At 67.6% G+C, this 115,343-nt stretch carries 79 protein-coding genes, 2 pseudogenes and 1 riboswitch (1 of these 82 running past the window's edge); of the genes and pseudogenes, 34 read left to right on the forward strand and 47 right to left on the reverse strand.

The annotated features are described in order from the left end of the window. The 3 genes and pseudogenes from ACFW6D_RS11410 to ACFW6D_RS11420 form a co-directional block, all read left to right on the forward strand. Nucleotides 1–867, forward strand: a pseudogene (locus ACFW6D_RS11410) (pyridine nucleotide-disulfide oxidoreductase); the annotation flags it as partial. Between the two features lie 10 nt (nucleotides 868–877). Next, on the forward strand, nucleotides 878–2,008 hold the full coding sequence (locus tag ACFW6D_RS11415; protein WP_379327172.1) for an Mrp/NBP35 family ATP-binding protein: 1,131 nt from the start codon (nucleotides 878–880) through the stop codon (nucleotides 2,006–2,008). Between the two features lie 76 nt (nucleotides 2,009–2,084). Continuing rightward, nucleotides 2,085–2,912, forward strand: coding sequence for an IclR family transcriptional regulator (locus ACFW6D_RS11420; protein WP_379327174.1), 828 nt, complete (start codon nucleotides 2,085–2,087; stop codon nucleotides 2,910–2,912). Here the strand turns inward: ACFW6D_RS11420 and ACFW6D_RS11425 are convergent. Further along, a complete protein-coding gene (locus ACFW6D_RS11425) occupies nucleotides 2,909–4,594 on the reverse strand; it encodes an FAD-binding dehydrogenase (protein WP_379327176.1) in 1,686 nt (561 codons plus the stop codon). The genes ACFW6D_RS11420 and ACFW6D_RS11425 overlap by 4 nt on opposite strands. Before the next feature lie 98 nt (nucleotides 4,595–4,692). Between ACFW6D_RS11425 and ACFW6D_RS11430 the strand changes: the two genes are divergently transcribed. Both ACFW6D_RS11430 and ACFW6D_RS11435 read left to right on the forward strand, forming a co-directional pair. After that, nucleotides 4,693–4,905 carry a hypothetical protein gene (locus ACFW6D_RS11430; protein ID WP_379229709.1) on the forward strand — a complete coding sequence of 71 codons (213 nt, stop codon included), beginning with the start codon at nucleotides 4,693–4,695 and terminating at the stop codon, nucleotides 4,903–4,905. Between the two features lie 190 nt (nucleotides 4,906–5,095). Next, a complete protein-coding gene (locus ACFW6D_RS11435) occupies nucleotides 5,096–5,749 on the forward strand; it encodes a cutinase family protein (RefSeq protein WP_379327178.1) in 654 nt (217 codons plus the stop codon). 7 nt (nucleotides 5,750–5,756) lie between these two features. Here the strand turns inward: ACFW6D_RS11435 and ACFW6D_RS11440 are convergent, their stop codons facing one another. Further along, entirely contained in the window at nucleotides 5,757–6,353 is a 597-nt protein-coding gene (locus ACFW6D_RS11440; RefSeq protein ID WP_379327180.1) for a TetR family transcriptional regulator, read from the reverse strand. 149 nt (nucleotides 6,354–6,502) lie between these two features. On the opposite strand from ACFW6D_RS11440, the gene ACFW6D_RS11445 reads away from it, so the two are divergent. The 5 genes from ACFW6D_RS11445 (at nucleotide 6,503) to ACFW6D_RS11465 (ending at nucleotide 10,277) form a co-directional block, all read left to right on the forward strand. Beyond that, nucleotides 6,503–7,729, forward strand: a complete 1,227-nt coding sequence (locus ACFW6D_RS11445) for an alkane 1-monooxygenase (protein ID WP_379327182.1) — start codon at nucleotides 6,503–6,505, stop codon at nucleotides 7,727–7,729. After that, complete coding sequence (locus tag ACFW6D_RS11450) at nucleotides 7,729–7,902, forward strand: rubredoxin (protein WP_379229705.1); 174 nt, start codon at nucleotides 7,729–7,731, stop codon at nucleotides 7,900–7,902. Before ACFW6D_RS11445 ends, ACFW6D_RS11450 begins: the two co-directional genes overlap by 1 nt. Beyond that, nucleotides 7,899–8,081, forward strand: coding sequence for a rubredoxin (locus tag ACFW6D_RS11455; protein ID WP_379219407.1), 183 nt, complete (start codon nucleotides 7,899–7,901; stop codon nucleotides 8,079–8,081). The genes ACFW6D_RS11450 and ACFW6D_RS11455 overlap by 4 nt, the downstream gene beginning before the upstream one ends. Further along, on the forward strand, nucleotides 8,078–9,271 hold the full coding sequence (locus ACFW6D_RS11460; protein ID WP_379327184.1) for an NAD(P)/FAD-dependent oxidoreductase: 1,194 nt from the start codon (nucleotides 8,078–8,080) through the stop codon (nucleotides 9,269–9,271). The genes ACFW6D_RS11455 and ACFW6D_RS11460 overlap by 4 nt, the downstream gene beginning before the upstream one ends. A gap of 121 nt (nucleotides 9,272–9,392) precedes the next feature. Then, nucleotides 9,393–10,277, forward strand: a complete 885-nt coding sequence (locus ACFW6D_RS11465; RefSeq protein ID WP_379327186.1) for an NAD(P)H-binding protein — start codon at nucleotides 9,393–9,395, stop codon at nucleotides 10,275–10,277. Nucleotides 10,278–10,335: 58 nt separating this feature from the next. On the opposite strand, the gene ACFW6D_RS11470 is transcribed toward ACFW6D_RS11465, so the two are convergent. The 11 genes from ACFW6D_RS11470 to ACFW6D_RS11520 all read right to left on the reverse strand — a co-directional run bounded on the left by ACFW6D_RS11470 (nucleotide 10,336) and on the right by ACFW6D_RS11520 (nucleotide 24,982). Continuing rightward, the gene (locus ACFW6D_RS11470; RefSeq protein WP_379327188.1) at nucleotides 10,336–12,369 is read right to left on the reverse strand and encodes an SDR family oxidoreductase; all 2,034 of its coding nucleotides are present in this window, start codon (nucleotides 12,367–12,369) and stop codon (nucleotides 10,336–10,338) included. 275 nt (nucleotides 12,370–12,644) lie between these two features. Beyond that, entirely contained in the window at nucleotides 12,645–13,748 is a 1,104-nt protein-coding gene (locus ACFW6D_RS11475) for a glycosyltransferase (protein ID WP_379327190.1), read from the reverse strand. Then, the gene (locus ACFW6D_RS11480) at nucleotides 13,745–15,085 is read right to left on the reverse strand and encodes a glutamate-1-semialdehyde 2,1-aminomutase (RefSeq protein ID WP_379327192.1); all 1,341 of its coding nucleotides are present in this window, start codon (nucleotides 15,083–15,085) and stop codon (nucleotides 13,745–13,747) included. The genes ACFW6D_RS11475 and ACFW6D_RS11480 overlap by 4 nt, the downstream gene beginning before the upstream one ends. Next, complete coding sequence (locus ACFW6D_RS11485) at nucleotides 15,082–16,428, reverse strand: GNAT family N-acetyltransferase (protein WP_379327194.1); 1,347 nt, start codon at nucleotides 16,426–16,428, stop codon at nucleotides 15,082–15,084. The genes ACFW6D_RS11480 and ACFW6D_RS11485 overlap by 4 nt, the downstream gene beginning before the upstream one ends. Further along, complete coding sequence (locus ACFW6D_RS11490) at nucleotides 16,425–17,783, reverse strand: glycosyl hydrolase family 28-related protein (protein WP_379327196.1); 1,359 nt, start codon at nucleotides 17,781–17,783, stop codon at nucleotides 16,425–16,427. The genes ACFW6D_RS11485 and ACFW6D_RS11490 overlap by 4 nt, the downstream gene beginning before the upstream one ends. Then, nucleotides 17,780–19,060 carry a Wzz/FepE/Etk N-terminal domain-containing protein gene (locus ACFW6D_RS11495; RefSeq protein WP_379327198.1) on the reverse strand — a complete coding sequence of 427 codons (1,281 nt, stop codon included), beginning with the start codon at nucleotides 19,058–19,060 and terminating at the stop codon, nucleotides 17,780–17,782. The genes ACFW6D_RS11490 and ACFW6D_RS11495 overlap by 4 nt, the downstream gene beginning before the upstream one ends. Beyond that, nucleotides 19,051–20,319 carry a hypothetical protein gene (locus ACFW6D_RS11500; RefSeq protein ID WP_379327200.1) on the reverse strand — a complete coding sequence of 423 codons (1,269 nt, stop codon included), beginning with the start codon at nucleotides 20,317–20,319 and terminating at the stop codon, nucleotides 19,051–19,053. The genes ACFW6D_RS11495 and ACFW6D_RS11500 overlap by 10 nt, the downstream gene beginning before the upstream one ends. Before the next feature lie 74 nt (nucleotides 20,320–20,393). Continuing rightward, nucleotides 20,394–21,410 carry a glycosyltransferase gene (locus ACFW6D_RS11505; RefSeq protein ID WP_379327202.1) on the reverse strand — a complete coding sequence of 339 codons (1,017 nt, stop codon included), beginning with the start codon at nucleotides 21,408–21,410 and terminating at the stop codon, nucleotides 20,394–20,396. Continuing rightward, nucleotides 21,407–22,666 carry an oligosaccharide flippase family protein gene (locus ACFW6D_RS11510; RefSeq protein ID WP_379327562.1) on the reverse strand — a complete coding sequence of 420 codons (1,260 nt, stop codon included), beginning with the start codon at nucleotides 22,664–22,666 and terminating at the stop codon, nucleotides 21,407–21,409. The genes ACFW6D_RS11505 and ACFW6D_RS11510 overlap by 4 nt, the downstream gene beginning before the upstream one ends. A gap of 121 nt (nucleotides 22,667–22,787) precedes the next feature. Then, nucleotides 22,788–23,924 carry a glycosyltransferase family 4 protein gene (locus ACFW6D_RS11515; protein WP_379327204.1) on the reverse strand — a complete coding sequence of 379 codons (1,137 nt, stop codon included), beginning with the start codon at nucleotides 23,922–23,924 and terminating at the stop codon, nucleotides 22,788–22,790. Then, entirely contained in the window at nucleotides 23,921–24,982 is a 1,062-nt protein-coding gene (locus ACFW6D_RS11520) for a glycosyltransferase family 4 protein (RefSeq protein ID WP_379327206.1), read from the reverse strand. Before ACFW6D_RS11520 ends, ACFW6D_RS11515 begins: the two co-directional genes overlap by 4 nt. A 222-nt stretch (nucleotides 24,983–25,204) precedes the next feature. On the opposite strand from ACFW6D_RS11520, the gene ACFW6D_RS11525 reads away from it, so the two are divergent. Beyond that, entirely contained in the window at nucleotides 25,205–26,032 is an 828-nt protein-coding gene (locus ACFW6D_RS11525) for a glycosyltransferase family 2 protein (RefSeq protein WP_379327208.1), read from the forward strand. Between the two features lie 52 nt (nucleotides 26,033–26,084). On the opposite strand, the gene ACFW6D_RS11530 is transcribed toward ACFW6D_RS11525, so the two are convergent. The 3 genes from ACFW6D_RS11530 to ACFW6D_RS11540 are packed head-to-tail and all read right to left on the reverse strand — an operon-like array spanning nucleotide 26,085 to nucleotide 30,305. Continuing rightward, nucleotides 26,085–27,416 carry a condensation domain-containing protein gene (locus ACFW6D_RS11530; RefSeq protein WP_379327210.1) on the reverse strand — a complete coding sequence of 444 codons (1,332 nt, stop codon included), beginning with the start codon at nucleotides 27,414–27,416 and terminating at the stop codon, nucleotides 26,085–26,087. Next, nucleotides 27,397–28,851, reverse strand: coding sequence for a condensation domain-containing protein (locus ACFW6D_RS11535; protein ID WP_379327212.1), 1,455 nt, complete (start codon nucleotides 28,849–28,851; stop codon nucleotides 27,397–27,399). Before ACFW6D_RS11535 ends, ACFW6D_RS11530 begins: the two co-directional genes overlap by 20 nt. A gap of 8 nt (nucleotides 28,852–28,859) precedes the next feature. Continuing rightward, nucleotides 28,860–30,305 carry a condensation domain-containing protein gene (locus ACFW6D_RS11540; RefSeq protein ID WP_379327214.1) on the reverse strand — a complete coding sequence of 482 codons (1,446 nt, stop codon included), beginning with the start codon at nucleotides 30,303–30,305 and terminating at the stop codon, nucleotides 28,860–28,862. A gap of 419 nt (nucleotides 30,306–30,724) precedes the next feature. Between ACFW6D_RS11540 and ACFW6D_RS11545 the strand changes: the two genes are divergently transcribed. Together ACFW6D_RS11545 and ACFW6D_RS11550 are read left to right on the forward strand one after the other, a co-directional pair. Then, nucleotides 30,725–31,687, forward strand: coding sequence for an ATP-binding cassette domain-containing protein (locus ACFW6D_RS11545; RefSeq protein WP_379327216.1), 963 nt, complete (start codon nucleotides 30,725–30,727; stop codon nucleotides 31,685–31,687). Beyond that, nucleotides 31,684–32,487, forward strand: a complete 804-nt coding sequence (locus ACFW6D_RS11550) for an ABC transporter permease (protein ID WP_379327218.1) — start codon at nucleotides 31,684–31,686, stop codon at nucleotides 32,485–32,487. Before ACFW6D_RS11545 ends, ACFW6D_RS11550 begins: the two co-directional genes overlap by 4 nt. Nucleotides 32,488–32,493: 6 nt before the next feature. On the opposite strand, the gene ACFW6D_RS11555 is transcribed toward ACFW6D_RS11550, so the two are convergent. Beyond that, nucleotides 32,494–33,348 (reverse strand): glycosyltransferase family 2 protein, encoded by an 855-nt coding sequence (locus tag ACFW6D_RS11555; RefSeq protein ID WP_379327220.1) that lies wholly within the window; start codon nucleotides 33,346–33,348, stop codon nucleotides 32,494–32,496. Beyond that, a complete protein-coding gene (locus ACFW6D_RS11560) occupies nucleotides 33,345–34,637 on the reverse strand; it encodes a glycosyltransferase (RefSeq protein WP_379327222.1) in 1,293 nt (430 codons plus the stop codon). Before ACFW6D_RS11560 ends, ACFW6D_RS11555 begins: the two co-directional genes overlap by 4 nt. Nucleotides 34,638–34,790: 153 nt before the next feature. On the opposite strand from ACFW6D_RS11560, the gene ACFW6D_RS11565 reads away from it, so the two are divergent. The 3 genes from ACFW6D_RS11565 to ACFW6D_RS11575 are packed head-to-tail and all read left to right on the forward strand — an operon-like array spanning nucleotide 34,791 to nucleotide 38,913. Continuing rightward, nucleotides 34,791–36,068 (forward strand): glycosyltransferase, encoded by a 1,278-nt coding sequence (locus tag ACFW6D_RS11565; protein ID WP_379327224.1) that lies wholly within the window; start codon nucleotides 34,791–34,793, stop codon nucleotides 36,066–36,068. Further along, nucleotides 36,068–37,528 carry a hypothetical protein gene (locus ACFW6D_RS11570; RefSeq protein WP_379327226.1) on the forward strand — a complete coding sequence of 487 codons (1,461 nt, stop codon included), beginning with the start codon at nucleotides 36,068–36,070 and terminating at the stop codon, nucleotides 37,526–37,528. Before ACFW6D_RS11565 ends, ACFW6D_RS11570 begins: the two co-directional genes overlap by 1 nt. A gap of 59 nt (nucleotides 37,529–37,587) precedes the next feature. After that, nucleotides 37,588–38,913: a hypothetical protein gene (locus ACFW6D_RS11575; protein ID WP_379327228.1), complete on the forward strand. Its 1,326-nt coding sequence runs from the start codon at nucleotides 37,588–37,590 to the stop codon at nucleotides 38,911–38,913. Between the two features lie 19 nt (nucleotides 38,914–38,932). On the opposite strand, the gene ACFW6D_RS11580 is transcribed toward ACFW6D_RS11575, so the two are convergent. Beyond that, entirely contained in the window at nucleotides 38,933–39,565 is a 633-nt protein-coding gene (locus ACFW6D_RS11580) for an MspA family porin (protein WP_379327230.1), read from the reverse strand. Between the two features lie 216 nt (nucleotides 39,566–39,781). Further along, nucleotides 39,782–40,867 carry a methyltransferase domain-containing protein gene (locus tag ACFW6D_RS11585; protein ID WP_379327232.1) on the reverse strand — a complete coding sequence of 362 codons (1,086 nt, stop codon included), beginning with the start codon at nucleotides 40,865–40,867 and terminating at the stop codon, nucleotides 39,782–39,784. A gap of 14 nt (nucleotides 40,868–40,881) precedes the next feature. Here ACFW6D_RS11585 and rfbC point away from each other — a divergent pair, with 14 nt between their 5' ends. Continuing rightward, nucleotides 40,882–41,445 carry a dTDP-4-dehydrorhamnose 3,5-epimerase gene (rfbC, locus tag ACFW6D_RS11590; protein WP_379327234.1) on the forward strand — a complete coding sequence of 188 codons (564 nt, stop codon included), beginning with the start codon at nucleotides 40,882–40,884 and terminating at the stop codon, nucleotides 41,443–41,445. On the opposite strand, the gene ACFW6D_RS11595 is transcribed toward rfbC, so the two are convergent. Genes ACFW6D_RS11595 through ACFW6D_RS11610 form a run of 4 tightly spaced genes read right to left on the reverse strand, consistent with a single transcriptional unit; the run spans nucleotide 41,423 to nucleotide 45,157 of the window. Then, nucleotides 41,423–42,457, reverse strand: a complete 1,035-nt coding sequence (locus tag ACFW6D_RS11595; protein ID WP_379327564.1) for an NAD-dependent epimerase/dehydratase family protein — start codon at nucleotides 42,455–42,457, stop codon at nucleotides 41,423–41,425. The two genes, rfbC and ACFW6D_RS11595, sit on opposite strands and share 23 nt — an antisense overlap. A gap of 2 nt (nucleotides 42,458–42,459) precedes the next feature. Continuing rightward, nucleotides 42,460–43,110, reverse strand: a complete 651-nt coding sequence (locus ACFW6D_RS11600) for a PIG-L deacetylase family protein (protein ID WP_379327236.1) — start codon at nucleotides 43,108–43,110, stop codon at nucleotides 42,460–42,462. Continuing rightward, complete coding sequence (locus tag ACFW6D_RS11605) at nucleotides 43,107–43,883, reverse strand: glucose-1-phosphate cytidylyltransferase (RefSeq protein WP_379327238.1); 777 nt, start codon at nucleotides 43,881–43,883, stop codon at nucleotides 43,107–43,109. The genes ACFW6D_RS11600 and ACFW6D_RS11605 overlap by 4 nt, the downstream gene beginning before the upstream one ends. Nucleotides 43,884–43,897: 14 nt before the next feature. Next, nucleotides 43,898–45,157 (reverse strand): methyltransferase domain-containing protein, encoded by a 1,260-nt coding sequence (locus ACFW6D_RS11610; protein WP_379327240.1) that lies wholly within the window; start codon nucleotides 45,155–45,157, stop codon nucleotides 43,898–43,900. 486 nt (nucleotides 45,158–45,643) lie between these two features. On the opposite strand from ACFW6D_RS11610, the gene ACFW6D_RS11615 reads away from it, so the two are divergent. Further along, entirely contained in the window at nucleotides 45,644–47,143 is a 1,500-nt protein-coding gene (locus ACFW6D_RS11615) for a sugar transferase (RefSeq protein ID WP_379327242.1), read from the forward strand. Nucleotides 47,144–47,158: 15 nt separating this feature from the next. On the opposite strand, the gene ACFW6D_RS11620 is transcribed toward ACFW6D_RS11615, so the two are convergent. Genes ACFW6D_RS11620 through ACFW6D_RS11630 form a run of 3 tightly spaced genes read right to left on the reverse strand, consistent with a single transcriptional unit; the run spans nucleotide 47,159 to nucleotide 50,331 of the window. Then, entirely contained in the window at nucleotides 47,159–48,790 is a 1,632-nt protein-coding gene (locus tag ACFW6D_RS11620; RefSeq protein WP_379327244.1) for an ABC transporter permease, read from the reverse strand. After that, entirely contained in the window at nucleotides 48,787–49,707 is a 921-nt protein-coding gene (locus ACFW6D_RS11625; protein WP_379327246.1) for an ATP-binding cassette domain-containing protein, read from the reverse strand. The genes ACFW6D_RS11620 and ACFW6D_RS11625 overlap by 4 nt, the downstream gene beginning before the upstream one ends. A 3-nt stretch (nucleotides 49,708–49,710) precedes the next feature. Next, nucleotides 49,711–50,331 (reverse strand): TetR family transcriptional regulator, encoded by a 621-nt coding sequence (locus ACFW6D_RS11630; RefSeq protein WP_379327248.1) that lies wholly within the window; start codon nucleotides 50,329–50,331, stop codon nucleotides 49,711–49,713. 101 nt (nucleotides 50,332–50,432) lie between these two features. Between ACFW6D_RS11630 and ACFW6D_RS11635 the strand changes: the two genes are divergently transcribed. Continuing rightward, nucleotides 50,433–52,364: an acyl-CoA dehydrogenase gene (locus ACFW6D_RS11635; RefSeq protein WP_379327250.1), complete on the forward strand. Its 1,932-nt coding sequence runs from the start codon at nucleotides 50,433–50,435 to the stop codon at nucleotides 52,362–52,364. Here the strand turns inward: ACFW6D_RS11635 and ACFW6D_RS11640 are convergent. The 3 genes from ACFW6D_RS11640 to ACFW6D_RS11650 form a co-directional block, all read right to left on the reverse strand. Continuing rightward, the gene (locus tag ACFW6D_RS11640) at nucleotides 52,361–52,951 is read right to left on the reverse strand and encodes a phosphatase PAP2 family protein (RefSeq protein ID WP_379327252.1); all 591 of its coding nucleotides are present in this window, start codon (nucleotides 52,949–52,951) and stop codon (nucleotides 52,361–52,363) included. The genes ACFW6D_RS11635 and ACFW6D_RS11640 overlap by 4 nt on opposite strands. A gap of 31 nt (nucleotides 52,952–52,982) precedes the next feature. Continuing rightward, entirely contained in the window at nucleotides 52,983–53,861 is an 879-nt protein-coding gene (locus tag ACFW6D_RS11645) for a nuclease-related domain-containing protein (RefSeq protein WP_379327254.1), read from the reverse strand. Nucleotides 53,862–53,957: 96 nt separating this feature from the next. After that, entirely contained in the window at nucleotides 53,958–55,352 is a 1,395-nt protein-coding gene (locus tag ACFW6D_RS11650) for a DUF2252 domain-containing protein (protein ID WP_379327256.1), read from the reverse strand. Nucleotides 55,353–55,467: 115 nt separating this feature from the next. On the opposite strand from ACFW6D_RS11650, the gene ACFW6D_RS11655 reads away from it, so the two are divergent. The 6 genes from ACFW6D_RS11655 (at nucleotide 55,468) to ACFW6D_RS11680 (ending at nucleotide 59,433) form a co-directional block, all read left to right on the forward strand. Continuing rightward, nucleotides 55,468–56,109: a CDP-alcohol phosphatidyltransferase family protein gene (locus tag ACFW6D_RS11655; RefSeq protein WP_379327258.1), complete on the forward strand. Its 642-nt coding sequence runs from the start codon at nucleotides 55,468–55,470 to the stop codon at nucleotides 56,107–56,109. Nucleotides 56,110–56,136: 27 nt separating this feature from the next. Beyond that, nucleotides 56,137–56,550 carry a glycine cleavage system protein GcvH gene (gcvH, locus tag ACFW6D_RS11660; RefSeq protein ID WP_379327260.1) on the forward strand — a complete coding sequence of 138 codons (414 nt, stop codon included), beginning with the start codon at nucleotides 56,137–56,139 and terminating at the stop codon, nucleotides 56,548–56,550. Nucleotides 56,551–56,728: 178 nt separating this feature from the next. Then, a complete protein-coding gene (locus ACFW6D_RS11665) occupies nucleotides 56,729–57,214 on the forward strand; it encodes an FHA domain-containing protein (protein ID WP_379327262.1) in 486 nt (161 codons plus the stop codon). Between the two features lie 88 nt (nucleotides 57,215–57,302). Next, nucleotides 57,303–58,091 (forward strand): MerR family transcriptional regulator, encoded by a 789-nt coding sequence (locus ACFW6D_RS11670; RefSeq protein ID WP_379327264.1) that lies wholly within the window; start codon nucleotides 57,303–57,305, stop codon nucleotides 58,089–58,091. Between the two features lie 158 nt (nucleotides 58,092–58,249). Further along, complete coding sequence (locus tag ACFW6D_RS11675) at nucleotides 58,250–58,723, forward strand: bifunctional nuclease family protein (protein ID WP_056817654.1); 474 nt, start codon at nucleotides 58,250–58,252, stop codon at nucleotides 58,721–58,723. A 152-nt stretch (nucleotides 58,724–58,875) separates the two neighbouring features. After that, on the forward strand, nucleotides 58,876–59,433 hold the full coding sequence (locus ACFW6D_RS11680) for a MerR family transcriptional regulator (protein WP_379327266.1): 558 nt from the start codon (nucleotides 58,876–58,878) through the stop codon (nucleotides 59,431–59,433). 15 nt (nucleotides 59,434–59,448) lie between these two features. On the opposite strand, the gene ACFW6D_RS11685 is transcribed toward ACFW6D_RS11680, so the two are convergent. The 5 genes from ACFW6D_RS11685 to ACFW6D_RS11705 form a co-directional block, all read right to left on the reverse strand. Further along, the gene (locus tag ACFW6D_RS11685; protein ID WP_379327268.1) at nucleotides 59,449–60,678 is read right to left on the reverse strand and encodes an SfnB family sulfur acquisition oxidoreductase; all 1,230 of its coding nucleotides are present in this window, start codon (nucleotides 60,676–60,678) and stop codon (nucleotides 59,449–59,451) included. Next, on the reverse strand, nucleotides 60,678–61,793 hold the full coding sequence (gene sfnG, locus ACFW6D_RS11690; protein WP_379327270.1) for a dimethylsulfone monooxygenase SfnG: 1,116 nt from the start codon (nucleotides 61,791–61,793) through the stop codon (nucleotides 60,678–60,680). The genes ACFW6D_RS11685 and sfnG overlap by 1 nt, the downstream gene beginning before the upstream one ends. Before the next feature lie 39 nt (nucleotides 61,794–61,832). Next, complete coding sequence (locus ACFW6D_RS11695) at nucleotides 61,833–63,215, reverse strand: styrene monooxygenase/indole monooxygenase family protein (protein WP_379327272.1); 1,383 nt, start codon at nucleotides 63,213–63,215, stop codon at nucleotides 61,833–61,835. Nucleotides 63,216–63,276: 61 nt separating this feature from the next. Next, a complete protein-coding gene (locus ACFW6D_RS11700) occupies nucleotides 63,277–64,713 on the reverse strand; it encodes an LLM class flavin-dependent oxidoreductase (protein ID WP_379327274.1) in 1,437 nt (478 codons plus the stop codon). Further along, nucleotides 64,710–65,927: an acyl-CoA dehydrogenase family protein gene (locus ACFW6D_RS11705; RefSeq protein WP_379327276.1), complete on the reverse strand. Its 1,218-nt coding sequence runs from the start codon at nucleotides 65,925–65,927 to the stop codon at nucleotides 64,710–64,712. Before ACFW6D_RS11705 ends, ACFW6D_RS11700 begins: the two co-directional genes overlap by 4 nt. Nucleotides 65,928–66,080: 153 nt before the next feature. Beyond that, nucleotides 66,081–66,180: riboswitch (glycine riboswitch) on the forward strand. 155 nt (nucleotides 66,181–66,335) lie between these two features. Here ACFW6D_RS11705 and gcvP point away from each other — a divergent pair. The 3 genes from gcvP (at nucleotide 66,336) to ACFW6D_RS11720 (ending at nucleotide 95,274) form a co-directional block, all read left to right on the forward strand. After that, nucleotides 66,336–69,146 (forward strand): aminomethyl-transferring glycine dehydrogenase, encoded by a 2,811-nt coding sequence (gene gcvP / locus ACFW6D_RS11710; protein ID WP_379327278.1) that lies wholly within the window; start codon nucleotides 66,336–66,338, stop codon nucleotides 69,144–69,146. An 833-nt stretch (nucleotides 69,147–69,979) separates the two neighbouring features. Continuing rightward, nucleotides 69,980–94,504: a non-ribosomal peptide synthase/polyketide synthase gene (locus ACFW6D_RS11715; RefSeq protein ID WP_379327280.1), complete on the forward strand. Its 24,525-nt coding sequence runs from the start codon at nucleotides 69,980–69,982 to the stop codon at nucleotides 94,502–94,504. Next, a complete protein-coding gene (locus ACFW6D_RS11720; protein ID WP_379327282.1) occupies nucleotides 94,504–95,274 on the forward strand; it encodes an FkbM family methyltransferase in 771 nt (256 codons plus the stop codon). Before ACFW6D_RS11715 ends, ACFW6D_RS11720 begins: the two co-directional genes overlap by 1 nt. Before the next feature lie 121 nt (nucleotides 95,275–95,395). Here ACFW6D_RS11720 and ACFW6D_RS11725 read toward each other — a convergent pair whose 3' ends face one another. Next, a complete protein-coding gene (locus ACFW6D_RS11725) occupies nucleotides 95,396–95,986 on the reverse strand; it encodes a TetR/AcrR family transcriptional regulator (RefSeq protein WP_379327284.1) in 591 nt (196 codons plus the stop codon). Between the two features lie 25 nt (nucleotides 95,987–96,011). Here ACFW6D_RS11725 and ACFW6D_RS11730 point away from each other — a divergent pair, with 25 nt between their 5' ends. Beyond that, complete coding sequence (locus ACFW6D_RS11730; RefSeq protein ID WP_379327286.1) at nucleotides 96,012–97,535, forward strand: ABC-F family ATP-binding cassette domain-containing protein; 1,524 nt, start codon at nucleotides 96,012–96,014, stop codon at nucleotides 97,533–97,535. Further along, nucleotides 97,528–98,373, forward strand: a complete 846-nt coding sequence (locus ACFW6D_RS11735; protein WP_379327288.1) for a virginiamycin B lyase — start codon at nucleotides 97,528–97,530, stop codon at nucleotides 98,371–98,373. Before ACFW6D_RS11730 ends, ACFW6D_RS11735 begins: the two co-directional genes overlap by 8 nt. A gap of 3 nt (nucleotides 98,374–98,376) precedes the next feature. Here ACFW6D_RS11735 and ACFW6D_RS11740 read toward each other — a convergent pair whose 3' ends face one another. From ACFW6D_RS11740 to ACFW6D_RS11755, 4 genes are all read right to left on the reverse strand, one after another. Further along, nucleotides 98,377–100,044 carry a VWA domain-containing protein gene (locus ACFW6D_RS11740; protein WP_379327290.1) on the reverse strand — a complete coding sequence of 556 codons (1,668 nt, stop codon included), beginning with the start codon at nucleotides 100,042–100,044 and terminating at the stop codon, nucleotides 98,377–98,379. A gap of 174 nt (nucleotides 100,045–100,218) precedes the next feature. Next, nucleotides 100,219–100,473 carry a WhiB family transcriptional regulator gene (locus ACFW6D_RS11745; protein WP_379229663.1) on the reverse strand — a complete coding sequence of 85 codons (255 nt, stop codon included), beginning with the start codon at nucleotides 100,471–100,473 and terminating at the stop codon, nucleotides 100,219–100,221. Further along, entirely contained in the window at nucleotides 100,470–101,012 is a 543-nt protein-coding gene (locus ACFW6D_RS11750) for an HNH endonuclease (RefSeq protein WP_379327292.1), read from the reverse strand. The genes ACFW6D_RS11745 and ACFW6D_RS11750 overlap by 4 nt, the downstream gene beginning before the upstream one ends. 50 nt (nucleotides 101,013–101,062) lie before the next feature. After that, nucleotides 101,063–101,233 carry a hypothetical protein gene (locus ACFW6D_RS11755; protein WP_379327294.1) on the reverse strand — a complete coding sequence of 57 codons (171 nt, stop codon included), beginning with the start codon at nucleotides 101,231–101,233 and terminating at the stop codon, nucleotides 101,063–101,065. Between the two features lie 220 nt (nucleotides 101,234–101,453). Between ACFW6D_RS11755 and ACFW6D_RS11760 the strand changes: the two genes are divergently transcribed. Then, complete coding sequence (locus tag ACFW6D_RS11760; RefSeq protein ID WP_379327296.1) at nucleotides 101,454–102,632, forward strand: esterase/lipase family protein; 1,179 nt, start codon at nucleotides 101,454–101,456, stop codon at nucleotides 102,630–102,632. Nucleotides 102,633–102,746: 114 nt separating this feature from the next. On the opposite strand, the gene ACFW6D_RS11765 is transcribed toward ACFW6D_RS11760, so the two are convergent. Genes ACFW6D_RS11765 through ACFW6D_RS11785 form a run of 5 tightly spaced genes read right to left on the reverse strand, consistent with a single transcriptional unit; the run spans nucleotide 102,747 to nucleotide 109,923 of the window. Further along, nucleotides 102,747–104,300, reverse strand: coding sequence for a GMC family oxidoreductase (locus ACFW6D_RS11765; protein WP_379327298.1), 1,554 nt, complete (start codon nucleotides 104,298–104,300; stop codon nucleotides 102,747–102,749). Beyond that, a complete protein-coding gene (locus tag ACFW6D_RS11770) occupies nucleotides 104,297–105,811 on the reverse strand; it encodes an aldehyde dehydrogenase family protein (protein WP_379327300.1) in 1,515 nt (504 codons plus the stop codon). Before ACFW6D_RS11770 ends, ACFW6D_RS11765 begins: the two co-directional genes overlap by 4 nt. A gap of 9 nt (nucleotides 105,812–105,820) precedes the next feature. Then, nucleotides 105,821–107,947, reverse strand: coding sequence for a choline BCCT transporter BetT (gene betT, locus ACFW6D_RS11775; protein WP_379327302.1), 2,127 nt, complete (start codon nucleotides 107,945–107,947; stop codon nucleotides 105,821–105,823). 42 nt (nucleotides 107,948–107,989) lie between these two features. Continuing rightward, the gene (locus tag ACFW6D_RS11780) at nucleotides 107,990–109,279 is read right to left on the reverse strand and encodes an acyl-CoA dehydrogenase family protein (protein WP_379327304.1); all 1,290 of its coding nucleotides are present in this window, start codon (nucleotides 109,277–109,279) and stop codon (nucleotides 107,990–107,992) included. A 2-nt stretch (nucleotides 109,280–109,281) separates the two neighbouring features. After that, nucleotides 109,282–109,923, reverse strand: coding sequence for a TetR/AcrR family transcriptional regulator (locus tag ACFW6D_RS11785; protein ID WP_379327306.1), 642 nt, complete (start codon nucleotides 109,921–109,923; stop codon nucleotides 109,282–109,284). 186 nt (nucleotides 109,924–110,109) lie between these two features. Between ACFW6D_RS11785 and ACFW6D_RS11790 the strand changes: the two genes are divergently transcribed. From ACFW6D_RS11790 to ACFW6D_RS11800, 3 genes are all read left to right on the forward strand, one after another. Further along, nucleotides 110,110–112,287, forward strand: a complete 2,178-nt coding sequence (locus ACFW6D_RS11790; protein WP_379327308.1) for a malate synthase G — start codon at nucleotides 110,110–110,112, stop codon at nucleotides 112,285–112,287. A 573-nt stretch (nucleotides 112,288–112,860) separates the two neighbouring features. Beyond that, complete coding sequence (locus ACFW6D_RS11795; protein ID WP_379327310.1) at nucleotides 112,861–114,222, forward strand: alpha/beta hydrolase; 1,362 nt, start codon at nucleotides 112,861–112,863, stop codon at nucleotides 114,220–114,222. A gap of 86 nt (nucleotides 114,223–114,308) precedes the next feature. After that, on the forward strand, nucleotides 114,309–114,482 hold the full coding sequence (locus tag ACFW6D_RS11800; protein ID WP_379327312.1) for a hypothetical protein: 174 nt from the start codon (nucleotides 114,309–114,311) through the stop codon (nucleotides 114,480–114,482). 312 nt (nucleotides 114,483–114,794) lie between these two features. Here ACFW6D_RS11800 and ACFW6D_RS11805 read toward each other — a convergent pair. Both ACFW6D_RS11805 and ACFW6D_RS11810 read right to left on the reverse strand, forming a co-directional pair. Beyond that, a pseudogene (locus tag ACFW6D_RS11805) lies at nucleotides 114,795–115,100 on the reverse strand (M91 family zinc metallopeptidase); the annotation flags it as partial. Nucleotides 115,101–115,220: 120 nt separating this feature from the next. Then, nucleotides 115,221–115,343 carry the 3' portion of a hypothetical protein gene (locus ACFW6D_RS11810; protein WP_379327314.1) on the reverse strand. Its footprint extends 117 nt past the window's final position, so the window shows 123 of its 240 coding nt (coding positions 118–240); its start codon lies off the right edge, out of view; its stop codon occupies nucleotides 115,221–115,223.

Raw genomic sequence — 115,343 nt, forward strand, 5'->3', positions numbered from 1 at the left:
GAGCTGCTGGCGACCGAGATCCCGCCGAACGTCTACGAAGGACTCAAGAACAACAAGGCCCTCGAGGTCCACGTCTTCGGACGTCGCGGCCCCGCGCAGGCCAAGTTCACGCCGCTCGAGCTGCGCGAACTCGATCACTCGCCGACGATCGAGGTCATCGTCAACCCCGAAGACATCGACTACGACGAAGGCTCCGAAGCCGCGCGTCGTAACTCCAAGCAGGTCGACATGGTCGCCAATACCTTGGAGCAGTGGGCCATTCGCGATCACGGCGATCGCCCGCACAAGCTGTTCCTGCACTTCTTCGAGTCCCCGGCCGAGGTCCTCGGTGAAGACGGCAAGGTCGTCGGTTTGCGGACCGAGCGCACCCAGCTCGACGGGACCGGCAACGTCAAGGGGACCGGCAACTTCACCGACTGGGACATCCAGGCTGTGTACCGCGCCGTCGGCTACCTCTCGCAGAACATCGCCGACATCCCGTTCGACGACCGCACCGGCACCATTCCCAACGAGTCAGGACGCGTGCTGATCGACCCAGGCGCGCGGGGGAGTGCGCGGTACCTGACCGGCGTCTACGTCACCGGCTGGATCAAGCGCGGCCCCGTCGGCCTCATCGGCCACACCAAGGGCGACGCCAACGAAACCGTCGCCTGCCTGCTCGCCGATCGCGCGCTCTTGGCACCAGCGCCGCGACCGGACCCCGACGCGGTGATCGATCATCTGGTCGCAGCGGGTGTTCCGTTCACGACCTGGGAAGGCTGGTACCGCCTCGACGCCCACGAACGGGCACTGGGCGAACCCGAAGGACGCGAGCGGATCAAGGTCGTCGCACGCGCGGACATGCTGCACGCCAGCCTGGCTCAGTGAGGAACAGCTCATGGAATTCCCGACCGAACCACAGATCGCAACCGCGCTCGCAGGTGTCGACGACCCCGAAATCGGCCGTCCCATCACTGAATTGAACATGGTCGAGACCATCGACATCGATGGGCACGGAGCTGTCGCCGTGCGCATCCTGCTCACCGTCGCAGGCTGTCCACTGCGGACGAAGATCAGCAACGACATCCGTGCAGCCGTGACCGCGGTGCCCGGCGTCACCGGGGTCGACATCGACTTCGGCGTGATGACCGAGGAACAGCGCCGCGAGCTGCGCCTGCAGCTACGTGGGCCCGACTCGGAGACGATATCGGCGCTCGCACAGCCGGATTCGCCGACCCGCGTCTACTGCGTGGTCTCGGGCAAAGGCGGGGTGGGCAAGTCCAGCGTCACCGTCAATCTGGCGGTGGCGCTGGCCCGGCGCGGCCTGCGCGTCGGCATCATGGACGCCGACGTCCACGGACACTCGGTGCCCGCGATGCTCGGAGTGTCCGCCACCCCCACCCTGGTGGAGCGAATGATGCTGCCGCCCATGGCCTTCGGGGTTCGGGTGATCTCGATCGGCATGTTCGTCGAAGACAACGCCCCTGTCGTCTGGCGAGGGCCCATGCTGCACCGCGCATTACAGCAGTTCGTCAACGACGTGTACTGGGGTGAGCTGGATGTTCTGCTGATCGATATGCCACCCGGCACCGGCGACGTCGCCATCTCCCTCGCCCAATTGCTGCCCGCCGCACAGCTTCTCGTCGTCACCACCCCGCAACGCACCGCGGCCCGCATCGCCGAACGCGCGGGCGCCGTCGCCGCGCAGACCGGTCAGCGGGTGGCAGGCATCATCGAGAACATGTCCTGGTACGACACACCCGACGGCACCCGCCACACTCCCTTCGGTGCGGGCGGGGCCACCGCGGTGAGCCGTGCGCTGAGCGGGCTGCTCGACACCCACTGCCCCGTCATCGGCCGGATCCCGTTCGACCCGACGGTCTGCGCGGCAGGTGACGAGGGTGCGCCGTTCGTCCACACCGACCCCTCCTGCGCGCCGTCGAAAGCCGTCGGGGAGATCGCGGCAACCCTCGCGCCGATCGTGCGTCGCCCGCTGCCGGTGACCCCCGTCACCCCAGCGATGGTCTGAGTTCCTGGCGAAATAGTGCGTAAGCGGAGCTGACGGCTCTAGTCTGTTACCGCTACGCACTGTGGAGGTTGGATCAATGACGGTCGAGATCGTGACCGAACCGGCACCGGAGGACCTGTGGACCGGATCGGGCCAGGCGACCGGTGCGCCGCCGACGTCGATGATCGAGCGGATGACGCTCATCCTGGACGCGTTCGACGCCGCCACTCCCACGCTGACACTGCTGGGACTCGCCGAACGCACCGGGCTGCCGCGCTCGACCGTGCACCGCATCCTCGACCAGATGATCCGGTTGCGCTGGCTCGCGCACACCCCCGGCGGCTACCGGCTCGGGCTGCGGGTGCTCGAACTCGGCGGGCTCGCGGCCGAGCAGAACGAGCTGCGCGAGGTGGTGGGGCCATTGCTGTACGAACTCAGTCAGCGCACCGGAATGGTGGGCCACCTCGCGGTGCTGGACGGGCGCGAGGTGTTGTTCCTCGACCGGTCGGGTGGCCGTGGTCGGATGGTGATTCCGACCCGCGTCGGCGGCAGGCTGCCCGCGCACACGACCGCCGTCGGCAAGGCGCTGCTGGCCACGCTGGAACCCGGGATCGCGGAGGCCTCGCTGCGCGGCAACGCCGTCGCACGGACCGCGCGCACGATCGTCGACCGCGCCGAACTGCTCCGCGAACTCGCGCGCATCCGCAACCGTCAGGGCGTGGCCGTCGATACCGAGGAGTCGTTGCCCGGCGTCGGCTGTGTGGCGGTGCCGATCCGTGGCCGCGGTGTCGCGGTGGCGGCGATCTCGCTGTCGGGCACGGTCAGGGGTGAGCGCACCGCACTCGACACCGCGCGGCTGGCTCGCGCGCTCGCCGAGGTGGCCAAGGAGGCTTCGCGCACCCTGTCACCTCGGCATCCGCACTAGGTGGTCTTCGCGATCGCCCTTCCGGCCGCCCGGCCCGAGAAGATGCACCCGCCGAGGAATGTCCCTTCCAGCGCGTTGTAACCGTGCACGCCGCCACCGCCGAACCCGGCGACCTCACCGGCGGCGTACAGGCCGGGGAACACCGAGCCGTCCGGGCGCAGCACCTGCGAATCGAGGTCGGTCTGCAGGCCGCCGAGAGTCTTGCGGGTGAGCACATTGAGGCGCACCGCGATGAGCGGGCCGTGGGACGGGTCGAGGATGCGGTGCGGTTTGACGACGCGGACCTTGTCGCCGAGGTACTTGCGGGCGCTGTTGATCGCGACCACCTGCGCGTCCTTGGCGTAGGAGTTGGCGACCTCGCGGTCCCTGGCCACGATCTGGTGTTCGAGGGTGGCCACGTCCAGCTTCGGTCCGCGGGCGAGCTCGTTCATGCCGTCCACGAGCTCGGCCAGTGATTCGGCGACCACGAAGTCCACGCCGTGCTTCTTGAACGCCTCCACCGGACCCGGCGCGCCTTTGGCGAGCCTGCTGCGCGCCGTGAGTTTCAGGTCCTTGCCGGTGATGTCGGGGTTCTGTTCCGAACCCGACAGGGCGAATTCCTTCTCGATGATCGACTGGTTCAGCACGAACCAGGAGTAGTCGTAGCCGGTCGACAGGATCTGGCGCATGGTCTCGTTGGTGTCGAAGCCGGGGAAACACGGTGCGGGCATGCGCTTTCCGCAGGCGTCGAACCACAGCGACGACGGGCCGGGGATGATGCGGATGGCGTGATCGGGCCAGATCGGGTCCCAGTTGTTGATGCCCTCGGTGTAGTGCCACATCCGGTCGCGGTTGACCAGCGCGGCGCCGGCCTCCTCGGAGATGCCGAGCATCCGGCCGTCCACATAGGCGGGGACGCCGGAGATCATCGTCTCCGGGCACGGGCCGAGCCGTTCGGTGGGCCAGTTGCGGCGGATGATGTCATGGGCGTGACCGATACCTCCCGAACTCACGAGCACCGCGGGAGCCCGGAAGGTGAACTCGCCCACCACATCCCGGTTCGATGCCTGGCCGCGGTCGGTGTCCGACGGCGCGAGGACGCTGCCGCGCACGCCGGTGACGGCACCGTCGTCGACGATCAGTTCGTCGACGCGATGACGGAAAGCGAAGCGGACCTTCCCTTTTGCCTCACCCGCCAGGACCGGCTCGAGGAACACACGCAGTACTTCGGGGCCGGTGCCCCAAGTGAGGTGGAACCGGGGCACCGAGTTGCCGTGGCCGTCGGCCATGCCTCCGCCGCGCTCGGCCCAGCCGACCAGTGGGGTGAAGCGCAAACCCAAGGCGTGCAGGTAATCTCGCTTCTCGTCGGTCGCGAATCGCACGTAGGCCCGCGCCCACTCGCGGCCCATCCGGTCCTCGTCCTCGCGATCGAACCCGGCCGAACCCAGCCAATCCTGTAGCGCCAGTTCGTAGGAGTCCTTGATCTTCAGCCGACGCTGCTCCGGGCTGTCGACCAAGAACAGCCCGCCCAGCGACCAGAACGCCTGCCCGCCGAGGTTGGCGCGATTCTCCTGATCGAGCACCAGCACCTTGCGGCCGGCGAGGACAAGTTCGTGCGCGGCGACCAGGCCCGCCAGTCCGGCCCCGACGACAATCGCGTCGGGAGTGAAATCTTCGGTGGGCTCAGGCGCTGTGCTCGACATGCCACGGAACGTAGCATTGGTTCGTCGGCGGGCGGGGCCAAGTCCTGGAAAACGCCCTGACCAGCGATATTTCATTCGATGAAAGGCTCGACACGCTCATGAACGTCCGAACCCGTACCGGCGCCGCCGTCCTCACGCTCGCCGTGGTGGCCGGCCTCGGCGCCACCTCCTGCTCGAAGTCGCGCTGGTGCGAGCGCGACCTGGGCGATGTCCACGTCGCCGACTCCTACTGCGAACGCAATGTGCCGGGCTACGAGTGGGAGCCCGATCACGACAAGCCCAAATACAAGAAGAAGTCCAAGAAGCACTGAGATCAGCGCGGGGCCTGGTGTGCCGCAGGCGATCCGAGATGTAACCGTGGCGCAGCCGATGCCGAGTTCGTGCCATGTGTATGTAGGTCAGCGGGTATTCCACCATTGAGCACGCCGAATGCCATTGGGCAGGAGGCGAATCGCTCTTTCTCTATTTCTCACAACGGCGTGAGAAGGGTAGGTGGTCGTCATGACCTATCGGAAGGTAGTTCGTATCGTCGCAAGGCACACAGCGCGAGCGCTGTCGGTGTTGCTACTGGCCGCGGGAATCGGGACAGCGATGTCCCCCGGGATGACAGCGTGGGCGCAGAGTTGCGCCACGATCGACGTCGTCATCGCCCGCGGCACAGTAGAACCCGGCTATCTGGGAGCCGCCGTCGGTGACCCGCTCTACGCGGTCCTGCGCGACCGGCTCCCGGTGGACACCACCGCCCACCGCGTCGAATACCCCGCCGACCTGCTTGTTCCCAGCACCTTCAGTGACGGCACACGGGCAATGACCACTCACCTGATCAACCAGGCCGCCGCCTGCCCCGACCAACGCTTCGTCCTGGTCGGGTACTCCCAGGGCGCGGTGGTCACCCACGGCATCCTCGGCTCCGCCGCCATCCCCGGCGGGTGGTCGCTACCCCCCGAGCTGTCCTCCCGCATCGTCGCGGTCCTCCTGTTCGGCGACCCCATGCGCCTGATCGGCGGCACCGTCACCCCCCTCTACGCCGACCGCACCGCAAACTATTGCGCCGCAGGCGATCCGGTGTGCGCGGGCGGAATCTTCCCGACCGCCCACGGCAGCTACGAGTGGGCCTTCGCGGCCGCGGCCGGACAGGTGAGCGCACGATTGTGAGCCCTGCTCATGGCATGACTCCGGACAGGACAGCGCCGATCTGCGCCACCGCGCGATCGACGCTGCCTGTCGGCTGGAACAAGTGACTCAGCGTCAGGCGGACCATGATCTCGACGACCGAGGTCAGCTCGTCATCGGTCATGGACGCGAATTCGTACTGCTCGCGGACGGTGGCGGTGAGCGCGGCGACGGCCCGCCCGAGTATCGGTTCCGGGTCGCTCACCAGAGCGGGCAGCAGGGCGGTATCGCCGTCCTGACGAGCTGAGAGCACCGCCTTGATCAAGGTGTTGTCGCCCGCGGTGCGCAGCGTGTACTCGGCGGCGGCCGTCATTCCTGCGAGCGGGTCGGCCGGATGTTGCGCCAGCGTCCCGGCGACTCCGGTCAGGTAGATGCCGGTCTCGCGCTCGATGAGGGCATCCGCGAGTGCCTGCTTGGTGCCGATCTCCTTGTAGAGAACCGGCCTACTGATGCCGACCTCCTTGGCGACCCGCGACATGTTGACCGCGCCCCAGCCCTCGGCGACGACCATCGTGCGCGCGGCGTCGATCATCCGGTCGCGCAGCAACTGGCGCATTTCTGCCTGAAAGTTCGGTGGTTCTGCCACGTGATCATCCTACATGTGTTGGCTGATGTGCTTGATCGTTGACAGTGTGCTGCTATCTGTATCCAATCGGAACAACAAGAGCTATTGTGTAAACGAAGATGACTTCGAGCGAGCAGATGTCCGAAGTCTCAGTGATCAGGAGAATGCCAATGACGACATCGCGAATCGGCGAGCCCGCAGCATCCACAGCACCGCCGCACTGGCGAGATCCCAAGCGATACTTGTGGCTGTTCGGGCTCGTCGCTCCGAGCGCGACCCTGTTGGCGACCGGTTTCGTGTGGGTCTTCAACCAGTTCGGCTGGCAGGCCGTGGCTCCCGTGTGGTGGTGGCTCGGGCCGATCCTGCTGTATGTGCTGCTGCCCACCCTTGATCTGTTCTTCGGGCCCGACGGCAAGAACCCGCCCGAAGAGGTGATGGAGCAGCTGGAGAACGACAAGTACTACCGCTACTGCACCTACGCCTATATTCCGCTGCAGCTGGTCAGCCTGGTGTTCGCCTGTTACCTGTGGACCGCGGACAACCTGTCCTGGCTCGGCGTCGACGGGGGTCTCGGCCTGATCTCCCAGGTCGGCCTGGCCTTCAGCATCGGCACGATGGGCGGCGTCGGCATCAACACCGCGCACGAACTCGGCCACAAGAAGGACGAACTCGAGCGTTGGCTGTCGAAAATCACGCTGGCGCAGACGTTTTACGGTCACTTCTATATCGAGCACAATCGTGGCCACCATGTGCGTGTCGCGACGCCGGAGGATCCGGCCAGCGCTCGATTCGGCGAGTCGTTCTGGGGTTTTCTGCCGCGCAGCGTGTGGGGCAGCTTGACGTCCTCATGGGAGCTGGAGCGCACCCGGATGCATCGACTGGGCAAGCGGACGTTCTCCCTGCAGAACGACGTGCTCAACGCTTGGCTCATGTCGGTGGTGCTGTGGTCGGCGCTGGTGGCGGTCTTCGGTCCGTCGATCCTGCCGTTCCTGGTGATTCAGGCGATCTACGGCTTCTCGCTGCTGGAGACGGTGAACTACCTCGAGCACTACGGTCTGCTCCGGCAGAAGACCGCCTCGGGCCGCTACGAGCGCTGCACTCCCGAGCACAGCTGGAACTCCGACCACATCGTCACCAATATCTTCCTGTATCACCTGCAGCGGCACAGCGACCATCACGCCAACCCCACCCGCCGCTACCAGATCCTGCGGCACATGGACGGCGCGCCGGAGCTGCCCAGCGGCTACGCGAGCCTGATCGGCCTGGCGTACCTGACTCCGGTGTGGCGCAAGGTGATGGACCATCGCGTCCTCGACCACTACCACGGCGATATCACCCGGGTGAACATCCAGCCGAGCAAGCGGGCGAAGGTCCTGGCGAAGTACGGAGTGAACTGATGGCTTACCGCTGTCCCGTCTGCGATTACGTCTACGACGAGCAATCCGGCGCTCCCCGTGAGGGTTTCCCGCCCGGCACTTCCTGGTCGGAGATCCCCGACGACTGGTGCTGTCCCGACTGTGGCGTCCGTGAGAAGGTCGATTTCGAGCTGAAGGAAGGCGCGTCCCGATGAGCGACTACAAATTGTTCCAGTGTGTTCAGTGTGGCTTCGAGTACGACGAGGCGCTCGGCTGGCCCGAGGACGGTATCGAGCCCGGCACCCGCTGGGACGACATCCCCGACGACTGGTCCTGCCCCGACTGTGGTGCCGCCAAGGCCGATTTCGACATGCGGGAGGTGAGCCGCGGATGAGCGGGCGGATCGTCATCGTCGGCACCGGTGTCGCCGGTGCTACCGCCGCCCAGACCCTGCGCCGGGAGGGCTACGCCGGCGAGATCGTGCTCGTCGGCGCGGAACCCGACCTGCCGTATCGCCGGCCCGCGGTCTCCAAGGAACTGCTCGCGGGCACCACGCCGTTCCAGCGGGTGGTGCTGAGGCCGGTGAAGTTCTGGGCCGACAGCGCGGTCGATCTGCGTCCGGCCACGCGGGTACGCGCGATCGACACCGACAGTGCGACAGTGCGATTGAGTACGGGCGAGGTGCTCGGGTACGACAGCCTGCTGCTGGCCACCGGCGCTCGAGCGCGCACCATCGACACCGTGTCGACCCGCGTGCACACCCTGCGGACACAAGCCGACGTCGCAACGCTGCAAGGTGCGATCGATGCGGGCGGCTCGCTGCTGATCATCGGCGGCGGACTGATCGGCTGCGAAGTCGCCGCCACCGCCCGCGGTCTCGGTGCCGAAGTGACCCTGTTGAACTCCGGCCCCGCGTTGCTCGATCGGATCGTGCCGCAGGCTGTCTCGGACCTGGTGCGCGAAATCCACGTCGAGCACGGTGTCATGGTCGAGAACAGTACTACCACAACACAACTCGTCGACACCGCCGACGGCGTCACCGCCACCACCGCAGACGGCCGCACCATCACCGCGACCGCCGCCCTGGTCGCTATCGGTTCGGTCCCCGACACCGCCCTGGCCGAATCCGCAGGCATCGCGGTGAACGACGGCATCATCATCGACCAGCACTACCGCACCTCGGCCCCCGCAGTCTTCGCCGCAGGCGACGCGGCAACCGGATTCAACCCGCGCCGTGGCGAATTCGAGCGCGGCCAACACTGGAACACCGCAATGTCCGACGGCGCCGCAGCCGCAAAAGCCGTCCTCGGCCACCCCGCAACCCCCGCCGAAATCCCCTGGGGTTGGACCGACCAACACGGCCTGTCCATGCAATTCGCAGGCTGGATCCATCCCCACGACGACCTGGTCATCGACGGCGACCTGAACTCCGGAGACTTCCTCGCGATCGCCCTGGAGAACGGCCGCCCAGTCGGCGCCGTCGCCATGGCAAGACCGAGAGAACTTCGAGCCACCCGCACCCTCATTGCCGCGGGGGCCCCGTGGTCGCCGAGCTCATCCCTGGACCTCGTTCGATCGCGCTGAACAGCGGGCCGACCGTCTGGCCTGGGTCCAAGGCGGCGGGCATCAGCGCTACCAGGAGCCGGATCCGCCATTATCCCGGTTGCGGTCAGGAAGTGGCCGCAATGGGCTTTAGCGTGGGTTTATGGGACTTCGCGAGAGTGAGAAGCGGATTGTCGTTACTACGCCGGTGGGGCATGTGGGGGCCCGGGTCGTGCAGTTGTTGGTGCAGGCGGGGGTTCGGCCGACAGTGCTGATGCGCGATCCGGGGCGGCTCGATGGTGCGGTGCGTGAATTCGTCGACGTCGTGCAGGTTGATCAGGGGGATTCGGAGGCGGTGGTGCGGGCTACCGAAGGGGCTGATCGGTTGTTCTGGGTGGATCCGCCTGCGCTGGTGGCGGGGGATCCGGTGGCGGGGTATGCGCGGATGGGGGCTTCGGCGGCGCGGGCTGTTGTCGAGAACGGGATCGAGGCGACGGTGTTTGTCAGTAGTGGGGGCGCCGAGAAGCGGGGTGGGGCAGGGGAGATCGACGGGTTGGCGCGGACCGAGGAGTTGCTCGATGGGACCGGAGCGAATGTGGTGCATCTGCGGTGTGGCTATTTCTTCACCAACCTGCTGACTCAGCTCGATGAGATCAGGGCGGGCACCCTGTCCACGCCGTGGCCGTTGGACCATGCGATGGGGTGGGTGGACCCGCGCGATATCGGGGAGGTGGCCGCGGTTCGGCTGCTGTCGGATGCGTGGTCGGGGCGGGTCGTGCAGGCGGTGCACGGGCCGCAGGACCTGACCTTCACCGATGTCGCCGAGGTCTTGGGCAGGCAGCTGGGGCACGAGGTCACCCCGATTCACCTCGCCGACAACGAGTTCCGGGAAATGCTGCGATCGGCGGGCCTCGGAGAGAGGCAGATCGATGGCATCGCGGGCATGTCGGCGGGATTGAGCTCCGGGTTCGTCGCCGAAGATCCACGCACAGCGCTCACCACCACGCCGACGACCCTCGCGGCCTGGGCGAGCACCAACCTGCGGTGAGAGACAACCGGCCGGTCACGACATCGCACGTTGTGACCGGCCGGTTCTCAGTGGTTGCTCACCAGTGCACGCCGGGCAGAATCCGGCCCACCCTGGCGGCGGATTGGGGCATCACCATCAGCGGAGCGAACACCGGACCCAGAACGGTGAGGGCATTGCGCATCGGTTCGGCAGGTTCGACCGGCTCGGCGGGTTCGGCCACGACCGTGACCTCGCTCGGCTTCCGCTGCGCCGCAGTGGATTCCCCGAACAGGCGGAACCCGGTGTGCATGATCGTGCGCTTGAGCGACGGCAAGAACATCTCGACCGCCTGGGCGAACGTACCGACGGGGGTATCGATGCGGTCGGGGCGTTCCAGCAGTGCGCGAATCACGATGTCGGCCGCGCGATCCGGGTCGGGCAGGGGCAGGTAGCGGTACACCTCGGTCGGCGCGATCATCGGGGTGCGGACGAGTGGCATCCGGATAGAGGTGAAAGTGACACCGGCGCCACGATTTTCGACGGCGGCGATCTCGCTGAAATTGTCCAGGGCGGACTTGCTCGCCGCGTAGGCGGCGAAGCGGGGCACCTTGGTCTGCACGGCGATGGACGAGATATTGACGATGTGACCGAAGTGGCGTTCGCGCATCGACGGCAGCAGCCCGAGGATCAGGCGAACCGCACCGAAGTAGTTGACCGCCATGGTCCGTTCGAAGTCGTGCATACGGTCCACGGAGTTGGCGACCGAGCGGCGGATGGAACGGCCCGCGTTGTTGATCAGGTAGTCGACGTGGTCGTGCTCGGTGAGCACCGTCTTGACGAGCAGCTCGACGCCCTCCGCATCGGTGATATCGCAGGGGTAGGCGAACGCGGTGCCACCCTCGGCGCGCACGGATTCCGCTGCGGCCGTGAGGTCTTCGATGCCACGCGCGACCATCAGCACGATCGCGCCACGGCGGGCAACGGCGTGGGCGGTAGCCAGACCGATACCAGAGGAAGCCCCGGTGATCAGCACGGTGCGACCGGCGAGCTGCGGCGCGTTCGCGGCTTGCCGCCCACGAGTCGGGTCCAGGTTGGCACGCCAGAACTCCCACAGGCGATCCGCGTAGGTATCGAAGGCGGGCACGGTGAGCCCGGGCAGCTGCGCCCGCGTGGAATCGGAGATGAACTCCGCGGTGAAACCGACGTGCGGAGCGACCTCGGCGGGAATGCCCGCCTGCTCGAACAGGAAGTCGCGCACCGCATTCGCGCCCGGCACCAGACCCAGACCGCTCAGCGCCCGTGCGCTGCCCGGCACGGTGCCGATCCCGACGGGACCGCCGGCGGCGGTGGCCAGCGCGCGGTAGATCTCGCCGAACGGCTGCGGCCGCGGGTTCACCAGGTGGAACGTGCGCCCGTCGAGACCCTCGCGCCGCACCAGTCGCACCATCGCCTCGGCGACGTAGTCGACCGGCACCACATTGGTCGAGCCCAGGTCCGGCAGCGGCAACGGCAGCTCGGACGGCAGGGTCGCCAGCGCGGAGATGGCGGAGAAGAAGTAATAGGGGCCGTCGATCTTGTCCATCTCACCGGTGCTGGAATCGCCGACGATGATCGCCGGGCGATACACCCGCCAGCGCACGTCGTCGGCCTCGCGAACGAGCTTCTCCGCGGCGAACTTGGTGCGGTGATACGGCGAGGTCAGGTTCTGGCCGAGGTCGAAATCCTCCTCGAAGAACTTGCCGGGATGATCGCCCGCCACTGCCACCGAGGACACATGGTGCAGGGTGGCGTCGAGGCTGCGGGCCAGCTCGATCACCGAGCGGGTGCCCGCCACATTGGCGGCGTGGGCTGTTTCCTCGTCGGCGGTCATGTCGTAGACCGCACCGAGGTGCAGCACGTGATCGGCTCGTGGGGCGCCGTCACCGAGGCCGAGGCCTTCGGCGGTCAGGTCACCGACCAGCGCGAAGACACGATCGCTGTCGGGATGTTGCGCATTGTGAGCGGTGAATTTGGCCAGCGATTCGGCGCGCACCAGCACGTGCACTATCGCGGTGGGGTCGGCCGCGAGCAGCCCTCGCACCACGCGCCGTCCCAGAAATCCGGTACCGCCTGTCACGATGTAGGAAACCATCGCCCCTCCTGAAAATCTCGAAACACGGTGTCGCGCAACAGTGATCGGCATGCGGCGGTGGATGCGAAATCAACGGTTGAGGTCCAGCAGCGAAGTGGCTGGAGAGAAACCGGGTACATCGTCGTCCCGGCTGGGCCTAACCGTACTCGCCAGTAACCTTGCCGGGCAAGCTTTCGGGTGTCTGTGACCGTGTGGGGTTTGTCACCCGTCGTCGCAGGTCAAAGGGTATGTGTGACAAGAGATTTCCGTAACTCCAAGTTTCGGACAACTTGTCGCTACCGTGCCGCCAGTACCTCGCTGACGGTGCTCGCCATCCGCGAGCGGAACACCTCGGGGGCGAAGGTGTTGGCGTGGTCGCGGATCTTCGCGGGATCGTAGGCCGCCGAACTGAACTCGCGCATGCGCTCGGCCAGTGCCGCGACGACGTCGGCATCGGAGCCCGCCGGAACGTATTCACCGGTGACGCCGGGGCGCACCGTGTCGAGGGCGCCGCCCGCGCCGACCGCGAGCACCGGCGTGCCACACGCCATTGCCTCCACCGGGACGATCCCGAAGTCTTCGATGCCGGGCATGAGTAGGGCTCGGCAGCGCCGGTACATGTCCTGCAGCAGCTCGCCGGAGGTGGCGCCGAGGAATGTCGTCTCCGAACCGGCTATCTCGTCGAGCTGAGCACGGAAACGCCCCTCGCCGAGCACGACCAGGCGGACCCCGGCCCGTTGCGCGGCGCGTATGGCGAGATCGGCGCGCTTGTAGGGCACGAGCCTGCCCGCGCACAGGAAGAAGTCCTCGCGCGCAACGGTCGGATCGGGGGTGAAGCGGCTGACCTGCACGGGTGGGTTCACGACCGAGGCGGGCAGGCCCCACCAGTCGGTGACCCGCTCGGCGACCGCGTGGGAGTTGGCGACGACGTGGGTGAGCCGTGGCGCGGCGCGCAGTTCACCGCGCCGGGCCACGGCACCCAGTGCGCCGAGCGCGAGTTGGCCTGCGCGGCCACCGGCCTCCTGTGCGCGGAACTCGCGATCCCAGGCCCAGCGGGCGGGGGAGTGCACGTAGGCGACGACGGGTGCGTCGGTCGCGAGGGCGGCCTGGGTGGCGAAGGCGTGATGGCTGATCACGACGACATCGAAGTCGCGCAACGGCATTCGACGCAGGGCGCGGGGGACCAGTGGGAGCAGGGGTGCGTGCCGACCACCGGTGTAGGTGTGCGCTCTGCTGAGCCAGGTGTCGTGCACGGTGCGTACGGGTTCGCGCAGGCCGCCGGGGGCGACGATCGGCGCGAAAACCTGTGCCTCGGGCCAGGTTTCGACGAATTCGCCGATGACGGCCTCGGAGCCGCCGAACTCGGTGAAACGCTCGTGGACGATCGCGACACGGGTCATCGGAGGGTGCTCGCTTCGATCTGTCGGGGCGCCGCGGTGCGACGCAGTGCGGGGGCGACGGGTCGGCCGCGCAGGAGTCCGTCGACGGTGCCGTGCTCGATCGCGCGCCGATAGACCTCGGCGGCCTCGGCGCAGGCGGCGACGGTAGTGGCGATCGCGTCGGTGTCGTGGGCGGCGGAGGTGACGAAGGACTGGCCGAGCACTCCGCGCACCAGGAGTTCCTGGAGGAACAGCGTTCGAAATGCTTGTGAAGGTGCGCCTTCCGCATCCGAGGTGCGGTAGATGAGGCAGGACGGTCTGCCGCGTACCTGGAGGAAATCGGCGATGCCGAGGTCAGCGGCGATCGCGTTCACCCCGTCGGACAGTGCTCGGCCCGCCTGTTCCATCCGGGCGACGGGGTCCTCGGTGCGGTAGGCGTGGACCACCGCCCGAAACGCTGCCAGAGAGGATGTTTCGGGGCCGTGGGTCGTCGAGAGCAGGAAAACCCGGTCGTGATCGGTGCGCAAGCCGCCCCGCTCCATGTACTCGCGTTTGCCCGCGAGCGCGGAGATCGGGAAGCCGTTACCCATCGCCTTGCCCCAGCACGACAGGTCCGGCGTGACGCCGTAGACGGCTTGGGCGCCGCCTGCCGACCACCGGAAGCCGGTGATCATCTCGTCGAACACGAGCAGTGTGCCGTGCCGATCACACAGTGCGCGAACACCTTCCAGGTATCCGAGCAGCGGTTCGGCCATGGCTGTCGCGGCTTCCATGAAGACCGCGGCCACGGAACCGTCCGCCAGGAGAGCGGCCAGCGCGTCGAGATCGTTGTACGGGAATTTCACGGTGTCCACGGTGGGGATGCCGCCCGCCATGTCGGTGGTGCCGATGAACCAGTCGTCGACGGAGAAGAACGGCTGATCGCAGATGGCGACGGTGGTGCGACCGGTGACCGCTCTGGCCAGGCGGACCGCGGCGGTGGTGGCGTCGGAGCCGTTCTTGGCGAACTTCACCATGTCGGCGCCGGGCACCAGCGACAGGAAGTCCTGCGCGGCAAGCAGTTCCAGTTCGGTGGGGCGGCTGAAGCTGACACCGTCGGCGATGGTGTTCGACACGGCGGTGAGCACGGGTGCGTAGGCGTGGCCGAGGGTGACCGCGCGCAGGCCCATCCCGTACTCGACATAGCGATTGCCGTCGACATCCCAGACGTGAGCGCCGTTGCCGCGCACCAGGATCGGTGCCATGGACTCGGGGTACTGGTCGGCGCCGCGGGCATAGGTGTGCGCGCCGCCGGGGACGAGGTCGTGCAGGCGGGCCTGCACGGCGTTGCTTCGATCGAAACCGCGATGGGCTGTCATGCGTGTTCCCCTCCGGTGTCGGTCACAGCCGTCGCGGTGGTCCGCGCGGTGCTGAACGCCCACAGCTCGTGTTCGGCGAATTCGCCGTCGACACCGGGGTAGCGGTGCATGGTGCCCTCGTGTCGCAGACCGGCCGCGAGCGCGAGCGCCCCACCCGCGTGGTCGGTGGACGGCACGGCCAGCGTCAACCGCCAGATCCCGAGGTTTTCGGTGGCGTGCGTGACCAGTAGGCGCAACGCGCTGACCGCGATCTCCGGGTCGGTCTCGGGGGAAACCCACACGGCGGCACGGACATTGCGATCGAACATGTCGCGGTCGAAGAGGTGGCACTCGCCGACGTAACGACCGGCCGCTTCGATGACGAGGACAGCGCCGTGGCGACCGCGCAGGCCCGTCCGGGCAGCGGCCTTGGCGCGCCTCCACTCCCGCCGGGTCTGACACCGCGCCCACTCCTCGGGCGTACTCCCTGGTGCGAGCAACGACTGCGCGGCGATTCGTGCGGCCCGACGGCTGTCGAAATCGTCTCTGCGCCAAGGGCGTAGCGTCACCGCGGCGTGCTCGTCGCGAGCAGTGCCCGGCGTTGCCGACCGCAGCGGGTCGACGGCGTGCCGCATCTTGCCGAGGTAGTAGCGTGCCCGCGCCCGCGCGACCGTGTACCTCGAGATCGGTGGCACGGAATCGGCGGCGCGGTGTGGCGTGGAGTCGGGTGCGGTCCCCGTGGTGGGGTGCGCCGCGAGATAGCCGTCCATCCAATCGGCGGCGAATCCGCCTGCGGGGACCCGATCGCTGGTGACCGCCCACAATTCGTGGTCGACGCGGCCGGTGCCGACGTCGAAGTACCCGGTCATCACCGCCTCCATCGTCCAGCGCTGCCGAACCGCGCGTCGGGCCCCGGCATTGGTGACCGCGATCGGCGCGGTGATCCGCTCCAGCGCCACGGTGTCGAACCCGAAATCGAGCAGCAGCGACCCGGCGAGCCCACTCGCACCACGTCGGGCGACCTCGGCGTCGACCCAGACGCTGAGTTCGGCGGTGCCCGAGTCGATGCCGACCAGCTCGAGCTGCCCGGCGAACCGGCCGTCGATCTCGAGCACCGTGCTCACCCGGCGCCCAGCCCTGGCTTCTGCTCGGGCCGTGAGACATTCACGCACCCAGCGGGTCGCCGTGTGCCGCTGGTCCCAGGTCAGCGGGGACCGGAACCAGTACGGTTCGAGGCAGTCGCGATCACGCAGGCGAATCCGCTGCCACTGCGCGAAGTCGCCGAAAGCCGGTGGCCGCAGCAGCACTGTGACGCCGTGCAGGCGCACCGGTCCCAGCGTCACCGCGGCATAGGAGGTGCTCATTGTCGCGGCCGTTGTCTGCCCATGGCCACGGTGCGCAACGCGCCGTCGTTGCCGACGGCCAGGCGCCAGTAGCTCCCGGAAGGATCTTTGAGTACCAGCCCGGCGTCGGCGTGATCGGAAAGCCAAGCGCCGCTGGACAAGACGGCCGCGCGGACCGCCCCGTCGCTGCCCTGCGCCTGGAACAGATCGGCGTCACCCTGCCCGGCCCTGGTGATCACCGTGCCGGTGAAGCGCGAGGTGCGCATCCCGCTGCGCCCGATCACCTGCCACCCGTCGGGAAACACGCCCGCCCGCAGATCGTCGGCGGTGCCGGAGATCAGGTTGATCGCGGTGCCCTCCGAGCAGCCGATGGGGTCGATGCGCAATTCGACGGCGGGCCGGTCGGATTCCTGATCGAAGACCACATTCGCCAGATACGGCTGCCTGCAGTACACGAGGTCGATCCCGACCGAGCGGGCCGCGACCTTGCAGTTGACCATGCCGAACTGGGCGGGCCCACCTTTGCCTTTCGTTCCGACCGAGACGGCGATATCGGCGCCTTCGAACCAGATGTTGGTGAGCCACCAGTCATTGGCCGCACCGTCGACCATCAGATGCCGGTCGGTGGTGCGGGGGTCGCGGTCGGAGACGAATTCGACGTTGGTCAGCGCCAGGCCCGCATTGTGATCGTTTCCGGTGCCGAGTACGCCGACGTAGTTGCTGGTGAACTTCGACGAGGTGACGTAGTTCTGGATGCACTGGGTCTCGAGGCCGACCCCGAAATTGTTGATATCGCAGTTGATGAATGCGGTGCCACCGGTATTGCGATCCAGGACGACACCGCGCTGGGCCAGGAAGCGAGGGTGGTTGTCGCTGAGGTGATTTCCGCGGATCACGACGCCGTCGAAGGAACAGCGGAAGCACTCCGACAGTACGAAAGCGGTGGCGCGCGGGCCGGTGAGATAGAAGCCGATGCGGGAGAACCGGACTCGGCTGCGTTTTTCCAGTCGGATCAGCGTGACATCGTCCTCGCAGAATATGACGCTGGAGTCGCCGCCGTCGCCGAGAACCGTGGCGTAGTCGGGCATCTCGGGCCATGACCGGACGCGATAGGTGCCCGCGGGGAAGTACAGCACCACCGGTGTGTCCCTGGCCGCCGCGGCCGCCGCGATGGCGGCCGTATCGTCGGCCTTGCCGTCGCCGACCGCCCCGAAGTCGCGCACATTGCGGGCAGCGGGCGCATCGCTGACGTGCGGTGACCGGAACTCCGCACCCGGTTCCGGGTCGGCGGTACACGCCGCAGCAAGCGGCAATACCGCCGCGGCGCCGAAGGTGGCGGCCAGCAGACGCCGCCGCCCGACAGCTTCCTCGCTCACAGCGGCAGCCGTTCCAGGAAGCGGGCCAGAGGAGCCGACGGTCTGCTGTACACCACCGCTCCGGTGAGTTTCGCGGCGCCGAAGGTCGCCAGTGCGCCGCGCAAGCCGGGGTCCGACAGCGCGCCGAGTTCGACGATGCCGACGGTCGCATCGCACAGCGGCGCGACGCCGATCGCGTCCGCGGCGACGGTGACCGGCGCGGTCTCCACGATGACATGGTCGAAACGCGAGGTCAGATCGGTGAGCAGGTCGGCGAACCGCGCCGACACGAGCAGATCGGGCGTCTGCTGATCGGCCGCACCCAGCGGCAGGAACGCGATCCCGGTCTCCGACCACGGCGTGAGCGCCTTGGCGGCGGGCAGGGTGGCGCGCAGCACCGCCGACAGCCCCGGGCTGTCGCTGGTGATGAACCCGGAACTGCCTGCGCCACTGGTGTCGGCGTCGATGAGCACCACGTGCTGTCCGCTGTCGGACAGCGAACGGGCAAGTGCCATGGCCACATCCGGCTCCGACCGTGGCGACAGGCTCGTCAACTGCACGGACTTCGCGGGGTCGTGCTGGAGCAACCGGCTGCGCAGCCGTCGCGTCTCACCGGCCGCACCCGGCCTGCCCGCATCGATCACACCCAGTACCGGCACCGGCAAGGCCGCAGCCACAGCATCCGGGGTGCGCAGCGAACGGTCGGTGCGCTCGCGCAGCAGCGCGGCGCCGAAGCCGAAGGCGAGACCGGCGATCAGACCCAGCAGCACGATCCGACCCGGCTGCGGGCCGAGCGGTGTGCTCGGCACCTGCGCCTTGTCGACCACCGCGACCCGCGCCGCCGGTGCGGCGTCGCGCTGGATGTGCTCGAGTTCATCGACGAGTTTGCGGAACTGAGCCACCGCGGAATCGGTGAGATCCCGGGCGCCGGTCGCCGTCGAATCCTGCACCGTGATCACGATCACCGAGGTCGCGGGCGGCGAACTGGCGGTGATCTTTTCGCGCATCTGCTCCGGGGTGATCTTCAACCCCTTCTCGTCGACCACCCGGGCCGCGACGGTCGTCGAGGCCGCCAGGTCGAGGTAGGACCGCACGCGTTGCTGCGCGGCCAGACCACCCTGATAGGAGTCGTTGACCGAGGTACCCGTCGCCATCGACACATACATCGAACTCGACGCCGAATAGGTGCTCGGTAGTGTCTGCGCGTAAGCCCACGCGGCCGCCGTGCACACCAGCACGACGCCCACGATCAACAGCCATCGCTGTCGTACGATGCGCCAGATATCGATCAAACCCATCGCTGGGACTCCATTTCCCCTGATACCACACTTGATTCGGTGCGCCGGAACTCTTCGACGACCAGATAGACGAGCCAGGCCAGCACGGCGGTCTGGGCGAATTTGCCGAGATTCTCCATGCTGCCGAGAATCCCGCGCTCGAACAGTGTCGAGGCGCCGGTGATCGCCAGACCGAGCACGACCACCGGAAACCACCGCGAGTACAGCGAATACGACCACGCCAGCAGCAGCGCGAAGGTGAACAGCGCGCACACCACCACGCCGGTGTAGCCGCCGAGCACGTAGCCCTCGTTGAAATTGCCCTCGGCGAGCGAGACCGTCACGGTGCTCATATCCACCGAGGCGCCGCGCACCTCGTTCGCCCACGCGGTCCCGGACTGGAATTTCTCCAGCCCGAGCAGTGGTGCCGGGATGAGGCTCAGGCTCGCGTGCTGGGCTACTTCGGCGGGCGTGAGCCAGCCGCCGGGACCGTAGAACAGCGCGTCGGTCGCGGCTTCGAGGAGATCGAACCGGCGCAGGATGCTCAGGAACGGCTGCACGCTCTCCGGGTAGATCGCATCGACTGAGGCCGCGTCGCGGGCGGCGGTGCCGGTGGATTTGAACGACTGCAGCCAGCCGAAGCCGATCACCCCGAGCACGCCGATACCCGCGACGCCGAGGGCGGTGCGCCGGTTCCAGCCGATCATCGAGAACCGGATGGCCAGTGCCAGCGCTGCACCCAGGATCGGGGTCTTGGACTGCACCACCGACGACCACCACAGTTCCCCGGCGAGCAGACCGGCGAGGATGATCGCGGTGCGGCGCGGGTCGGGTGGGCGTAGGAAGATGATCAGACCGATCGCGGCGATCGAGGCCGGGACGGCGAGGAATGCCAGCAGTGGGTTGGCGCTGTCGACCTCGCCTGCGGTGCCCGCCGACCCCGACGCCTTGCCCGCGAGCCGGCCGAACATGCCGAGGACATAGAGCGCGATCAGCGCGGGCACGAAATCCGGATCGTCGAGGGCGGCGGCGCGCCGGAGCGGTCTGCGGTAGGCCCAAACGGCATAGGCGACAACCAGTGCCGCGTACACCCACAGTCCGAACACGACATGCTCCAAGGCCAGGGCGATCCCGCGGTCGTAGCCGAGGTCGGCCAGGCGCGGGTCGGGCACGTTGTCACCGAAGTGTGGTTCCGGGCGGACCGTGAGCAGCACCAGCGGGCGCGCCACATACGACAGCGACCAGAACACGGCCTGCGCGATGAGGAACACCCGGGCCACGCCGGGGACCCAGAGGGCGGCGACCGCGATGACCAGCAGCGCGGCGGCGACGGCGGAGACAGTGGCGTAGCCGGTCAGGATCTGACCTCCTGCGCCAGCGCCACGATCTCGCGCGCCCGATCCACATAGCGGTGTCCGTCGGCCACGACGCGGCGGTGCCCCGCGGCGGCCACCGCGGCGACCTTGTCCGGCTCCGCCGCGCAGCGATCGAGGATGTCGTGGAGTTCGTCGGTGTCGGAGAACAGGAAGCACTCGGTGGTGTCGTCGAGGAGTTCGGCGTGCTCGTCGGTGCGCTCGCCGACGAAAAGTCCACCGGCAGCGGGCACTTCGAACGTGCGGCAGGTGTGGGTGTCGCGGTTGTCGGAGTTCAGCAGCACCAGATTCGCGCCGACCTGGGCCACGGCGGTCGAGTATTCGGCACCGTAGACGGCACCGCCGACGTGGGCGCCGGTGGCGCGCAGTTCGGGTACCCGCCGCCAACCGGGACCGCGCACGAGCATGCGGTCGCTGTAGCGCTGGGCGAGGGCGACCATCGCGGCGCGGCGGTCGGGGCGGCACACACCGATGAAGCCGACGAGGTAGTCACGTCCGTCGCGCCGGGCGGTGGGGTGATGCCAGGCCGGATCATAGGCGCTGCGCACGAAGCCGACGGCCCGCGCGCCGCGCGCGGTCAACTCGGGCACATTGTGGCGCTTGGTGGTGACCACCAGGTCCCATTCGGCTTCGTGCGCGAGGTAGGAGTCGGTCAGATTTTCCGGGTTCGCCACATCGTCGGCGCTGTAATGCACATGCAGCGCGGCAGGCAGATCGAGCAATCTGCGCTGGTCGAGATGGATTCCCTTGAACACGAACACCATATCGGGATCGAAGGCGCGAGCGCTACGTTCGATCTGCTCGTGTAATGCGCGCACCTGCCACGGCGCCCGCTCTTTGCGGGCTTTGGCGTAGATCCAGGGCGGCGACAAACGAGTCGGGAGCGTGATCGCGGTCGAGTCGACGACGAGCACATCGTGGCCTGCCTGACGGAATCCGTCAGCCAGTGAGCGGGCGTTGCTGCCGATCCAGTCGTCGCCGACGAAGAGGATTTTCATGCGTGCAGGTCCTTGTTGCGACGGTCGCGCAGGACCAGCATCCTGACCCGCGCGAGATACCAAGCGGCGACGGCATATTCGACCAGCACGCTGCCGTAGACGAGAGTGTGGATCGAGCGGGTGTGGAAGGTGAGCCCGAGTGCGCACGCCGCGATGATCGTGCCGATCACGGCGCCGGTGAGCACGCCGAAGGTGTCCTGGCGAACGGGCAGGATCGCGGTGGTGACGAACGAGGTGACCGTGGTGGCGGGCAGGATCAGGATCTCGATCCGCAACAGTGAGGTGGCGCCGAGGAATTCGGTGCCGAAGATCACTTCGATCAGCAAAGGTGCGGTTGCCCACACCAGCGCGCTGACCAGTGCGGCCAGCCCGACACAGGCCGCAAGTACGCGCATGCTGTCGCGCCAGAAGTTGCCGTCGGTGCTGCGCCGCGCCATCCGTGGCAGCAGGGCGAAACCGATGGGGTCGAGCAGCGACTGCAGGGCCCGAACGAGGCGATCGCCCGCGGAGTACAGGCCGAGCGCCGCGGCGTTCAGGACCACCGAGTAGATCGCGGCGGCACCCTGGCCGTAGGTGGTGATCAGTAGACGCGAGGCGAACACCGGCGCGCCCGTACGCAGCAGCTCACCGACATCGCGCGGCCGTGACGGTCGGCCGTACCGGCGGGAGGTGTCGATCCAGGTGGCTACGACCGTCGGTGCCGAGGAGACCAGCAGGCACAGCACCGCCACCTGGGCGCTCGGCACGCGCGGCAGTACCCCGACCAGCAGGGCGAGGTAGCCGAGCCGCCCGATGCCCTGATAGACCGTCGACGCGCCGAAGCGGCCCTGCCCGATCAGCAGCCAGTCCTCCGACATCGACCAGAATCCGCCCGCGAACAGCCCGAGCAGGATCATCTGCACCGGCTCGGGCACCCGCACGGCCAGTCCGACACCGAGTGCCAGTCCGAGGATCAGCAGCAGGCTCAGCCGCACGGCGAGGTAATCGCCGCGCAACTGGTTGATGGCCGCGAACCGAGCTCCGGGGCTCTCCTCGGCGTCGGGGACGCGCGCGGCCATGAACGAGGTGATGCCGAGGTCGACGATGAGCGAGCCGATGAAATAGGCCGACATCGCCATCGCGAGCAGTCCGAGACCGTGCGCGCCGAGCACCCGGGCGATCAGCGGCACCGTGATGAAGGTGACGAGGTACTGCCCGTATTTGCCGAAGCTGACGAACCCGATGTCGCGCAGTACAGCCAGGGGCCCGGACTTGATGTGCTTGCCACCGCCACCGGTCCCGCGGTCGTCATCGGGTCGGCGGTGCGCGCCGGGTTCGCGGACTGCCTGCACGTGCGGGAAGACGTCGGTGGTGACGGTGGCGAGGTAGCGATCGTGCTCAGTCACCGCGGGTCACCATGGTGTCGAGGAAGTCGGCGACGGTGCGAGCGCTGACGTGGATGTCGAACTCTTGTGCGCGGTCGCGGCCCGCCACGGCAAGGCGTGCGCGGTCGGCGGGGTCGGCGAGGAGGGTGTCGAGTGCGGCGGTGAGGGCGGCGACGTCGCCACCGGGTACGAGCAGGCCGTCGACGCCGGTGTGGATGATCTCGGCGGGACCGCCCGGTGTCGCAGCGATCACCGCGCAGCCCGCGGCCATGCCTTCGACGACGACCTGTCCGAAGGGTTCCGGCAGGACCGAGCAGTGCACGAGAATGTCTGCGGTATCGAGATATTCGGCGGGGTCGTCGACGTGGCCGGTGAATTCGGCGGCCACCCCCAACTCGGCCGCGAGTTTCTCCAGCTCGGCGCGATACGGTTGCTCGCCGAAGAATGTGCCGCCCACGAGGATTACCCGGGCAGGTCGGACCCGCAGCGCAGCAACCGCGCGTAAGAAGACGTCCTGGCCTTTCCATGGGCTGAGGCGGCCGACCACAATGACGACTGTCTGCGAGGCCGGTCGGGTGCGCGGATCCACTTGCACTGCAGGCAGTTCGACGCCCGGGTAGGCGATCGCGGTCGGCAGACTCGTAGGCAGGGTGGCGGCGGTTGCGTGGCTGTTGGCCAGCTGTCCGCGGCACACGAGCCGGGCCAGCACACGGATCGCCAGGGCGGGAATCTTGCCGAAGTAGTCGGGGGAGACGCGGTCGTGGACCTGCCACACCAGGGGAACGCGCGCGCGGCGGGCAGCGACGGCACCGAGGACCAGCGCTTTGGTGCTCTCGGCGACGACGACCTGAGCGCGGGTCTGTTTCACTACCGCGCCGACGGCCCATCCCAACCGCAGCAGGGCTAGGAATCCGGTGATCAGGCCGATCACGCCGGTGCCGATCCGCATGGCGCGTGAGTCGAATTGTCCTGAGACAACATGGGTTTCGATGTCACGTGACCGTGTTCGGGCCACCATCGGGCCGTCCTCGGTGTAGATCATCGTCACCTGATAGCGGCCCGTCGCGCGCAAGGCATCGAGCAGTCGCAGGGTGGCGAGTTCGGCGCCCGACGGTGCCGCGGTGTGCGCGAGGAAGACAGCTCGGGTCATCGCAGGTCCCGATACAGGGCCGCGTGCCGGTCCGCGGCGACGTCCCAGGTGAAGGTTTCCGCGTGTGCGCGGCAGGCAGTCGGGTCGGGGACGGTGCCGTCGAGCGCGGCGACGAGCCGAGTGGCGAGCGCGTCGGGTTCGCCTGCGGGGACGACGAGGGTGGGGTCGAGACCGCGCACCGCGTCCGGCAGGCCGCCGCAGTCGGTGACGATCGGCGCGCGGCCCGCCGCCAGGGACTCCAGGGCGATCAGGCCGAAACCTTCCAGCGCGACCGTCGGCACCACCGACACGGTGGCCTCGGCGTAGAGCTGGGTGAGCTGGTCGTCGCTGACCCGGCCGGTGAACTGGACGGTGCCGGTGAGCCCGGCCGCCTCGGCCCGCAGATCCGCTTCGGCGGTGCCGGTGCCGACAATGACGAGCCGCGCGTCCGGGTGCGCGGTCAGTACCTGCGTCCAGGCTCGCAACAGCACGTCGATGCCCATGCGCCGCTCGAGTCTGCGTACGCACAGCACAGTTCGGGTCGCGGCGGTGGTGTCGAGCGGGGCGGCGCGGAATCGGTCCAGATCGACACCGGGCGGGATGATCGAGATCCGGTCTGCGGGGACGTGGTAGTCGCGTTCGAGCACGTCACGGAAGTGCCCGGACAGCACGATGAACCGGTCGGCACCCCGATAACGCAGCCGCTCGAACAGGTATTTGGCCCGCACGGCACGGGCCGATTCACCTGCCATCGCGCTCTCCTGCGCCCACGGGCCGTGGAAGTGGACGACCAGCGGCAGCTTCGAGGTCGCGGTCCGGGCTAGGGGTCCGTACAGGCAGAAGTGCCGGTCCAGGACGGTGCCGGGCGCCAGTTCGGCGCGCGCGAGCAGTGCCGTGCGGGTGCGGTGCAGTGTCGAACCGCCCGTGGGTCCCCACGATCCGGCGCGCGCGTCGTCGGCGGCACCGAACGCGGCCGCGGTCACCGCTATCTCCGGCTGCCGCGCGAGTGCTCGATACAGATCGGTGAAATAGCGGTTGAGTCCGCCGGGTGTGGCGCCGAACCATTCCGATCCGGTCATGTGCACACCAACCATTGCGGTCGCAGTCGTCAACCTCCGCACCCTTCATCATGTGTCCCGCGAAGTGCATCCCGACCGGCGAATTCGCTATCAGCCCACAGTCTAGGGGAGTGCGCAGGTTTGGGCCTACCGGGCGCCGGGTATGGGAGGTGGGGTAGATTTTCGTCACAGGGGATTGCGGGGGTGCGTTCAGGGCACGCCCCAGTGACAGAGAGTGCGACGATGGTTTCCGCGTTGACGGTGTGTGTGCCTGCCTACGATGCCGAGCGGACGCTCGCGGTGACGCTGGAATCGGTGCTGGCTTCCGACGCGGACTTCGAACTGCTCGTGCTCGACAATGCCAGCGCCGACCGCACCGGTGAGATTGCCCGCGCCACCGGCGATCCTCGGGTTCGGGTGTTGCGCAACGAATCCGTGCTGCCGATCGGGGCCAACTGGGACCGGGTGATCCGGGCCGCGTCGGGTGAACTGGTGAAAGTGGTGTGCGCCGACGACATTCTGCGCCCCGGCGCGCTCACCGAGCAGTTGGCCCTGATGGCCGACCCGTCGGTCGCGATCTGCGCGGGGCGCTTCGATGTGATCGACGAGCAGGGCGGTTTGCTCGAAACAGACCTCGGCCTGCCCGGATTGCTCGGCCGCCGCACGCCACGGGAATTGGCCAAGGTCATCGTGCGGCGCGGTCCGGCCGAGTTCGGGCCGACCGCCGCGGCGATGTTCCGGCTCGCCGACTACAAGCGGGTCGGCGGTCTGCGCCCCGACCTGGTGTTCCCGATGGATGTCGACCTGTTCGCCCGCGTGTCGACGGGCGGTCATTTCGTCGGCATGGACCGCATCGTCGCCGCTTGGCGCAACTCCTCGTTCAACCTGTGCAGCCGCACCACGACCAGGTCCAAACTGACCGACATGTACCGGTTCCACCACCGCATCGCCACCGACTACCCCGAATTGGTCACGCGCGCCGACGTTTTCACCGGCGATCTGCGTCTGGTCGGCCAGATCGTGGAACGGGTGCGGGTTCGGACGCTCGGCGCTGTGCGGCCCGGCGCCTAGGCGTACCTCCGGCCTTCGCTCCGGCCGGGCGCGGCTGATGAACGCTGTCGCATCAGGCGTTGGTCCGCACCTGCGCACACTGTGTCCGCAGCACCCCTTCGACATCGTCGACGAACGCGCGCACGACGGTGTGGGCGGTCGGAGTCGCCGGGTAGCGGGCCCGCAGCGCCAAGCCTTCGTCGCTGCGGGACAGCCACAGTTGGACGTCGTCCGCGGATCCGGTGTTGGAGATGTGGGTCGCGTTGACGGCGCGGTGGTCGGCGGCGCCGGGAAGCTGCCGGTAGTCGATGTAGGACACCATGAAGATGTCGGCCCGGGACGGACGCAATCCGCCCAGTGCGCTGAGGACTTCGGCGAGCGGAGCGGTGCCGAGTTCGATCGCCGCACGAACGGATTTCTGAGCGTGGCGGACGGAGTCGGCGTAGTCGTGCATCGCCTCCACGGCGACCGGTGCGTTGGTAGTGAACCAGCCGACGGCGTTGTGCCACCGGGGTTCTCGACGGGTGTGCAGGGGGAACAGCATGCGCAGCCGTTTACCGCCGCCTGCCCTGGCGACGCCGTGCGCCAGTGCCGCCAATGCACCGGCGAAGAGTCCCGCATCGTGTGCGCGACAGAAACTCTCGAAACTCTCCGTGGCCTCGGCCGAGAGCAGTCGGCGCAACTCGACGGCCTGCGGTGCACGCTCTCCTGGCTCGAGGCCGAGATCGAGCGGGAACGACGGCGGGACAACGCCCTGGTCGCCGAAGAACTCGCGCCAACCGTCCACGCGAGGGTCATCAGGTCCGAGTTCGACCGAGGTTGCGCAGTATTCGAGGAAATCGCCCGTGGCAGGCAATGTCTCGGGTTCGCAACCGTGGTAGAGCAACCGCAGATCGTCGATGATGACGGCGATCGAATACGCGTCGACGTAGGCATGATCGAAGGCGCACACGATCGTGGAGGTGTGGGGCCGATCGATCGCCGCGAGGAGGTACGCGCGCGCGGCGAACGGCGCGCATCGCAGGTCACTGTGGTGGCGCAGTGCCTCGCGCAGTGCGGTGGCGGATCCGTGCGCGACATCGGGTTGCGGATCCAGTCGGCTCGGCACCGGGCGCAAGAACCGGCGTGGGCCCGACGGCGTCATGGTGAACGAACTGCGCAAGGTGCCGTGGCGGGCGATCAACCCGCGATAGGCGACGGTGAGCCGGTCGCGATCGAGGGGCCCCGCGACATCGAAAGCCGCTGCCAACCAGATGCTTCCGGACTCCGCGCCCGCGAGATGCACCAGTTGGTTGAACGACGGCGGGATCGGTGACTCGACCGCCCCGGCGTCATCGGCGGGGACAGTCCAGTGCACAAAGGTGCCCGGTTCAGGTGCGTAGCGATCAATCGTGGTGACGTGCAAGCGCCACCTCCCGATCGGCGGCGATCGAATAGTCTCCCTCCGCTGCGACGGTGGCGAACACAGTGCGCAGGTGGGCGTGGTAGCGCGCGAGCTGCCGCTGGGCGAAGGCTGTCGACGGACTCTGGCAGCCCAGATAGAGGTGGTTGGCATCGCGGTTGAACCACATCGACGCGTTGGCAGTCTCGCCCTCGCCGGTGAACAGCATGCCTCGCTCGTACGGTGCGGTGCCCGCGCCGGGGAATCTACGGAAGTCCATGTAGGACAGCATGTTCGGGCTCGTCAGCACGGCGCTCGGATCGGCGCCGGAGGTGAGGAGCGCCGACAGCACCGAGGACAACGGCGCGCCCGCCAGCCGGATCGCGCGATCGTAGGCCTCATTGGCGCGGGCGACCAACTCGGTGAACGAAGCGCGGTCGTCGACGACGAAGCTCAGCGGCGCGAAATTACACAACCACCCCTGCGACAGCAGGAAATCACCGAGCCCCCTGGTGCTCACCACCGTCATGCCGTAATACTCACGGCGACCGGCTATTTCGAGATCTGTGATGGCTACCGCCGCGAGCACGCCGGCCAGGTACCGTCCACCCGCGGCTCGGCAGATCTGGGCGAAGGCGGCCGAGCCCGTCGCGTCGAGCAGGTCGAATTCGATGGCGTGCATCGGCGCGGTGGTGCCGGGTGCCAGTCCGAGATCGAGCGGAAAGCGGGGCATCGTATTGCCGTGGCGCCGAAAGGTTTCCACCCACTCGACGATCTCGGGACTGGATTCGTCGAAGGAGTGCGCGAGAGCGTGTTCGGCGCGCGCGTAGTCCGGGAACCCGCCGGTCGCAGCGCTCGTGAACGGGCTCAGTGCCCGTCCTGAGTTCTCGTTGGCGTAGAAGTCGAGGATCTCGGTGAGTACCAATGCCTGGGAAGCGCCGTCACTGAGCGCGTGATCGCAGGCGTAGTAGAGGGTGAACGAATCGGCTCCGGCGACGGCGCCGAGAACGAACCCGGGCCACGAGGTCGCCAGCGCCTCCGCCGAGAACCGGGCGAGAGCGTATTCCCGGAATACCTTGCCACCCAGGGTATTACCGACTGTCCGGGGTTCGAAGGCGACATCGTCGGAGTCGATGCTGTGGCGGGTCACCGTGATGCCGTCGGTGGTGAACCAGGTCCGCAGTCCCTCGTGACGGCGTACGAACCGTTGCAGAGCACGACTCATCGCCGCTGCGTCGAGGACCCCGTCGACCTCGGTGCCGACGGCGAGATACGCGGTATGCGGTGCGGCAGTGCGATGTGCGGCCCCGATCCCGCGGATGTGGTTGTCCTGGAGGAACGTGCCGGGGTCCGGGTCGGGGGCAGCGGCACCCGCGGCGTGGAGCGCGGCCCGGGTCGGACGCCATTCCACCAGCTCGCCCGGCGCGGGCTGCCAATTGCGAAGAGCGGTGATGATCATCGCCTGCCTCACCCGGCTGCCGGTGCGACATCGGTGCGTCGAGCGACCAGCGTGCCGTCGGCGGTCATCGTGGACAGCGTCGCGGTGAACGTGTTGATGAAGCGGTGCACATTCGCGGCGGCGATCTCATTGCTGGGAAACCGCGCCGACACGGCGATTCCGCTGGGCGAGCGCACGATCCAGAGGTAGACCTCGTCGTCGGACTGCTCGCCGCTGCGCAACGGTCGCACACCCCATTGCTGCCAGTGCGCGGCATCGGGCACGTAGCGGATATCGACGTAGGACACGACGAACCGCGGCACCTCGGTGCTGCGGAGAAGGGAGGCGATACGCGGAAAGGGGTAGCGGGCCAGTGATTTCGTCGCATGGATGGCCGCCGTGGTGCGCGCGAGCAACTCGTCGAGGGTGTCGGCGCCGGTGTGGTCGATCTCGAGGGGGAGCAGCCCGACATACCAGCCCATGGCATGCGCGTGCTCGGGCGCGGAGCGGGTGTGCACCGGCATCGCGCAGCGCAGTGGTTGCGTGCCGACCAACATCCGGTGGGTCGCGGCGAGCGCGGCGAAGATCGCCGACTGGGTGGAGTGGCCCGCTGCCCGGCTGCGTGAGCGGAGCTGTTCGGCCTGCGGGGCGGTGAGCGCCCAGGACGACAGTCCGCTCTGGTGGCGCGGGGTGTCGACGAAGGGGGCGGCGGGCTCGGTGACTCGCGGTGTGATGGGCAGCGGGAAGGCGGGAAACCGGCCACCTTCGCTGCGCAGGTATCGGCGCCAGTGCTGTACCGCGTGGTGGTCCGCCGTCATCGTCATGCCTACGGCGCGGTCGTCGGCGCCGAAATCGATATAGCTGCCGACCTCGGGCAGTTCGGCGGGTGTACCGGTGAGCACGCTGCGGTAGATGCGCTGAATCTCGCTGATGGCCAACATCATCGAGTAGGCGTCCATCACGGAGTGATCGGCACCGAACACGAGCAGAAATCCGGGTCCGTCGGTGGCGTCGGTGTCGCTGACGGTAGCCAACAGGCAGTGCGGCCACTCGGTGGGCGAGAGCCGGGCCGCGAAGAAGTCGGTGAGGTGCTGATACACCCGGGTACCGGTGCGCAGGTGCCCGACGCGGCGGGCCTGGACCTGTACGTCCGCGGCGCTGCAGGTGAAGCGCGTGAATCCCTCGGCTGTCTCGTCGGTGGCCGCCGTTGTTCGGAAAGCGTCGTGGCGCGCCATCCATCGCAGCAGTGTCGTGCGAACCGCGGCCGCGTCGAAGGGCAGTGGTATCTCGAAGATCGTGCCGAGCCACGAACTCTGGCCCCGGGCGGGCCCACCCGAGCGCACGCAATGTTGCTCGTGCAGATGACTCAAGGCCCGATCGTCCGGCTTCCAGGCGTTTGCCGCGCCGGTGACCGGAATCCATTCGGTGACAGTGCCCGCGGGAAGCGGGTAATCGGCTAGCTCTGTGAATTCCATACGAATCGCCCCAACCATTTTGCTGACCGAAAGCTGAAAACACTGTGAATCCCCATGCTCGCCTGAGGTCGCGGCAACCTCGACGTTGCTCGCACCGACGGCGCCAGCCCATACGGGCATGAAATGAGCGTAAGACCAGCGAGAAAATAGTTCATCCCGGGCATTCGTGGTCTTGGTCACGAATGGTTCCATCTGGGTATATCAGGTGGTCATCGCGATATTCAGCCAGTAGCGGTTGATTTGTTCATTTCGTTCGAATAAATATGTGTGAATACGAGGTTGCGGCGCGCTGTTGGGACCGGGTCGGGCCGGTCGAATTCAGGGTTCGCGGCGGGCGCGGGGTTGCCCGTGCCTTCGCGGAGAACATAAGCTGCCAGCAATTCGCAGTGGTGCGACCGCACTCCCATACCGATGAGGAGATGACGATGGCCGCATTGGAATCGGCGATCGAAACCCGGGGTTTGACCAAATCATTCGGCGCGTTCCGCGCGGTCGACGGAATCGACCTGACGGTGCGGGCGGGCACGGTTTGCGCGGTGCTCGGGCCCAACGGGGCAGGGAAGACGACCACGGTGCGGATGATCGCCACGTTGGTGCGTCCCGATTCGGGCAGTGCCCGCGTCTTCGGTTACGACGTTGTGCGCGACGCGGCCACCGTGCGCTCGCTGATCGGCGTCACCGGCCAGTACGCCTCGGTCGACGAAGACCTCACGGCCCGCGAGAATTTGACGATCTTCGCCCGCCTGCTCGGGCTGTCGGGCGCCGACTCCGGACGTCGCGCCGACGAACTGCTCGACGAATTCGGGCTGCGCGACTCGGCACGACGACCGCTGCGCCACTTCTCGGGCGGTATGCGGCGCAGGCTCGACCTCACCGCCAGCCTGATCGCGCGGCCACCGCTGCTGTTCCTCGACGAACCGACCACCGGCCTCGATCCGCGGACAAGAGCGCAGATGTGGCAGACGGTGCGCGATCTCGTGGCCACGGGCACCACCGTGCTGTTGACCACCCAGTATCTCGACGAAGCCGACGCGCTCGCCGATCACGTCGTGGTGATCGACCACGGGCGGGTCGTGGCCGACGGTACGGCCGACGAACTCAAGACCGCCGTCGGCGCGACGGCGCTGACCCTGCGCGTGGATCGCGCCGACCTGGTCGACGCGACGGCGATCGTGCACCGATTCAGCGGCACCGACTCGATCGTCGCTGCCGAGGAAGGACGTATTCGCGTGAGTTCCACCGACACGAAAGCACTGCCGGAACTGCTGATCGCGCTGCGCGAGGCCGGAATCGAGGTGCGCGAACTCGGTGTCGCGCAACCGAGCCTGGACGAGGTGTTCTTCGCGATCACCGGGGCACACCGCGTGCCGGAGCCGGCATGACGACCGTCGACCGGATCGGCGCACCGCAGCGGGCGCGCCCGATCTCGGTGTCGCAGTCGATCTCTCAGGCGGCGACGATGGCGCGGCGCGGTCTGCTCAAGATCCGCCACAACCCGCAGGAACTGTTCGACGTGATCGCGCTGCCGGTGGTGTTCACGGTGATGTTCTCGAGCATTTTCGGTGGCGCCATCGCGGGCACGGTCTCCGGCTACCTGCCGATCCTCGTTCCCGGTGTGCTCGTACAGGTCGCGGTGGCGGCCTCGGTCAACACCGGGGTGAAGTTGCGCGAGGACATGAACAAGGGTGTCTTCGACCGCTTCCGGGCCTTGCCGATCGCGCGGGTCGCACCGCTGGCCGGCTCACTGCTCGCGGACATGGTGCGCTACGCCGTCGCGACGACGATGACAGTGCTGGTCGGGCTGGCGATGGGCTACCGGCCCGCCAGCGCCGTCGGCATGGTCGTGGCCTGCCTGCTGGTGATGGTGGTGGCGTTCGCGCTGAGCTGGATCTTCGCGCTGATGGGGGTGCTGATGGACAAACCGTCGACGGTGCAGGGCGTGTCGATGCTGGTGTTGATGCCGTTGACGTTCGTGTCGAACGCGCTGGTGCCGGTGGCGACGATGCCGGGGTGGATGCAGGCGTTCGCCCAGGTCAATCCGGTCTCCCACCTGGTGACGGCGGTGCGGGAACTGGCCGACGGTACGTTCGGCCCGCAGATCGGGATCTCCCTGCTCGGCGCGGCGGTGGTGATCGCCGTGCTGGCACCGCTGACCGTGCGCGTGTACATGCGGCGGACCTGAAATTCCTTACGGCGCGACCCGATCGACCGTCTTGCGGAACAGGTTGGCCGGGTCGAACCGGCGCGTCTTCGCGTCGTAGGTGCGCAGCAGAACCAGTCGTGCGGCGTGCACCACGAAGATCGGCGGCAGATACAGCACCACCGCGCCGAGGGCGAGGCCGTAGCGGCGATGCAGGATCAATGTGCGTGGCAGGCAGACCATGTATCGCACGAACGACGGCATGCCGGTCTCCATGCGGCGCGGTGCCACGCCGACGGTGATCGTGGGCAGGAAGGCGTTGCGGCCGCCGATCTCGGTGACGCACAGACCGGTGTCGACATCTTCGAAGATGTCGCGGCGCATGGCAACTCTGTCCCGGATCGCGGCCCAGGTGTCGTGGCGCAGAATCATATTCGAGCCGTACAGCACGGGAACCTGCTTGACCTGGCTCTTGCTCCTGGTCCGCCAGCGTTGCCGCAGTGAGCCGACGGTGTCGCCGTAGGGCAGGTCGTAGGCCTGGCCGCGACCACAGGCCGCCGCCCAGTAGCCGTCCTGGTCCGCGTCGAAGAAGGCGAGGATGCGCTCGGCCCAGTCCGGCGGCACCAGGGTGTCGGCGTCGATGCGGGCGATCAGGTCACCGTGTGCGCTGTCGAGGCCGCGGTTGCGGGCGTGGACCAGGCCCTGTTCGGCCTCGTCGATGAGGCGGATCGCGGGCCATTCCAGGGCGTGCGCGGCGACGATCGCGCGGGTGTCGTCGGTGGAATTGTTGTCGACGACCAGGATTTCGGTGATGTGCTCGCGCTGGTGCGCCAGGCGCCGCAGGCACTCGCCGATGATCTGCTCCTCGTTGTAGGCGGGGATCACCACGGACAGCGTGTTCATCGGATTCCTCCACGGGATGTGCCGGTGTGGACGGGTAGCGCGTCTTCGGCGAGGGTTGCGGCAGTGCGCACGGCCGCCGCCGGCGTAACCATCTTCGAGCCGAGTTCTGATGCTGCAGCGCAACATTCGGGTTCGAGCAAGCAGCGGACGGCATCGGTGAGCGACTCGTTGTCCACCCGTGCCGCGGCAAGGGAGGTGCCGACACCGAGTGCGCGCAGCCTGCGGCCCCACATCGGTTGGTCGGCGCCGAGCCAGCAGGCAAGGGCGGGGATACCCGCGCGCAGTGCCGCGGCCGTGGAACCCGCGCCGCCGTGGTGGACGGCCGCGACACAGCGGGGGAGTACGGCGGCATGGTCGACGGTGCGCACCACACGGACCGTGTCGCCGGTCGCACCTGCCATGAACTCGCTCCATCCGGTGGCGACGAGAAGGCGCAGACCCAGCTCATCGGCGACCTCGGTGAAAGTTCGTGCGAGGCGCTCGGGTTCGACGATCGACATGCTGCCGAATCCGACGTAGAGCGGCGGTTGCCCGGCGGTGAGCCAGTCGTCGAGCTCGGCGCTGTCTTCGGCATCACCGATCGCGGCCCGCGTTGTCGGTGCGAGATCGAGAAAGCCGACGAGCGGTCTGCGGTGGCCCCACTCCTGGGTCAGGCCGGGGAAGAGGAGGGGGTCGTACGCCTGGATCTCCGGAGTGTCGCGGCTGGAGATCCGGCCCGCGGGCGGACTCGACGGGCGGTCGAGGCCGAGGTCTGCGGCGAGTTCGCGCTCCGCCGAACGGGTCGCGAGCCAGGTCACCTGCTCGAGCGCCGCCCAGCTGAGCCGATGCGCGGGCCCTGGCGCGCGGTCGACGGGCAGCAGCGAGGCGACACTGTTGCGCCGCATCGGGCAGTAGTGCACCGGGACATAGGGAATCGCGCGTGCGGTGGCCACGTTCAGCAGTCGTTCCTGCCCGACACTGCCACCGATCACCGCGTCGGCGCCGACCGTGAGATCCATCAGTTCGGATTGCGCGCTGCGACCGTTACGCACGGTGATATCGGCGATCGCGCGCAGTCGGGTCAACGGATTCGCGGATTTGATTCTTGTCGATACCAAATCGGAGTCGAGTAATTCTTTGGTGTCGGCACCGAATTCTTCGGTCGGCACTCCTGTGCGACGACAGAATTCGGTGAGATTCGGCGGCACCGCCATTGTCACGTCGTGGCCACGAGACCGTAATTCCACGCCGAGCGCAAGGCCGGGTTGCACGTCACCGCGGCTGCCGGTGAACGCGAGAACATATTTCATCGAACTCCTCGCAGTACGGCTACCAGAGTCGAGAAGTCCACCGTAACCGGAATATCGCCGGGTTCGCGCGGTGAAGCCGACCCGGGGTGCTACATCTCACAGAAGGCGCGCGGATGCTGGTCCATTGCTGTAGATCTCGCCTACCGTGCTGCTATGTCGAGGTTTCTACTTGCGTTCAACGGAACACGGGGAGATATCCAGCCCGCGGTCGTGATCGGGGCCGAACTGGCGCGCCGTGGCCACGACGTGGTCGTCGGTGCGCCGCCGAATCTGTGCGAATTCGTGGCCGCGGCGGGGTTGTCGGCCGAGCCGTTCGGCTACGACACCCACGCGCACATGAACTCCGAGGTGGTGCGCACGAAGATGCGCACCGGCGGGCCGCGACAACGCTGGCAGGCCTTCACCGAGATCCGCGATCTCGGCTGGTCGCAGGCGGTCTCGGACATGGATCGAATGGCGCCGGGCGCCGATGCGATCCTCACCGGCTTCGTCACCGAGCAGATCGCGGCCGCCTACGCCGAATCCGTTGGCGCGGCATGCATCTCGGTGCACCATGCGCCGATTCGGCCCAACAGCACGGTCTCGCCGGTGCCAGCCGGGCTGTCCGGCCTGCCGCCCGTGCTCAATCGGGCGAGCTGGTGGCTCACCGACACCGCGATGTGGCTGCTGACCCGAGACCGACAGAACACCTTGCGCCGCGAACTCGGCGTCGAGGGCGCGGTGGCGCACTCACCACGTGATCGCCTCGAAATCCAGGCCTACGATCCGCTGCTGTGCCCTGAACTGGTGGCGGAATGGTCCGATGAGCGTCCGTTCGTCGGGTTCCTCGGATTGTCGGGCGAGCAACGCCGTCGAATCGGTGCCGACACCGGTGATTGCGCGCTGATGGAGTGGATCCGAACCGGAACGGCGCCAGTATATTTCGGGTTCGGCAGTATGCCGGTTCCCGACGCCGCGGCGGTGGTCGACGCCATCGTGGCGGCCGGTGAGCGGCTCGGCGTGCGAGCGTTGATCAGCACCGGCTGGTCCGATCTCTCGCCGCCCGACACCGAGAACGTGCGGGTCGTCGGCGCACTCGACCACGATCAGGTCCTGCCGCTGTGTCGCGCCGCGGTGCACCACGGCGGGGCAGGCACCACGGCCGCGGCGCTGCGCGCGGGGATCCCGAGCGTGGTGTGCTGGGTCGGCTCGGATCAGCCGTACTGGGGTGCGCAATGTGTGCGCCACGGTGTCGGCGCGTCGACGCGATTGAAGGGCCTGACGGTCGAGACGCTGCTCGCCGAGCTGACCACGGTGCTCACACCGGCGTGCGCACGACGAGCCGAAGAGCTTGCGGGAGCGCTGATCACGCCCGAAGAGGCGGTCGACCGATGTGCTGATCTCGTCGAGGAATACACCGATTCGAATCTGCGCTCGCGGGCGCGACGCTGATGGCGGCCACGCTGCGAATGCAGCCGGAGGACAGCACGTACTGGCTGGTGCGCGAGGCTTTCGGGTGGTCGGTCGTGCTGCAGATCGTGTGGCGGTTTCCCGCGCACCCGGCTCGGGCCGACCTCGAGCTGTTCAACAAGAGACTGTGCGACGGCGTGCTCAACCGGCGGCTGGTCAGGGCCTCCGTGCCGGTTGCCCGTCACCGCTGGGCGCATGCGGACTTCGCGCCCGAGTTGTCGGTCGATGGAACGCCGATCGCGGGCGACAGCGTCGAAAAGTGGTCCGGGGCAGAGCTTTACAGTGTGCCACTGGACCCGGAGCACGGCCCCGCGTGGCGGCTGCGTGGTGTCGCGGTCGATGACGGCGGTTTCGTCCTGTCGCTGACCGCACTGCACCTCGTCGCCGACGGCCGGACCATGGTCGATGCCGCGATGGATGCCCTGGCAGGCCGTGCCGCCGATCCACTCTCCGGCGCCCACCCGGTGGGTCCACCCGCCGTGAACCGCGAGACGAACCTGTTCGATTCGATCGGCACGGTCCTGCGCGACGTGGTCGACGGTGCGGGCCAGGTCGCCGCCGCGGGGCGCGGCATCGCCTCAGCGGCAGCCACACTCGTCCGCAATCGCGCCGTCGGCCGATCCACGGGCCCGATCACCGAGCAGTCCGCGAGTCCGGTCGGGGAGCGGCGAACCGCAGGCGCAATCGAGGGTCGGCAGATATCGGAGAGGACGACGGTGGAGCGTCCGATCAAGGCCGAAGCGCACCTGCGGTCCCCTCGGGCGCAATGCGCGTGGATGACCGTCAGTGTTGATGTCGCCCACTGGGATTCGATCGCACAGCGGCACGGCGGAACTGCCAACACCCTGTTCATCGCAGTACTGGCCGGTGCACTGCGCGCGTCCGGTTACGCCGACGGCGGACCACTGAAACTGGGCATTCCGGTGAGCAGGCGCACCGAGGACGACGACCGTGGCAACGCGACCGCGGGCGTGTCTGTGCTGCTCACCGACGAGCTGGTCACCGGGGGAGACCTCGGTCCGCTGCGTCGGCTGTGCAAGGAGGCGTTCACGCGGTTGTCGGCGGGGCAGCGGGCCGCGCACGTTCACCTGCTGCCGCTGGTGTCGCTGTTGCCGACGTCGCTGGTGGTTCGTGCGGCCACCGCGGGCTCGGGGATGCCGGACGCGGTGGCGTCCAACCTCGGTGACTTCGCCGGCGACCTGCGCGAGGTCGGCGGTGTTCGCGCCGAAGCCGTCGCGTTCCGCGGCATCGCGCAGGGCGTCGACCCCGACCTGACATACCGGTTCGGCGACGGACTGCAATCCTGGGCGATCCGGTCGGGCGAGACCATGACATTCTCGGTCGCGGCATTCGACGAGGAACGCTTCCCCGATGCCGAAGAGCTCCGCAGGCTACTGTCCGGCGAACTCGACGGCTGGGGCATCGAACACCGGATGTGGTGAATGTCGCTATCGCGCTTCGCCGAGATGCGGGACCTCCGCCGCGTGGTTAGCCTGACGAAATGAACCGTGTTGCAGGTGCGGACGAGTCATATCTCCTGGCGCAAGACCTCTTCGGATGGTCGGCGCCCATCCAATACGCCTGGGTGTTCGGCAGCGAACCCGAACGCGCGGAGCTCGAACGATTCGGTGCTCAGCTGGCTGCCGGATCGTTGAGCCGCAAGGTGATTCGCGCCGTCGTACCCTTCGCGCGACACCGGTGGGTGCGCTCCCCACATCCACCCGTGCTGCGCATCGAGGCCGACCCGATCGCCGATGACGAGATCGGCGCGTGGGCCGACCGCACCCTGCGCACCGCTGACCTCGACCCCGCCGGTGGCCGGGGATGGCAGCTGATCGGGGTGAGCACCATGTCGGGCAAGTTCGTCCTCTCGCTGCTGATCTCGCACATGGTCGCAGACGGCCAGGGGCTCTACAACGCCCTGGCGGCGGCGCACGCGGGCAGCTCGGCGAGCACTCTGCCCACCGAATCCGCGGTGCTGGCCACGCCCCGGTGGCGGGCCGACGCGAAGGACGCCCTCGCTCAACTCGGCGCGGCGGCATCGGCCGCCCGGGTGATCGGCACCGAGCTGTGGCGCACCCGCAACGACCGTCCCGTCACCGCCACCCGCGTCCCGCGCACCATCGACGTGAGCACCGACGGCCCCGACACCACGCTGGCGATCGTCGACATCGACCGCGCCCGCTGGGCCGAGCAGGCGAAGCAGTTCGACGGCACCGGCAACACACTGTTCACCGCGGTACTCGGCGGCCTCGTGCAACGATCCGGTTATCCCGTCGGGCCCGACGGGCTGCGTGTCTGTATCGCCGTGAGCAACCGGGAGGCGGGCGACGAGCGCGCCAACGCCTCCGGCGGGGTGTGGATCCGGGTGCCCGACGAGATCACGCCGGAAACGGGCCTGCGGGGGATCAGGGCGCTGAGCAAAGAGGCCTTCACCCGCTACGCCACCTCGGGTCAGGACAAGCTGACCGACAATCTCCAGCCGGTCGTTCGACTGTTGCCCGACGTCGTGATCAAAAAGATGATGCGCTCGATCGCGGGCCCCGACACCACCGTGTCCAACCTCGGTGCCGCCCCCGACAGCGCCATCGAGATCGGCGGTCGGCGCGCCGAGTCGTTCGCCATTCGCGCGATCATGCAGGGCCGCGACGCCGCCGAGCGCCGTCGCCAAGGTCCCGCCGTCGCTGCGTGGGCCGTCGAATACGACGAGAAGCTGACGATCACGTTCTTCGGGATCCACCCCGAGTACTTCGGTGACGAGGCGAAACTGCGCGCCCATATCGCGGCCGAACTCGACGCGTGGGGCCTGGCCGCCACCCTGTGGTGACGGCCGGGCTACGCGCGGATCAGATCGAGAAGGTCTTGCCGTAGGTGACGACGGTGTCGCCGCCGGAGCCGACGATCTTCACGAACGGGCGGACGTTGGTCTGGCCGAGGACACCGGTGACGGTGCCGTGGAAACCCGAAAGGCGAAGCACGCCTTCGGCTCCCGAGATGTCGCCACCGGCGACCTCGACCTCCTGGATACCGGGGCCGAAGCCGACGGCGACTTCGATGCCCGCTTGGGGGATGAGCCCGTCGATGGTGGCGCTCGGGTCGGAGCCGAGCTCGATTCCGAGGCTCGGCGTCGACCATTCGAACTTCAGCTTGCCGTCGAGGGTGGCGGGGTAGCCGACCTGGTAGCCGACGATGATCTTGCCGGACCACGCCTCGGCCTCGGCGCCGGTGACCCGGTAGGAGGCTGCGCCACTGTGGAACCACTCACGGGTGAGCGGGTTGCCATCGAGGGGTGCGACGAAGTCGACCCTGGTGTCGGACTGGATGGCCTCGACGGTGCGGTTCTTGCCGTCGAGAACAGAACTGCTGCTGTCGATCTCGGCGCCGGCGGAACCGGCTCCCATGGCGAGACCGACGGCGATGGCCGAAGCCATCGCGGCGACGCGAAGCGCGCGCGGACGAAGCACGGTGAATCCCCTCATCAGATTTCTTCCCCTGGATACACGCCCGCAGAACACTGCGTTCGACGCCGCTGGCCCCCTGTGATCCGGGCACCGGCCCAGCGCGACTCTGCGATGGTCCAGCGGTGACCGGAACTCGATCATGGTGCGGCGCTGGGCGATCCGAGTATCCCACGGGATACGATCATGCGCTGATCAACATAAGATCGTCTATGCCACAGCCTTCGCACGCGACTATTACCGGCGTGGGCCCGCCGGGTCGTCGATCATCCAGCGGCCGTCGAGTTCGGGCAGTCCGGCGCTCACTTCGGCGAGCAGGTCGGGCAGCGTCAGCAGGACGACATCGGGGTCGGCGGCGACGAGGTCGGCGGGGGAGATGATCGGCACGTCCGTGCCGGGCATCCGGCAGCCCTGCTTGGCCGGTGAGGCGTCGGCGACTCCGGCGAGCAGTCCTTTGTGCGCGCCCGCCATGCTCAACAGAGCGACAGCCCGCGAGGCGGCACCGTAGGCATAGACCCGATGCCCCTGTGCGGCACCGTCTTCCAGCCACCGACGCAACGCGCCGACATGTTGGTCGACGGTCTCCTGCAGGCCCGCGGCGGCGCTGAGTGCATCGGCCTCGCTCGTGAGAATTCGCTCCAGGGTGGAGTCGGGAGCGTGCTCGCCGTGGCGCACCGCGAGGAGCACGGCCCCGCCGTAGAGGTCGAACTCCCACGCGGTGACAACGCTCATCCCCGCTGCCCGCAGCAGCGTGCGCAGGGTGTCGAGGGAGTAGTACGCGAAGTGCCCGTGCCGCAACGCATTCCACTGTCCTTGCGCGACGATTGTGGCCAGTGAGTGGTACTGCACGAGCAGCACGCCGTCGGGAGCCGTCGCCGCGGCACGCGCCACGAACGCCGCCCGCTGGTCCGGTTCGTGCATGATGCCGAAGCAATCGAGAACCACGTCGGCCGGGCCATCAGCGATCTCGCGGAAACCGTGTCGGTCGAGCAGGGGCAGCCAGGTACCCCCGTGAGGACTGCCGAACTCGGTCACCGTCGAACCGCGCAGGAATCCGGCGTCGTGGACCAGACGCACCGCCTCGGCAGCTTGGTCGCGCAGTGCCTGCGGTTCGATGCCGCGAGGTTCGGCCGTGACGGTGTCGTCGTCGGCGAGCTGGGCCAGCCCGCACGCCACGCACTGGTCCATGCGCAGCGGATGGCCCACTTCGAGGGTCGCGATCGGAGTGTCACGTGGCGGAAAGTGATCGGCCGCGGGCACCGTGCCCAGGTCGAGAAGGGGGGTGAGCGTGGTCTTCGCGCAGCCGCGGCATCGGCGGGTCATGGGAGGATGTCCTCGTGCGTATCGAGCGGACCGAACTGGCCGACGTGGTGGTACTCGTTCCCGAACCGTTCCGGGACGAGCGTGGACTGTTCACCCGTACTTTCGACGCGGGCGAGTTCGACGCCCACCTCGGGGTGCCGGGAGCGGCGGCGACGTTCGTGCAGGATTCGCAGTCGCGGTCGGTGCGCGGGGTGATCCGCGGCATGCACGGGCGGGGCGGGCGCGGTGAGGCCAAGCTGGTGCGCTGCGCACACGGCGCGGTGCACGACGTGCTCGTCGACATCCGCCCGGACTCGCCGACTTTCGGTGCGCGGCAGGCCTTTCGGCTCGACGACGAACAGTTCCATCACCTGTACGTGCCGCCGGGTTTCCTGCACGGATTCCAGGCGCTCACCGAGATCGCCGACGTCTGCTACCGCATCGACCGCCCGCACGATCCGGCCGAGGATCTCGGGGTCGCCTACGACGACCCCGAGCTGTCCATCGACTGGCCGCTGCAAGTCGGCCCGGTCTCCGCGCGGGACGCGCAGGCCGGGAGCTGGGCCGCGCTGCTGGCTAAGCTGAAGCCGACGCACTGATCCGGCGCAGCTGTGCGTCCAGGACCCCGGAATCGCACAGGCCCTGCAGGTGCGGCAGCCGGGTGAACCGGCGGAAGAAGGCGTCCGAGGTGAGCCCGCGCGCGGTGTACTCGGTGAACAGCTCGGCGGCACCCGCGGGCACCGTCCACTGCGCCTCGAAACCGAGAACTTCACGCGCGTAGGAGAAGTCGACCCGGTAGGAGCGCGGGTCGGCGCCGCTCTCGCCGGTGATCAGCAGGGTCGAGCCGGGCACTGCCTCGACCACCGAGGCGGCGATCTCGGCGACGGTGAGGTTGTTGACCTCGGTGCCGATATTGAACGCCCGGCACGAGACGTCGGCCGCCGGTGCGGTGAGGCAGGTGGCGAACGCGGTCGCGATGTCCTGCGCGTGGACGAGGGGCCGCCACGGGGTGCCGTCGGAGAGCACCTTCACCTCGCCGGTGAGCACCGCGTACCCGACCAGGTTGTTGAGCACGATATCGGCGCGCAGGCGCGGCGAGAAGCCGAAAGCTGTTGCGTTGCGCAGAAATACCGGAACGAAGTCGTCGTCGGCCATGGCGGCCACATCGTCTTCGACGCGGACCTTGCTCTCGGCGTACGGGGTGATCGGGCGCAGCGGGGCGTCCTCGGTGACGAGGTCGGCACCGGCGGCGCCGTAGACCGAACACGTCGACGCGTAGAGGAACCGCGAAACGCCGGCCTCCTTGGCGAGGCGGGCCAGCCGCACCGACGCGTGATGATTGATGTCGTAGGTGATCTCCGGCGCCAGCGCACCGAGCGGATCGTTCGACAGCGCCGCCAGGTGGATCACCGCGTCGAAGCCACGTAGCTGCTCGACGGTGACCTCGCGCAGGTCAACCCCCAAACCTTGGGGGTCACCGGCGAATTCGCCGAGCACGCAGTCGGCGAAGTAGCCGATGTCGAGGCCGGTGACCTGATGGCCCGCCGCCCGCAGCACCGGCACCATGACGGTGCCGAGATAGCCCTGATGCCCGGTGACCAGTACCCGCATGTTCACGTCTGTTCCCATCTGATGATCGCTTTGTCGAGCACGAACGCCTCGGCGTACGGTGCGTGGCATTGCACGCCACGCATCCGCGCCAGCCCGAGGAAGGCCTGTTCGTCGAACCAGTCGCGGCCGGTCTGCGACGGATAGTGCTTGTGCAGCAGTTCGGACTTCTGTTGTGCCAGTGCGTGACTCAACGGGTGGTAAAGGGTGGGAGCCGGGGTGTCGGTCTCCCATTTGAGGATTTCGTAACCCAGGGTCAGGTGGTCGCGGAATTCGGTCGGCACCAGTTCGGCGAGCAGACGGTGGTCCTGGTGGGCGTCGCCTCGGTGCGGCGCGAACACCACTTCGGGTTCACCGCCACGACGGAACTCGGCGAGGGCGTCCTTGATCCGGTCCCAGTGTGCGGGAGCGCGGCCGTCGGGCACATCGAGAACCTGCAACTGCGGCTCGGTGCCGGAGCAGAACGCGGTGAGCGCCGCCCGCTCCTCGTCCTCGCGCGCGGTGCCGCCACCGGACAGCACCAGCGCCCGCACCTCGACATCGGGATCGGCGCCGGTGAGCGCGAGAAGCGTTGCGCCCATACCGATCGCGATGTCGTCGCAGTGCGCGCCGAGCACCGCGATCCGGCGTGGTGGACGGGTGAACAACCCGATCACGGCTGGTCCCACACCATCCACGGCCGCGTGCCGTTGCGGTAGGCGTCGTCGAGTTCGGCGCGTTCCTTGAAGGTGTCGGCCGGCTTCCAGAAACCCATGTGCTGATAACCGAAGAGCCTGCCCTGCCCGGCCAGCGCACCGCACGCGTCGGCCACCAGATCGCCGCCCGGCGGCAGCAGATCGAAGATCTCCTGGCTGAGCACGAAGTAGCCGCCGTTCTCCCACAGCGGCATCTGCGCCACCGGCACGATGTCCTTGACCTCGCCCGTCGGGGAGATGTCCACGCAGTGGAACGAAGACTGCGGCGGCACCACCATCATCGACGCGGCCGCACCCGAGGCGTGAAAACGCTCGATCATGGTGTCCAGTGGCGCGTCGGTGAGGACGTCGGCGTAGTTGGCCAGGAAGTACTCGTCGCCGTCGAGGTGCTCGCGCACCCGGCGCAGTCGCTCGCCGATCGCGGACTCGACGCCGGTGTCGACAAAGGTGATCGACCAGTCGCTGATGTCGCTACCGAGCAGCTTCATCTCGCCGTTGCGGATCACGAAGTCGTTGGACGCCGACTCCTGGTAGGTGAGGAAGAAGTTCTTGATGTGCTCGGCGCCGTAACCGAGACACAGCACGAACTCCTTGTGGCCGAAGTGCGCGTAGTAGCGCATCACGTGCCACAGCAGCGGGCGCGGACCGACCAGCTGCATCGGCTTGGGGACGACGTCGTCGGATCCGCCGCGCATGCGCATGCCGTATCCGCCGCAGAACAGTACGACCTTCATCGGTTCGTTCACCTTCATTCGGAGTGTGCGCCGGCCGCGACCGGTTCGCTCGCCGGGACACCGCGATGCAGCACCGGCAGTGGATACACGAGTTCGCCACCCCACTCGGCGACCTGGCTGAGCTGGGCGGTGATCTCGGTTTCGAGATTCCACGGCAGGACGAGCACCACATCGGGCTTGTCCACGTCGATGCGTTCCGGCGGGTGGATCGGGATCCGGGTGCCGGGGGTGTAGCGGCCGTGCTTGTAGGGGTTGCGGTCCACGGTGTACTCGAGCAGGTCGGGCCGGATACCGCAGTAGTTGAGCAGCGTGTTGCCCTTGCCGGGGGCGCCGTAGCCGACCACTCGCTTGCCCGCCGCACGACAGTCGAGCAGGAAGCGCAGCAGCTCGTGGCGCACCGATTCCGCGCGGGCGCCGAGCGCGGCGTAACCGGCCGGTTCGTGCAGGCCCGCCGCGCGTTCGAGGTCGAGGACCTCGGCAACCCTGGCGCTCGGTTCGGCGACGGCGTCTGGCCGCGCCCACAGCCGGATCGAGCCGCCGTGGGTTCCCAGCAGCTCCACATCGACGACGGTCAGCCCGGCGATCGCCAGCGCGCGCTGGGCGGAGTGGACGGTGTAGTACTGGAAATGCTCGTGGTAGATGGTGTCGAACTGGCCGAGCTCGACCAGGTTCAGCGCGTGGTGCACCTCGATGCTGAGCCAGCCGTCGTCGCTGAGCAGGGTGCGCAGGGCGAGGGTGAACCCGCGCAGATCGGGGACGTGGGCGTAGACGTTGTTGGCGACCACCAGGTCGGCCGGACCGTGCTCGGTGCGGATCCGCGCGGCCGAATCCTGTTCCAGGAACGCGGTTTCCGTCGGCACACCTACCTTGCGGGCCGCGAGACCGACATTGACCGAGGGCTCGATGCCGAGGCAGCGGATGCCGCGGGCGACGGCGTGGCGCAACAGGTAACCGTCGTTGCTGGCCACCTCCACGACGAACGAATCGGGACCGAGGTCGAGGCGCTCGGCGGCGGTGCTGACGAATTCCTCGGCGTGGCGGACCCAGCTGTCGGAGAACGAGGAGAAGTACGCGTACTCGGTGAAGGTGTCCTCGGGGGTGATCAACGCCGGGATCTGCAACAGCAGGCAGTCCTCACACAGTCGCAGATGCAGCGGATAGGTCGCCTCGGACAGGTCGAGTTCGGTGGCGGACAGGAAGCTCTCGCACGGGGGCGTGGCGCCCAGGTCGAGCACGCTCGTGAGTCTTTCGGAATCACAGAGTCGACATTGCACGTGGAGCCCCCACCTTCTTACCCGTTCATCAACGCTGTCACGGCTGCTGCCGGTCATGCCGGACGTCGGACCGACGGGCTCAGACGTTACAGCGGTCGGCCTGATGAGGTGTCCCAAAAAATCTGGGGGAGAAACAGAATCGTGGTATGTTTCGGAGTTCGATCGGGTCGATCCGGTACCGGCTAACTGTCGGCGAGGGCGACCGCTCCTGACTTATTTGTGACGCCACTCACTCGCGAAAGTGGTTTTCCTGCATTCATATCGAAAGGCGATAGCGGATCTGCGATAGCTGTCCGATTGCTCTGTGATGTGGCTAACTACTGGAATCCGTTGTGGCGGTGACTCTTCGGCGAGAACGTGCGCCGGGGGTCTGTAACAATCAGCGGGCGGGTATCGAATCGACGGGCAGCAGACGGCCGCAGCGGCCGGGTTCCGGTCGATGAGGATCGGGAAAAGATTCGTCTCCCGAAGGGGAGGTGTGGGTTCATGAGCTACGAGCTCGCTGGTAGTGGCGACGTCGACGTTGTCAACGGTGCCCAGGCACTGCGCCGCACGCAGCGCGAGAGTTGGCAGGCCGCGCTGATCCAGCGGCTGGTCGTGACCGATGTGATCGCGGTGTTCGGCGCGGTCGTGGCGGCGCAGACGATCCGCTTCGGTGGGCCGGCAGCGCAACCACTGGCCTGGCCGTTGCCCTACGAGGTCGGCTACTCCGTGGTGTCGCTGGCCTTGGCCGTCGGGTGGCTGGCGCTGCTGCACGGCTACGGCAGCCGCACGCCGCAGGTGGTCGGCACCGGCAGCGAGGAATTCCGCAGGCTCGTCTCGGCGACCCTGCGGCTGTTCGGTGTGCTCGCGATCCTCGCACTGCTGTTCCGGGTGGAGGTCGCGCGTGGCTATCTCGCCATCGCGTTGCCCGCCGGGCTGGCGGCGCTGGTCGCGGGGCGGCTGGCGTGGCGGTGGCGGTTGCGGCGTTGGCGTGCGCAGGGGCGGTGTCATACCGCGGTGCTGGTGGTCGGTTCGCCGGAGGCCGCGCAGGCGATGGCGTCGGCGTTCACCGGCGATCCCGGCTCCGGCTATCGCGTGGTCGGGGTGTGCGTGCCTGAAGGCTCGGTCGGGGCGCAGTTCGACACCGTCGACGGGCCCTCGGTGCTCGGAGACGATCGCTCGGTGCTGGAAGCGGTGCGGCGCAGCGGGGCCGATTCGGTGGCCGTGGCGGCGACCGATCACCTCGGGCCCGCCGAATTGCGGCGGATGGCATGGGCTTTGGATCCACTCGGCGTCGATCTGATCGTGGCGCCAGGTGTCGTCGACATCGCGGGCGCGCGATTGACCAACCGGATCGTCGCGGGGATGCCGATGCTGCACATCGACCCACCGCAGTACGGGCGGGCGAAGTCGAGCCGTAAAGCCTTGTTCGACCTGTGTTTCGCCGTGATCGTGCTGCTGCTCATCGCGCCGATGCTGGCCGTGATCGCGTTCGCGGTGAAGGTGACGAGCGCGGGGCCGGTGTTCTATCTGTCGGAGCGGATCGGGCGCGACGGCATCCCGTTCCGGATGATCAAGTTCCGCAGCATGCTCGTCGACGCAGACAGCACCGTGGACGCGCTGATCGAGCGGCACGGCGGAAATCCGTTGTTCTTCAAGGTCAAAGACGATCCACGGGTGACCGTCGTCGGCCGGTTCCTGCGCAAGTACAGCCTCGACGAGTTGCCCCAGTTCTTCAATGTGCTGCGCGGGGACATGAGCGTTGTCGGGCCGCGCCCGCAGGTGCAGCGTGAGGTCGACAGCTACGACGGGGAGATGCGACGACGGCTGCTGGTGAAGCCGGGCGTCACCGGGTTGTGGCAGGTCAGTGGGCGCTCGGATCTGACGCCGGAGGATTCGGTGCGACTGGACCTGTCCTATGTCGAGAACTGGTCGATGGTGCTGGATCTGGCATTGATCGCACGCACCATCGGCGTGGTCACCCGCGGCGACGGCGCGTACTGAAACCGCGAGTTCGCGTCAGCGGAGATCGCGGCGACGGAAGGCGATGAGCCCCAAGAGGATTCCTGTACCCGCGAGAGCGATCAGGTAGGCGATCGGTGTGATGTCGAACGCCGCGCCCGGCAGTTTCGGCGGGTGGACGAACGGAACCAGATCGATGATCCACTGCGGGAAACTGCCCAGCGAGCCCAGCAGGAAGATCACGATCATCGCACTGAGCACGGCCCAGGCGAGCGCCGCGTACTTGGGCAGTGCGCCGAACAACAGCATCGCGATGGCGGTGACCACCCAGACCGCGGGCAGTTGCACCGCGACCGCGCCCACGGATTCGCCGACCTTGCCGGCAATATCGCCATCGGTTGCGCCCCAGACGATTCCGATCCCCAGCCCGGATGCCAGTAGTGCCACGGCGGGCCCACCGATCGCGAACAGCAGGTGACTCGACGCGTACCGCACGCGCCCCACCGCGGCGGCCAGGACAGTCTCGGCGCGGCCCGAGTTCTCCTCCTCGTGCAGCCGCAGCACCGCCGACACGGAGTAGGCGGCGGCCGCGGCGGCCAGCATGGTCACCGCGTAGGCGATGAACGCCTTCTCCAGATCCGCCGACCCGCCCAGCGAGGTGACCACGTCCTGCAGGGTGCCGCTGTCGTCGAGCATGCCGCCGATACTGTTGACCGCACCGCCGATGAGCAGCCCGTACAGGGCGAAACCGGTCGTCCAGGCGAGTAGTGAACCCCGCTGCAACCGCCAAGCCAGACCCACCGGACCCGACAGCGCGGTGCCTGCCGCCGCAGGCCCGGGGCGATCCGCCAGTAGCCCCGCACCGATATCGCGGGTGCGCAGCAACCGGTAGGCCAGCAGGGTTGCGCCGGTGCCGAGGGCGGCCAGGGGCACGAGTGCCCACCAGCGTTCGTCGGCGAACGGGCGGATCTGCAGGCACCACCCCAGCGGCGAAAACCACGACAGCACCCCGTTTCCCGCGTCGCCGACCGCCCGCACCGCGAACGCCGCGCCCAAGGTGGCGAACGCGATGCCACGGGCGAGCCGCGCACCGGTGCTGACCTGAGCGGCGACCGCGGCCACCGCACCCCACACGACGCCGGACCCGGTGAGCGCGGCACCGAAGGCGACCGAACCGCCGACGGGCAGACCGGTGGCGAATAGTGAAGCGGTACAGATGATCCCGGCGACTGTCGAAGCTCCGTAAGTGAGCAGGAGGGCTCCGGTGAGGCCGGCGAATCGGCCGATGCTGGTGGCGCCGACCAGTTCCGCGCGCCCGGTCTCCTCTTCGACCCTGGTGTGGCGGATCACCGTGAGTACCACGGCGATCGCGATCACCGCGTACATGGCCCCGGCCTTCCAGGTGCCGATGGAACCGAGTGCCGAGCTGAAAACCGGTCCGTACATGGCGATCAGCGCCGGGCTCGCCGCCGTGGTCGCCGCGAAGCCGTCGAGTTGTTCGGCGGTGGTGTAGATGTCCTTGATCGAGACGATCTGCAGCGCGGGCATCAACCCGATCGACAACGCCCACAGCGGCGCCACCACCCGGTCGCGGCGCAGGTACAGGCGCAGCATCTGGCCGGTGCCCGCGAATTCGCCTGTGGTGCGCGATGTTCCGGCGAAACGGGGGAGTGCGACGGCCGTGGTCATGCGCGCACCTTCTCGGCGGTCTCGACGTGGTAGTGGCGAAGGAACAGATCCTCGAGTGTCGGCGGCGAGCTGGTCAGGCTGCGCACGCCCGCGTCGCCGAGGCCCCGGATCAGGGCGCCGAGGTGGTCGGCGTCGACCTGGCAGCGCAGCGTCGATCCGTCGCGTTCGACATCGTCGACACCGGGCAGCGCGCTGACGTCGCCGGGATCGCCGATCAGGTCGGCGGTGATCGCGGTGCGGCTCAGATGGCGAAGTTCGTTCAGCGAACCCGATTCGACCGTGCGGCCCGCGCGGATGATCGTCACCCGGTCGCACAGATGCTCGACCTCGGACAGGATGTGGCTCGACAGCAGCACTGTCGCGCCACGCGCGGCCGCCTCATGCACGCAGTCCTGGAAGACCTGTTCCATGAGCGGGTCGAGACCCGAGGTCGGCTCGTCGAGGATCAGCAGGTCCGCGTGTGCCGAAAAGGCCGACACCAGAGCGACTTTCTGCCGGTTGCCCTTGGAGTAGGTGCGGGCCTTCTTCGTCGGATCCAGCTCGAAACGTTCGATCAGCGCGGTGCGGCGCGCCTCGTCCAGTCCGCCGCGCATGCGGGCGAGCAGATCGATCGTCTCGCCACCCGACAGCGACGGCCACAGGGTGACATCGCCGGGGACATAGGCGATCCGGCGATGCAGGTCGACCGCATCGGTCCACGGATCACGGCCGAACACGGCTGCCTGCCCGCCGGATGCGCGCAGCACCCCGAGCAGGACCCGGGTGGTGGTGGACTTGCCCGCGCCGTTGGGGCCGAGGAAGCCGTGGATCTCGCCGGTGCCGACGTGCAGGTCGAGTCCGTCCAGTGCGGTGAAGCGGCCGAACGTCTTTCGCAGATCCGTGACGTCGATGACCCGGTCGGTGGTGGGTTCGGTCATCATCTACTCCTCGAAAAGGGTGTCGAGCATGGTGGAGTCGGTGAGCAAGCCCTGGGTGTAGAGCTCGAGCGCCGGGAAGGTGGTCTCGTCGGACAGATCGCGAATCACCTTGCGGTAGTCGAGCTTTCCGTCGCGGTGCATGCGCAGCTGGAGGTAGAGATTCATCGCGCCGACATGGCAGAGCACGATGTAGCGGGCGCGGGCCGCGTGATCGCGGCTCGGCTTGACCTTGCCCTCGTCGACCGCGGTCTGTAGGTACTGCTCCGCATCCGAGATCATGTGCTCGAGCAGTGACTCCGCCAACGCGCCCCCCGCCTGGAAGCTGCGCATCAGATAGGCCATCAGTGGTGCGAAGGTCTCGATCTCGGCCATCGCGGTGAGCAGCGCCGTCGGTCCCGGCGCCTGGATGGTGCGCAACTTCTGGTCGCGGATGATCTCGAGCACACGATCGTCACAGGCCGCGCGCAGACCGTCCTTGGAACCGAAATGGTGGTTCACCAGTCCGGGCGATACCCCGGCCGCCGCCGCGATCGCCCGCACGCCCACATCGAAGCCCTGCTCACCGAACAATTCGATCGCGGCATCGCGAATCCGGGCGGCGGTCGTGAGATCGGCTGAACGCATGTTCAATATGTTAAACGCGCGTTCAATCTGTTGGCAATAGGTTCGGCGCGATCGAGTTTCGGGCCTAGGGGTCACTCGTCGCCCAAGCTATGGTCGAAGCCATGGCTACCGGCACATCGACGACGGCAGAACATCTCCGCGCAGCGCTGGACGGACCGTGGCGCGCGGTCAGAGAGCAGGCGCGCACACAGCTCGCGGGCACGGACTTCACCGACGATCCCGAACTCGACATCCACGCGGCCAGGGCGCGCGTGCTCGACCAGATGCGCGTGATCGCGACTATGGGCTACCCCGAGCGCGGCTTCCGGCCCGAGAACGGCGGCACCGGCGATCCGGGCGGCGCGGTCGTCGGGCTGGAGATGCTGGCCTACACCGACCTGTCGCTGTGGGTGAAATCCGGTGTGCAGTGGGGACTTTTCGGCGGTGCGGTGGAGAACCTCGGCACCGAACGTCACCGTGACTTCATCAAACGCCTGATCTCGCTCGATCTGCTCGGCTGTTTCGCGATGACCGAATCGGGCCACGGCAGCGACGTCGCCGACCTGGAGACCACCGCCACCTACGACCCGGCCACCCAGGAATTCGTCATCAACACCCCGACCCCGTCGGCGCGCAAGGACTACATCGGCGGCGCCGCGGTCCACGCCAGGATGGCCGCGGTGTTCGCGCAGCTGATCGTCGGCGGCGAGAGCAAGGGCGTGCACTGCCTGCTGGTGCCGATCCGCGACGACCTCGGCGCCGACCTGCCCGGCGTGACCACCTACGACGACGGTCTCAAGGGCGGACTGCCCGGCGTCGACAACGGCCGCATCGTCTTCGACCACGTGCGGATTCCGCGCGAGAACCTGCTCAACCGCTACGCCGATGTCTCCCCGGACGGCACCTACAGCTCCGAGATCGAGAACCCGAGCCGCCGCTTCTTCACCACCCTCGGCACGCTGGTGCGCGGCCGGGTCAGCGTCGGTGGCGCGGGCGCGGCGGGCGCCAGGGTGGCGCTGAGTATCGCGGTGCGATACGCGCTGGCGCGCCGCCAGTTCGCCGACCCCGATACCGGCGAGGAGACCCTGCTGCTCGACTACCGCAGCCATCAGCGCAGGCTGCTGCCGCTGGTCGCGAAGTCGTTCGCGCTGGCCTTCGCCCAGAACGACCTCGTTCGCCGGATGGATCTGATCCAGCGCGGACTCGACACCGAACCCAGCTCACAGCGAGCGCTGGAAAAGCGTGCCGCCGGTCTGAAGGTCGCGCAGACCCGCCACGCCACCCGGGCGATCCAGGAATGTCGCGAAGCCTGCGGCGGCGCAGGCTATCTCACCGAGAACCGCCTGGTCACGCTGAAGGCCGACACCGATGTGTTCACGACCTTCGAAGGTGACAATGTCGTCCTCACCCAGCTCGTGGCGAAGGAACTGCTCACCGCCTACTCCGACGAGGTGCGTGACCTCGATGCCCTCGGCTGGGTGCGTTTCGCCGCCACCATGGCCGGTGACGTGGTGCGCAAACGCTCCGGGGTGCGCCAGCTGATCCAGACCCTGCGCGACCGCAACGACGAGTCCGTCGACGAGGGCGATCTGTCCAAACGCGATGTCCAGCTGCAGCTTTTCGCCGATCGCGAGGACTACCTGCTGCGCACCGCCGCCCACCGGCTGCGGGCCCGCGCCGAGGACACCGGCCCGTTCGAGGCGTTCAACAACGCCCAGGACCACATCCTGGCCGCGGGCAACGCGCACATCGACCGCCTGGTCCTCGAGGAATTCGTCGACGGCATCGCCGCCATCGAGGACCCGGACGCGAAGGCGCTCGCCGAAACCGTGTGCGACCTGTTCGTGTACGCCTCGCTGGAGGAGAACCTGGCCTGGTACATCATGCACCGGTTCATGTCGGTGGAGCGGGCCAAGGCCGTGCGGCGCGGGGTGAACGAACTCGTCGACCGGCTGCGTCCCGACGCGCTGACGCTGGTCGAGGCGATGGGTGTGCCCGAGACGATGCTGCGTGCCGAAATGCTGCACGACGCCAGCGTTTACGACCGCCGCTAGGCGCTTCTTCGCGCGTGTAGCGCAGAGGAGAGCCAGCACAACCCGATCGCCATCGAGGCTGCCGCCGCTGCCCCACCGAGTACATCGGTGGGGCGGTGGTACCCCAGGGCTGCCATGCCGGGGGTGATGGCGATCAGCGCGAGCACGGTGAGCGTCGCGACCACGATCCGTGTCCGGAAGTCGTTCACCGAGTACGCGAAAGTTGTTGCGACAGCGACCAGGTGGACGGTGTGCCCGCTGGGGTAGGCGAGATGGTCGTCCATCTGCCGATCCCACAGTGGTTTCAGCAACACGGTGTTGATTGTCAACGCGATCTCGGGGACCACCAGCATGGTCACCGCCTGCCACCACTGTCGGCGCAACGCGAACCACGCACACGCGGCCACGAGCAACGCGACGACCACCAGCGCATCGCTCGGCACGACGAGCAGTCGTGCGACGCCAGGGGAGACGGTGTGCTCCGACACCACCGAATCCAGTTCGCCCGCACCGCCGTTCGCGGAAAACGTCAACGGAATCGCGGCGGTCAACGCGGCACCGGCACCGATCGCCGTCAGCCGCGCCACGGTGGTGTTGCGAACGATCACGGACGTGACAGTAGCCGCCACCCGGTCCGGCTCAGGCGGGACCGTAGGTGAGCACCGCGGTGATCACGAACCACAGCACCCAGACGATGGCCACGAGCATGCCCAGCGCGAGGGTGATCCGCAGGAACGCGGCACCGAAATCGAGATCACCGGTGACTCGCGGATACAGCTTCCACGGGCTGTACCACGGGGCGATCATGCCCTGGGACTGCGCCTGGCGCTCGAGCTCGGCCTGCTCATCGGCATAGGCCTCCGCGGCAGCCTGGGTGGGCCCGCCGTGCCACAGCGTCACGTCGATCGGTCCGAGGAAACCTTCGTTGAGCAGGTCCTGCGGTGCGGGCAGGAACGGCAGAATGCCGAGGCCGCGGAACGCGATGGCGATGTCGTTGGCCGTCCAGAGATTGTGTTCCTTCTCGGCCAGCAACTCGAAGTACATCTCGAGCCGGTGCGGGTCGTCGGTGACGATCACATCGAAACTGGGGTCGCTCCAACCCTGGTGCACGTCGATCTGAGCGCCGGGCATCGGCACGATCAGGCCGAGGCCGTGCACCGCGCGCTGGCCGAGCCCGCGGGCGGCGAGATAGTCCTGCAGGGCGAAGGTGTGGTCGCGCGAACGTTCCAGCGGGGTGGTCTTCTCCGCGCCCGCGAACTGGGCCAGCTCACCGGAGACCATCCACGGGCCGTTGAGCGGGATTTCGAGGACGCCGTCCTGGGGCGCGGTGAATGTCTCGGCCTCGATGATCACGCAACTGGTCGGGGTCCAGACCACCGCGTCGAACTGGTGCAGTCGATCCTGATGGAACAGGCTGCAGTTGATCGTGGCGACGCCGTGCGGGCTCGCCGGGTCCTTCCACGTGCGCAACCAGTCGATCAGCGCCGCCTCGGCATCGCTGCCTGCCGCATTCTGCACGCGCACGAGCATGGAGACCGCCCTTCGTTGGTCGTTGGCGCGGAGCCCGGCACACGCACCCCGTGCCGAGAACCGTTGGCGTACATCGTAGCTCGATCAATCCTGTTCGGCGGCGATCGTGCCCGCGTCCACGGCGGCGACGAGTTCGGCGTGGTCGGCCTCGGTGCGGTCGGCATAGCGCACCGCGAAGGCGGCCACCGAGTCCTCGAAGCGGTCGTCATCGTCGTCGGTTTCCAGATAGCCGGCCAGCGCGCGCGGATCCAGCGAGCGGGCGTGCGCGCGGGCCAGCAGCGCGCCCGCGAGCCGGCCGTAGTCGTCGAGATCGTCGGCCGACAGAGTCGCCGGGTCGATACTGCCCTTGAGATTGCGGAACTGGCGCACGATGAACGGCACCGACTCGTCGAGTTCGATGGTCGTCCAGCCGAGCAGGATATCGGTCTCGGACTGCACGGTTCGCGCGCCGACCACGATCCGCTCGCCCTCGTGTCGCGGTGCGACCGGCGGCAGGAACGGAGCCAGGGCGGATGGCCGCGCCTGCTTGACCTGCAGGACCACCGCTTCGCCGTCGTTGCCGTGCAGCAGCGCCACATAGCTGTGCAGGCCGACGCTGCCGGTGCCGACGATGCGGAAGGCCACATCCGAGACCGCGAAACGCGACAGCAGATTGCGCCGGGATTCGCGGATGGTGCCCGCGTAGCTCTCCAGGCCGTCGATCACCGCATTGCACACCTGCTCGTCGACGGTGGTCAGCACGGGCGGGTCACTGACGAAGCGGTGCTTGCTGATGTCGGTCTCGTGGTCGTCGAGATGCTCGGTCCACTTCGCCACCACTTTGGCACTGGTGTTCTTGCGGGCCTTCTTGGCGGCCTTCTTGAAATCGTCGAGCAGATCCTCGGCCTTGGCGCTGGTCAGGATCGACTCGTCGGGCAGGGCGGTCCACGACTGCATGAACGGCATCTCGGCCAGCTCGGCGACAGTGTGCCGATACGAGCGGGCGGCGTCGCGGGCGGCGCGTAGGCAATCGTCGGCGTCGACACCGCCTTCTCGCCCGGCCAACACGAGGCTCGCCGCCAGACGTTCCAGATCCCACTCCCACGGACCCATGACCGTCTCGTCGAAATCATTGATATCCATCACGATCTCGCCGCGCTGGGTGCCGTAGAGGCCGAAGTTGGCGGCATGGGCATCACCGCAGATCTGGGCGGCCAGACCACTGTCGGGCCCGGCGGCGAGGTCGGCCGCCATCAGGCCCGCTGCGCCGCGGAAGAAGGTGAACGGGGAGGCGATCATCCGCCCGATCCGCAGCGGAATCAGGCGCTCGATCCGGCCGTGATTGCTGAGCTCGATGAACTCGCGCACCGTCGGTCGCTCGGGACTCTCCGCGGCGCGGTCACGCGCGGTGACCGGCACCCGCTGCCTGGCAGCCCGGCCACGTTCACGGGCGTCCTCGGCGGAGACGTAGGAGCGCAGATCAATACCACTGTCGGACACGACTGTCGAGATTAGCCGGTCGACGCGCGGCGGGTGGCGCCACGCTCGACACGCAGCGGAGTTGACGGCGTTTCGGCGTGGCCGGATGGCGCGAGCGGGGGTCGCTGCGGTAAGCATGGGCGTGGCAACCGAATCAGGAACGCCGGGTCCGCACGACACCGAAACCGGTGGCGTGTTCAGCGACCGCATCCTGACCGTGCCGAACGCGCTGAGCGTGGTGCGGCTGATCGGCATCCCCGTCTTCCTGTGGCTGCTGCTGGTCCGCCATGCCGACGGTTGGGCTTTCGCACTACTGATCGCCAGTGGTTTCACCGATTTCCTCGACGGCAAACTAGCCAGATTGCTGGATCAGTCCTCCCGTTTGGGCGCCCTGCTCGACCCGCTCGTCGACCGTCTTTACCTGGTGACGACCCTGGTGGCCTTCGTGGTTCGTGGCCTGTTGCCGTGGTGGCTCGCGGTGATCTTGATCGCACGCGATCTGGTGCTCACCGCGACCCTGTCGGTGTACAAGCGGCGCGATCTGCCCGCGCCCGAGGTGATCTACCTGGGCAAAGCGGCCACTTTCGCGCTGATGTCGGCGCTGCCGTGGATGCTGACCGGGGAGATGGACTGGGCGGGGGCGAGTTTCGGGTGGGCCTTCGGCTGGGCACTGCTGATCTGGGGTACGGCACTGTATGTCTGGACCGGGGTGCTCTACGCGGGGCTGGCCGTCGCGGTCGCGCGATCGATACCGCCTGTGCCGCACCGCGGGAGCTAGTCGATACTGTTACGCGCAACGTCGACGATGAAAGGACGTCCTGTGACCCGGACCCCTGAGGAACTGCGCTACACCGAGGAGCACGAATGGGTGCGGCGGACCAGCCCCACGGCGGTCCGTGTCGGCATCACCGACTACGCCCAGTCACAGCTGGGTGACGTCGTGTTCGTCCAACTGCCCGACGTCGACAACGACGTGACCGTCGGCGACAGCATCGCCGAGGTCGAGTCGACCAAGAGCGTGTCCGACATCTACGCTCCGCTCAGCGGCAAAGTCGTTGCGGTGAACGAGGATCTGGTGCAATCGCCGGAAACCCTCAACACCGATCCCTACGAGGCGGGCTGGTTGTTCGAGCTCGCGTTCGACGACGAGGCAACCCTGGATTCCGTTCTCGGTGAACTGCTGGATGCAGCGGGTTACCAAGGAGTTATCGGGGGCTGACGCAGCCTTCACAGTTCTCCCTGCACGGGCACGCCCCGGCAGGGTACGGTCAAAGCCAAGCGGATACGTCGGGGAATCGACGCCGGGATCTTTTCCTGGCGATGTGATCGCGCCGCTCGTGTCGGGCGAATACAGCACCTGCTTGCATGGATAATCAGGTTCGAGGAGGAGAGAAACGGTGAGCGAGAACAGGGACCCGGGTTACGGGGAAACCGCGGCCGAGACGACATCGGTCTTCCGCGCGGACTTCCTCAACGAGGTCGACGCGTCGCGCTCCGCAGAGCCGGCCGGCGAACAGCCGGTTCAGGGCGTCGAGGGCCTGCCTGTCGGCGCGGCCCTCCTGGTGGTCAAGCGTGGCCCGAACGCGGGCTCGCGTTTTCTGCTGGATCAGCCGACCACATCGGCCGGTCGTCATCCCGACAGTGACATCTTTCTCGATGACGTCACTGTCAGCCGTCGGCATGCCGAGTTCCGTCAGGACGACGACTCGTTCCAGGTCGTCGACGTGGGCAGCCTCAACGGCACCTACGTCAACCGGGAGCCGGTGGATTCCTCGGAGCTGCAGAACGGGGACGAGGTCCAGATCGGCAAGTTCCGGCTGGTCTTCCTGACCGGTCCGCGCGCGCAGGCGAACGAGTCGGCGTCGGGCGCGGGGTCGCGATGACCCCAACGGTACTCGCGTCCATGAAGGGCTTGATGCTCGCGAAGGACGCAGTGCTGTGACAGGGGCGGCGCAGTGGGCGCGCGGAGGGATGTCGATCGGCTCCGTGCTCGACCTGCTGCGACCAGATTTTCCTGACATCACCATCTCCAAGATCCGGTTCCTCGAATCCGAGGGCCTGATCCGGCCGGAACGGACACCGTCGGGATACCGGCGGTTCTCGGTGGCCGACTACGAACGGCTGCGCTTCGTGCTGACCGCGCAACGCGATCAGTACCTGCCGTTGAAGGTGATCAAGGAGCAGTTGGAAGCGATCGACAGTGGTGCGGCGACGCTGGGCGTGCGTGAAGCGCGCGCCCGGGCGCACTCCCACCACCGGTCCGCGGAGGCCGGGCACGCTGTGTCCGGCTCCGTGGACGCCGACGACCACGCCGCGAGCCCGGCCACGCCGCGCCGTCTGGGCATCGTCGGTGGCGAGATCACCCCCGAGGAACTGCGCGTCGACGTCGGCGTGCGGCTCACCAGGGCAGACCTGCTCGCCAAGGCCGATATCGATGACCGTTTCCTCGACGATCTTTTGCGCGCGGGACTCATCGTCGCCGGTGCCGGCGGATTCTTCGAGTCCGATGCGGTAACCCTCGCTCACGCGGCGAAGGCGATGGCCGAATTCGGCTTGGAGGCACGCCATCTGCGCGCTTTCAAACTGGCCGCCGACCGCGAAGCGGCACTGATCGCACAGATCGCCGCGCCCATCGCGAAGAGCCGCGATGCCGATGCGCGCGCCCGTGCCGAGGAGACCGTCCGCGAACTCGCGGCGTTATCGCTGAACCTGCACGCCGCACTGGTGAAAGCCGCGGTGCGCACGGCCCTCGGCGGCTGACACACCCGGCCGGGTGATCAGGTATCGCCCCGGCTACACACCGATTTCGGCTCGAACGACTTCCTTGCGCGCCCCAGAATTCGCCTAGACTCGTTGGTACGGCGAGCTGTGCGGCGATAGCGTGCCGGCTGGCGGCGAGTATGGGAGGCAGAGAACTGATGAGCGAGATGCGCGTCATCGGCATCCGTGTCGAGCAGCCACAGAACCAGCCCGTGCTGCTGCTGCGGGAGGCATCGGGGGAGCGGTATCTGCCGATCTGGATCGGGCAGGCCGAGGCCACCGCGATCGTGCTCGAGCAGGAGGGGGTCACCCCGATCCGCCCGCTCACCCACGATCTGATCAAGATTCTGATCACCGATCTCGGGCACACCCTCAAGGAAGTGCGGATCGTGGATCTACAGGAGGGCACCTTCTACGCCGATCTGGTGTTCGACGGCGACCTGCGGGTCTCCGCACGACCCTCGGACTCGGTGGCGATCGCCCTGCGCGTCGGGTGCCCGATCTACGCCGAGGAACCGGTACTCGCCGAGGCGGGGCTGGTGATGCCCGACGAACGCGAAGACGAGGTGGAGAAGTTCAAGGAGTTTCTGGAGTCGGTCTCGCCTGATGACTTCAAGGCAACCGATAGTTGAGATCTCAGCCTGAAGTAGAGGTCGAGGGAATCGCTGGTCTAGGTGCTTGGTGTGACAACACCGCAGGTCCGACAATGGCAGGAGTAACCTCGAAAGTCGGGCAACATCCGTCGTGACTGGCGACCCGAGCACGTCGGCAGAAGGAGCGATCAGTGGAAGAACAACCGCAGGATGTCGTACAGCCTGGCTTGTTCCCGGACGACTCGGTTCCGGACGATCTGGTCGGCTACCGGGTGCCGAGCGCGTGTCAGGTCGCCGGTATCACCTACCGTCAGCTCGATTACTGGGCCCGGACCGGCCTGGTCGTGCCGTCGATACGGGGCGCGGCGGGCTCGGGCAGCCAGCGCCTGTACTCGTTCAAGGACATCCTCGTCCTCAAGATCGTGAAGCGGCTGCTGGACGCGGGCATCTCTTTACAGAACATCCGGATCGCCGTCGATCATCTGCGCAGCCGTGGCGTGGGCGATCTGGCCGGGATCACCCTGTTCTCCGACGGTACCTCGGTCTACGAGTGCACCTCGCCCGAGGAGGTAGTCGATTTACTGCAGGGCGGCCAGGGCGTCTTCGGCATCGCCGTCGGCGGTGCCATGCGTGAGCTGACCGGCGCGATCGCGGATTTCCCCGCCGAACGCGCCACGGCCATCACCGACCGCCCGGAGGACGAACTGTCCTACCGGCGTAAAGCCAGGGAAAACCGAAAAACCGGTTAGAGGTAGCCGAGCAGGTCAGAAGGTGCCGTGGGCAGGCGGGGGAGTGTCGTGGAGTAGGGCGCGGCCCAGGTGATGGTACTTCCAGCGGACCGGGTCGTGCAGGGTGTGGGTCCTGGCATTGCGCCAGAAGTGGTGCAGGTTGAGATCGGCGGTGGCGCTGCGGGTTCCGCTGACTTCGAACAGGGCGGATGACACGTCAACGGCGGCGCGGTCGGCGACGATCTTGGCCGTCGCGACGGCGAGGGACGCCTGACGGGCCGCGGTGTGTCCGTCGGCGCCCGAGACCGCCGCGGAGATCGCCGAATCGACGGCGGTTCCCGCGGCCGCCAGGGTCGCCTCGGCCGACGTCACCGTCACCACCAGTTCCCCGAATCGCTGGATGAGCAGCGGGTCGTCGACGGCGCGGTCGACCCCGGCCTCGAACCAGGGCCGGGCGTGGCGCCGTACGAATTCCGTTGCGGCGGTGAGGGCTCCGCGTGCGATGCCGGTATCTATCGCGGCGTGCAGCAGCTGGGCGTAGGCCCCGTAGGCGGTGGGTCCGGCGAGGGCTTGCGCGCGGGGGACCAGTTGCTCGGCCCGCACCCGCACGTTCGCCAATTCGACAGTGCCGCTGCCGGTGGTGCGCTGGCCGAGGCCGTTCCAGTCGTCCACGATCCGGACGCCCGACGTTCGAGCGGGCAGGTAGGCGATGTATTCGCCCGCGGGCAGGCCGCTTCTCGCGTCAGGGTCGTCGAGCCGGGTCAGCACGGCGAGCAGATCCGCGAACAGTGAGCCGGTGCAATAGTATTTCGTGCCGTCGATCCGGAATTCGTCGTCTACCGGGCGCAGCGTGGTCGAGATGTCGGTGATGGTTCGGCCGCCGCGTTCGGATTGGGCGTTGGCGATGCGCGCACCGCCGAGCACCGCTGTGAAGTATTCGCGTCGCTGTTCGGCGGTACCGGCCAGGCGCAACAGATTCAGATACACGAAATGGCTGTGCGGGATCTGCGCGATATTCGGATCGGCCACCGCCAGCAGCCGCACCACTTCCGTCAGCACGCTCGGCGCCAGATCGGCTCCACCGAACTCGGCGGGCACCGTGATCGCGAGCAGACCCGAGGACGCCAGCTGATCCAGCTGCGCGTAGGGCAGCTCGCGGTCGCGGTCCCGGGCGGCGGCGCCGGGCGCGAACTCGCGGGCGAGTTCGGCCGCGACGGTTACGCCCTGGTCGGCGGAGGTGATGCGCTGGGCGGTGGCCGCGGTCATCAGCCGACCACCGTCGCGGGAACCCGGGCCGCCTCGAGTTCGCGGACCAACGGCAGCACCTTCGCCCCGAAGTACTCGATGTCCTCCTGGAAATGCAGGAAGCCGCCGAGAATCAGGTCCACCCCGAGGTCGCGATAGGCGACGATCCGTTCGGCCACCTGCTCGGGTGTGCCGATCAGCTGCGTGCGGAATCCATCGTTGTACTGCACGAGATCGGCGAACGACGAATCCGCCCACATACCTTTGCGGTCGCTGGTGGACGCACCCGCCTGCTGCACCGCGTCGCGGAAACCCTCGACCGCGGGCTTGTTCGCCTTCTCGATGATCTCGCGCAACGTATCGCGCGCTTCCTTCTCCGTATCGCGGGCGATGATGAACCCGTTGAGCCCGAACTTCACCTCGCGATCGTTGTCCCGGGCGACGGCACGCAGGTCGTCGAGTTGTTCGGTGACGCCGTCGAAGTCCTTGCCGTTGGAGAAATACCAGTCGGCGTGGCGGCCGCCGTTGCGCCGGGCCGCCGTGGAGTTACCGCCCTGGAACAGTTCGGGGTTGGGGCGGGCCGGGGTGTTCAGCGGTTTCGGCTTCAGTGTGAAATCGCGGATGCGATAGAAATCGCCGCCGTAGTTCACCTCGTCCTCGGTCCAGATCTTGCGGATCACCTCGAGGAATTCGCCGCTGCGCCGATACCGTTCGTCGTGCTCGAGCCACGGCTCGCCGAGGGCCTGGAATTCGCCCGCGAACCAGCCGGACACCACATTGATCGCGAACCGGCCGTTCGAGAGGTGGTCGGCGGTCGCGCCGAATTTCGCGAGCACGGCGGGATGCCACAACCCCGGATGAATGGCGGCGATCACCTTCAGCCGTTCGGTGGCCAGCAACAATGCCAGGCTGAAGGACGTGGATTCGTGCTGGAATTCGGCACCGTAGGAGGCGGTGTAGCGCACCTGCGAGAGGGCGTAGTCGAAGCCGTTGCGTTCCGCGGTCTGCGCGAGCTTCTTGTTGTACTCGTAATCCCAGCTGGTGCGCTGTTCGATATCGCTGGTGACGAGGCCACCGCTCACATTCGGCACCCAATAGGCGAACTTGATCTGATCGGTGATCCGCTCGGTTGTCATAGCTGCTCCAGAGTTCGTGCGGGGGTGGGTTGGCTGTCGCTATCCGACGGCGACCGGCGCGAACGTCGACCGCGCGAAGCGACCGGCCGGTGTGAACTTCGCCAGCAGTTCGCCCGCGTCCACACCGGTGACCTGGGTGATATAGGCGGCGGCGTCCTCGGGAGTGTCGATGGCGAGGAACGGCTGCGGCCGGTGCAGCAGCCCGACCAGTGCCGAGGCGAAGCGCGGGTCGACGGCGGCGGTGGCGAAGAACTGGCCGCCGATGTCGGCGAACTCGGGGTCGCTGAGGAACAGCCGGGTCACCTTGGCGGCGGCATCACTGCGGGCGGCCAGGAACGCGGCGTACTGCTCGCCGATCCACTGCTCGTCGAAGGGCCCGTCGTGCACCGCGGCGGCCGCGACCAGGCGCTGTGCCTGGATCAGGCCACTCTGGGCGCCCTGCCCGGCGACCGGATCGTAGGCGACGGCGGTGTCTCCGAGGGCCGCGACCGGGTGGCCGCCCTCGGTGCGTCCCACGCCCGCCCGCACGACCGGTCGTACCGCGCCTTTGAGCCAGGAGTGCGGGTCTTCGGCGATCACCTGGGTGGCCTGTACCTCCGGCAGATCCCAGTCGATGTAGTCGCGGTAGAGGTCTTTCACGATGCGCAACGCCGATTCGGCGGAATCCGCCGCGGCGAACCGGGTCTCCCAGTCGCTGCCGGGACGCGCCCACCCGAGGAAGGCCCAGCTCGGGCCCACATCCTTGTGCAGGTACGGGCCCCACCATGCCTCACCCTGTTCGGCGAGGATGGAGAACAGGCTGTGCGCGCCTCCTGCCGGGCCGCGGTGCGCGAACACGCCGGAGTCGTAGCCGAGGCCGGTCACGGTGACGGTGAGCAGTGAGCGTTGCGGCTTGTCGTAGACGGTGCGGGTGGTGTCGATCGGGAAGAGGTCGGACAACCCGCCGCGACCGGTGGCGACCAGGGTGAGGTCGTTGGCGGCGGCGATCGCGTCGAGCGACTGCGGGGTGACGTTGTCGACGACGAACTCGCCGCCGCGCGCACGGAACGCGGTGAGCCGCTCGTCGGCCTTGAGCCGGGTGTCGACCGCGACCCCGACGTACCCGTCGAAGGTGCCGTCGAACGCGATCAGTTCGGCGTTCTCCGGGCCGGCGATGCGGACACTGAGTCCGGTGTGGCGGGGTGCGCGGCCGGTGTAGCTGTCGAGCCCGAGCGCGGCTTCGGCCTGCTGGGTCTCGCCGAACTCGAGGGCGGTGCCGGTGGCGGGTACGTCGTCGCGCAGTGCGCGTTGATCTCGGTCGCTGTAGAGGGTGACGGTGAAACCGGCGTCGAGTAGTCCTAGCGCCGCAGTGACGCCGGTTTGACCGGCGCCGATTACCGCGGCCGAACGAGTGGAGCGGGAAACGGGAGTCTGCGATGTCATACCGGAATACTGCGCTGACCTGCACCCGATGAAGAGTGTTGCGATCAGCGCGAATTGATCCCTACGTGCCCGCTGGTTCGTTCACCGACCCCGGCCGTGACACCGCGTGCGGTAGCACGGTGGAACGCGGACCACCGACGCGATATCCGGCACCCCGATGGTGGGCGGGCAGCCGATCACCGGCTCCGAAGAGGGCGTCGCGCAATGTTCCCGGCTCGTATTCGGCGCGGTACACGCCGCGTTCGGTCAGCACCGGAACGACATGGTTCACGATGTCCTCGAACGTGCCGGGGGTGATGGCGTAGGCGAGGTTGAACCCGTCGAGATCGGTGTCGGCGACCCACTCCTGCAGCAGGTCGGCGACGGTTTCGCCGGAACCGGTGAACACCGGCCCCATGCCGCCGATGCCCGCCCAGCGCCCGATGTCGCGCACGGTCCATTCGCGGCCGTCGTCGTCGAATTCCTGGAACGCCGCCACCGCGGACTGGATGGCGTTGCTGTGCACCTCACCGATCGGATCGTCGAGGTCGTATCGCGACAGGTCGATTCCCATCCAGCCCGACATGAACACCAGCCCGCCCTCGACGCTCGCGTAGGACAGGTATTCGGCGTGTTTGGCCTGTGCCGCCTCGTCGGTCTCGTCGGTGACGATGGTGGCCAGCGCGTAGATCCTGGCCTCGTACCGCCCGCGCCCCGCTGCCTCCAAGGCATCGCGAACCCGCGAAACGGTCTGGGCCAGTACGTGTTTGGACGGGCCGGCGATGAAGATCGCTTCGGCGTTCTCGGCCGCGAACTGCACTCCGCGCGGTGAGGCGCCCGCCTGATAGATCACCGGCGTGCGCTGCGGTGACGGCTCCGACACGTGGATTCCGGGCACGATGTAGTGCTTGCCGTAGTGACCGATGTGGTGCACCTTCGCCGGGTCGGTGTAGATGCCGCGATCGGCGTCGCGGACCACCGCGTCGTCCTCCCACGAACCCTCCCAGAGCTTGTAGAGCACCTCGAGGTACTCGTCGGCCCGGTCGTAGCGTTCGTCGTGATCGAGCTGATCGGCGTCACCGAAATTCCTCGCCGCCGAAGGCAGATAGCCTGTCACCACATTCCAGCCGAGGCGCCCGCGGGTGAGGTGGTCGAGGGTCGACATGCGGCGGGCGAACGGAAACGGATGCTCGAACCCGGTGCCGGTGGTGATGCCGAAACCCAGATGCTCGGTCACCGCCGCCATCGCCGACACCAGCAACAGCGGGTCGGCGACGGGGGTCTGCGCGCCCTGGCGCAGCGCGGCGGTGTCGTCGCCGCCGTACACGTCGTAGGTGCCGAGGACGTCGGCGATGAAGATGCCGTCGAACCGTCCGCGTTCCAGGAGTTTCGCCAGCTCGGTCCAGTAGCCGATCTCGGTGTAGCGGTGGGACTGGTCGCGCGGATGACGCCACAGCCCCGGTGACTGGTGGGCCACACAGTTCATGTCGAACGCGTTGAAGCGGATCGGCCTGCTCACCGCGTCACCTCCGTGCGGCGCTCGCCCGCGCTCCAACCGAACGGCAACTCGGTGCCGTTGAGGAGGTAGTCACCGACGGCACGGGCCTTGAAAATCGCCGGATTGTGCACCGAGACAGTGCGGGCGTTTCGCCAGTGCCGGTCCAGGCGCAGTTGTTCGGACACGATGGACGCGCCACCGAGCTCGAACAGCTGGGTCGTGGCGGCCAGGACGATATCGATCACCGCGAGTTGTGCCTGCGCGGCGGCCAGTTCGGCGGCGGCGAGGTCCGCGGGATCCTTCGCCCCGGCGTCGAGGACGCGGTCGAGAATATCCGCCACAGCCAGGACGGTCGCGCGCGCGGTGAACGCCGCCGCCGACAACTTGCCGATCACCTGCTGGACGAGGGGGTCCTCGCGCGGCAGATCGGCCGAGGCGTGTGTGTAGGTGCGTGTCCGCGCGCTCACCCATTCCCTGGCGTCGCGCTCGGCGCGAGCGGCGATCCCGGCGAGCACCGCGAGCTGCACCAATTGCAGGTAGGCGGTGCCGTAGGTGGGGCCTGCGACACCGTAGCCGGGCCCGAGGATGCGATCGGGCGCCACCTCGACATCGGTGAACTCGGTGGTACCGCTGGCGGTGAGCCGCTGCCCGAAGCCGTCCCAGTCGTCGTGCTGTACCACCCCCTCGGCGTTCGCGTCGACCAGCACCCCGAGGCGCTCACCGTCACGATCGGCGGCGACCAGGATGTGATCGGCGAACAGTGAACCGGTGCTGTAGTACTTCACCCCGTTCAGGAGCAGCCGGTCGCCGTCCTCGGTCAACCGGGTGCGATACCGGTCGACGGCACCCACCCCAGGTTCGGTGATCGCGTTGCCGACCAGCGTGCCCGCGGCCACCGACCGCAACCACCGCTCCCGCTGCGGGCCCGGCTCGGCCAGCCGCTGATCCTCGACGAACGACCAGTGCACCCGCAACGCCTGCGGCAGGTTCGACTCGGCGGCCGCGAGATCGATGAGCAGCCGGAACAGCTGGCGCACGCTCGCACCGTAGCCGCCGAACTCGACCGGTACCCGCAGGGCACCCAACCGGGCCTCTTTCAGCCAGGTGACCTCGTCGAACGGCAATCGCCGGTCGATCTCCCTCGCCACCGCACCGGCGGCGATCCGGTCGAAGATCGGGGCGAAGACGGCATCGAGCTCGGAATCTGTGATCGCGGACGCGGTGGTGGAAGTCATGGCCCAACGATCGCGCAGCGGGCTGCCGGATTCATCGGTTGCGCGCAGGGGGATCGAAACGCCTCCCCGCCGCTGTGGTGACGAGCACTACACCCCCGGCGGACCCCTGGTGGCACGACCGGGGGTTTGCTGCCTCTAGACTTGGTAGCGCGTCGCCGCAGTGCGGGAGAGTCCTCGATTCGTGAGAATCGGGGCGCCGAAGGAGCAGCACCTCCCCGTCAATCTCTCAGGCAACAGGGACCGCACGGTGATTCGACGCCTCTGGAAAGCGGTGGCATCCGGCTGCCCGCCCACGGGGAAAGGGACACGGGTCTAACGGCCGGTTACCGAATCTCTCAGGCGCACAGACAGAGGGGGAGGGCTGGTACCCGTCGACCACGAGGTCGACCCGCCCGACCTGGAGCTGCCGTGACCCGTTCGTTCGCCGACCGCCACATCGGACCCGATTCCGACGAACTCGCCCGGATCCTCGCGACCATCGGCGTGGAGTCCATCGACGCCCTCGCGACCACGGCGCTGCCCGCCACGATCCTCGACGAGTCCGGCCTCGGCGCACTGCCCGCGCCCGCTTCCGAGCACGAGGTGCTGGAAGAGTTGGCCGCACTGGCGCAGGCGAACACCGTCGCCACCTCGATGATCGGCCTCGGCTACTACGACACCCTCACCCCGCCGGTGCTGGTGCGCAACCTGCTCGAGAACCCCGCCTGGTACACCGCCTACACCCCGTACCAGCCCGAGATCAGCCAGGGCCGCCTCGAGGCGCTGCTCAACTTCCAGACCATGGTGTCGGACCTGACCGGCATGGATGTCGCCAACGCCTCCATGCTCGACGAGGCCACCGCCGCGGCCGAGGCGATGACGCTGCTGCGCCGCGCGGGCAAGTCCAAGTCGAACCGGCTGATCGTCGACGCCGATCTGTTCCCGCAGACCAAGACCATCATCGGGACCAGGGCTGAGCCGCTGGGCATCGAGATCGTCGAGGCCGACCTGTCGACCGGGAAGCTGCCAGAGGGTGAGTTCTTCGGCGTGATCGTGCAGACCCCGGGTGCATCGGGTCGCATTGTCGACTGGACCCCGATCTTCGCCGCCGCCCACGAGCGTGGCGCACTGGTCGCCGCCGGCGCGGACCTGCTGGCCATGACGCTGAGCACCCCGCCCGGTGAGCAGGGTGCGGATGTCTGCTTCGGCACCACCCAGCGCTTCGGCGTCCCGATGGGCTTCGGTGGCCCGCACGCCGGCTACCTCGCCGTGCGCACTGCCTTCGCCCGTCAGCTGCCCGGCCGCCTGGTCGGTGTGTCCGTCGATGCCGACGGCGCGCCCGCGTACCGACTCGCGCTGCAGACCCGTGAGCAGCACATCCGCCGCGAGAAGGCCACTTCCAACATCTGTACCGCCCAGGTGCTGCTGGCCATCGTCGCCGCCATGTACGCCAGCTACCACGGCGCCAACGGCCTGCGCGCCATCGCGCGCCGGGTCCACGAGCACGCCGCCGCTGTCGCGTCCGGCCTCGGTGGGGCAGTGGTGCACGGCGCCTTCTTCGATACCGTGCTCGCCCACGTGCCCGGCGGCGCGGAAGCTGTTGTCGCCAAGGCGAAGTCGAAGGGCATCAACCTGCGCCTGGTCGACGCCGACCACGTCGCCATCGCCTGCGACGAGGCCACCACCGACGCGCACGTCGCCGCCGTCGTCGAATCCTTCGGCACCGCACTGACTCCCGACGCCGGGGCGGGCACCGAGCCCACCTCGATCGAGACCCGCACCTCCGACTACCTGACCCACCCGGCGTTCACCCGCCACCACACCGAGACCGCCATGCTGCGCTACCTGCGCGCGCTCTCGGACAAAGATATTGCGTTGGACCGCAGCATGATTCCGCTCGGTTCCTGCACGATGAAGCTCAACGCGACCGCGGAGATGGAGCCCATCACCTGGCCCGGGTTCGCCCGCCTGCACCCGTTCGCGCCCACCGAGGACACTCCGGGCATCCGCAAGCTGATCGCCGACCTCGAGGGATGGCTGGCCGAGATCACCGGCTACGACGCGGTGAGCCTGCAGCCCAATGCCGGTAGCCAGGGCGAGTACGCGGGCCTGCTCGCGATCCGCCGCTACCACCTCGATCGCGGCGACGACCACCGCGACACCTGTCTCATCCCGTCCAGCGCGCACGGTACCAACGCGGCCTCGGCGGCCATGGTCGGCATGCGCGTCGAGGTCGTGAAGTGCCGGGCGAACGGTGACGTCGACCTCGACGACCTGCGCGCCAAGATCGCCGACCACGCCGAACGCCTGGCCTGCATCATGATCACCTACCCGTCCACCCACGGCGTCTACGAGCACGAGGTCGCCGAGCTGTGCGCGCTCGTGCACGACGCGGGCGGCCAGGTCTACGTCGACGGCGCGAACCTCAATGCCCTTGTCGGCCTTGCCCGTCCGGGCCGGTTCGGCGGCGACGTGAGCCACCTGAACCTGCACAAGACCTTCTGCATCCCGCACGGTGGCGGCGGTCCGGGCGTCGGCCCGGTGGCGGTGGGTGCGCACCTGGCTCAGTACCTGCCCGGTGATCCCCTCGAAGCCGGTTCGTACGCGGTGTCGGCGGCCAACTACGGCTCCGCCTCGATCCTGCCGATCACCTGGGCCTACATCCGGATGATGGGCGCCGAAGGCCTGCGCGCGGCGACCCTGACGGCCATCGCGTCGGCCAACTACATCGCCCGCCGCCTCGACGCCTACTTCCCGGTGCTCTACACCGGCGAGAACGGCATGGTCGCCCACGAGTGCATCCTGGATCTGCGCGAGATCACCAAGCAGACCGGTGTCACCGTCGACGATGTGGCAAAGCGCTTGGCCGACTACGGTTTCCACGCGCCGACCATGAGCTTCCCGGTGGCGGGCACCTTGATGGTGGAGCCCACCGAGAGCGAGAACCTCGAGGAGATCGACGAGTTCATCGCCGCCATGATCGCCATCCGCGGCGAGATCGACCAGGTCGCAGCAGGCATGTGGCCGGTGACCGACAACCCGCTGCGCGGCGCACCCCACACCGCGGCCAGCCTGGTCGCCGACTGGGACCACCCCTACAGCCGGGAGACCGCGGTGTACCCGCGCGGAATCGGTCATGCCCGGCCGAAGGTGTGGCCGTCGGTGCGACGGATCGACGGTGCGTTCGGTGACCGCAACCTGGTGTGCTCGTGCCCCCCGCTGGACGCGTACGAGGACTGATCGACACCCTCTTCGACAACGGGCCCTGCCGAGCTGATCGGCGGGGCCCGTCGTCGTCGGTACCGGCCTGTGACGCTGGGTGACGCTTCGGTCGCGCCGAGGTTGCCGACAGTGAATTCTTGATGCCCGCATTGTTGGCGTGTTACATACTGGACGTCTCGTTCAATGGGCTATCGGCGACGTTCAGTATTGTTCGACCGAAAAGTGTGTCCAGCGAATTAGTCAAGCCCCTAGAATTGTCGGGAAATGGCTCGGATATCTGCCCGAGCGACACGCGCGGCATCGGAATGATCAGCACGAATCCCACTCGCCGGATCGATCTCGGCATTTCGTCGAGTGTCGATTGTCGACGTGAGCGAAGTTCTCGTCGATTAGGTCGTTTGATCAGTTCATGCCGAACGATTGCCGAATTGCCATTACACGCGGGGAGTTTGCAGTTCTGAACGGCATGGCCGAAGCTTGATGAAGTGGTTCTGCTATGCCAAAGTGGATGCGCAGAGGCCTAGTTGAGCCGTCAACCTGCACTGTCTGCAAAATCTCAGTTTCGTGTGAAATGTCTGAATTCGCGGTTGACCTGATTTGAATTGTTACTAGGGCGTTCCCTGAAAATCGTATGCCAGCTGTTTGCTGTCAGGCTAATGTCGGTGAGAGGTTTCGGGTAGTAGCCGATTGGGAACCGCACCTCGCGGGCCCTCGAATCGGTGTCTGCCGATGCCGATTTCGGCCCTGAAAAACGACAAGGGGAATACGTATGGCTGTACGGCAGTAATGGGCCCGCATTCAGCGGATGTGGAACTGGTGGAGTCGAAAGCCATGCGAGGGGTCGGGTAATCATGGAGTCTGTCGAAAGCTGTGCCGGTAATCGGGATCTGATCCCGCTTTCGTCCGCGCAATACGGCATGTGGTTCGCGGATAGTGCGCACAGCGGACCGGCGACCAATATCGCGCAGTACGTCGAGATCGAGGGCCCGCTCGACACGGCCCTGTTCAACCGGGCGGTGCACGAAGCGGTCGAGGAGACCGAGTCGTTGATGGTGCGGGTGGTCGAGGTGGAAGGGCGTCCCTACCAGGTCGTCGACCGCGACATCACCTTCAACGAGCTCGTGCTCGATTTCGGTACGCACCCCGATCCGATGGCGGCGGCGCTGGACTGGATGCGCGCCGACTACACGCGCCGGGTCGACATCACCCAGCATCAACTCGCGGTCTCCCGGCTGATCAGGATCGCCGACGACCTGCACCTGTGGTACGCGCGGGCCCATCATCTGATCATCGACGGGTACGGCGCGTTCAATGTGGTGAACCGGGTCGCCGAGCACTACAACGCCCTGTCGGAAGGTCGCCCGCCTGCCCGGCTGGTCGCCGCGCACCTGCGTGATATCGCCGCGGAGGAGCAGACCTACCGCGAGGGTGCGCGTTTCGAATCCGATCGCCGATACTGGCTGGACAAAGTCGCCGACCTGCCCGCGCCCGCAGGCCTTTCCGGCCGTTCGGCGCAGGCCGGGACCGTGGACGAGGTTGCGGCGCGCGAACTTCCGGCTCAGGTGTGCGCACTGCTCGATCGCCGCTCGGCGGAGTTGGACGCGTCGGCCGCGCAGGTCGTCGTGGCGGCGTTCGCGGCCTTTTTCACGCGGATGACCGGCGCCGACGAGGTGGTGCTGTCGGTGCCGATGAGCGCCAGGGTCACCGTGAAGCTGCGCAATGCCGCGGCGATGCTGGCGAATATGGTGCCGATCCGCTTCGCGGTCGACGATGCCACCACGGTCGGGCAGCTGGTTCAGGCCTCGATCAGTGAGCTGGTCTCGGCGCTGCGTCATCAGCGTTACCGCTTCGAGGATCTGCGCCGCGAGTCGGCCGCGATCGACAACTCCGCCAACACTTTCGGGCCCGTCCTCAACATCTTGTTCTTCGACTCCGCGATCCGCCTCGGCGATGCGGTCGGCCGCTACCACGCGCTCACCTCGGGCGCGCTCGAGGACCTGCAGATCAACCTGTACCGGACCGGCCCGGACGCGCCGCTGCTCATCGAGCTGCACGGCAACGAGAATCTGTACAGCCGTAGCGATATCGATGCGCACGCCGACCGGTTCATCGATTTCCTGCACCGCTTCATCGAGGCCGACGCCGACGAGCGCGTGGTGGAACTGCCGCTGATCTCACCGGCGCAAGAGCGCCGGATCATCGACGAGTCGGCGGGCATCGCCGGTGTCGAGCCTGTCGAGACCCTGGTGGATTCGCTGGCGCGACAAACGGATTCGACACCCCTCGCGGACGCTGTCACCGCCGACGGCGAGACGATCACCTATCGCGACCTCGACGAGCGGTCCACCCGGCTCGCCCGACGTTTGATCGGCCGCGGCGCCGGTCCGGGTGCGCTGGTGGCGATCGCGCTGCCGCGTGGCGCCCAGCTGATCGTCGCGATGCTCGCTGTGCTGAAGTCCGGAGCCGCGTATCTGCCGCTGGATATCACCCACCCGCCGGAACGGCTGGAATACGTTGTCGGTCAGGCTGATCCGGCGGTTGTGATCGTCGGGGACGCCGGACTGTCATCGGGTTCGGAGATGCTGGTTCTCGAGCCGGGCGACGACCTCGACGGCGTGGCGGACCCGATCACCGATGACGAGCGCACCGCACCGCTGCGACCCGACGATGCCGCGTACGTCATCTTCACGTCGGGTTCGACGGGACGGCCGAAGGGCGTGGTGATCAGCCACCGGTCGGTCGTCACCTACCTGGCGAATGCGATTGCGGCCCTGGATATTCGGCCCGACGATGTGTGGACCTGGCTGCATTCGGTGGCGTTCGACTACTCGATCTGGGAGGTCTTCGGACCACTCGTCACAGGCGGTCGAGTAGTGGTCGTGGACGCGTTGACCGCGCGCGCCCCCGACGAACTCGTGGGGCTGACCGTCCGTGAGGGCGTCACCGTACTCAGCCACACCCCTTCGGCGTTCTACCAATTCGCCGCGGCTCACCATCGGTATCTCGCGGCCGGTTCGCCCGACGGGAAACTGCGAGTGGTCGTGTTGTCCGGCGAGGGCTTGGATCCGGCCGCGTTGGCACCCTGGTACGCGGACCACCCGGACGGCCCGGTCATCGTGAACAGCTACGGCATCACCGAGACGACGGTGTTCGTGACCCGCGCCGACATGAGCGCCGAGCTGGCGACACCCGGCGCGCCCAGTGTGGTCGGCACGGCACTGCCGGGGCTGCGCACCTACGTGCTCGACCGACGCCTGCGGCCGTCACCGGGGGGCGCATGGGGTGAAATCTATGTCGCGGGAGCGCAATTGGCTCGTGGCTACCTGGGTCAGCCCGCACTGAGCGCGGGCAGGTTCGTCGCGGACCCGTGGGGTGCGCCGGGGGAGCGGATGTACCGCAGCGGGGATGTGGCCCGCCGCAATCACGACGGTGACCTCGAGTACCGCGGCCGCGCGGATCAGCAGGTGCAGTTGCGCGGGTATCGCATCGAACTCGACGAGGTCCGCGCCGCGCTGCTGGCCCATCCGGCGGTGGCCGCTGCCGCTGTGGTGCTCCATCGCGCCGACACCGACGCGGCGCGGCTGGTGGGTTATGTCGTACCGGCAGGCTCGGATGTCGATGTCGATGCCGTTATCGCCCAATCTGGTTCGCTGCTGCCGGAATACATGATCCCGAGCGTCGTGACGGTCGTGGACGCGCTGCCGCTCACGGTCAACGGCAAGCTCGACCTGCGCGCACTGCCCGAACCGTCCGCGGGGTCCGCGGCGCTCTACGTCGCGCCGCGGACCGAGGCCGAGGAGATCGTCGCGCAGGTCTTCGCCGAGGTACTCGGCCTGGAATACGTCGGCGCGTTCGACAGTTTCTTCGAAGTGGGCGGCAACTCGCTCACCGCGGCGGGCGCCGTTGTCCGGGTCGCCGATATCACCGAATGCGAACTGTCGGTGCGTGATCTGTTCGGCAATCCGACGGTGGCCGGGTTCGCCGAGTGTGTCGGGCGGGCCCGGCGCCGGGCGCGGCCCGTACTGACGCCGGTCTCCAGGGACGGCTTGTTGCCGCTGGCTCCCGCCCAGCATCGGATGTGGTTGATCAACCGCGTCGACCCGGAGTCGGCCGCCTACAACATCCCTTTGGTGCTGCGACTGACCGGCCGACTCGACTCGGCCGCACTGCACGCGGCGCTCGGTGACGTGCTCGATCGCCACGAGTCGCTTCGGACCCGCTATCCGGCCCGCGATGGTCATGGCACGCAGGAAATCTGGTCGGCCGAGGCGACCATGGCGGAATTCCCGTGCATCCCAGAAGAAGTTGGTGCGGACCGGCTCGACGACCGGATCCGTGAACTGACCGCCGAGGGCTTCGATGTCTGTGCTCGGCCCCCGCTGCGCGCGGCCGTGCTGAGCACCGGCCCCGACAGTCACGTGCTGGTCCTGGTCCTGCACCACATCTGCTGCGACGGTGTGTCTTTGGCGCCGCTGGCAGTCGACTTCGCCACCGCCTACGCCGCACGGGCACAGGGCAGCGCACCGGATCGGCAGCCCATGAGGGTGCAGTACGCCGACTATGCCGACTGGCACCGTAGCCTGCTCGGCGACGAAAACGATCCCGAGTCCCGCGCCGCTGACCAATTGCACTACTGGACAACTCAATTGGCCGATGCGCCTACCGTGCTCGACCTGCCCGCCGACCGGCCACGCCCGGCCCGTCGGTCGATGCGCGGTGCGGTCGTCGACACGCGGCTGTCCGCGCAGACCTTCACCGGCATCGAACGCCTCGCCCGTGCCGCGGACGTCACCCCGTTCATGGTCGTGCACGCCGCCCTCGCCGTGTTGCTCGCAAGGTTGTCGGGCACCGGCGACATCGTGATCGGCGCCCCACTGGCGGGCCGCGGCGAGCCCGATCTCGCGCCACTGGTCGGCATGTTCGTCAACACCGTGGCGCTGCGCACGCCGGTGCGCGGCGACGAATCGTTCACCGGCTTCCTCGAACGCGTCAAGGACATCGACATCGACGCCTTCGCCCACGGCGACCTGCCCTACGACCGGGTCGTGGAGGAGCTCGATCCGCAGCGATCGACTGCCTTCGCGCCGGTGTGTCAGGTGTATCTGGCGTTCGACAACACCGACCTGCCCAGCTTGGTCCTGCCCGACCTCACGGTGGATGTCCTCGATCCGGGTGCCGAACCCGCGAAGGTGGACCTGGTCGTCACGATCGGTGCGAATGCCGCTGACACTGGCGACGTCGCGCTGCGCATCAACTACGCGACCGACCTGTTCGATCCCGCGACGGTCGAGAACTTGGCAGCGCGGCTGCGCCGGATTCTCGACGCGATGGTGGCGGATCCGTCCACGCCGGTCGGTGACGTGGAACTGCTGTCCGCCGCCGAACATGCTGCGCTGCACCCGGTTCGGGGTGCGGATGCGGTTCCCGGCATCGCGCTGGCGGATCTGCTGGCACGTGGTGTCGCGATCTCACCGGCCGGTCCGGCTGTCGTAGTCGGCTCAGAGCGAATGGACTTCGCGGAGCTGGACGCGATGTCGAATCGGTTCGCCCGGCGGCTGCTCGACGAAGGCGCCCGCCCCGGCGAAGTGGTGGCGATGGTCCTGCCACGTTCGGCCGACTTCGTGGTGGCGGTATGGGCTGTCGCCAAAACAGGTGCCGCCCTGGTGCTCATCGATCCGCGTAACCCGCGCGACCGCGTCCGTTCGATGCTCACCGACAGCTCACCCCGGGTGGTCTTGACCAGCGCCGAGGTCGAGGGCGCGGCGCCCGAGGGACCGTGGTCGCTGCTCGTGGTCGCCGATCCCGTCTCGCGCAGCATCACCGCCGGGTACTCGCCCGCGCCCGTCACCGACACCGACCGTGGCAGGCCGGTGCACCCCGCCGACGTGGCGTACGTGATCTACACATCCGGAACGACCGGTGTGCCGAAGGGCGTCGAGGTCACCAACCAGGGACTCGCGAACTTCGCCGCCGAACAGCAGGATCGCTACGACGTGTCGCCCACTGTGCGCGTGCTGCAGGCCGCGGGTCCGGGATTCGACGCGGTGATGCTGGAAATCCTGCTCGCCCACCCCGGTGGCGCGGCGCTGATCGTGTCGCCGCCCGACGTCTACGCGGGCACCGAACTGGCGGAACTCATTCGGGCGCAAGGGGTTACCCATGCCTTCCTGACGCCGAGCGTCCTCGCTTCGATGTCACCGGAGAACCTCGAATGCCTGCAGGTCCTGGTCTCCGGCGGTGAGGCCCTGACACCAGAACTCGGCGCGATCTGGGCGCCGCGACGTCGGCTGTTCAACGGCTACGGCCCCACCGAGACAACGATCATGGTCGCCATCAGCGACCCGGTGCCCGCGCACGGCCCGATCACCATCGGCGGTCCCATCCGCGGCATCTCGGCGCAGGTTCTCGACGCCCGGCTGCGGCCGGTTCCGGTCGGCGCGGCGGGCGAACTCTACATCGGCGGTGTGCAATTGGCGCGCGGCTACCTCGGCAGGCCCACCGCGACCGCGGCGAGCTTCCTCGCCGACCCCTGCGGCGACGGCACCCGCATGTACCGCACCGGCGACCTGGTCCGATGGACCTCGGAGCACACGCTCCAGTACCTGGGCCGCGCCGACCATCAGGTGAAGATCCGCGGACAGCGCACCGAACTCGGGGAGATCGAGACGGTCCTCGCGCAGGATCCCACCGTGACCCATGCCGTCGTCGTGATCCGCCGCAGCGAAGGCGCGGACCGACTCGTCGGCTATCTGGTCGGTACGGACGTCGACGCCGAGCGGGTCCGCGCCGATGCGCGCCACCGGCTTCCGGCGCACATGGTGCCCGATGTGTGCATGGTGCTCGACCGGATCCCGCTCACCGCGAGCGGCAAGCTCGACCGGAGTGTGCTGCCCGAGCCGGTGTTCCCGCGTGCGGCCGTCGACATCGCGCCGCGCACGCCGACCGAACACGTCGTCGCCGGGGTGTATCGCGATGTGCTCGGCGCATCGAAGGTGAGCGCACTCGACAACTTCTTCGATCTGGGCGGCAACTCGCTCAGCGCGACGAAGGTCGCCGCACGACTGTCGGACGTGCTCGGCACCGATATCGCGGTCCGCGCGCTGTTCGAGACACCGACCGTCGATGCGCTCGCTCGGGAGCTGGATACTGTTGGGCAACAAGGTGATTCGGGTTCCATTCATTGCCGATTGGTTCCGCAGGAACGGCCGGATCGGATCCCGCTCTCTTCCGCGCAGAGCCGCATGTGGTTCCTCAACCAGTTCGACACCGCGTCGGCGGTGTACAACGTGCCCGTCGTCGTGCGCATATCCGGACCACTCGAGGTCGACGTGCTCCGGTCAGCGTTCGCCGATGTGATCGACAGGCACGAGACCCTGCGCACCCGATACCCGGACAGCGACAGCGGACCGTGGCAGGAGATCCTGCCGTTGGACTCGGCGCCGCAGCTCACCTGCGTAGTGGTCGCCGAGGCCGAGATAGCTGATCGGATCGCGCGCGAGACCGCCGTCGGCTTCGACGTGAGCGCCGAGGTGCCGATGCGAATTACGTTGCTGCGCAGCGCGACCGAGGAATGGACCGTGGTGCTGACGGTGCACCACATCGCCATCGACGGGTCCTCGCTCGCGCCATTGGCCGCGGACTTGGCCGTGGCCTACCGCGCCCGGATGGCAGGCGAGCTGCCTGCCTTCGCGCCACTGCCGGTCCAGTACGCCGACTACACGCTGTGGCAACGGCGAAACCTCGGCACGCACGACGAGCCGAGCAGCGTGACCGCCGACCAGATCCGGTACTGGATCGCGGCGCTGGCCGACCTGCCGCAGATACTCGACCTGCCGACCGACCGTCCGCGACCCGCCCAGCAGTCTTACCGGGGCGCGAGCATGTCCGCCACGATTCCCGCCGACCTGCATCGCGACATCATCGCCCTCGCACGTCGCCACGACTCGACCTTGTTCATGGTGACCCATGCCGCGTTCGCGGTCCTGCTGGCGAGGCTGTCGGGCACCGGCGACATCGCGGTCGGTACGCCCGTGGCCGGACGTGGCGAACCCGCGCTCGACCCGCTGATCGGCATGTTCGTCAACACGCTGGTGTTGCGCGTGCAGGTCGATCCCGCGGCACCGTTCACCGAGGTGCTCGACCGGGCCCGCGACTGCGATCTCGGCGCGTTCGACAATGCCGCCATCCCGTTCGAACAGCTGGTGGAGGTGCTCAATCCGCCGCGCAGCACCGCACACGAGCCGCTGACCCAGGTCGGCTTCTCGTTCCAGAACATCGACATCCCGACGCTGCGTCTCGGCGGACTCACGGTGGCGGCCGAACTCGTCGAACCGGGCGTGGCGAAGTACGACCTGCATCTCACCCTGGTCGACACGATCGATTCCAAGGGTACCCCCGGTGACATGCAGGTCGAATTCGGTTATGCGACCGATCTTTTCGACGAAGCCACGATCGCGCCGATCTTCGAGCGGTTCATCGCCATCCTGCGCGGTGTCGTCGCCGATCCCGGCTTGCCGGTGGGTGACCTGCCGCTGCTCAGCCCACGTGAGCTCGACGAACTGGCGCTGCGCGAAACCGGCCCCGATGCTCCGGCGGGTGATGCGACGATCGCCGACCTGTTCGCGGCGCAGGTCGCGGCAACACCGACGCTCGCCGGGGTTGTCGACGCCGTCAGCGGTGCCGAACTCACCTATGACGCCTTCGGTGCCGAGGTGAACGCGCTGGCTCGCGTACTGATCGGCCGTGGCGTCGGGCCGGGAAGTGTTGTGGCAGTGGCGATGCGCCGTTCGGTCGACCTGCTCACCACTGTCTACGCCATCCATGCGGCAGGCGGCGCCTACCTCCCGATCGACCCCGACCACCCGGCGGACCGGTTTCGGGCCGTCCTCACCGCCGCGCGGGCGGACGCTGTGCTGATTCGGGACGACATCGAGATCCCGGCCGAGACGACAGTGTGGCACCTGGCCGACCTCGCTGCCGCCACGATCGATACCTCGCCGATCACCAACGCCGATCGCGTCCGTCCGTTGCGCCCGGATGATCTTGCGTACGTGATCTTCACGTCCGGGTCGACCGGTGTGCCCAAGGGCGTCGCGCTCACCCACGACGCTGTCGTCAACCAACTCCGTTGGCTCACCGGTCATTACGAAGTCGGCTCGTCGGACGTGCTTGTGCTGCGTACCCCGTTCACCTTCGACCTGTCGGTGTGGGAGTTGTTCACCGCCCTCACCTCGGGTGCCACGCTGGTCGTCGCCGGGCCCGACGATCACGCCGACCCCGCCGCGATAACCCGTCTCATCGCCGGCCACCGGGTGACCGTGGTCGATTTCGTACCCTCGCTCCTGTCGGCGTTCCTCGAGTTCGCGACGCCGGGCGATTTGGCTACGGTGCGCCAAGTGCTGTGCATCGGTGAGGCTTTGGACGCCGCGACGGTCCGCCGGTTCCGTGCTGTCAGCGAGGCACGGATCGACAACCTGTACGGCCCGACCGAGGCGGCGGTCAGCGCCACCGACTGGGAGATCGGCGAGCTCGACGGACCCACCGTGCCCATCGGTACTCCAGAGTCGAATGTCGCTGCGCACGTCTTGGATTCGCGGCTACGACCGGTGCCCGCCGGTGTGACGGGCGAGCTGTATCTCGGCGGAGTCCAACTCGCTCGCGGCTACCACGCCCGCCCTGATCTGACGGCTGCGGCATTCGTGGCCGACCCGTACGGCACGGCACCGGGTGCTCGTCTCTACCGCACCGGTGACCTGGCCCGCTGGGACTCGGCGGGCCTGCTTCGCTACGTCGGCCGCCGTGATTCCCAGGTGAAGATTCGCGGCCTGCGCGTCGAACTGGGCGACATCGAAGCCGCGCTGCTTGCCCACGACCGGATCAGCGCCGCGATCGCCAGGGTGCACACCGTCGCAGCCGAGCCGATCATCGTGGCCTACGCAGTCAGCGACGAGGCAATCGACGCCAATGCGCTGCGGACGTTCCTGCTGGGTCGACTGCCCGCGTATATGGTTCCCGCCCAGGTGATTCGGATCGAATCGCTCCCGCTCACCCCCAACGGCAAGATCGACTATCGCGCCCTGCCTGCGCCGGACTCCCGGGCAGGCGTGACCCGCTACCGGGCACCCAGCGGCATCGTCGAGGAAACCATCGCGGGTGTGATCGGCGACCTGGTCCACACGCCGTGGGTCGGCGTCGACGACAACTTCTTCACCCTCGGCGGAAATTCGCTGCTGGCGACCCGGGCGCTGAGCCGCATCGGCGAAGTGCTCGGCGTAACGATCCCCGTGCGCGCCGTCTTCGAAGCCCCGACGGTGGGGGAGTTGGCACGGTGGGTCGAGCGTTCGCGCGCCGGCGGCGATATCGCGGGCCCGGTGGCGGGGCCGCGACCCGAGCGGATTCCGCTCTCGCCCGCGCAGAGCCGGATGTGGTTGCTCAACCAGCTCGACCCCGAGTCGGCGAGTTATGTTGTGCCGCTGTCGATCAGCCTGGACGGCGAACTCGACTTCGAGGCGGTGACGGCCGCGCTGCGCGATGTCGTCGATCGGCACGAGATCCTGCGCACCACCTATCCGGCCCACGACGGCACCCCCGAACAGGTGGTGCTGACCGCCGAGGAAGTGGTCGCGTCCTGGGATCTCACCGTGCACTCGGTGTCGGCGGACGACTTGATTCCACGGCTGACCCAGTTCTTCGGCACCGGATTCGACGTCTCGGTGGGAGCCCCGCTGCGGGTGGCCCTGTTCCGCCTCACCGACACGGCGCACGCACTGGCACTGTCGGTTCATCACATCAATTGCGACGGCTACTCGGTGGCACCCCTTGCCGCCGACATCATCGAGGCCTACCGCGCCCGCCGCGCCGGTGCGGCACCCGAATGGGCTCCGCTGCCAGTGCAATTCGCGGACTACGCCCTGTGGCAGCGCGAACTGCTCGCCACGCCCGACTCCGCCCCGAGCCGCGACCTGCTGTACTGGCGCACCCAACTCGCCGGGATCCCGGATGTCCTCGCACTGCCCACCGACCGCCCACGCCCACTCGAACAGTCCCACCGCGGCGCGACTGTGCACACGGCGGTCCCCGCGGAGATCGCCGAAGCGGTGGCGCGACTGGCCGGTCGCCACGGCGTGACCCCGTTCATGGTGGTCCACACAGCCTTGGCCGTCCTGCTCGCGCAACTGTCCGGCAGCGACGACATCGCCATCGGCATCCCGTACGCGGGCCGCGGCGACCGGTCACTGGACCGCCTCGTCGGCATGTTCGTCAACACCCTCGTCCTGCGCACGCGTGTCCGCCCCGGACAGCGGTTCGACGACCTGATCGAACTGACAAGGCGCACCGACATCGAAGCGTTCGACCATGCCGCCGTCCCGTTCGAACAGCTGGTGGACGTGCTGAATCCGGCCCGCTCGACGGCACATTCGCCGCTGTTCCAGGTGATGCTCGTCTACCAGAACATGCCGCCTGCCCAGCTCGCGCTCGACGGGCTCGATATCGGCAGCATCGATGTCGGCGCCGACGCCGCGATCTGCGACCTGCTGCTCATGGTCACCGAGGATCGCGGCCCGAACAACGAGATCGTAGGCATGAACCTGCGCTTTACCTACGCCACCGACCTGTTCGACGACGACACCGTGACCACGTTCGCTGATCGCCTGGTGCGGTTGCTAGCGGAAGTGTCCGCCGACCCGGCCCGGCCGGTCGGTGAAATCGAATTGCTGGCGACCGACGAGCGCGAACAAATCCTGGAGCAGTGGAACGACACCCGATTCGAGATCCGGCCCAGCCTGTTGCTGGACGGCTTCCGTGCCGCAGTCGCCGAGCATCCTGAGGCAGTCGCGTTGTCTTACGAAGGCACCGAATTGACCTACCGAGGGCTCGATGAGCGGGTGAACCGCCTCGCCCGTGCCCTTGTGCAGGGTGGGGTCGGTGCGGAGTCGCTGGTCGGGCTGGCGGTACGCAGGTCGCTGGATCTAGTTGTCGGTATGTACGCGATCATCACCGCGGGCGGCGCATATGTGCCACTGGACCCGGATCACCCAGCCGAGCGGATCGCCCATATTCTCGAGACGGCGCGGCCGGTGTGTGTACTCACCACATCTGTCGACGCTTTTGAGGTGCCCGCGGTCGACGCTGGCGATCCCGATGTCGAAGCGTGGCACTCTGCCGGGCTTGCCGCCAGCAGCAAGATCGCGACGCCGGTGATAGTGATGGACGCCATCGCGCTGGGGGGCTACTCTGCGGCGCCGCTAACCGAAGCCGAGCTGATTCGCCCGGTTCGGCCGCAGCACCCGGCCTACGTCATCTTCACCTCGGGCTCCACCGGCCGCCCGAAGGGGGTCGCGGTGTCGCACAAGGCGATCGTCAACCAGATCGCCTGGATGCTCGCGGAGTTTCCACTCGGTCCGGGTGACGTGTACTTGCAGAAGACCGCGGCTACGTTCGACGTCTCGCTGTGGGGCTACTTCATGCCGTTGTACAGCGGTGCGAAGCTCGTGGTCGCCAATCACGAAGGGCATCGGGATCCGGCTTACATCGCCGAAACAATCAATACGCAAGCGGTTACGGTCACGGACTTTGTGCCGTCGATGCTTTCGGTATTCGCCGCGCTCTCCACACCGGGAGCCATCCCGACACTGCGAGTCGCTCTCGTCGCGGGCGAGGAACTTCCGGAGGAAACAGTCGCCGCGTTCCGTCGAATCTCGGACGCACAGGTGCACAACTTATACGGCCCAACCGAGGCAGCCGTCACCGTGACTCACTGGTCTGCCGGCGAGCCTCACCGCGGCGCGGTTCCGATCGGCGTGCCGGAGTGGAACTCACTTGTCTACGTACTGAATTCGCGGCTATTGCCAGTGCCTGGCGGGGTGGTCGGCGAGCTGTATCTGGCAGGCGACCAATTGGCGCGTGGGTACGTTGGCCGGTCGGATCTGACCGCAGAACGGTTCGTTGCCAATCCATACAAGCCAGGTGAACGGATGTATCGCACCGGTGACCTGGTCCGCTGGACACGCACCGGTGCTCTGGATTACGTCGGCCGCAGTGACTTCCAGGTCAAATACCATGGTCAGCGTGTCGAACCCGGCGATATCGAAGCCGCGATGCACTCGATCGACACGGTGGCCCGCGCGGTCGCCGTCGTCACCGAGGACCGGATCACTGGCTACGTCACGCCGGTGGCGGGCGCGGCGCTCGACGGAGCGGAGATCCGCCGCAAGCTTGCCCGGCTGCTGCCGTCCTACCTGGTTCCCGGCGCGGTCGTGGTACTCGACGCGTTGCCGCTCAACGCCAACGGCAAACTCGATCGTGCCGCGCTGCCCTGCCCGGACTTCGACGACGCGGACGAGTTCGTTGCCCCACGCACGGACCGGGAAGCGGTGCTCGCCAAGATCGTCGCCGAGATCGTCGGCGCCGACCGGATCAGCGTCGCTGCCGACCTGTTCGACATCGGCGTCAACTCGCTCACGGCCGCCCAGATCGCGGCCCGCGCCGAAGCCGCCCTCCAGGTGCGCGTCGGGGTCCGCGACATCTTCGAAGCCCTCACCGTCAGCGCGTTGGCCGAGCGGATCGCCGTGCGTGATCGATACGCGGGCGTGCCGCTCGTTCGGCGCACCGACCTCGTCGAAATCCCCCTCGCCGCGGCGCAACGGCGCATCTGGATCCTCAACCAGCTCGACCCGACCTCCGGTGCCTACAACATCGGCTTCGCGGCCAGACTGACCGGACCACTGGACGTGGCGGCGCTGCGGGCGGCGATGGTCGATGTCGTCACCCGCCACGAAACCCTGCGCACCGTTTACCCCGCGGTGGACGGGCAACCGCGTCAGCTGGTCCAGGACAGCACGGTCGGCGCCGATATCGAACTAGCCGCCCTCGACGATCCGGCACAGCTGGCAGACCGCCTGCTCGCGACGGTAGAAGCGGGCTTCGACATCGCGACGAGCACACCGGTTCGCGCACGGCTCTATCGCACCGGCACCGAAGAACACGTATTGGTCCTGGTGGTACACCACATCGCCGCGGATGGTGCGTCGATGGCACCGCTGTCCCGAGATGTGTTCGCCGCCTACCGATCTCGTCGAACAGGCACGACACCGGTGTGGCCCGCACTGCCCGTAGACTATGCCGACTACGCGGTCTGGCAGCGTGAACTACTCGGCGCTGAGGACGACCCCGCATCCATGTCCGGCCGCCAAATCGCCTACTGGCAGCGGATTCTCGCCGACGCGCCCGAGCTGCTCGCACTCCCGACCGATCGCCCGCGCCCTGCGGTGCTGACCATGGATGGCGGCCGCGTCGGCTTTGCCATCGAGCCGCGACTGCACGACGCTGTCGTCGAACTCGCCCGCCGCGAAGGTGTTTCGGTGTTCATGGTCCTGCACGCGGCGCTGGCGATCCTGCTCTCGCGCACCGCGCACAGCGACGACATCGCCATCGGCACCCCTGTGAGCGGTCGTGGTCGCCCCGAACTCGACGATCTGGTCGGCATGTTCGTCAACACGGTGGTGTTGCGGACCCGGATCGAGGAGCAACTGTCGTTCCGTGAGTTCCTGGCGGAAGTGCGCGGCACGGACCTGGAAGGGCTCGCGCACGCGGACGTCCCGTTCGAGCGGCTCGTCGAGGTACTCGACCGGCAGAGCTCGACCGCGTATTCGCCGCTCTATCAGGTGATGCTCGGCTTCCGTAATGCCGACCCGACGCGCTTCGTCCTCGATGACATCCGCGTCGATGTTCTCGATCCCGGTGTGGCACAGGCCAAAACGGATCTCACGTTCCTGCTGAACGAACGTGCCGACGGCGCGGGTATCGACGGCGAGCTCGTCTACGCCACCGACCTGTTCACCGAGGCCACCGCGACCCGCTTCGCCGACCGCCTGTTGCGCGTCCTCGAGACGATCACCACGCGCCCGGACACGCCGATCGAGACCATCGACCTACTGAGCCGGGAAGAAGCCACGCAACTGGTCCCCGCCGGACGCGAGAGCGCGGTGGTGCCGAAAACTTTGCCCGCCTTGCTCACCGTCGCTGCCGCCGACCCGATGGCGACGGCCCTGATCGGCGATGACGAAACCCTGACCTATGGCGAGCTCGACCGCCGGTCCGACCGGCTGGCGGCGCGGTTGTCGCGGGCCGGGGCCGCACCGGGAACCTTTGTCGCACTGGCTGTTCCGCGGTCACTGGCCTTCCACGTGGCGCTGTGGGCGATCACGAAAAGCGGTGCCGCGTTCATGCCGATGGATCTGCGCTACCCCGCTGACCGGCTCGCCCATATGGTCGAGGACTCGGGGGTCACGCTCGGCGTGACACTGAGCGCGGCCCGGGCGACATTGCCGGACACGGTCGACTGGGTGTGTCTCGACAACGACCAGTTGCTCGACGAAATGCCCACCGCGGAAGTGCCTTTCCCGTCGGCGCGCCTCGACGACGCCGCCTACCTGGTGTACACCTCCGGCTCGACCGGCAAGCCGAAGGGTGTTGTCGTCACACACGTGGGCTTGTCGGCCTTCGCGGCGGAGAAGCACCAGCACTATCAGGTGGACCGGAATTCGCGGGTGATGCAGGTCGCCGCGCCCGCGTTCGACGCGGTGATCATGGAATCGCTGATGGCCTACGCGGCCGGCGCCACCCTGGTCGTCTCGCCCGCCGACGTCTTCGCCGGCGCGGAGCTGACAGAACTGATTCGCACACAACAGGTTTCGCACGCATTCCTGACACCCAGCGTGCTCTCGACCCTGCGCCCCGATGGCCTGGACGCGCTCGAGATGCTGACCGTCGGCGGCGAAGCGGTGTCCGCCGAACTCGTCGCCACGTGGGCGCCGGGCCGCCGCTTCCACAATGTGTACGGGCCCACCGAGGCCACCGTCGCAGTGAGCGTCAGCGACGAGTTGCAGCCCGGCGACCCCATCGCCATCGGTGCGCCGATCCGCGGCGTGTACGCCGCCGTGCTCGACAGCCGGTTGCGGCCGGTGCCGGTCGGTGTGGTCGGTGAGCTGCATCTGTCAGGCAATGCGCTGGCCCGTGGGTACCTGAATCGACCGGGAGCGACTGCGGGTGCGTTCGTCGCCAATCCCTACGGCGACCGGGGCACCCGGATGTACCGCACCGGCGATTTGGTGCGATGGACCGCCGAGCACACCATCGAGTACGTGGGTCGCGCGGACTTCCAGGTCAAGATCCGTGGTCAGCGTGTGGAACTCGGCGAGATCGACGCCGCGCTGGTCGCCTGCCCGGACGTCGCCTCGGCGGTCACCGTGAGCAGGCGCGGTCACGCCGGGCAACCGATGCTGGCCGCCTACCTCGTGCCCGACGACGGTGCGACGATCGACACCACCGCGATCCGCGACCGGATCGCCGGTGCGCTGCCCGAACACATGGTGCCCGCCGTGATCACGGTCATCGACGAGATGCCGGTCTCGTCGACCGGCAAGGTGAACCGGCGCGCACTACCCGAACCTGTTGCCGAGACGCCGGATTCAGCGCTGCGCACCGCGTCGACGGCGTTGGAATCGACCATCGCGAGGGTCTTCGCCGAGGTGCTCGGCATGAGCTCGGTGGGCGCCGACGAGTCGTTCTTCTCCCTGGGCGGCGACTCGATCATGTCGATCCAGCTGGCATCGCGATTGAAGACCGCCGGTGTGGTGGTGACGGCACGAGACATCTTCGAGCACAGGACAGTTCGCGGACTGGCCGTTGTCGCCGAGGAGGCGGGACGCGTAACCCTCGACGAACTGCCCGGCGGTGGCATCGGGGCGGTGGCTCGGACATCGATCGTGTCCTGGTACCTGGATCGCCCCGCCGGTGACCGGTTCGCGCAGTCGCTGTTGGTCGAGTTGCCGGGCGACGCACGGCCTGCCGATGTGGTCGCCACGGTCCGAGCTGTGCTGGATCGGCACGACATGCTGCGTGTGCGGGTCGCGCGTCCCGATGTGGCCCCCGGGGCGAGGTTCGGTGCAAACGGATCGTCCGCCGCGGGCGACCTCTCGGCGCGACCGTACCTCGACGACTTGGATGGGTCGTCGCAGGAACTCGATGACTTCGGTTCGCGGCCGGCGGATTCGATGGGTGCCGACGATGCTACGGATGCGGCGGGTTCCCAGTACCTCGAGGCGTTGCCGCCCGGCGCGATCGACGCCGAGCGCGTGGTGTCGGTGCGCACATTCGGGACTGAAAGTGCACCCGGCAGTGCAGGATTCGCGTCGCTGATCGAGGAATCCTTGGAAGAAGCATCGGCCGCGCTGAACCCGGCGGCTGCCACGATGGTGCAGGTCGTCTGCCTGCTGCCGGAGCCCGGCGTGGTGTCGCGGGGTCGCGCGCTGATCGTGATCCACCACCTGGTGGTCGACGGTGTCTCCTGGCGCATTCTGATCCCCGACTTCGTGGCCGCGTGGCAGCAGGTCAGCGAGGGGCGAACGGTCGAACTGCCCGAGGTCGGCACGTCGATGCGCCGGTGGGCGGCGGCCGTGTCGACCGCCGCCGACAGCCGGGCCGACGAGCTCGCACTGTGGCAACGGATGGGGTCGCGCTCGGAGCCGCTGCTCGGGCGCGAACCGCTCGACCCCGCCGTCGACGTGCACGCCACCGTCGAACGGCTGACCGTGACGTTGCCCGTCGACCTGACGACCGCGCTGCTCGGTGCGGTGCCGCGAGCCGCACATGCGACCACCGACGACGCTCTGCTCGCGAGTCTCGTACTGGCACTCGGCCGTTGGCATGCGCGTCGCGGAATCACCCACTCCGGTGCGCGCATTCTGCTCGAAAGCCACGGCCGCGAAGAACAACTCGCACCCGGCGCCGATCTGTCCCGCACCGTGGGCTGGTTCACCAGCGCGTACCCGGTCGACCTCGACCTCGACGACACCGATCCGCGTGCGGCCGTGAAGGCTGTCAAGGAACAACTGCGGGCCGTGCCGGACAAGGGCATCGGCTACGGCATGCTGCGATACCTGAACCCGGAGACCGCCGACCAACTGGCCGCGCTGCCCGCACCGCAGATCAGTTTCAACAACCTCGGCCGGGCGGGCGTCGACCTCTCCGCACTGTCCGGGATCGCCTGGATTCCCGCCGACGAGGAATTCGACCACCAGGGCTCCTTCGATCCGGACATGCCCGCAGCCGCCACGTTGACCGTCGACACCACCATCATCGACACCCCCACCGGTCCGACCCTCGCCGCGCAGATCGGTTACGCTGCACGACTTCTCGACGGTGAGGACGTCCGCGAACTCCTCGACGAGTGGACGTCTGCTTTGGTGGAGATCGCGGAAGCCGCCGCACAAGACGAGGACTGGGGGCTGTCACCATCCGATACCCCGCTGGTCGCACTGACCCAGCAGGACCTCGACAACTTCACCGAACGCTACGGACCGATCGAGGCAGTCTGGCCGATGGCACCGTTGCAGGCGGGTCTGCTGTTCCACGCCGAACTCGCGGCAGGCGAACTCGACGTCTACACCGCGCAATCCGAGATGACCCTGACCGGCCCGCTCGACGAGGCACGTCTGCGCCAGGCCGCGGCCGACCTGCTGCAACGGCATCCGAACCTGCGGGCGGCATTCACCCGGACGCTCGATGGTGTTCTCGCACAGGTCGTTCCGGTAGACCCCCCGCTGCACTGGCGCAGCGTCGAGGCTTCGGAGTCGGCACTGCCGGGAATCCTCGCGGCCGAACGCGAGATGGCGTTCGACCCCGCGGATCCGCCCCTCGTGCGTTTCGTCCTCGCGGCTGTCGCACCCACCGAATACCGGCTGATCCTGACCGCACACCACCTGCTGCTCGACGGCTGGTCGCTACCGCTGCTGCTGCGCGACCTGGTCGGGCTGTACGCGGCGGGCGCCGACGCGGGCCTGCTGCCGCCCGCACCGTCCTACGGCGACTACCTGAGCTGGCTCGACCAGCGCGACACCACTGCCGGTCTCGGAATCTGGCGCGACACCATGGCGGGCTTCACCGAACCCACGCTGATCGCCGAGACCGTCGGCGAGGCCACCGTCGAGGTGCCGACCGACCTGAGCATCGACCTCGACGACGCCACCACCACCGCCCTGACCGAACTCGCCCGCACCTGCGGTGTCACGATGTCGACCATCGTGCAGTTCGCCTGGGCGACGGTCCTGGCCAACCAGCTCGGTCGCGACCGGATCGTGTTCGGCGAGACCGTCTCCGGCAGGCCGGCCGAGGTGCCGGGCGTGGAGTCGATGATCGGGTTGTTCATCAACACGCTGCCGGTCCCCGTCCGTGTCCGTGGCGACCGGACCATCGTGGCCGCGCTGGAACAGTTGCAGGCCGACAAGACCCGGCTGCTCGACCATCACCACATCGAACTGTCCGCCGTCATGGCTGCTGTCGGTGGCGGGCAACTCTTCGACACCCTGGTGGCCTACGAGTCCTATCCGGTGGACAGCAGCGGGCTAGGCGACGCCGAGATCGACGGGGTGCGGGTGACCGAGGTGGTCGGCACCGATGCCGCGCACTATCCGATCACCGTGCAGGCCCACCACACCGACACCCTGCACATTCGAGTGCGCTATCAGGCAGCCCGCGTCGACGCTGTGACTGCCACCGGGCTGGCGGATCGGATCGAGCGCGTCCTGCGCGCCATCGTCAACGACCCGTCGATGCGTGTCGGTGACGTCGACCTGCTGTCCGGCGCGGAGCGCGCGGCGCTGGTCCCGGCCAGGGGTGCGGAGCGGGTGGCACCCGAGGCGTTGACGGGTCTGTTGCGGCGCGGCGTGACCGAGCGGCCCGACGGTGTGGCGGTGATCTGCGGGTCCGAAACGGTGAGCTTCGCCGAATTGGACACGCGGGCACATCGATTGGCGCACTGGCTGATCGCGCACGGCGTCGACACCGGCGACACCGTCGGCGTGGTCATGCCGCGCTCGACCGCGCTGATCACCACCCTGTGGGCGCTGGCCGAGGTCGGCGCCGCCGCTGCGCTGCTCGACCCGCGTAACCCAGGGGAGCGGCTGGCGGTCATGCTGTCCGACAGCGATGCCCGTGTCGTATTGACCGTCGCGGACGTGAGTGCTGGTGTGCCGGAAGGGGAGTGGGAACGCCTGGTTGTCGACGAACCGGCAGCGGTGCGGCAGATCGCGAACCAGCCGGGCGACGCGATGCGACGGACGGTCCGCGACACCGACCTCGCCTACGTCATCTACACCTCCGGCACCACCGGCACCCCGAAGGGCGTCGCAGTCACCCAGGCCGGACTGGCGAATTTCGCCGCCGAGCAACGGGATCGATACGACGTCACACCGGATTCGCGGGTGCTGCAGTGTGCCGCACCGGGATTCGACGCCGTCGTGCTCGAAGTCCTGATGGCACACCCGCACGGTGCCACGCTGGTCGTCTCGTCGCCCGACACCTACGCGGGCACAGAGCTGGCCGACATCATCCGCGACCAGGCCGTCACCCACGCCTTCCTCACCCCGACCGTGCTCGCGACCATGACACCCGACGGGCTCGACAGCCTGGCGGTCCTGGTCGCCGGTGGTGAGGCAGTACCGGCCGAACTCGCCGCCCTCTGGGCGCCGGGCCGCCGACTGTTCAACGGCTACGGGCCCACCGAGACCACGATCATGGTCGCCATCAGCGACCCGCTGACCCCGTCCGAACCCATCACGCTGGGCGGTCCGATTCGCGGAACCACCGCGGTGGTGCTGGATTCGCAGTTGCGGCCCGTGCCCGTCGGGGTGACCGGCGAACTGTATGTCAGCGGCATTCAGCTGGCGCGCGGCTACCTCGGCCGTCCCGGCACCACCGCCGCGAACTTCCTCGCCAACCCCTACGACTCGGGTACCCGCATGTACCGCACGGGTGACCGGGCGCGTTGGACCGCCGACCACACGCTCGACTACGTCGGGCGCACCGACCACCAGGTCAAGATCCGTGGCCAGCGCATCGAGCTCGGCGAGATCGAGGCCGTGCTCGCCGAGCACCCCGCCGTGACCCACGCGGTGGCGCTGCTGCGGGCCGACGACAACGGCACCGAGCGCCTGGTCGGCTACCTCCTCGGCGACACGATCGACCCCGAGCAGGTTCGGGCAGCGGCCCGCCGCCGGCTCCCCGCCCACATGGTTCCCGACATCTGTGTTGTGCTGCAGCAGCTTCCACTGACCACCACCGGAAAACTCGACCGCGCCGCACTGCCGACACCGGCCTTCGCCGTCACCGGGTACCTGGCACCGAGCGATCCCACCGAGCAACTCGTCGCCGATATCTGTGCCGAAGTCCTCGACGTGCCCCGAGTCGGCATGCGCGACAACTTCTTCGACCTCGGCGGCAATTCACTGACGGCGACGAGATTGACCGCACGGTTGAGCTCGGCACTCGGCATCCGGGTCGCACTGCGCGACCTCTTCGACAATCCGACGATGGCTGATCTCGCCGCCCGGCTCACCGGCCGCGACCAGGTCGAACGTCCGGCGCTGACCAGGCGAGCCGGCAACGGCCCGGTACCGCTGTCGCCCGCACAGCAGCGCATGTGGTTTCTCAACCAGCTCGACGCCTCGGTCGGTGCCTACAACGTGCCGCTGGTGATCCGGCTGACCGGCGAACTGGATACCTCCGCGCTGCGTACCGCCTGCGCGATGGTGATCGACCGTCACGAATCGCTGCGCACGAAATTCCCTGTGGTCGACGGTGTTCCGCAGCAGGTGGTCGTCTCCGCCGACGAGGTGGTACCCGATCTGATCCCGGTCCCCACCGAGGAATCGGTGCTGCCGAAGGCCGCCGCGGCGGTGCTGTCGGCCAGCTTCCAGGTCACCGAGGCGCCGCCGGTGCGGGCCGAACTGTTCGAACTCGGCCCCGACGATCACATGCTGGTGATCGCGGTGCACCACATCTGCGCCGACGGCCTCTCGATGATCCCCCTCGCCCGCGACGTCGCGGCCGCCTATCACGCCGTGAGTACCGCGAGCGAGCCCGTATGGCCGCCGCTGACGGTCCAATACCCCGATTACGCACTGTGGCAACATGATCTGCTCGGTGACGAGCACGATCGCGAGTCGCTGCTGTCGCGTCAGCTCGACTACTGGCGCGAAGCCCTCGCCGGGCTGCCGGAACTCCTCGAACTACCCACCGATCTGCCCCGTCCGCCGGTGGCGTCGATGCGCGGCCGGATCGTCGACTTCACCATCGAGCCACGGTTGCAGGAACGGATCGGCGCGGTCGCACGGGCCGCGGGCGCGACGCCGTTCATGGTCGCCCATGCCGCGCTGACCGTCCTGCTCGCGCGGCTGGCAGGCACCAGCGATGTCGCGGTCGGCACCCCGGTGTCCGGGCGCGGGGAACGCGAACTCGATGACCTGATCGGCATGTTCGTCAACACCGTCGTCCTGCGGACAGCGGTCCCCGACGACAAACCGTTCGACGCGCTGCTGGCCGATGTCATGGCCGCCGACCTCGCGGCACTCGCGCACGTGGAGGTCTCCTTCGAACAGGTCGTCGAGGCACTGAACCCGCCGCGGTCGACCGCGCACCTGCCGCTCTACCAGGTCACCATCGACTACCAGAATCTCGATCAGGTGGTTCTCGAACTGCCCGGGATCACGGTGCAACCGGTCGAGGACTACGTCGAACAGGCGCAGTCGGACCTCAACGTGAAGCTGGTCGAGCGGTTCGACGCCGAGGGCAATCCGCTGGGCACGGTGGGCCGATTGACCTACGCCACCGATCTGTTCGTCGAAGAGTCGATGGAGCGGTTCGCACGCTGGTACCTGCGGATTCTCGAGTCTGTGACGGCCGACCCGCGGGCCGTCGTCGGTGACATCGAGTTCATGGAACCGCAGCAGCGTCACGAGGTGCTCGAGGTGGCCGGTGTTGCGGGAGCGCGGGTCCCCGAGGAGACGCTCGGGGGACTGTTCGCGCGGCAGGTCGAGGCCACCCCCGACGCGGTCGCGGTGACCGATGGGGCGACAGTTCTCACCTACGGAGAACTGGCTCTCCGTGCCAAGAGTGTTGCGGCCCAACTGATTGCGTCCGGCGCCGGGCCTGAGACCTTGGTGGCCGTCGCATTGCCGCGCTCGGCTGATCTGGTGGTCGGATTGCTGGCGGTGGTCATGTCGGGTGCGGGCTATCTGCCCCTGGATGTGGCGTATCCGGCCGAGCGACTCCGCTTCGTGCTCGACGACGCTCGACCGGTGGCCATGCTGACAACTTCGGCGATGACATCGGAGGTGCCCGAGTTCGACGGTCCGACAATCTATTTGGATGAAGCCACCGTCGAGAGCGGCCAGCGTAGTGCCGCGCTGCCGGACAACATCGCCTACATGATCTACACCTCGGGCTCCACCGGACGGCCGAAGGGTGTCACTGTCACCCACCGCGACGTGGTCACCCTGCTCACCAACACCGCCGAGAAATTCGATGTGGGACCCGACGATGTCTGGACGCTGTTCCATTCCTACGCTTTCGATTTCGCGGTCTGGGAGATGTGGGGTGCGCTGCTCTCGGGCGGGCGCCTGGTGGTCGTCGACTACGACACCACCCGCACCCCCGACGCCTTCGTCGACCTCGTCGCACGCGAACAGGTCACCGTGCTGAGCCAAACCCCTTCGGCGTTCTATGGATTCGTCGAAGCCGAACGCCGCCACCGCGCCGACGATCTCGCCCTGCGCTACATCGTGTTCGGCGGCGAAGCACTCGACCCGTCCCGGTTGACCGGGTGGTTCCTCGCGCACCCGGCAGGCACACCGCGCCTGGTGAACATGTACGGCATCACCGAAACCACGGTGCACATCAGCTACGCCGAAGTCGATCAGGCAGGAGCCGGCGGGATCGGACGCGCACTGCCCGGCACCGCGGTCTACGTGCTCGACGGCCGGTTGCGGCCGGTGCCGGTCGGCGTCGCAGGCGACCTCTATGTCGGCGGTGGACAGCTCTCGCGCGGCTACCACGGTGCGGGCGCGCTCACCTCGGGCCGATTCGTGGCCGACCCGTTCGGCGCGCCGGGTAGCCGCCTGTACCGGACCGGTGACGTCGGACGGTGGCGCCGTAGCGGGCACGGACTGGAACTGGACTACCTCGGCCGTGCCGACGCACAGATCCAATTGCGTGGCTTCCGTATCGAATTGGGTGAGGTGGAGTCGGCGCTGCTCGGCCATCCCGGCGTCGCCCAGGCGGCCGCCGCGGTACACCGCCACGCCAAGGACGTTGACCAGCTGATCGGTTACGTCGTCCCCGTCGACGGTGGCGAACTCGACCCGGCGCAGGTGCGCGGCACCGCCGCCGAACTACTCACCGGGTACATGGTGCCCTCGGCCATCGTGGTGCTGCCCGAGCTGCCGGTGACAGTGAACGGCAAGCTCGATCGAAAGGCTTTGCCCGCGCCCGACTTCGAACGCGACGCAGACGAATACGACGCGCCGCGAACACCTTCCGAGGTCGCGATCGCCGAGGTCTTCGCGAGCACCCTCAACGTGCCAAGGGTCGGCGCCGGTGACGGGTTCTTCGACCTGGGCGGCAATTCACTCCTGGCAACCATGGCGGTCGCCGAACTCCACAACCGCGGTATCCCACTCGAACTGCCGTGGATGTTCGACGACGCGACGCCACGGGCACTGGCCCGCCGGGTCGACGAGTCCGAGGCCGGATCGGGCATGCAGGTGCTGCTGCCCCTGCGCCCCACCGGCGACGCCGCGCCGCTGTTCGCGATCCACCCGGCGGGCGGGCTGGCCTGGTTCTACGGCGGACTCGTCGGCCATCTGCGCGGTGACCGGCCGGTATTCGGCCTGCAGGACCCGCACGTCGTTGCCGACGAACCCGCCGCCACCTCGATCGACGAGCTCGCACTCCGCTACGTCGACGAGATCCGCCGCACCCAGCCCAGCGGGCCGTATCACCTGCTCGGCTGGTCGCTGGGCGGCGAGATCGCGCACGCGGTGGCGACGCAACTGCAGGAACGTGGCGAACAAGTCGCGCTGCTGGCGATGATGGACAGTGCGGCCGGTGAACCACCGATCACCCCCGACACCGGATCCGCGCCGGGCGAGCTGATGGCCGATCTGCTCGGCGGCTGGCGGGAACTGTTCGACCTCGGCGATGCCGTCACCGCGAGCACCACCGAGCAGGCCTGGCAGGTGGTCCGCGATCAGATCACCGGCACCGGCCTGTTCGGCGCCGACCAGATCGACCGGGTGATGGAAAGCTTCGCCACCGCAGGCGAACTCGCCGACGATTACCAGCCGCGCGCCTTCGACGGTGACCTGATCTTCTTCACCGCGGGCAAGGACCGTGACGACACCGATGCCATCGCCCAGACGTGGCAACCGCACATCACCGGCCGGATCCACAACACTGTGCTCGACGCCCGCCATCTCGAACTGACCCACCCGTCCGCGCTGGCCGTGATCGGCCCGATCCTCGAAGGATTCATGAACTGATGACTCAGCAGCAACTGCGCCTCGACGACGGCCGCACCGTCACCTGCACCAGCCCCGCCGAAGCACGCATGCTCTGGAACGAGATGATCGCCGACGGGTACTACCGCCAGGCCGCGGCGACCTTGCGGCCCGGCGATCTCGCCGTCGACATCGGCGCCAATATCGGCCTCAGCGCGATGATGTTCGCCGAAACCCATCCCGGAGTCCGGGTGATCGCGGCCGAACCTGCGCCCGCCACCTACGACTGCCTGCACCGAAACATGTCCGCGCACGTACCCGGCGGAGTCGCACTCGAAGTCGCGGTGGGCGCGGCGCCCGGGGTGCTGCCGTTCACGTGGTACCCCCGTGCCACCGCGAACTCGAGCCTCTACGCCGATCGCGAAGCCGACGACGACGCGACGAAAACCTTCCTGCGCAACAGCGGCCTACCCGACGACGCCATCACCCTCATCACCCGCGGCCTGCACGACGGCGAACAGATCGACGTCGAGGTCACCACGGTGTCGGCGATCCTGGCCCAGCAGGACCCCACCGCCGAGATCGGTGTCCTGAAGATCGACGTCGAACGCGCCGAATTCGATGTCCTGCTCGGCATCACCGAATCCGACTGGTCCCGCATCCGCTCCGTCGTCGCCGAGGTCCATGACCGCGATGGTCGCCTCGCCGAATTCTGCGAACTCCTCAACCGCCACGGCCTCACCCCACACACCCGCCAGGACCCGTCCCTGGCAGGCACCGAACTGCACGAGGTCTATGCCGTCCGGGCATGATCGGGCAGCCGTGCACCGACGTCGTGCCGCCCACGCTGTGTGGGCAGGCGCAAAAGTGTGAGGCAGTCGGGCGCCGAGGGGTGACCGGCTGTCGACGGGCTGGGTTGGCACACAGGGGAATTCAGGTGCCGGGTGGTGTGCCGGCGATTGTCGCCGCGATGTCGGCGGCGCGGCGCGCCTGCTCGGCGGTGACCGGTTCGTGGGTGATGAACAGTCGGTGGAACAGCGGTGCGATAGCGAGCCGGATGATCTCGTCCGCATCGACCTCCGGTTCGGCCTCGCCCCGTGCGATCGCCCGCGTCACGATCGCCGCCGCCTCCTCGTGACGCGCGGCATAGAAGCCGCGTAGCGCGGCGGCGGCAGCGGGGTGCTGCATGCCCGCAGTGACGAAAGCTGTTGCCACCGGACCGGATTCGGGATCGGCGAAGCCCGCCCGCACCAGTTCGGTGAGCCCACGCAGATCGCCGACCAGGGTGCCCGTATCCGGGATCGGCCACGCCTGTTCGGACGCACGCCCGAGCGCGTCCGCGACCAGGCCCTCCGGCCCGCCCCAGCGTCGGTAGACGGTGGTCTTGTGGACTCCGGCCCGCTGCGCGACGGCATCCACGTTCAGGCCCTGATAGCCGCGCTCGGCGAGCTCGACCGTCGTCGCGTCGAGCACGGCCTCCCGCACCCGGGCGCTGCGTCCGCCGGGCCGTCGTTGGGGTTCCAAAAAACAACTCCTGTTGCGTTAGTGGATGGGGATCTGTAAGTTAAAGCTACACGAGTTGCGATTGGAGCACTGTTTGACCACTCAACTGACCTTGCGCGGAGTATCGAAGTCCTACGCGGACCGCCCCGTGCTCGACACCGTCTCGGCCGCGATCCGCCCCGGCGAACGGATCGGCATCGTCGGCGAAAACGGTTCGGGGAAATCGACACTCCTGCGCCTCCTCGCCGGACTGGATCGCCCGGACGAAGGCACGATCACAGTCACCGCTGAGGGCGGGATCGGACACCTAGCGCAGACCCTGCCCGGCGAAACGGTCTGTGCAGCAATCGAACTGGCGATGGCGGAACTGCGCGAACTGGAAGCCGGCATGCAGGCCGCCGCCGAAGCGCAGGACATGGAACGCTACGGCGAACTGCTCGCCCGTTTCGAGGCCCGCGACGGTTACTCCGCCGATGCCAGGGTGGACGCATCGCTGCACGGCCTCGGATTGGCAGGCATCGACCGCGACCGCCCCCTGGTCAGCCTGTCCGGCGGGGAACGCGCCCGGCTCGGCCTGGCCTGCCTGCTCGCGGCCTCCCCGGAAGTACTACTGCTCGACGAGCCGACCAACCACCTCGACGAAGCCGCGCTGACCTGGCTGGAGAATCGGCTGCGCACCCATCCGGGCACGGTCGTACTGGTTTCACACGACCGGATCTTCCTCGACCGGGTGGTCACCGCGATCATCGAGGTCGCCGACGGCGCGCTCACCCGATTCGGCGGCGGCTACACCGGATTCCTGACCGAGCAGGCAGCCGCGCGCATTCGCTGGGAACAGGCATACACGCAGTGGCGCAACGACATCGGACGCTTGGAGGAATTCGCGACGAGCACGGCGCAGCGGGTTGCGCCGGGGCGTGCGATGACCGACAACAACAAGATGGCCTACGACCGCAATGCCGGCCGGGTGCAGAGCTCGGTGGCCACGCGAGTGCGCAATACCGCTGAACGGTTGCGCCGACTGCGCGAGGCGCCGGTGCCGCGACCGCCCGAACCGCTGCGGTTCCGCGGACAATTCACCGCGGGAACCGGTGCCGAATTCAGTATCGGACCACTGACTCTCGGCCCGCGCGAGCGGCTGCTGATCCACGGACCCAACGGCGCGGGAAAGTCGTCCCTGCTCGATGCGATCCACGCGTCGGCCCGTGGCCGCGTCGGCTACCTGCGCCAGGACGAGCGGTTCGACCCACACCGAAGTGTTACCGACACCTACGGATTCGGGCGCGAGGCATTGCTCGCCACCGGGTTGTTCGCCCCCGAACTGCTCGATCGGAAGGTCGGCACCCTGTCGGAAGGTCAGCGGCGCCGCCTCGCGCTGGCCCGTGTGCTCGCCGGTGAACACGACCTGTTGCTGTTGGACGAGCCGACCAACCACCTGTCATTGACCTTGGTCGACGAAGTGGAACGGGCGCTGAGCGAGTATCGGGGGGCGGTGGTCGTGGTGTCGCACGATCGGGCGCTGCGGCGTCGTTTCCGGGGAATCCAGAAGGGAATCGAGAACTTTGGCTGAGATCGTGCAGGTACTGGAAGTGCCGGGGGCGCCGTACGGGGTGACCGTCGGGCCCGATGGGGCGCTGTGGTTCACGCTGGTCACGCAAGGCGTGATCGGACGATACGGGGACGGGGTCGTCGAGACCTATCCGCTCGAACAGTCCGACGGACAGCCGACGGTGATCGTCACCGGCGCCGACAAAGCGTTGTGGTTCACCGAGTTCCACGGTGGCAGACTCGGGCGGATCAGCACCGAGGGGACCGTGACAAGTCTGGTCATGGAAGGCCCCTACGGTGCGTGCGTCGGGTCGGATGGGGCGCTCTGGTTCACCGAATTGCAGGCGGGCCGGGTCGGGCGACTCGCAGGGGACGGCTCCGTCGCCCGTGTCGAGATCGACGGCATGCCCTCGATGATCACGCCGGGACCCGATGGGGCGCTGTGGCTTACGGTGAACCAGGGCAACGCGATTGCCCGCGTCGACACCGACCTCGCGCTCCGAGTCCATCCGCTCCCCACGCCCGCGGCCGGCCCGGTCGGCATCACCGCGGGCCCCGATGACGCGCTGTGGTTCACCGAAATCGGTGCCGGTGCGATCGGTCGTATCGACCTCGACGGCAACGTCACCGAATTCGCCCTGCCGAACACCGAGGCTCGCCCGCACGCGATCGTGGCAGGTCCCGACGGTGCCCTGTGGTTCACCGAGTGGGCGAGCTGCCGACTCGGCCGGATCACCACCGACGGCACCATCACCCACCTCGACCTCCCGGGTGCCGAACCGCACGGACTCACTGTCGACGCGGCCGGGTTCCTGTGGGTCGCGATGGAATCCGGTGCGCTGGTGCAGGTTTCGCTGTAGCGACTAAGGCGTGGTGAGTGCCTTGACCACCGCGGTGCCGAAGCCGAGGTCGTTGCTGGTGGGCATGCGGGTGTAGGTGCCGCCGGTTTGTTCGGCGAGGGTCTGCAGGGTCTGCGTGCCCTCGCCGCCCACCACAACAACATCGATACGGACGGGTTTGTCCGACCTGGTCGCCGCCGTGATCTCGCTGACGAGCGCGGGGCCGGTCAGCGTCGAATCGTCGTCGGGACCGTCGGTGATCAGCAGGATCGAATTCGTCCGACCGGGGGAGTAGCCCGCGACCGCGGCACGGTAGGCGGCGAGCAGGCTCGGGTAGGCCTGATCGGCGACGACCTGGCTCGGCTTCACGGACGTGACCGCCGAGCCGACGGCGTTGCGCTGGGCGTCGGTGAGCAGCTCGGTGTCCACCTGCACCTGGTACGGGGTGGTGCCGTCGAGGTTCTTGCCGAACGTCCACAGACCCAGGCCGAAGTCGGGCGGCATCACCTGCAGAGTCGAGGCGACAGCGGCGATGGCGTTCGACAGGCGGGTGGTCGAGCCCTCCGCGGTGCCCATCGACGAAGACACGTCGAGCAAGACCGTGCCGTTCACGCCGAGAACCGGGTTCGCCAGTGTCGACTGCACCTTTTCCAGGGCCGCGCGGGGCGGGTTCGCCGGTGCCGAGCCGATGGCGGGACCGAAGCCCGCGGTGCCGAGCGCGCCTGCCTGCTCGGGTGCGCGCAGGAAGTCGATGAATCGCGACGCGATCAGATTCTGGGTCTTGTCGACCCACGGCCCCGACAGCAGCGCCGCGGGATAGTCGGCCAGCGGCGCGGTGCCGACGGGCCGGTACGCGGTGAGGCCACCGGTGCCGAGCTGCTGCTGGGTGGCGGCGACCGCGTGCACGTCGTCGCCGGCGGGATTCGCGCTGATCGCCGACTTGGCGGTCATCAGGTCGGCCGGAGTCCGGGCGTCCGCGGCGAGCCCGGAAATCGCGGCGACGACCTGACCGGAGCCCGCTGCCTGCTCGGTGAGCGGATCGGTCCCCGAGATCGCGGCACCGATCGATGCGGCGGCGGCGGTCGTGGCGTCACCGGCGGGCAGCGCCATCCGCAGCCCACCCCAGCCCGACAGACCGAGCTCGTCGAGCGAGCCCTGCTGCAGGCGCGGCAGGTCGGCCCAGGAGATCTGATGCTGCTCGAGCACTTGACGCAGGGCATCGGGCATGGCCAGCACGATCGGACTGGTGGCGATCGAGGCGGGCGTGCCCTCGATCAGGCCCGGCACCCGAACCAGCTCGATGGATCGGCTCGAATCAGCGATCCACAATCCTGGCAGCGGGCCCAGCGCCGGATCCCACTTCGCGGTATCGGCGAGGCCGGCTATAAGCGCGCTCGTCGGGTGAGCCGACACCGCCACCTGCGCGCAGTGGTCGCGCACCCGTGGCTTGGAGGCGTTGAACCGGTCGGCCGCGGCCTGCACCGGACCCGCGATCGCCGGGTCGACGGTGACATCGAGCTGCGCGGACCCCTCGACGCACTCGGCGGCGGCGGCCACGTCGGTCGAATCGGCGCGGTCACTGAGCTGGAACCACGCGAAAACGGCGACGATCACCAGGACGAGTGCCGATGCCGCGATAACCGGACCCTTGCTGATACTTCGAGAACTGGTCCCGTTGCGATGCGTACCCACGCGGCAAGTTTAAGGACACCGCGCACAACCGCAGCACAGCGCATACGGCTGCGCATCACCGCAGGTCACGGCGTGCGGTACGGGCGGTCAGCCACGGTGAGGCAGCGCGCGCAACCATGCACTGTGTGCCGAAACGAACCGAGCCGGGTGTCTCAGGACACCCGGCTCGGCCGATCAGGCACGGATCACGCGGCCGCGGTCGTACTCACGACCACCCCACACTCCCGACTGACCCGTCTGCGCCGCGTACTCGGTGCACCCCGCGAGCAACGGGCAATCGGCGCAGATCTTGCGGGCGTAGTCGAAGTCCTGCGACGGGTATGGAAACCACGCCTCGTGGTTGGGGTCACCACGGCAGGCGGCGCGGTGCCATTCTCCGGAATCGGACAGGGTCAGCAGTTCGGTCAGTGCGAGGTCGGTGGTGGTCACGGCGCGTACTCCTTCCAGATCCGGCGCTGCTTGCGGGCGAGCGGGTCGGGAGCCTTCGGCTCCCACAGCAGCCGCATCCCCGCCTCTTCCGGGGTGCGGTCGGCCTTGCCCGAATTGCACGGGGCACAGCAGGCCACGAGATTGCTCCAGGTATTGGGTCCGCCCCTGGAACGCGGGCGGATGTGGTCGACGGTGTGCGCCCAGTCGGCGCAGTACCCGCACCGGTGCTTGTCGCGACGCAGCACTCCCGCGAGGGTGGCGCGGCTGTCGTCACCGATCGGCCTGACATGCGCCAGGTACACATACCGCACCAGTCGAATGGTCTCGGGCAACCCGATGACGAGATGCTGCGACCGGATCGGGAAGTGCGGTACCCGCTCGATGACCGTCTCCGCGGCGCCGCTGATCAGCAGTGTCACGGCCCGGTCGGCGGTGATCTCGTCGAGGGCCTCGTAGCTGGCGTTCAGCACGAGCACCCTTTGGCGTATCCAGTCCTCGGATGCGGGCACCGTCGAGTCGACGGCAGGACGAATCATCATGGGAATCACCATGTTTTCGAGAGAAGCGAACGTCGGAGGTGGATGGCCGGTCAGGCCACGAACAGGAGACGGCCGAAGCCATCGATATCCAGGCGCATCGCGCTATGGACCGATTCCGCGCGGCGATAGGTCTTATCCGAATCTCGCTGTGGCGCTTGCTGTTTCACGGCCGTCTCCTCCTCTCGCTGCTGCTCGTCGGTTCCTCGCCCGATGCGGATCACCTGCTGAAATGATGGTGACATATCGCGCCCGAAATGTCGGCTGATTTATTTTCGGCGCATACCGTGGGGAAACCCGGCGCGTGTTGTCATGCGGACCTGATATCCGCGCAGATGCCCGTGACTTGACTCTGATCTGCGCGCGACCGTGCCGATCGAGGCGCTGACGAAACTAGCTTCTCGGCCAACACATTCGTGCCAGACGAGGGATGCGGGAGCCGGAATGAGCTCGAAGGTCAGTGGATGGTCGGTGGCGTTCGTCGCCTGCGCGGTGGTCGTGGCCACGGGGTTGTCGGGTCATGCCGCAACCGCCGAGCCGGCACCGACGCAACAGCAACTGGCCGATCTCATTGCCGAGGGGCTGAAAGACCCCGCCGCGAAGCCGATCGTCGGTACCGGGTCGGCGTGCACTTCGGGCAGCGGTGCGGGTTCGGGCAACGGGTCCGGTGACTGCCTCGGCGGTTCCGGCTCGAGTTCGGGCTCCTCGGGCGGATACGCCTCCGACACCGTGGGCTTCGGACCGCATCAGACCTCCGGGCTGGCCGCGTTCGGCTACGGCCTGCTCAATCCGGAGGCGGCCCCCGCAGGCGCCAACGACTGGAATTGCAAACCCACCGAGCGCAATCCGGAACCGGTGGTGCTGTTGCACGGGACCTGGTCGAACGCCTATCTCAACTTCGCGTACATGGCCCAACCCCTGCACGACGCCGGTCATTGCGTCTTCACGCTGAATTACGGGCAGGCCGGCCTGGTTGACGGCGGTGGGGTCGGTTCGGCGCTACCTTCGGTCAACGCCACCGGCTACATCGAGGAATCGGCTGCTCAGATCGCGAACTTCGTCGACCGCGTGCTTGTCGCCACCGGGGCGAGCAAGGTCAACCTGGTCGGCCACTCCCAGGGCGGCACGGTCGGACGGCAGTACCTGAAATTCAACGGTGGCGCGGAGAAGGTGCAGCAGATGATCACCCTCGGCGCCACCAATCACGGCACCACGCTGCTCGGGATCGCGGCGCTGGGCAGGGCGATCAACAACATGGGCATCGACATTCTCGGCTTCCAGGAAATCTTCATCGGCCACGCGGGCATCCAGCAGACCGTGGGATCGGACTTCATCAACCGGCTCAATGCAGGCGGCGACACGATGCCCGGCGTCGACTACACCGTGGTCGGCAGCCGCTGGGACCAGGTCTCCACCCCCTACGACCAGACCTTCTTGACGGCGGGCCCTGGCGCGACCGTTCGCAACGTCACCCTGCAGGACGGCTGTGAGCAGGACCTGTCCGGCCACATCACGATGGTCTACTCGCCACGTGTGCTCTCGATCGTCCTCAACGCCTTCGACCCGGAGCAAACCCCCGCCCTGGCGTGCACCTTCCAGCCCTGGCTGCTGAGCGGGGTCTGACCACTTCGGCACGACGGCCCGCCGACTCCGTGTTCGAGTCGGCGGGCCGTCAGGTCGCGGACTTCCTCGGGCGAGGAGGTCGCGAGCGTCTCCGTGAAAAGGCGGTCGGCTGAGTTAATTCCGGTCGGCGGCGACCAGTTCGGCGCAGCGTTCGCCGACGAGCATGACGGTGATGTTCGGGTTCACGGTGGTGTGTTCGGGGAACACCGAAGCATCGGCTACGCGTAGACCTTTGACGCCCTTGACCCGCAGTTCCGGGTCGAGTGGGCTCATCGGGTCGTCGACCGCGCCCATGCGGACCGTGCCCGCCGGGTGGTAGACGGTGTTGTGGGTGCGGCGCACGTAGTCGGCCAGTTCGGCATCGGTCTGCACGTCCGGGCCCGGGTACAGCTCACGCTCCACCCAGTCCGCGAGTGGCTCCGTCGCGGCGATCTCGCGGGCCTTGCGCAAGCCCGCGATCATCACCCGCATGTCGTGACCCTCGGGGTCGGTGAAGTAGCGAGGGTCGACCTTCGGCTTGTCGCGGAAGTCGCGCGAGCGCAACCGCACGGTGCCGCGGGAGCGGGCGTGGGTGACGTTCGGGGTGAGGCAGAAGGTGTTCTCGGCGGTCGGGTAGCCCTGGCGCAGGGTGTGCATGTCGAACGGGACGCTGCCGTAGTGCATCATCAGGTCCGGTCGGTCGAGGCCGTCTTCGGTCGGCGTGAAGATCCCTGCCTCCCACCACTGTGTGGAGCTGTCCACCATCGGTCGGGTCGTCTCGAAGCCGATCACGCTCTCCGGGTGGTCCTGTAGGTGCGCGCCGACCCCGGGGGAGTCGACAACCACGTCAATTCCTATCTCGCGCAAGTGATCGGCAGGTCCGATGCCCGAGAGCATGAGGAGCTTGGGTGAGTCGATGGCACCGGCGGAGATGATCACCTCACGGTCGGCGTTGATCCGGGTGGTGCGACCGAACGCGTTGTCGGTGATGTCGACCCCGACGGCGCGACCGTTCTCGATCACGATCTTTTTGACCCAAGCGCCTGTCCGGACGGTCAGATTCGGGCGATCGAGATTGGGGTGCAAGTAGCTGACCGAGGACGACGACCGCGTGCCGTCGGTGCGGCTGTTGATCTGAAAGAAGTTGGCGCCGTTGACAACTGTGCGTCCGGCATTGAACTCGGCGCGCGGAATGCCGACCTCTTCGCAGGCGTCGAGCAGGGCGACACCGCACGGATCGTTCGCAGGAACCGTCATGATGTTCACCGGACCGCTGCGCCCGTGGTGCTCGCCGGGGGCGTCATTGGTTTCGATCCGCGGGTACAGCCGATACACCGAATCGGCGCCCCACCCGGCGGCACCGTGGTCGTTCTCCCACGAGTCCAGATCCTCGCGCGGCGCCCAGAACGCGATGCAGCTGTTGTGCGAGGAACAACCGCCGAGCACCTTGGCGCGGGCATGGCGCATGAACGAATTGCCGTTCTCCTGCGGCTCGATCGGGTAATCCCAGTCGTAGCCCGATTCCAGGAGCTCCATCCAGCGATCGAGCTGCAGGATCGCCGGGTCGTCGACATCGGACGGTCCCGCCTCGAGCAGACAGACCGTCACCGACGGATCCTCGGACAACCGTGACGCGACGGCCGCGCCCGCCGAACCGCCGCCGACGATCACGTAATCGTAAGTGGTCATCGCTGTCCCTCCCGAACGGTGAACCAGCCGGTGACCCCCGGCCGGAGATTCTCATAGACGTGTTTGGCCTCGCGATACTCGTGCAAGCCGGACGGCCCGAGCTCCCGGCCCACACCGGAGCGACCGAAACCACCCCACTCGGCCTGCGGCAGATACGGCCCGAAGTCGTTGACCCACACCGTGCCGTGCCGCAACCGGGCGGCCACGCGGCGGGCGCGCGCGGCATCGCTGGACCAGACCGCGCCCGCGAGACCGTATTCGGTGTCGTTGGCGATCTCGACGGCCTCGTCCTCGCTGGTGAATGTCTCCACGGTCACGGTGGGCCCGAACGCCTCGTCGTGCACGCACGCCATCGCGCGGGTCGCCCCGTCGATGACCGTCGGCAGGTAGAACCAGCCGTTGTCGAGATTGCCCGAGCCTTCGTCGCCGGTGGCGAAGGCACCGCCGGTGCGGATGACGGCACCTTCGGCACGGGCCTGTTCGACATAGGCATTCACCTTGTCGCGGTGGGCGGCCGAGATCAGCGGCCCGGTTTCGGTGCCTTCGGCGAAGGGCAACCCGAGCCGGATCTGCTCGGCGCGGCGGACGAGCTCGTCGACGAAACGATCGTGCGCCGATTCCTCGATCACCAAACGCGCACCCGCCGAACACACTTGGCCCGAGTGCAGGAAGGCCGCGTTCAGGGCGTTGTCGACACTGGCGGCCAGGCGTTCGGAGGTGTCGCAGGCGTCGGCGAAGATCACATTCGGATTCTTGCCGCCGAGTTCCAGGGCGACCTTCTTCACCGTGGCGGCCGCTTCGCGCGCGATGATCTTGCCGGTGGCCAGCCCGCCGGTGAACGAGACCAGGTCGACATCGGGGTGCTCCGACAGCGGCGCCCCCGCGCTGGCACCCGCACCGAGCACCAGGTTCGCCACTCCCGCAGGCACTTCGAGCTCGTCGAGCACCGACATCAACAGGATCGCGGTGTGGGGCGTCAGTTCAGCCGGTTTGAGCACGAAGGTATTACCCGCCGCCAGCGCGGGCGCGACCTTCCATGCCGCCTGCAACAGGGGGTAGTTCCACGGCGTGATCAGCCCGCACACCCCGACCGGCTCGTAGACGATCCTGGAGTCGATATCGGGCGAGCCCGCGTCGACCACCCGGCCCGCGTCGTCGGCGGCGAGCTTGCCGAAATACCGGAAGCAGTTCGCGATGTCGGACATGTCGATCTCGGACTCGTACGGCCGTTTGCCGGTGTCGAGAGTCTCGGCGTTGACGAATTCCTCCCGCCGATCATCGATCGCGTCGGCAACCTTGAGCAGCAGGTCACCACGCTCGGCCGCCGACGTCTCGCGCCACGGTCCGTGGTCGAAGGCATTGCGGGCCGCGGCAATGGCCGCGACAGTGTCCTCCGCGCTTGCCTCGGCGACGATTCCGACTACGGAATCATCGGCCGGACAACGTATTTCGCGGGTCTTCCCGGAGGCTGCTGCCCGCCAGGTTCCATCGATGTAGAGGGTCTCGCTCATGATGTCCCTTCACAGTTCGCTGTCGGTGCTCGCTTCGGGATCGTGGTGATCGGTGGCCGCGCGCCGCAGGTGCAGATAGCCGAGATGGCGTTCGTACTGGTCGAGAATGTCGCCGATTGTCTGTTCCTTGGTGTAGCCGTTGAGCGAGTACCCCTGCGAACCCTCCGAGAGGTAGACCTCGCATCGGAAATAGCGGTCGTCGGAACGCTGGGCGAGCACCGCGTAACTCGGCGTGGGTGCCGAGACCGGATACACGCCGTATTCGAACCGGGGCTCATTGGCCTGATCGACGATCAGGCGCGGCGCGGGCAGCCCCTCGTTGAGATCGGTTTCGTCGACCGTGGCGGTGACCCCCATTTTCGCGAATTCGGCCGAGACGTCGTGCATCGCCGGAATGACGGTGTTGCTGACGAACTTTCGGGTGGCGGCCGGACCCGGATAGTGGATGGTGCCGATGAGCCTGCGCCGCCAACTGGTCTGTTCGCTGGGCCCGCGCCCCGCCGCGATGGCATTCGGCAGCGCCGCGCGGTAGCTGTCGATCTTGTACGACTCGTTGTGCAGCGAACGCAGCAACGCGACGCCGATGAGCGCCAGCACGAACGAGAACGGCAACCCCATGATGATGGTGGCGTTCTGCAGCGTGGTGATCGAACCGCCCGACCCCGCGAACAGCATCGACAGGGTCAGCACGCCGATCGCGACGGCCCAGAAGATGCGGGTGCCGCGGGCGCAGTCGGCCATCGGGTCGGACAGTTTCGAGGTGAAATTGCCCATGACCAGTGATCCCGAGTCGGCGCTTGTCACATAGAACAGCAGTCCGGTGATGGTCGCGATACCGAGCAGGAAGGTCGCGCCAGGGTACTGCTCGAGCAGTGAGTAGAAGCCCAATTCGGCTCTGGCAGCGGTCTGTTCGGCGAATTCCTTGTCTTTCCTGGCGACCTCCAGGGCGCTGTTGCCGAAGACCGAAATCCACAACACGGTGAAGCTGAACGGCACCACCAGCACACCGAAGATGAACTGGCGCAAGGTGCGTCCGCGCGAGATCCGGGCCAGGAACAGGCCCACGAACGGTGCCCAGGCCACCCACCACGCCCAGAAGAACAGGGTCCAGCTGTCGAGCCAGGTCGAGGGCTGGTTGGCTGTTTCCGGGTTGCGCTCCCACGCGAACGTGTTGAGCGTTCGGTCGAGGAAGGTCGAAAGGTAGTCGCCGGCATTCTGGGTGAAGCCGTTGAGCAGGAAGTCGGTGCGGCCGGCGAGGAGGATGTAGATCAGCAGCGCGATCGCCATGATCACATTGAGTTCGGACAACCGGCGGATGCCCTTGTCGACGCCAGTGGTCGCCGAAATCGTCGTGATGACCACCGAAAGCGCGATGAGCCCGATCTGGGCGGCCTTGCCCTGCGAGATCCCGAACAGCTCGTGCAGCCCGTAGTTGAGCTGCACGATGCCGATGCCAAGCGAGGTGGCGATGCCGAAGATGGTGCCGAGCACCGCGGCCACGTCGATCGCATCGCCCCACCGGCCGTGCACCCGCTTGCCGAAGATCGGATACAGCGCCGCCCGGATCGTGAGCGGCAGATTGTGGCGGAACGCGAAGTAAGCCAGCGCGCCGCCCATCAGCGCGTACATCGCCCAACCGGTGATGCCGTAGTGGAAGATCGTCCAGGTCACCGCGTCGCGGGCGGTCTGATCCGTCTGAGCCGGGCCCGACGGTGGGTGCAGGTAGTTGTAGACGGGCTCAGCCACCGAGAAGAACATCAGGTCGATGCCGATGCCCGCGGCGAACAGCATCGACGTCCAGGAGAACAGGCTGTATTCGGGCCGCGACTCCTCCGGTCCGAGCCGGTAGCGGCCGTACTTGCTCGCACCGAGGAAGACGACGAGTCCGAGAATGGCTGTGGCGAGCAGAAAGTACCACCAGCCGAACCAGGTCGAGATGAAGGTCTTCACCTCGCCGACCACCGTTTCGGCGCTCGACGGTGAGATCAGCGCCCAGATCGCGAACGCGAGCACGATCCCCGCGGCGGTGAGGAACACCGGTTTGTTGATCGAGCGCGCGTCCGCCACGGGATGTACCGGGACGGCATCCTGCTCGGTCGTTCGGTCAGAACTCTTGTCGTGCCCGGCGTCACGCATACGAGGCAGGCTAGTTCCTGCACCGCCGCGGATCGTGGACCTTTACAGGTTGCCGACCTCGTGTTCGAGACGACGCGCGACCAGATCGCGCGCTTCCGCACGCAGCGCGGGCCGGTAACCGCTGGGGTACACCGGATCACCCGGGGTGTAGTTCTTGAGCACTTCCTTGGCGAGGGTGATCTTGTGGACCTCGGTCGGCCCGTCGGCGATGGCCATGACCTCGGCGTAGGTGGTCATGTCGAGGAAGGGGAGGTCGGTGCTCACGCCCATCGCGCCGTGCAGATGCAGTGCGCGGCGCGCGATGTCGTTCATGACGGTCGGCATGGCGATCTTGATGGCGGCGATGTCCTTGCGGACGGCGCGGTAGTCCTGGGCCTGGTCGATGCGCCACGCGGTGCGCAGGACCAGCAGCCGGAACTGTTCCATCTGGATCCAGCTGTCGGCGATGCGTTCCTGCGTCATCTGGAAGCCGCCGAGCACGCCCTTGCGGGCCGGTCGTGACACCGCGCGCTCGCACATCATGTCGAAGGCCTTGCGCACCAACGCGACTGTGCGCATCGCGTGGTGCACGCGCCCGCCGCCGAGTCGGGTCTGCGCGACGATGAAGCCCGCGCCTTCCGCGCCGAGCAGATGATCGGCGGGCACCCGGACGTCGGTGAAACGCAGGTGCCCCTCGTGTTCGCTGAATCCGGGCACAGTGAAGTTGCGCACCAGTTCGAGCCCGGGTGCGTCGGCGGGCACGATGAACATCGACAACCGCTGGTGCGGTTCGGCCTCGGGGTCGGTCACCACCATCACGATGTGGAAGGTGGCGAATTCGGCGGCGGAGTTGAACCACTTCTCGCCGTTGATGACCCACTCGTCACCGTCGCGGACCGCGGTCGTGCGGAACGCGGTCGGGTCAGAGCCGCCGGTGGGCTCGGTCATCGCGTAGCAGGAGCCGATCTCGCCGTCGAGCAATGGCTGCAGGTACTTCGCCTTCTGCTTCTCGGTGCCGAAGTGCGCCAGGATCTCGGCATTCCCGGAATCCGGTGCCTGGCAACCGAAGACGAGCGGCGCCCACATCGACGTGCCGAGCACTTCGTTGAGCAGCGCCAACTTGAGCTGGCCGAAACCGGGCCCGCCCAGCTCGGGACCGAGATGGCAGGCCCACAAACCCTGCTCCTTGACCTGCTGCTGCAGCGGCCGCATCAGCGCCCGGATCTCGGGGTCGGTCCGGTCATAGGGATTGGGATAGAGCAGATCCAGGGGCTCGACCTCGGTGCGAACGAACTCCGCCACCCAGTCGAGCTTGCGCTGGTACTCCGGATCGGTCTCGAAATCCCAAGCCATGGTCAGCCTTTCGTGTTGTCGTCCGTGGCGATGAGCCCGGACAGGACGGTGTCGATGAGGATGTCGGCGATCTCGGCGGGGGAGTGGGTGCCGCGCTCGCGGTACCAGTAGCCCAGCGAATTGAGCATGCCGAGCAGGCCGTTGGTGACGATGTGGTCGGCAGTGCGCAGTTGCCCGGCCGCGAAGCCCGCGTCGATGACGTCCTGCCAGAGTCGCTGGATGCGGTCGCGCAACTGCTGCAGGACCACCGCGTGTTCGCGGGTGAGGGCGTCCGCGTCACGCAGGTGCACGGCCACCGCGCGACGATGGGTGACGATCAGTTCGACATGGCTGCGGGTGAGTCGACGCAAGGTTTCGACGGGGTCGGTGCCCGCGGCGACGATGCGTTCGGCGTCGGCGAGCAGCAGCCGGGTGTAGTCACGCAGGATCGCCCACAGCAGGTCTTCCTTCGAGCCGATGTGGTAGTACAGCGCACCCCGCTGGACGTCGGCTTTCGCGCCGATCTCGGCCACGCCGGTGGCATGGAAACCGCGTTCGGCGAACAGCTCGAGGGCCGCCTTGTTGATCCGCTCGCGGGTGTCGGCGCGCTCGGTGGCGCGGGGACGGCCGCGACGACGCACGGGAGCAACGGGTTCGGGTGTCACGGCGCCTCCGTTCGGTCCGGTCCGCGACTTAATGTTCCGGTCAGTACATTAATTGCCCGCGCACCTACAATCAAGGGAATGGTCCGAGCCCGCAGGGCGTTCGAACCCACACGAGGTGTCACCTCTACCCACGGGTAACATGACATCGACTTTTCCCACCCGGTTTTCACCAAAGTGAGGCAGTAGATGACAGAGCGGATTCAGGTCGGCGGGCTCCAGGTGGCGAGCGTTCTTCACGATTTCATCGAGAACGAGGCGCTCCCCGGTACCGGCGTAGATTCCGCCGCGTTCTGGGCCGGCGCCGAGCAGATCATCAACGACCTCGCCCCCCGCAACCGCGCGCTGCTCGCCGAGCGCGACGAGTTCCAGGGCAAGCTCGACGCCTGGCACGGCGAGAACCCGGGCGCAGGCTACGACAAGGCCGCCTACAAGCAGTTCCTGACCGAGATCGGTTACCTCAAGCCCGAGCCCGCGCCGTTCCAGATCACCACCGAGAACGTCGACACCGAGATCGCCACCACCGCGGGCCCGCAGCTCGTGGTGCCGGTGATGAACGCGCGCTTCGCGATCAACGCCGCCAACGCGCGCTGGGGTTCGCTCTACGACGCGCTCTACGGCACCGACGCCATCCCCGAGGCCAACGGCGCGGAGAAGGGCAGCGGCTACAACCGTGTGCGCGGCGACAAGGTCATCGAGTGGGGCCGTAACTTCCTCGACGACGCCGTCACCCTGATCACCGGCTCGCACATCGGTTCCTCGTACTACAAGATCGTCGACGGCGAGCTCGAGATCGGCCTCGAGGACGGCACTGACATCGGCCTGGCCGACCCGTCGCAGCTCGTCGGCTACCTGGGCGACCCCGAGGCCCCGACCTCGATCCTGCTCAAGCACAACGGGCTGCACATCGAGATCCAGGTCGACGCCACCTCGCCGATCGGCTCCACCGACACCGCCGGTGTCAAGGACATCGTCCTGGAATCCGCGCTCACCACGATCATGGACTTCGAGGACTCGGTCGCCGCGGTCGACGCCGACGACAAGGTCGTCTGCTACCGCAACTGGCTCGGCCTGATGAAGGGCGACCTGGCCGAGGAAGTCGCCAAGGGCGGCAAGACCTTCACCCGCACCATGAACCCCGACCGCGTGTTCACCGCGCTCGACGGTTCCGAGCTGGTCCTGCACGGTCGTTCGCTGCTGTTCGTGCGCAACGTGGGCCACCTGATGACCTCCGACGCGATCATCGACGCCGAAGGCAACGAGGTTCCCGAGGGCATCATGGACGGCCTGATCACCTCGCTGATCGCCGTGCACTCGCTCAACGGCGACAACACCCGCCTGAACTCGCGCACCGGCTCGGTCTACATCGTGAAGCCGAAGATGCACGGCCCCGACGAGGCCGCGTTCACCAACGAGCTGTTCGGCCGGATCGAGGACGTCCTCGGCCTGACCCGCAACACCCTCAAGGTCGGCATCATGGACGAGGAGCGCCGCACCACGGTCAACCTCGCCGCCTCCATCGAGGCCGCCAAGGACCGCGTCGTCTTCATCAACACCGGCTTCCTCGACCGCACCGGCGACGAGATCCACACCTCCATGCTGGCCGGACCGATGGTCCGCAAGGCCGAGATGAAGGCCCAGACCTGGATCACCTCCTACGAGGACTGGAACGTCGACACCGGCCTGGCCAAGGGCCTGCCCGGCAAGGCGCAGATCGGCAAGGGCATGTGGGCCATGCCCGACCTGATGGCCGCCATGCTCGAGCAGAAGATCGGCCACCCCAAGGCAGGCGCCAACACCGCCTGGGTCCCCTCGCCGACCGCCGCCACCCTGCACGCCACCCACTACCACCTGGTGGACGTGTTCAAGCAGCAGTCCCAGATCGCCAAGGGCGGCCCGCGCGCCACCGTCGACCAGATCCTCGAGATTCCGCTGGCCCAGTCCACCGACTGGACCGAGGAGGAGAAGCGTCAGGAACTGGACAACAACTCCCAGGGCATCCTGGGCTACGTGGTCCGCTGGATCGATCACGGTGTCGGCTGCTCCAAGGTGCCCGACATCAACGACATCGGCCTGATGGAAGACCGTGCCACGCTGCGCATCTCGAGTCAGCTGGTCGCCAACTGGCTGCGTCACGGCATCGTCACCGAGGCCGACGTGATCGCCAGCCTCGAGCGGATGGCCCCGGTCGTCGACCGTCAGAACGCGAACGACAAGACTTACCGCCCGCTGGCCCCGAACTTCGATGACAACATCGCGTTCCAGGCCGCCAAGGAGCTGGTCCTGGAAGGCACCACGCAGCCCAACGGTTACACCGAGCCGATCCTGCACCGGCGTCGTCGTGAGTTCAAGGCTGCGCAGAAGTAGAGATGGCGAGTGATTGAAAAGTAGCTCGTAGCAGAACTTTTCGTTCGAGGGCCCGTTTCGGAGGAATCCGAGGCGGGCCCTTTTCGTCGTCATCGGAGATCGCCTCGGATACCGGCGTGTCACGCCGCAGCGAATTCGTTGGTCGTGACCGTTCGAAGCCGGGCTGCCGCCATGGTTCCACTGATCATTCGGATGCCCGATCGGTTCGGCCGGTCGCGCTGAGTGGTGCTATGTCAGCCGAGCCGACTGATCACCGATGAGGTATGCCGACGGATCGAACATCTGTGGTCGCTGGATCACGCAGCAGGCCAAGGGAATCCGTGCCCGATTCGGTACAGTGACGTACGCGATAGTCGTCCGGGGGCAGGGCGGGATGGTCGTGCTGAGAAGCGGGGGAAAGCTGTGCGTACTTCGATGACGTTGCTGTGTGTGGTGGCCTTGGCACTGTTCCTCCTTGGAGGTTCGCCGTCGATGGCTGCCCCCGGAGCCGGATTGCGCTGGGGCCCGTGTCCCACGGAGGCGGGTGCGGGTGACGCGTTGTGTACGACGGTGACGGTTCCGATGAACTACTCGGTGCCCGACGGCGAACAGATCGAGCTCACGGTGAGCCGGATGCGGCCAGTTGGATCCGACCAGGGGCGCGGCGTGCTGTTCGCGGGCCAGGGCGGGCCGGGAGTGGACGCGCTGAACTTCTGGTCGTCGCGTGATTCTCGAGTGCCCGCGCTGCGGGAGTTCGACCGTATCGCTGTCCAGCCGCGCGGCCTGCGCTGGTCGACGCCGCTGCGCTGCGCTAAAACGGTGGTGGTGATCCTGCCGGTGACCGACCGTGCCTCGTGCGAGGCCGCTGCGCCCGACTACCCGGGGACGCTCACCACCGAGACGCTCGCTCGCGATCTCGAGCAGGTGCGCAGGGCGCTCGGTACCGAACGGATCAGCTTCTATGGCGTGTCCTACGGGACGGCCCTGGGCGCGGCGTATGCGACGTTGTTTTCCGAACGGGTCGACAAGATGGTGCTGGACGCCAACGTGAACCCCGATTGGGTCTGGGGCGAGCAGTTCGCACGTGGGTGGCAGGTCAGGGAGACCGCGATCTACGAGCTGTTCGACTGGATCGCCGCGAATGATGCCATCTACGGCCTCGGTGCGACCCGGCGTGCCGTCGCGGGTGAATGGGCGCGGCAGGTCGATGCTCAAGGCGGGGGCTGGCAGGCGCGACTGGATCCCGCGCTCGGAGGTGCTCTTGGTGCGCTCGTCGACGGAGGCGGCGAGGTCGGCTCAAATGAGCTCTCGGGGCGGGTGGCGAACCTGGTGCAGTCGGTGCGTCAACCGGGCGCAGGGCAGAGCCTGACGCAGATGGCCACCGGCGCTGCGGTCTACTGGCGCAACTACTGGCCGTATCTGGCTGAAGGCATGCGCCGGTACAAGGACGATCCGCGGCACACCGAGTTCCTCTCCTATGTGGCGTCTCGGCTTTCCCTCGACCCGACCTCAGGTTGGGTCTACGATGCGATCACGTGCAATGAGGCGGGGGCCGTTCCGCCGGCCGGGGTCGCTGCCTTGGTCGAATTCGCCAAGGGGGCAAGCTATTTCCAGTTTGCCGCCGAGCTGCAACGGTCCGGCGTGCTGTGCTCTGGGTGGCCGTCGTCGGCGCAGCGGTTGGCGTTCGACGGGCGCGGGCTGGCACAACCTCCGCTGATCGTGCAGACCTCGGCGGATGCAGCCACCCCGGCTGCGGGCGGGCTCGCGATGGCTGCCGTGCTCGGCGGGACGCTGATGCGGGTCGACGGTACCGACCACGGTTCGTTCGCGCGCTACAACCCGGCTGTCGACCGGGCCGTCCTGCACTACCTCGTCACCGGCGAGTTCACCCTCACCCACGCACCCGCAGCACCGATCACCACCCCCAGCCCGCCATCTGCGGTCCCTGGGGATTGAACGAGAGGCCACTTCGACGTCCGCGTACCTGTCCGCGTAGAGCGGTTTCGGCCTCGGTCAGCTCATGGCCGGTTGCCTACCCACAATTGTCGAGCAGCTCGACGACCTGGCTGACCATCCCCTTGCTGACGCCGAACCGACTGATGGCCTGGACGTATGTGCTCGCGGTCGTGGAGTATCGGCCGTATCTGCCGCCGTCAGGAGAACGGATCGTGCCGTTCATCGGGTCGATGGACCGAGGAATCGCCATGTCGAAATAGCGAGAGCTCTGGTCTCCGACCGTGACAGCTGGTCAGCTCCGCGACGCCACTCCATACAGGTTCGCACCGTGTGCACGGGGCTGCATATGTTCACTTGCTCGTTGAAGTCGAAATCCATTGCCTCATAGAGGTTTGAGTGTTTCTGCTGGCGTGGTTGATCGACAGTGGGTGGTACGACGCCGATGCAGAACACCGCGCGGTAGGGGCGCGGGGGCATCGGCGCAAGGAAGTCGTCGTCGTCTGCGAGCAGCGGATGGTTGCCCATGAAGGGGACGGGTACATCGAATTCCTCGTTGACCGTCTGGCCTGGATTCACCCGCAGCGTGGCCGGTCGTGGTGGCGGGGCGTAGGCCGGCACCGGGCATTCGGGGGGTGGTGTATCTGCGGCGGCTGATCTCGACGATGCCGTCGCTTCGCGGGACAAGGTTGGCCGGAGTTGCTGTCGATCGTGTCTTCGCCTGCGTACGAGCCGCCGCGGAAGGTTCGGTGTGTGAAGTCGTTGGCGTGCGCCAATTCGTGAAAGAGAATGACGGACGGCGTTGTCGTATTTCCCCACGGGTTCTTCGCATTTTCGACGCCCAGATCGGTGGTTCGTGGGTCGTATTCCACAGTCACACTCGTTCCGGCACCCGGTGGTCACGGTCCAGTCGTCACCGACCGTGAGACCAACTCCTTCGGCATCACCGACCCGAGCCAACGCCACGCCCCGGTAACACGTGATCGTGCTGGCACCAGCGATCATCGCCTCGGCGAGGGCGGTGATCGCTGGGCGAGTTCGGTTCCCGCGTCGTGGTCCTCGCCGATCCGGTTGTAGGCAGCCCAATATGCGTCACCGTGCCGATGCAAGCCCGCGGACTGGAT

The organism is Nocardia sp. NPDC058705, assembly GCF_042749305.1.
Lineage (GTDB): Bacteria > Actinomycetota > Actinomycetes > Mycobacteriales > Mycobacteriaceae > Nocardia.

What these genes read in the sequence shown, in the direction of transcription:
- ACFW6D_RS11415 (WP_379327172.1), top strand. Translation starts at nt 878, where the DNA reads ATGGAATTCCCGACCGAACCACAGATCGCAACCGCGCTCGCAGGTGTC.
- ACFW6D_RS11420 (WP_379327174.1), top strand. Translation starts at nt 2,085, where the DNA reads ATGACGGTCGAGATCGTGACCGAACCGGCACCGGAGGACCTGTGGACC.
- ACFW6D_RS11425 (WP_379327176.1), bottom strand. Translation starts at nt 4,594, where the DNA reads ATGTCGAGCACAGCGCCTGAGCCCACCGAAGATTTCACTCCCGACGCG.
- ACFW6D_RS11430 (WP_379229709.1), top strand. Translation starts at nt 4,693, where the DNA reads ATGAACGTCCGAACCCGTACCGGCGCCGCCGTCCTCACGCTCGCCGTG.
- ACFW6D_RS11435 (WP_379327178.1), top strand. Translation starts at nt 5,096, where the DNA reads ATGACCTATCGGAAGGTAGTTCGTATCGTCGCAAGGCACACAGCGCGA.
- ACFW6D_RS11445 (WP_379327182.1), top strand. Translation starts at nt 6,503, where the DNA reads ATGACGACATCGCGAATCGGCGAGCCCGCAGCATCCACAGCACCGCCG.
- ACFW6D_RS11450 (WP_379229705.1), top strand. Translation starts at nt 7,729, where the DNA reads ATGGCTTACCGCTGTCCCGTCTGCGATTACGTCTACGACGAGCAATCC.
- ACFW6D_RS11455 (WP_379219407.1), top strand. Translation starts at nt 7,899, where the DNA reads ATGAGCGACTACAAATTGTTCCAGTGTGTTCAGTGTGGCTTCGAGTAC.
- ACFW6D_RS11460 (WP_379327184.1), top strand. Translation starts at nt 8,078, where the DNA reads ATGAGCGGGCGGATCGTCATCGTCGGCACCGGTGTCGCCGGTGCTACC.
- ACFW6D_RS11465 (WP_379327186.1), top strand. Translation starts at nt 9,393, where the DNA reads ATGGGACTTCGCGAGAGTGAGAAGCGGATTGTCGTTACTACGCCGGTG.
- ACFW6D_RS11470 (WP_379327188.1), bottom strand. Translation starts at nt 12,369, where the DNA reads ATGGTTTCCTACATCGTGACAGGCGGTACCGGATTTCTGGGACGGCGC.
- ACFW6D_RS11475 (WP_379327190.1), bottom strand. Translation starts at nt 13,748, where the DNA reads ATGACCCGTGTCGCGATCGTCCACGAGCGTTTCACCGAGTTCGGCGGC.
- ACFW6D_RS11480 (WP_379327192.1), bottom strand. Translation starts at nt 15,085, where the DNA reads ATGACAGCCCATCGCGGTTTCGATCGAAGCAACGCCGTGCAGGCCCGC.
- ACFW6D_RS11485 (WP_379327194.1), bottom strand. Translation starts at nt 16,428, where the DNA reads ATGAGCACCTCCTATGCCGCGGTGACGCTGGGACCGGTGCGCCTGCAC.
- ACFW6D_RS11495 (WP_379327198.1), bottom strand. Translation starts at nt 19,060, where the DNA reads ATGGGTTTGATCGATATCTGGCGCATCGTACGACAGCGATGGCTGTTG.
- ACFW6D_RS11505 (WP_379327202.1), bottom strand. Translation starts at nt 21,410, where the DNA reads ATGAAAATCCTCTTCGTCGGCGACGACTGGATCGGCAGCAACGCCCGC.
- ACFW6D_RS11515 (WP_379327204.1), bottom strand. Translation starts at nt 23,924, where the DNA reads ATGACCCGAGCTGTCTTCCTCGCGCACACCGCGGCACCGTCGGGCGCC.
- ACFW6D_RS11520 (WP_379327206.1), bottom strand. Translation starts at nt 24,982, where the DNA reads ATGACCGGATCGGAATGGTTCGGCGCCACACCCGGCGGACTCAACCGC.
- ACFW6D_RS11525 (WP_379327208.1), top strand. Translation starts at nt 25,205, where the DNA reads ATGGTTTCCGCGTTGACGGTGTGTGTGCCTGCCTACGATGCCGAGCGG.
- ACFW6D_RS11535 (WP_379327212.1), bottom strand. Translation starts at nt 28,851, where the DNA reads ATGATCATCACCGCTCTTCGCAATTGGCAGCCCGCGCCGGGCGAGCTG.
- ACFW6D_RS11540 (WP_379327214.1), bottom strand. Translation starts at nt 30,305, where the DNA reads ATGGAATTCACAGAGCTAGCCGATTACCCGCTTCCCGCGGGCACTGTC.
- ACFW6D_RS11545 (WP_379327216.1), top strand. Translation starts at nt 30,725, where the DNA reads ATGACGATGGCCGCATTGGAATCGGCGATCGAAACCCGGGGTTTGACC.
- ACFW6D_RS11550 (WP_379327218.1), top strand. Translation starts at nt 31,684, where the DNA reads ATGACGACCGTCGACCGGATCGGCGCACCGCAGCGGGCGCGCCCGATC.
- ACFW6D_RS11555 (WP_379327220.1), bottom strand. Translation starts at nt 33,348, where the DNA reads ATGAACACGCTGTCCGTGGTGATCCCCGCCTACAACGAGGAGCAGATC.
- ACFW6D_RS11560 (WP_379327222.1), bottom strand. Translation starts at nt 34,637, where the DNA reads ATGAAATATGTTCTCGCGTTCACCGGCAGCCGCGGTGACGTGCAACCC.
- ACFW6D_RS11565 (WP_379327224.1), top strand. Translation starts at nt 34,791, where the DNA reads ATGTCGAGGTTTCTACTTGCGTTCAACGGAACACGGGGAGATATCCAG.
- ACFW6D_RS11570 (WP_379327226.1), top strand. Translation starts at nt 36,068, where the DNA reads ATGGCGGCCACGCTGCGAATGCAGCCGGAGGACAGCACGTACTGGCTG.
- ACFW6D_RS11575 (WP_379327228.1), top strand. Translation starts at nt 37,588, where the DNA reads ATGAACCGTGTTGCAGGTGCGGACGAGTCATATCTCCTGGCGCAAGAC.
- ACFW6D_RS11580 (WP_379327230.1), bottom strand. Translation starts at nt 39,565, where the DNA reads ATGAGGGGATTCACCGTGCTTCGTCCGCGCGCGCTTCGCGTCGCCGCG.
- ACFW6D_RS11585 (WP_379327232.1), bottom strand. Translation starts at nt 40,867, where the DNA reads ATGACCCGCCGATGCCGCGGCTGCGCGAAGACCACGCTCACCCCCCTT.
- ACFW6D_RS11595 (WP_379327564.1), bottom strand. Translation starts at nt 42,457, where the DNA reads ATGCGGGTACTGGTCACCGGGCATCAGGGCTATCTCGGCACCGTCATG.
- ACFW6D_RS11605 (WP_379327238.1), bottom strand. Translation starts at nt 43,883, where the DNA reads ATGAAGGTCGTACTGTTCTGCGGCGGATACGGCATGCGCATGCGCGGC.
- ACFW6D_RS11615 (WP_379327242.1), top strand. Translation starts at nt 45,644, where the DNA reads ATGAGCTACGAGCTCGCTGGTAGTGGCGACGTCGACGTTGTCAACGGT.
- ACFW6D_RS11620 (WP_379327244.1), bottom strand. Translation starts at nt 48,790, where the DNA reads ATGACCACGGCCGTCGCACTCCCCCGTTTCGCCGGAACATCGCGCACC.
- ACFW6D_RS11625 (WP_379327246.1), bottom strand. Translation starts at nt 49,707, where the DNA reads ATGACCGAACCCACCACCGACCGGGTCATCGACGTCACGGATCTGCGA.
- ACFW6D_RS11630 (WP_379327248.1), bottom strand. Translation starts at nt 50,331, where the DNA reads ATGCGTTCAGCCGATCTCACGACCGCCGCCCGGATTCGCGATGCCGCG.
- ACFW6D_RS11635 (WP_379327250.1), top strand. Translation starts at nt 50,433, where the DNA reads ATGGCTACCGGCACATCGACGACGGCAGAACATCTCCGCGCAGCGCTG.
- ACFW6D_RS11655 (WP_379327258.1), top strand. Translation starts at nt 55,468, where the DNA reads ATGGGCGTGGCAACCGAATCAGGAACGCCGGGTCCGCACGACACCGAA.
- gcvH (WP_379327260.1), top strand. Translation starts at nt 56,137, where the DNA reads ATGAAAGGACGTCCTGTGACCCGGACCCCTGAGGAACTGCGCTACACC.
- ACFW6D_RS11670 (WP_379327264.1), top strand. Translation starts at nt 57,303, where the DNA reads ATGTCGATCGGCTCCGTGCTCGACCTGCTGCGACCAGATTTTCCTGAC.
- ACFW6D_RS11675 (WP_056817654.1), top strand. Translation starts at nt 58,250, where the DNA reads ATGAGCGAGATGCGCGTCATCGGCATCCGTGTCGAGCAGCCACAGAAC.
- ACFW6D_RS11685 (WP_379327268.1), bottom strand. Translation starts at nt 60,678, where the DNA reads ATGACCGCGGCCACCGCCCAGCGCATCACCTCCGCCGACCAGGGCGTA.
- sfnG (WP_379327270.1), bottom strand. Translation starts at nt 61,793, where the DNA reads ATGACAACCGAGCGGATCACCGATCAGATCAAGTTCGCCTATTGGGTG.
- ACFW6D_RS11695 (WP_379327272.1), bottom strand. Translation starts at nt 63,215, where the DNA reads ATGACATCGCAGACTCCCGTTTCCCGCTCCACTCGTTCGGCCGCGGTA.
- ACFW6D_RS11705 (WP_379327276.1), bottom strand. Translation starts at nt 65,927, where the DNA reads ATGACTTCCACCACCGCGTCCGCGATCACAGATTCCGAGCTCGATGCC.
- ACFW6D_RS11715 (WP_379327280.1), top strand. Translation starts at nt 69,980, where the DNA reads ATGGAGTCTGTCGAAAGCTGTGCCGGTAATCGGGATCTGATCCCGCTT.
- ACFW6D_RS11720 (WP_379327282.1), top strand. Translation starts at nt 94,504, where the DNA reads ATGACTCAGCAGCAACTGCGCCTCGACGACGGCCGCACCGTCACCTGC.
- ACFW6D_RS11730 (WP_379327286.1), top strand. Translation starts at nt 96,012, where the DNA reads ATGGGGATCTGTAAGTTAAAGCTACACGAGTTGCGATTGGAGCACTGT.
- ACFW6D_RS11750 (WP_379327292.1), bottom strand. Translation starts at nt 101,012, where the DNA reads ATGATGATTCGTCCTGCCGTCGACTCGACGGTGCCCGCATCCGAGGAC.
- ACFW6D_RS11760 (WP_379327296.1), top strand. Translation starts at nt 101,454, where the DNA reads ATGAGCTCGAAGGTCAGTGGATGGTCGGTGGCGTTCGTCGCCTGCGCG.
- ACFW6D_RS11765 (WP_379327298.1), bottom strand. Translation starts at nt 104,300, where the DNA reads ATGACCACTTACGATTACGTGATCGTCGGCGGCGGTTCGGCGGGCGCG.
- ACFW6D_RS11770 (WP_379327300.1), bottom strand. Translation starts at nt 105,811, where the DNA reads ATGAGCGAGACCCTCTACATCGATGGAACCTGGCGGGCAGCAGCCTCC.
- betT (WP_379327302.1), bottom strand. Translation starts at nt 107,947, where the DNA reads ATGCGTGACGCCGGGCACGACAAGAGTTCTGACCGAACGACCGAGCAG.
- ACFW6D_RS11780 (WP_379327304.1), bottom strand. Translation starts at nt 109,279, where the DNA reads ATGGCTTGGGATTTCGAGACCGATCCGGAGTACCAGCGCAAGCTCGAC.
- ACFW6D_RS11790 (WP_379327308.1), top strand. Translation starts at nt 110,110, where the DNA reads ATGACAGAGCGGATTCAGGTCGGCGGGCTCCAGGTGGCGAGCGTTCTT.